General features: G+C 56.5%; 100 protein-coding genes and 2 CRISPR repeat arrays (2 of these 102 cut by a window edge). Of the genes, 60 read left to right on the top strand and 40 right to left on the bottom strand.

All coding sequences use genetic code 11. The features are described 5' to 3' along the window. The 4 genes in view from csy1 to cas6f are tightly spaced (at most 16 nt apart) and all read left to right on the top strand, a layout consistent with a single transcriptional unit that may run on beyond the window. Positions 1–686, top strand: partial view of a type I-F CRISPR-associated protein Csy1 gene (gene csy1 / locus FDP13_RS11850; RefSeq protein WP_143839526.1) — the 3' portion only. Its footprint begins 652 nt before the window's first position; the window shows 686 of its 1338 coding nt (coding positions 653–1338); its start codon lies off the left edge, out of view; the stop codon is at positions 684–686. Then, positions 683–1624, top strand: a complete 942-nt coding sequence (gene csy2 / locus FDP13_RS11845; RefSeq protein WP_143839510.1) for a type I-F CRISPR-associated protein Csy2 — start codon at positions 683–685, stop codon at positions 1622–1624. The genes csy1 and csy2 overlap by 4 nt, the downstream gene beginning before the upstream one ends. Positions 1625–1640: 16 nt before the next feature. Further along, positions 1641–2648 (top strand): type I-F CRISPR-associated protein Csy3, encoded by a 1008-nt coding sequence (csy3, locus tag FDP13_RS11840; RefSeq protein ID WP_143839509.1) that lies wholly within the window; start codon positions 1641–1643, stop codon positions 2646–2648. A gap of 4 nt (positions 2649–2652) precedes the next feature. Then, positions 2653–3207 (top strand): type I-F CRISPR-associated endoribonuclease Cas6/Csy4, encoded by a 555-nt coding sequence (gene cas6f, locus FDP13_RS11835; RefSeq protein ID WP_143839508.1) that lies wholly within the window; start codon positions 2653–2655, stop codon positions 3205–3207. 129 nt (positions 3208–3336) lie between these two features. Further along, positions 3337–4985: direct repeats of the CRISPR family, unit length 28 nt; unit sequence GTTCACTGCCGAGTAGGCAGCTTAGAAA. Between the two features lie 404 nt (positions 4986–5389). Here cas6f and FDP13_RS11825 read toward each other — a convergent pair. The 3 genes from FDP13_RS11825 to FDP13_RS11815 form a co-directional block, all read right to left on the bottom strand. Continuing rightward, positions 5390–6583, bottom strand: coding sequence for an amino acid aminotransferase (locus tag FDP13_RS11825; protein WP_143839507.1), 1194 nt, complete (start codon positions 6581–6583; stop codon positions 5390–5392). Between the two features lie 40 nt (positions 6584–6623). After that, positions 6624–7238 (bottom strand): YitT family protein, encoded by a 615-nt coding sequence (locus tag FDP13_RS11820; RefSeq protein WP_033577864.1) that lies wholly within the window; start codon positions 7236–7238, stop codon positions 6624–6626. A 250-nt stretch (positions 7239–7488) separates the two neighbouring features. After that, on the bottom strand, positions 7489–7965 hold the full coding sequence (locus FDP13_RS11815; protein WP_012768465.1) for an Lrp/AsnC family transcriptional regulator: 477 nt from the start codon (positions 7963–7965) through the stop codon (positions 7489–7491). A 373-nt stretch (positions 7966–8338) separates the two neighbouring features. On the opposite strand from FDP13_RS11815, the gene FDP13_RS11810 reads away from it, so the two are divergent. The 3 genes from FDP13_RS11810 (at position 8339) to FDP13_RS11795 (ending at position 13810) form a co-directional block, all read left to right on the top strand. Beyond that, the gene (locus FDP13_RS11810; protein ID WP_012768466.1) at positions 8339–9712 is read left to right on the top strand and encodes an amino acid permease; all 1374 of its coding nucleotides are present in this window, start codon (positions 8339–8341) and stop codon (positions 9710–9712) included. A 327-nt stretch (positions 9713–10039) separates the two neighbouring features. Beyond that, a CRISPR array of direct repeats spans positions 10040–12349; the repeat unit is 28 nt; unit sequence TTTCTAAGCTGCCTATACGGCAGTGCAC. A 201-nt stretch (positions 12350–12550) separates the two neighbouring features. Next, on the top strand, positions 12551–13318 hold the full coding sequence (locus tag FDP13_RS11800; RefSeq protein WP_143839506.1) for a transporter substrate-binding domain-containing protein: 768 nt from the start codon (positions 12551–12553) through the stop codon (positions 13316–13318). Between the two features lie 243 nt (positions 13319–13561). Next, the gene (locus FDP13_RS11795; RefSeq protein WP_143839505.1) at positions 13562–13810 is read left to right on the top strand and encodes a YdgH/BhsA/McbA-like domain containing protein; all 249 of its coding nucleotides are present in this window, start codon (positions 13562–13564) and stop codon (positions 13808–13810) included. Positions 13811–13956: 146 nt separating this feature from the next. On the opposite strand, the gene alr is transcribed toward FDP13_RS11795, so the two are convergent. After that, complete coding sequence (gene alr, locus FDP13_RS11790; RefSeq protein WP_143839504.1) at positions 13957–15033, bottom strand: alanine racemase; 1077 nt, start codon at positions 15031–15033, stop codon at positions 13957–13959. Between the two features lie 90 nt (positions 15034–15123). Beyond that, positions 15124–16527 (bottom strand): replicative DNA helicase, encoded by a 1404-nt coding sequence (gene dnaB, locus FDP13_RS11785; RefSeq protein WP_012768470.1) that lies wholly within the window; start codon positions 16525–16527, stop codon positions 15124–15126. 122 nt (positions 16528–16649) lie between these two features. Here dnaB and FDP13_RS11780 point away from each other — a divergent pair, with 122 nt between their 5' ends. Next, positions 16650–17645, top strand: coding sequence for a quinone oxidoreductase (locus FDP13_RS11780; protein ID WP_012768471.1), 996 nt, complete (start codon positions 16650–16652; stop codon positions 17643–17645). A gap of 357 nt (positions 17646–18002) precedes the next feature. Next, complete coding sequence (locus tag FDP13_RS11775) at positions 18003–19382, top strand: cytochrome P450 (RefSeq protein WP_143839503.1); 1380 nt, start codon at positions 18003–18005, stop codon at positions 19380–19382. A 776-nt stretch (positions 19383–20158) separates the two neighbouring features. On the opposite strand, the gene pspG is transcribed toward FDP13_RS11775, so the two are convergent. The 3 genes from pspG to FDP13_RS11755 form a co-directional block, all read right to left on the bottom strand. Beyond that, the gene (gene pspG / locus FDP13_RS11765) at positions 20159–20434 is read right to left on the bottom strand and encodes an envelope stress response protein PspG (RefSeq protein WP_012768473.1); all 276 of its coding nucleotides are present in this window, start codon (positions 20432–20434) and stop codon (positions 20159–20161) included. A gap of 190 nt (positions 20435–20624) precedes the next feature. Further along, complete coding sequence (gene dusA / locus FDP13_RS11760; RefSeq protein ID WP_143839502.1) at positions 20625–21659, bottom strand: tRNA dihydrouridine(20/20a) synthase DusA; 1035 nt, start codon at positions 21657–21659, stop codon at positions 20625–20627. Between the two features lie 262 nt (positions 21660–21921). After that, positions 21922–22806: a LysR family transcriptional regulator gene (locus FDP13_RS11755; protein WP_033576462.1), complete on the bottom strand. Its 885-nt coding sequence runs from the start codon at positions 22804–22806 to the stop codon at positions 21922–21924. Between the two features lie 211 nt (positions 22807–23017). On the opposite strand from FDP13_RS11755, the gene FDP13_RS11750 reads away from it, so the two are divergent. From FDP13_RS11750 to FDP13_RS11740, 3 genes are all read left to right on the top strand, one after another. Beyond that, a complete protein-coding gene (locus tag FDP13_RS11750; RefSeq protein ID WP_143839501.1) occupies positions 23018–24154 on the top strand; it encodes an alpha/beta hydrolase in 1137 nt (378 codons plus the stop codon). 113 nt (positions 24155–24267) lie between these two features. Next, positions 24268–24777, top strand: a complete 510-nt coding sequence (locus tag FDP13_RS11745; RefSeq protein WP_199886325.1) for a cyclophilin-like fold protein — start codon at positions 24268–24270, stop codon at positions 24775–24777. Positions 24778–24813: 36 nt separating this feature from the next. After that, the gene (locus FDP13_RS11740; RefSeq protein WP_143839500.1) at positions 24814–26016 is read left to right on the top strand and encodes an MFS transporter; all 1203 of its coding nucleotides are present in this window, start codon (positions 24814–24816) and stop codon (positions 26014–26016) included. A gap of 53 nt (positions 26017–26069) precedes the next feature. Here the strand turns inward: FDP13_RS11740 and FDP13_RS11735 are convergent, their stop codons facing one another. Beyond that, entirely contained in the window at positions 26070–27029 is a 960-nt protein-coding gene (locus tag FDP13_RS11735; protein ID WP_143839499.1) for a LysR family transcriptional regulator, read from the bottom strand. 237 nt (positions 27030–27266) lie between these two features. Between FDP13_RS11735 and FDP13_RS11730 the strand changes: the two genes are divergently transcribed. Beyond that, positions 27267–27575, top strand: coding sequence for a DUF1330 domain-containing protein (locus FDP13_RS11730; RefSeq protein ID WP_033576458.1), 309 nt, complete (start codon positions 27267–27269; stop codon positions 27573–27575). Positions 27576–27618: 43 nt separating this feature from the next. Next, positions 27619–28155 carry an NAD(P)H-dependent oxidoreductase gene (locus FDP13_RS11725; protein WP_143839498.1) on the top strand — a complete coding sequence of 179 codons (537 nt, stop codon included), beginning with the start codon at positions 27619–27621 and terminating at the stop codon, positions 28153–28155. Between the two features lie 113 nt (positions 28156–28268). Here FDP13_RS11725 and FDP13_RS11720 read toward each other — a convergent pair whose 3' ends face one another. Then, positions 28269–28976, bottom strand: coding sequence for a UTRA domain-containing protein (locus FDP13_RS11720; RefSeq protein ID WP_012768484.1), 708 nt, complete (start codon positions 28974–28976; stop codon positions 28269–28271). Positions 28977–29181: 205 nt separating this feature from the next. Here FDP13_RS11720 and FDP13_RS11715 point away from each other — a divergent pair, with 205 nt between their 5' ends. The 6 genes from FDP13_RS11715 to FDP13_RS11690 all read left to right on the top strand — a co-directional run bounded on the left by FDP13_RS11715 (position 29182) and on the right by FDP13_RS11690 (position 34551). Continuing rightward, positions 29182–30234 (top strand): ABC transporter substrate-binding protein, encoded by a 1053-nt coding sequence (locus FDP13_RS11715; protein ID WP_012768485.1) that lies wholly within the window; start codon positions 29182–29184, stop codon positions 30232–30234. 19 nt (positions 30235–30253) lie between these two features. Next, positions 30254–31078: an alkaline phosphatase family protein gene (locus FDP13_RS11710; protein ID WP_143839497.1), complete on the top strand. Its 825-nt coding sequence runs from the start codon at positions 30254–30256 to the stop codon at positions 31076–31078. Continuing rightward, complete coding sequence (locus tag FDP13_RS11705; protein ID WP_143839496.1) at positions 31075–31917, top strand: ABC transporter permease subunit; 843 nt, start codon at positions 31075–31077, stop codon at positions 31915–31917. Before FDP13_RS11710 ends, FDP13_RS11705 begins: the two co-directional genes overlap by 4 nt. 50 nt (positions 31918–31967) lie before the next feature. Next, on the top strand, positions 31968–32753 hold the full coding sequence (locus tag FDP13_RS11700) for an ABC transporter permease (protein WP_012768489.1): 786 nt from the start codon (positions 31968–31970) through the stop codon (positions 32751–32753). Between the two features lies 1 nt (position 32754). Continuing rightward, a complete protein-coding gene (locus tag FDP13_RS11695; RefSeq protein ID WP_143839495.1) occupies positions 32755–33747 on the top strand; it encodes an ABC transporter ATP-binding protein in 993 nt (330 codons plus the stop codon). Positions 33748–34167: 420 nt separating this feature from the next. Next, positions 34168–34551 (top strand): hypothetical protein, encoded by a 384-nt coding sequence (locus FDP13_RS11690; protein WP_143839494.1) that lies wholly within the window; start codon positions 34168–34170, stop codon positions 34549–34551. A 642-nt stretch (positions 34552–35193) separates the two neighbouring features. Here FDP13_RS11690 and FDP13_RS11685 read toward each other — a convergent pair. The 3 genes from FDP13_RS11685 to FDP13_RS11675 form a co-directional block, all read right to left on the bottom strand. Beyond that, the gene (locus FDP13_RS11685; RefSeq protein WP_143839493.1) at positions 35194–36027 is read right to left on the bottom strand and encodes a DUF4225 domain-containing protein; all 834 of its coding nucleotides are present in this window, start codon (positions 36025–36027) and stop codon (positions 35194–35196) included. Between the two features lies 1 nt (position 36028). Then, positions 36029–36508 (bottom strand): Hcp family type VI secretion system effector, encoded by a 480-nt coding sequence (locus tag FDP13_RS11680; protein WP_143839492.1) that lies wholly within the window; start codon positions 36506–36508, stop codon positions 36029–36031. Between the two features lie 163 nt (positions 36509–36671). Beyond that, complete coding sequence (locus FDP13_RS11675; protein ID WP_012768492.1) at positions 36672–37601, bottom strand: LysR family transcriptional regulator; 930 nt, start codon at positions 37599–37601, stop codon at positions 36672–36674. Positions 37602–37713: 112 nt separating this feature from the next. Here FDP13_RS11675 and lysA point away from each other — a divergent pair, with 112 nt between their 5' ends. Continuing rightward, the gene (lysA, locus tag FDP13_RS11670; protein ID WP_143839491.1) at positions 37714–38976 is read left to right on the top strand and encodes a diaminopimelate decarboxylase; all 1263 of its coding nucleotides are present in this window, start codon (positions 37714–37716) and stop codon (positions 38974–38976) included. Positions 38977–38991: 15 nt separating this feature from the next. Here lysA and FDP13_RS11665 read toward each other — a convergent pair whose 3' ends face one another. Beyond that, positions 38992–40002 (bottom strand): LacI family DNA-binding transcriptional regulator, encoded by a 1011-nt coding sequence (locus tag FDP13_RS11665; RefSeq protein WP_143839490.1) that lies wholly within the window; start codon positions 40000–40002, stop codon positions 38992–38994. A 126-nt stretch (positions 40003–40128) separates the two neighbouring features. Then, the gene (locus FDP13_RS11660) at positions 40129–40455 is read right to left on the bottom strand and encodes a PTS lactose/cellobiose transporter subunit IIA (protein WP_012768495.1); all 327 of its coding nucleotides are present in this window, start codon (positions 40453–40455) and stop codon (positions 40129–40131) included. 233 nt (positions 40456–40688) lie between these two features. Here FDP13_RS11660 and FDP13_RS11655 point away from each other — a divergent pair, with 233 nt between their 5' ends. From FDP13_RS11655 to FDP13_RS11625, 7 genes are all read left to right on the top strand, one after another. Then, positions 40689–42035 (top strand): PTS sugar transporter subunit IIC, encoded by a 1347-nt coding sequence (locus FDP13_RS11655; protein ID WP_143839489.1) that lies wholly within the window; start codon positions 40689–40691, stop codon positions 42033–42035. 38 nt (positions 42036–42073) lie between these two features. Beyond that, positions 42074–43510, top strand: a complete 1437-nt coding sequence (locus tag FDP13_RS11650; protein WP_027710991.1) for a glycoside hydrolase family 1 protein — start codon at positions 42074–42076, stop codon at positions 43508–43510. An 8-nt stretch (positions 43511–43518) separates the two neighbouring features. After that, positions 43519–43836, top strand: coding sequence for a PTS sugar transporter subunit IIB (locus FDP13_RS11645; protein WP_012768498.1), 318 nt, complete (start codon positions 43519–43521; stop codon positions 43834–43836). Between the two features lie 170 nt (positions 43837–44006). After that, positions 44007–44774 (top strand): FCD domain-containing protein, encoded by a 768-nt coding sequence (locus FDP13_RS11640; RefSeq protein ID WP_012768499.1) that lies wholly within the window; start codon positions 44007–44009, stop codon positions 44772–44774. A gap of 2 nt (positions 44775–44776) precedes the next feature. Then, positions 44777–45280, top strand: coding sequence for a GNAT family N-acetyltransferase (locus FDP13_RS11635; RefSeq protein WP_143839488.1), 504 nt, complete (start codon positions 44777–44779; stop codon positions 45278–45280). Positions 45281–45615: 335 nt separating this feature from the next. Then, positions 45616–46284 (top strand): hypothetical protein, encoded by a 669-nt coding sequence (locus tag FDP13_RS11630; RefSeq protein ID WP_012768503.1) that lies wholly within the window; start codon positions 45616–45618, stop codon positions 46282–46284. After that, entirely contained in the window at positions 46277–46993 is a 717-nt protein-coding gene (locus FDP13_RS11625) for a Fic family protein (RefSeq protein ID WP_143839487.1), read from the top strand. Before FDP13_RS11630 ends, FDP13_RS11625 begins: the two co-directional genes overlap by 8 nt. A gap of 254 nt (positions 46994–47247) precedes the next feature. On the opposite strand, the gene galR is transcribed toward FDP13_RS11625, so the two are convergent. After that, on the bottom strand, positions 47248–48258 hold the full coding sequence (gene galR / locus FDP13_RS11620) for an HTH-type transcriptional regulator GalR (RefSeq protein WP_033576443.1): 1011 nt from the start codon (positions 48256–48258) through the stop codon (positions 47248–47250). 815 nt (positions 48259–49073) lie between these two features. Between galR and licT the strand changes: the two genes are divergently transcribed. The 7 genes from licT to FDP13_RS11585 all read left to right on the top strand — a co-directional run bounded on the left by licT (position 49074) and on the right by FDP13_RS11585 (position 59221). After that, positions 49074–49943 (top strand): BglG family transcription antiterminator LicT, encoded by an 870-nt coding sequence (gene licT / locus FDP13_RS11615; RefSeq protein ID WP_012768506.1) that lies wholly within the window; start codon positions 49074–49076, stop codon positions 49941–49943. Between the two features lie 174 nt (positions 49944–50117). After that, a complete protein-coding gene (locus FDP13_RS11610) occupies positions 50118–52052 on the top strand; it encodes a beta-glucoside-specific PTS transporter subunit IIABC (protein WP_143839486.1) in 1935 nt (644 codons plus the stop codon). Between the two features lie 16 nt (positions 52053–52068). Then, positions 52069–53559, top strand: a complete 1491-nt coding sequence (locus FDP13_RS11605) for a glycoside hydrolase family 1 protein (RefSeq protein WP_143839485.1) — start codon at positions 52069–52071, stop codon at positions 53557–53559. Positions 53560–53614: 55 nt separating this feature from the next. Next, positions 53615–55012 carry a glycoside hydrolase family 1 protein gene (locus tag FDP13_RS11600; RefSeq protein ID WP_033576440.1) on the top strand — a complete coding sequence of 466 codons (1398 nt, stop codon included), beginning with the start codon at positions 53615–53617 and terminating at the stop codon, positions 55010–55012. 299 nt (positions 55013–55311) lie between these two features. Continuing rightward, positions 55312–57510 carry a bifunctional acyl-ACP--phospholipid O-acyltransferase/long-chain-fatty-acid--ACP ligase gene (aas, locus tag FDP13_RS11595; protein ID WP_143839484.1) on the top strand — a complete coding sequence of 733 codons (2199 nt, stop codon included), beginning with the start codon at positions 55312–55314 and terminating at the stop codon, positions 57508–57510. Next, complete coding sequence (gene lplT, locus FDP13_RS11590; RefSeq protein ID WP_027710998.1) at positions 57507–58754, top strand: lysophospholipid transporter LplT; 1248 nt, start codon at positions 57507–57509, stop codon at positions 58752–58754. Before aas ends, lplT begins: the two co-directional genes overlap by 4 nt. An 11-nt stretch (positions 58755–58765) precedes the next feature. Further along, a complete protein-coding gene (locus FDP13_RS11585) occupies positions 58766–59221 on the top strand; it encodes a GNAT family N-acetyltransferase (protein WP_027710999.1) in 456 nt (151 codons plus the stop codon). Positions 59222–59306: 85 nt separating this feature from the next. Here FDP13_RS11585 and FDP13_RS11580 read toward each other — a convergent pair whose 3' ends face one another. Next, complete coding sequence (locus FDP13_RS11580) at positions 59307–59435, bottom strand: entericidin A/B family lipoprotein (protein ID WP_027711000.1); 129 nt, start codon at positions 59433–59435, stop codon at positions 59307–59309. 202 nt (positions 59436–59637) lie between these two features. Between FDP13_RS11580 and FDP13_RS11575 the strand changes: the two genes are divergently transcribed. After that, a complete protein-coding gene (locus FDP13_RS11575; RefSeq protein WP_033576437.1) occupies positions 59638–61029 on the top strand; it encodes a sensor domain-containing diguanylate cyclase in 1392 nt (463 codons plus the stop codon). A gap of 28 nt (positions 61030–61057) precedes the next feature. Here the strand turns inward: FDP13_RS11575 and hemW are convergent, their stop codons facing one another. The 6 genes from hemW to FDP13_RS11545 form a co-directional block, all read right to left on the bottom strand. Next, on the bottom strand, positions 61058–62197 hold the full coding sequence (hemW, locus tag FDP13_RS11570) for a radical SAM family heme chaperone HemW (RefSeq protein ID WP_033576436.1): 1140 nt from the start codon (positions 62195–62197) through the stop codon (positions 61058–61060). Further along, a complete protein-coding gene (locus tag FDP13_RS11565) occupies positions 62190–62783 on the bottom strand; it encodes an XTP/dITP diphosphatase (protein WP_012768515.1) in 594 nt (197 codons plus the stop codon). Before FDP13_RS11565 ends, hemW begins: the two co-directional genes overlap by 8 nt. A gap of 46 nt (positions 62784–62829) precedes the next feature. Further along, complete coding sequence (gene yggU, locus FDP13_RS11560; protein WP_012768516.1) at positions 62830–63132, bottom strand: DUF167 family protein YggU; 303 nt, start codon at positions 63130–63132, stop codon at positions 62830–62832. After that, complete coding sequence (locus FDP13_RS11555; protein WP_033576435.1) at positions 63117–63671, bottom strand: YggT family protein; 555 nt, start codon at positions 63669–63671, stop codon at positions 63117–63119. Before FDP13_RS11555 ends, yggU begins: the two co-directional genes overlap by 16 nt. A gap of 65 nt (positions 63672–63736) precedes the next feature. Beyond that, positions 63737–64558 (bottom strand): pyrroline-5-carboxylate reductase, encoded by an 822-nt coding sequence (proC, locus tag FDP13_RS11550; RefSeq protein ID WP_033576434.1) that lies wholly within the window; start codon positions 64556–64558, stop codon positions 63737–63739. A 33-nt stretch (positions 64559–64591) separates the two neighbouring features. Continuing rightward, a complete protein-coding gene (locus FDP13_RS11545) occupies positions 64592–65317 on the bottom strand; it encodes a YggS family pyridoxal phosphate-dependent enzyme (RefSeq protein WP_033576433.1) in 726 nt (241 codons plus the stop codon). A gap of 21 nt (positions 65318–65338) precedes the next feature. Here FDP13_RS11545 and FDP13_RS11540 point away from each other — a divergent pair, with 21 nt between their 5' ends. Further along, positions 65339–66361, top strand: coding sequence for a type IV pilus twitching motility protein PilT (locus FDP13_RS11540; protein WP_033576432.1), 1023 nt, complete (start codon positions 65339–65341; stop codon positions 66359–66361). Positions 66362–66383: 22 nt separating this feature from the next. Here the strand turns inward: FDP13_RS11540 and FDP13_RS11535 are convergent, their stop codons facing one another. The 4 genes from FDP13_RS11535 to FDP13_RS11520 form a co-directional block, all read right to left on the bottom strand. Next, the gene (locus tag FDP13_RS11535; protein ID WP_231578097.1) at positions 66384–68456 is read right to left on the bottom strand and encodes a bifunctional diguanylate cyclase/phosphodiesterase; all 2073 of its coding nucleotides are present in this window, start codon (positions 68454–68456) and stop codon (positions 66384–66386) included. A gap of 398 nt (positions 68457–68854) precedes the next feature. Next, positions 68855–70108 carry a cytosine deaminase gene (codA, locus tag FDP13_RS11530; RefSeq protein WP_033576430.1) on the bottom strand — a complete coding sequence of 418 codons (1254 nt, stop codon included), beginning with the start codon at positions 70106–70108 and terminating at the stop codon, positions 68855–68857. 13 nt (positions 70109–70121) lie between these two features. Continuing rightward, positions 70122–71057, bottom strand: coding sequence for a CdaR family transcriptional regulator (locus FDP13_RS11525; protein ID WP_143839483.1), 936 nt, complete (start codon positions 71055–71057; stop codon positions 70122–70124). A gap of 301 nt (positions 71058–71358) precedes the next feature. After that, positions 71359–72945: a methyl-accepting chemotaxis protein gene (locus FDP13_RS11520; RefSeq protein WP_012768524.1), complete on the bottom strand. Its 1587-nt coding sequence runs from the start codon at positions 72943–72945 to the stop codon at positions 71359–71361. 348 nt (positions 72946–73293) lie between these two features. Here FDP13_RS11520 and nsrR point away from each other — a divergent pair, with 348 nt between their 5' ends. The 3 genes from nsrR (at position 73294) to rlmB (ending at position 77051) form a co-directional block, all read left to right on the top strand. Continuing rightward, on the top strand, positions 73294–73719 hold the full coding sequence (nsrR, locus tag FDP13_RS11515; RefSeq protein WP_012768525.1) for a nitric oxide-sensing transcriptional repressor NsrR: 426 nt from the start codon (positions 73294–73296) through the stop codon (positions 73717–73719). 40 nt (positions 73720–73759) lie between these two features. Further along, positions 73760–76228, top strand: a complete 2469-nt coding sequence (gene rnr, locus FDP13_RS11510) for a ribonuclease R (protein WP_027711013.1) — start codon at positions 73760–73762, stop codon at positions 76226–76228. Between the two features lie 88 nt (positions 76229–76316). Continuing rightward, positions 76317–77051 carry a 23S rRNA (guanosine(2251)-2'-O)-methyltransferase RlmB gene (gene rlmB, locus FDP13_RS11505; RefSeq protein WP_033576429.1) on the top strand — a complete coding sequence of 245 codons (735 nt, stop codon included), beginning with the start codon at positions 76317–76319 and terminating at the stop codon, positions 77049–77051. Between the two features lie 49 nt (positions 77052–77100). Here rlmB and FDP13_RS11500 read toward each other — a convergent pair whose 3' ends face one another. From FDP13_RS11500 to FDP13_RS11480, 4 genes are all read right to left on the bottom strand, one after another. Further along, entirely contained in the window at positions 77101–78618 is a 1518-nt protein-coding gene (locus tag FDP13_RS11500; RefSeq protein WP_050516116.1) for a methyl-accepting chemotaxis protein, read from the bottom strand. A 679-nt stretch (positions 78619–79297) separates the two neighbouring features. Continuing rightward, positions 79298–79573, bottom strand: coding sequence for a hypothetical protein (locus FDP13_RS11490; protein ID WP_033575537.1), 276 nt, complete (start codon positions 79571–79573; stop codon positions 79298–79300). Between the two features lie 51 nt (positions 79574–79624). Further along, on the bottom strand, positions 79625–79993 hold the full coding sequence (gene bsmA / locus FDP13_RS11485; protein WP_143839481.1) for a biofilm peroxide resistance protein BsmA: 369 nt from the start codon (positions 79991–79993) through the stop codon (positions 79625–79627). Between the two features lie 166 nt (positions 79994–80159). After that, positions 80160–82100 carry a methyl-accepting chemotaxis protein gene (locus FDP13_RS11480; RefSeq protein ID WP_143839480.1) on the bottom strand — a complete coding sequence of 647 codons (1941 nt, stop codon included), beginning with the start codon at positions 82098–82100 and terminating at the stop codon, positions 80160–80162. A gap of 225 nt (positions 82101–82325) precedes the next feature. Here FDP13_RS11480 and yjfP point away from each other — a divergent pair, with 225 nt between their 5' ends. From yjfP to FDP13_RS11450, 6 genes are all read left to right on the top strand, one after another. After that, positions 82326–83075 carry an esterase gene (gene yjfP, locus FDP13_RS11475; RefSeq protein WP_033575535.1) on the top strand — a complete coding sequence of 250 codons (750 nt, stop codon included), beginning with the start codon at positions 82326–82328 and terminating at the stop codon, positions 83073–83075. A gap of 209 nt (positions 83076–83284) precedes the next feature. Next, a complete protein-coding gene (rpsF, locus tag FDP13_RS11470; RefSeq protein ID WP_012768533.1) occupies positions 83285–83677 on the top strand; it encodes a 30S ribosomal protein S6 in 393 nt (130 codons plus the stop codon). A gap of 5 nt (positions 83678–83682) precedes the next feature. Beyond that, positions 83683–84003, top strand: coding sequence for a primosomal replication protein N (gene priB, locus FDP13_RS11465; RefSeq protein WP_012768534.1), 321 nt, complete (start codon positions 83683–83685; stop codon positions 84001–84003). Between the two features lie 4 nt (positions 84004–84007). Next, on the top strand, positions 84008–84235 hold the full coding sequence (gene rpsR, locus FDP13_RS11460) for a 30S ribosomal protein S18 (protein WP_000135199.1): 228 nt from the start codon (positions 84008–84010) through the stop codon (positions 84233–84235). A 41-nt stretch (positions 84236–84276) separates the two neighbouring features. Further along, positions 84277–84726 carry a 50S ribosomal protein L9 gene (gene rplI / locus FDP13_RS11455; protein ID WP_027711018.1) on the top strand — a complete coding sequence of 150 codons (450 nt, stop codon included), beginning with the start codon at positions 84277–84279 and terminating at the stop codon, positions 84724–84726. Positions 84727–84843: 117 nt separating this feature from the next. Next, on the top strand, positions 84844–85218 hold the full coding sequence (locus tag FDP13_RS11450) for a DUF488 domain-containing protein (protein WP_033575533.1): 375 nt from the start codon (positions 84844–84846) through the stop codon (positions 85216–85218). Here FDP13_RS11450 and FDP13_RS11445 read toward each other — a convergent pair. Next, entirely contained in the window at positions 85202–85906 is a 705-nt protein-coding gene (locus tag FDP13_RS11445) for a LysM-like peptidoglycan-binding domain-containing protein (protein ID WP_012768537.1), read from the bottom strand. The two genes, FDP13_RS11450 and FDP13_RS11445, sit on opposite strands and share 17 nt — an antisense overlap. A gap of 225 nt (positions 85907–86131) precedes the next feature. Here FDP13_RS11445 and fklB point away from each other — a divergent pair, with 225 nt between their 5' ends. Then, the gene (gene fklB, locus FDP13_RS11440) at positions 86132–86752 is read left to right on the top strand and encodes an FKBP-type peptidyl-prolyl cis-trans isomerase (protein WP_012768538.1); all 621 of its coding nucleotides are present in this window, start codon (positions 86132–86134) and stop codon (positions 86750–86752) included. Between the two features lie 312 nt (positions 86753–87064). Continuing rightward, complete coding sequence (locus FDP13_RS11435; RefSeq protein ID WP_143839479.1) at positions 87065–87430, top strand: DUF2502 domain-containing protein; 366 nt, start codon at positions 87065–87067, stop codon at positions 87428–87430. 96 nt (positions 87431–87526) lie between these two features. Here FDP13_RS11435 and ytfE read toward each other — a convergent pair whose 3' ends face one another. Further along, entirely contained in the window at positions 87527–88192 is a 666-nt protein-coding gene (ytfE, locus tag FDP13_RS11430) for an iron-sulfur cluster repair protein YtfE (protein ID WP_012768540.1), read from the bottom strand. Between the two features lie 132 nt (positions 88193–88324). Further along, entirely contained in the window at positions 88325–90271 is a 1947-nt protein-coding gene (locus FDP13_RS11425; RefSeq protein WP_143839478.1) for a bifunctional 2',3'-cyclic-nucleotide 2'-phosphodiesterase/3'-nucleotidase, read from the bottom strand. A 232-nt stretch (positions 90272–90503) separates the two neighbouring features. On the opposite strand from FDP13_RS11425, the gene cysQ reads away from it, so the two are divergent. Further along, a complete protein-coding gene (gene cysQ, locus FDP13_RS11420; protein ID WP_143839477.1) occupies positions 90504–91244 on the top strand; it encodes a 3'(2'),5'-bisphosphate nucleotidase CysQ in 741 nt (246 codons plus the stop codon). 441 nt (positions 91245–91685) lie between these two features. Next, a complete protein-coding gene (locus tag FDP13_RS11415; RefSeq protein ID WP_012768543.1) occupies positions 91686–91892 on the top strand; it encodes a DUF1107 domain-containing protein in 207 nt (68 codons plus the stop codon). Positions 91893–91986: 94 nt separating this feature from the next. On the opposite strand, the gene FDP13_RS11410 is transcribed toward FDP13_RS11415, so the two are convergent. Continuing rightward, a complete protein-coding gene (locus FDP13_RS11410; protein WP_012768544.1) occupies positions 91987–93303 on the bottom strand; it encodes a hemolysin family protein in 1317 nt (438 codons plus the stop codon). A gap of 138 nt (positions 93304–93441) precedes the next feature. Beyond that, positions 93442–94080, bottom strand: a complete 639-nt coding sequence (gene msrA, locus FDP13_RS11405; RefSeq protein ID WP_199886327.1) for a peptide-methionine (S)-S-oxide reductase MsrA — start codon at positions 94078–94080, stop codon at positions 93442–93444. A 337-nt stretch (positions 94081–94417) separates the two neighbouring features. Between msrA and FDP13_RS11400 the strand changes: the two genes are divergently transcribed. From FDP13_RS11400 to FDP13_RS11390, 3 genes are read left to right on the top strand one after another with little or no spacing between them, the layout of a single operon-like run. Further along, positions 94418–96202, top strand: coding sequence for an autotransporter assembly complex family protein (locus FDP13_RS11400; RefSeq protein WP_143839475.1), 1785 nt, complete (start codon positions 94418–94420; stop codon positions 96200–96202). Next, positions 96199–99954, top strand: a complete 3756-nt coding sequence (locus FDP13_RS11395; protein ID WP_143839474.1) for a translocation/assembly module TamB domain-containing protein — start codon at positions 96199–96201, stop codon at positions 99952–99954. Before FDP13_RS11400 ends, FDP13_RS11395 begins: the two co-directional genes overlap by 4 nt. Positions 99955–99956: 2 nt before the next feature. Then, positions 99957–100319, top strand: coding sequence for a gamma-glutamylcyclotransferase (locus tag FDP13_RS11390; RefSeq protein WP_012768548.1), 363 nt, complete (start codon positions 99957–99959; stop codon positions 100317–100319). A gap of 132 nt (positions 100320–100451) precedes the next feature. Here the strand turns inward: FDP13_RS11390 and ppa are convergent, their stop codons facing one another. Then, positions 100452–100982, bottom strand: coding sequence for an inorganic diphosphatase (gene ppa, locus FDP13_RS11385; protein WP_012768549.1), 531 nt, complete (start codon positions 100980–100982; stop codon positions 100452–100454). Positions 100983–101287: 305 nt separating this feature from the next. On the opposite strand from ppa, the gene FDP13_RS11380 reads away from it, so the two are divergent. Continuing rightward, the gene (locus FDP13_RS11380) at positions 101288–102916 is read left to right on the top strand and encodes a methyl-accepting chemotaxis protein (protein ID WP_143839473.1); all 1629 of its coding nucleotides are present in this window, start codon (positions 101288–101290) and stop codon (positions 102914–102916) included. A gap of 53 nt (positions 102917–102969) precedes the next feature. On the opposite strand, the gene plsY is transcribed toward FDP13_RS11380, so the two are convergent. Then, positions 102970–103611 (bottom strand): glycerol-3-phosphate 1-O-acyltransferase PlsY, encoded by a 642-nt coding sequence (gene plsY, locus FDP13_RS11375; protein WP_033576233.1) that lies wholly within the window; start codon positions 103609–103611, stop codon positions 102970–102972. A 107-nt stretch (positions 103612–103718) separates the two neighbouring features. Between plsY and folB the strand changes: the two genes are divergently transcribed. Both folB and bacA read left to right on the top strand, forming a co-directional pair. Next, complete coding sequence (gene folB / locus FDP13_RS11370; protein WP_012768552.1) at positions 103719–104081, top strand: bifunctional dihydroneopterin aldolase/7,8-dihydroneopterin epimerase; 363 nt, start codon at positions 103719–103721, stop codon at positions 104079–104081. 172 nt (positions 104082–104253) lie between these two features. Beyond that, on the top strand, positions 104254–105075 hold the full coding sequence (gene bacA / locus FDP13_RS11365) for an undecaprenyl-diphosphate phosphatase (RefSeq protein WP_033576231.1): 822 nt from the start codon (positions 104254–104256) through the stop codon (positions 105073–105075). Positions 105076–105135: 60 nt separating this feature from the next. On the opposite strand, the gene FDP13_RS11360 is transcribed toward bacA, so the two are convergent. Both FDP13_RS11360 and FDP13_RS11355 read right to left on the bottom strand, forming a co-directional pair. Further along, entirely contained in the window at positions 105136–106383 is a 1248-nt protein-coding gene (locus tag FDP13_RS11360; RefSeq protein WP_143839472.1) for a multifunctional CCA addition/repair protein, read from the bottom strand. 217 nt (positions 106384–106600) lie between these two features. Next, a complete protein-coding gene (locus FDP13_RS11355; RefSeq protein ID WP_143839524.1) occupies positions 106601–107221 on the bottom strand; it encodes a TIGR04211 family SH3 domain-containing protein in 621 nt (206 codons plus the stop codon). Between the two features lie 291 nt (positions 107222–107512). On the opposite strand from FDP13_RS11355, the gene FDP13_RS11350 reads away from it, so the two are divergent. The 4 genes from FDP13_RS11350 to ligA form a co-directional block, all read left to right on the top strand. Further along, a complete protein-coding gene (locus tag FDP13_RS11350) occupies positions 107513–108844 on the top strand; it encodes an inorganic triphosphatase (protein ID WP_143839471.1) in 1332 nt (443 codons plus the stop codon). 100 nt (positions 108845–108944) lie between these two features. Further along, positions 108945–111779 (top strand): bifunctional [glutamate--ammonia ligase]-adenylyl-L-tyrosine phosphorylase/[glutamate--ammonia-ligase] adenylyltransferase, encoded by a 2835-nt coding sequence (gene glnE, locus FDP13_RS11345; protein WP_143839470.1) that lies wholly within the window; start codon positions 108945–108947, stop codon positions 111777–111779. Positions 111780–111911: 132 nt separating this feature from the next. Then, positions 111912–113339, top strand: a complete 1428-nt coding sequence (hldE, locus tag FDP13_RS11340; protein WP_012768558.1) for a bifunctional D-glycero-beta-D-manno-heptose-7-phosphate kinase/D-glycero-beta-D-manno-heptose 1-phosphate adenylyltransferase HldE — start codon at positions 111912–111914, stop codon at positions 113337–113339. Between the two features lie 11 nt (positions 113340–113350). Further along, positions 113351–115343: the 5' portion of an NAD-dependent DNA ligase LigA gene (gene ligA / locus FDP13_RS11335; protein ID WP_143839469.1), read on the top strand. The gene runs 59 nt beyond the window's last position; 1993 of the gene's 2052 nt are visible here — the first part of the coding sequence; it begins with the start codon at positions 113351–113353; its stop codon lies off the right edge, out of view.

Here is a 115343-nt window from a genome sequence, read left to right as displayed (position 1 = left end):
TGCGCTTCGGCGAGCAGGCCAAAGCCATCCGCGAGGCCCGGCAGCAGAAGCGCTGGCACGATGAGATTTATGTCAGCTACCCCGGTATTGCAGTGCAGAATATGGGCGGCACCAAGCCGCAAAATATTTCCGCGCTTAATTCTGCCCGCAGTGGTCGCTCCTATCTGCTCAGCAGCGCGCCGTCACAGTGGCTCAGCCAAATCAAACTGCCGCTGGAGCATGACACCATCTTCCGTGAACGGGGTGAGGTGGATGCACTGACCTACACTGCGCGCCGGGAGCTGCAGCAATTCCTGCTCAGCGTCAAAGAGGTGGAAAACAACCGTGAGATTCGCAACCAGCGCAGGCGTTACCTCGACCGGTTGATCAACGCCCTATTTGACTATGTCGCCACGGTACAAAACCTGGGCAAGGCGGGCTGGAGCAAGGATTCCCGCCTGAATGTTCCCCTGCAATTGTGGCTTGACCCAAGGCGCTGTCGGCATGATGACGCTTTTCGCTATGCACGCGACGGCGGGGACTGGAAGGAACAGGTCGCCCATGAATTTGGCCAATGGCTGAATGCGCGATTGCGCCACGATAAACTGATTTTCGGCGAGGTGGAGCGCCGAGAGTGGTCAACCGCCGCGCTGTTTAAGCAGCGGTTGCGGGAAACCGAACGCGCGCTGAAGGAGGAGCTGGCATGAGCAGCCTGATGATTTTGCGGCGTATTCAGGTGGAAAACGCCAACGCCATTGCCGGGCACACCTACGGTTTTCCCGCCATCAGCCATTTTCTCGGCTTTACCCATGCGTTGTCGCGCCAGTTGCAGGCATCCCACGGTTTGCGGCTGGAAGGCTGCGGTGTGGTGTGCCATCAGCATCAGGTTCATGCTTACGGCAACGGCTGGAACCGCAGCTTTGCGCTGACGCGTAACCCGCTGACCAAAGAGGAAAAAACAGCCGCTTTTAACGAAGAGGGGCGAATGCACCTCACCGTGTCGCTGCTTATCGAATGCCACGGCATGTTGCCCGGTGAAGACGGGCGTGAGGCGCTTCGCCAGCAAGTGCAGCAACAGGTACAACAGCAGCGACTGGCGGGTGGGCTGATTGTGGATATCGAACAGGTGAGCTTCCACGACATCCCCGCCAATGGCGCAGACACCCGCAGCCTGATGCGCCGTTTACTGCCGGGCTTTGTGCTGCTGGACTGCACCTCGCTGTTGCCGTCGCATCTTGAAACCCTGCAACAGACCAACCCGCAGGCCGACATGCTGGACGCCTGGCTCGATTTCGCCGCCCTGAAATATCAGGCGGTGCGATCTTCTGATGATGCGGTGAGCTGGCAACCGCTGCCCAAGCCTGACAGAGGTTATCTGGTGCCGCTGATGACCGGCTACCGCGCCATTTCGCCGTTGTACAACCCCGGCGAGGTGGAGAAAACCCGCGACCCGTCCACCCCGTTCTGTTTTGCCGAAGCCATTTACGGCGTTGGCGAGTGGCGTGGCGCACACCGCATTGACGACATCAACCACATCTTTTGGCGTTATCACTATCAACACGGCACTTACCGCTGCCTGCAAACCGTCAACGACGCAGGCAGCGCAGCAGATGATGATTACCCAGAACTTGAATTCAACTACTGAGACAAGGATTGAAACCATGGCAAAAGCAGCAACCACGTTGAAAACCGCATCGGTACTGGCGTTTGAGCGCAAACTGGCGAATTCCGATGCGCTGATGCTGGCGGGCAACTGGCAGCAGGATAACTGGCAGCCGGTGGTGATTCAGGAAAAATCGATACGCGGCACCATCTCCAACCGGTTAAAAAACGCCATCAGCAGTGACCCGGCTAAACTGGATGCCGAAATTCAAAAACCCAACCTGCAAACGGTGGATGTAGCGGCGCTGCCGTTTGATGCCGACACGCTGAAAGTGGCCTTCACCCTGCGGGTGCTGGGTAATCTGGCGCTGCCGTCGGTCTGTAACGATCAGGATTACCAACAGGCGTTGACGGAACTGATTAACGGTTACGCCCGCGAGCAGGGCTTTGGCGTGCTGGCCGCGCGTTACGCCGAGAATATCGCCAGTGGTCGCTTTTTGTGGCGCAACCGTATCGGCGCAGAAGCGGTGCAGGTGGTAGTGAGGCACGACGATAAGCGCTGGGAATTTAACGGCGAAGACTACTCGCTGCGCCAGTTTAGCCAACCTTCAGACGCACTGGCCGAACTGGCCCACGCCATTGAACAGGCGCTGGCGGGCAGTGATTCGGCGTTTTTCCGCGTGGAAGCGCAGGTGAAACTGGGCAATGGGCAGGAGGTGTTCCCGTCGCAGGAACTGGTGCTGGATGAGCGTGCTCGCAACGGCAAGAGCAAAATTCTGTATCAGGTTAACGGTGTGGCGGCGATGCACTCGCAGAAAATCGGCAATGCGTTGCGCACGGTGGATGACTGGCACCCGGAAGCGGCGGAAACCGGGCCGATTGCGGTTGAACCCTATGGCTCCGTCACCAGCCGTGGCCGTGCGTATCGCCAGCCGAAAGACAAGATGGATTTTTACACCCTGCTGGATAACTGGGTGATCAAGGGCAACGTGCCGGAGGTGGCGCAGCAGCACTACGTGATCGCCACACTGATTCGCGGCGGGGTGTTTGGCGAGAAAGGCGAGTAACCCTATGGACCACTATATCGAGATTCGGGTGTTGCCTGACCTGGAGTTCAGCGCGGTGCAGTTGCTGAGCGCGCTGTTCGCCAAGCTGCACCGGGCGTTGGGGCAGCGTGCGACCGGCGATATTGGCGTGAGCTTTCCGGATGTGGGCAAAACGCTGGGGGAGCGGCTGCGGTTGCACGGCAGCGTGCAGGCGCTGGCGGCGCTGGAACAAACCGGCTGGCGCACAGGGCTGCGCGACTATAGCACCATCACCGATGCACTGCCGGTGCCAGCGGGTGCGCAGTACCGCACCGTGCGCCGGGTGCAGGTAAAAAGCAGCGCCGAGCGCCTGCGCCGCCGGGCGGTGAGTAAAGGCCGAATGACTGAGGATGAAGCCGATGCCCGCATTCCCTATGCGGTGGAAAAACGCACCTCGCTGCCATATCTGCCGCTGCGCAGCCTTTCCAGCGGACAACCGTTTTTACTGTTTGTCGAACACGGCCCGCTGCAGGACAAACCGGTCGCCGGTACATTCTCCAGCTACGGCTTAAGCGCCATCGCCACCATCCCGTGGTTTTGACCCTTTTTTTGCGGCCAGCGTTAACGTATTGATTTTTAATACCGCAATCTGGCCGCCAGAAAAAAGGGTTTTTCCGGGAAAACGGCGATTTATCTTTAACAATCAGGTAATAAGAGATTATTCGCTACAGTTCACTGCCGAGTAGGCAGCTTAGAAAAAGAACATGCCGCTGAGTGAGTTCGCGCCATTGTTCACTGCCGAGTAGGCAGCTTAGAAATCAATAGTTAAACTCAAGTTCTTCACCTGAATGTTCACTGCCGAGTAGGCAGCTTAGAAAATCGCCGGACGCGGCAAACGGCACCCGGAGAAGTTCACTGCCGAGTAGGCAGCTTAGAAAAGATGGCGCAACCGTAGCGATAGACACGCACAGTTCACTGCCGAGTAGGCAGCTTAGAAAACTGTTAACGGCGGTTTCAAACGACGTTAGCGGTTCACTGCCGAGTAGGCAGCTTAGAAATCCGCGTGTTTGTAATCGATGAAATCCATATGGTTCACTGCCGAGTAGGCAGCTTAGAAAAAGTACCCGGCCAAAGCCAAAGAAGTCCGCACGTTCACTGCCGAGTAGGCAGCTTAGAAAAGAACGTGGCTGTAACCCGCCGCGCAGCTCTCGTTCACTGCCGAGTAGGCAGCTTAGAAAATGCAAATTGCGGCGTCAGGTCATAATAATTTGTTCACTGCCGAGTAGGCAGCTTAGAAAAATCGATAGACGACGCAATGACGTTATAGACCGTTCACTGCCGAGTAGGCAGCTTAGAAACTGCTGACGCAGTGCGGCGTCCCCTCGCAGGCGTTCACTGCCGAGTAGGCAGCTTAGAAATGGATGCTCGCGGACCGTGGAAAACGGGGATAAGTTCACTGCCGAGTAGGCAGCTTAGAAATCCTGCTTCTGCTTGAGCTGCTGATACTCGCAGTTCACTGCCGAGTAGGCAGCTTAGAAATTATGCCGGGCAAGTCCTGGAGCGATCCCCAGGTTCACTGCCGAGTAGGCAGCTTAGAAAAGAGTTGGTGAGCCTACCCACGTGCCGGTCTTGTTCACTGCCGAGTAGGCAGCTTAGAAAGAGGGAAAGCCTTAATTTCAGAATACAAATTCGTTCACTGCCGAGTAGGCAGCTTAGAAAGCGACGCGGGAACGTTAAACCCTAAATCCAAAGTTCACTGCCGAGTAGGCAGCTTAGAAAGATTGAACGTCTGTCATTGCTATCTTCAGTATGTTCACTGCCGAGTAGGCAGCTTAGAAATCTAGGGAAAATACAGTGCGTAAGCATTCCATGTTCACTGCCGAGTAGGCAGCTTAGAAACAGGTGCTGTTTAACCGTTTGCAGATACGCATGTTCACTGCCGAGTAGGCAGCTTAGAAACGGCTCACTGGCTGGGTCTCGTGTGGATATGTGTTCACTGCCGAGTAGGCAGCTTAGAAAGGTTAGCGGAGTGAGGCTCGACGACTGCCCGAGTTCACTGCCGAGTAGGCAGCTTAGAAAACAGAACATACCGAAATGCCGGTCAAAATGTGGTTCACTGCCGAGTAGGCAGCTTAGAAAAGGGTAAATGCTGGTCTAACTCAAACGGAAGCGTTCACTGCCGAGTAGGCAGCTTAGAAATGGCCGGAAGGGCTAAATGAAGCCGTCACGGCGTTCACTGCCGAGTAGGCAGCTTAGAAAATTGTTTGTGGGTGTTCGTGGCCGGTATCCGCGTTCACTGCCGGATAGGCAGCTTAGAAAACCATCGCAATCTTCTGCCAGTCGGACGGCGTGTTCACTGCCGTACAGGCAGCGGTTGGCGGGTTTACTGGCGTTAAAACTACGCTGAGGTGGGCGACTTCGCCGGATGAGCGGCATGGATGCCGCGAAAGCCTGTGCCGTGCATGGAGCACGTCACAGGCGGTCCGAACAGCGAAGGCGAACGCCGAAGGCACCGCGTCAGCGGCGTAGTTTAGCCACCCAGCCAGTGGTCAAGGAGAGGTGGCGCTTGCACCTCTCCTTGTCGTGCGTGCGATGAAATAGTAGAGAGGCGCGATTGTCTATCCCGCACGAAACCACCCACCGCCCCAGCATAAATCAGGCCGCAATCCCCCGGCTGTTACCAGCCCCCATCCCCGGCGGGCATGGCCGTTTCCTGCAAGGAAAAAAATCCCCCGGCCGTTGCTGGCTGGGGGTAAGGGCGTAAAAAAAGTGAAAGGAATAACTTACTGTACGGCGGCGAAAGCGGCGGCGACGCGCTGTACGTTGTGGTGGTTTAACCCGGCGATGCAGACACGGCCGCTGGCGATAAGATACACGCCGAACTCTTCCCGCAGGCGGTCTACCTGCGCGGCGCTAAAACCGGTGTAGCTGAACATGCCGCGTTGGGTCAGCAGGTAGTCGAAGTTGCGGCCCGGCAAGGCTTTTTTCAGCTCGTCCACCAGCGTCTGGCGCATTTCATGAATACGCAGGCGCATCGCTTCCACTTCTGCGTGCCAGTTGGCGTTGAGCGTGCCGTCGTTCAGCACGCGTGAGACCACCTGCGCGCCGAAGTTCGGCGGGCTGGAGTAGTTGCGGCGTACGGTGGCTTTCAACTGGCCGAGCACCCGGTTGGCGGCATCCTGATCTTCACACACGACGGACAACCCGCCGACGCGCTCGCCATACAGCGAGAAAATTTTGGAAAACGAGTTGCTGACCAGTGCAGGCAGGCCGGCACCGGCGATGGCGCGAATGGCGTAGGCATCGTCATCCATGCCGCCGCCAAAGCCCTGATAGGCGATATCCAGGAACGGCACCAGCTCGCCTTTGATCAGCACTTCGATAACCCTGTCCCACTCGGCGTGAGTCAGGTCTGAGCCGGTCGGGTTGTGGCAGCACGGGTGCAGCAGCACGATGCTGCGCGGCGGCAGCTGTTTCAGCGCGCTTATCATCGCGTCCACGTTCACGCCCAGCGTGTCGGCGTCAAAATAGGGGTAGGTATGCACCTGAAAACCGGCGCCGGAGAAAATGGCGATGTGGTTTTCCCAGGTCGGGTCGCTGACCCAGACTTCGGAATCCGGAAAATAGCGTTTGAGGAAATCCGCACCCACTTTCAGCGCACCGGAACCGCCCAGCGTCTGGATGGTGGCGACGCGTTGTGCGGTAAGCGCCGGGTGGTGCTCGCCGAACAGCAGCGTCTGCACCGCGCTGCGGTAAGGCGCCAGACCTTCCATCGGCAGGTAGACCGAGGCGTGTTGCGGCTCGGCCTGCAACTGGGTTTCTGCGGCACTGACCGCCTGCAACTGAGGAATGACGCCCTGCCCGTCGTAATACAACCCGATGCTGAGGTTCACTTTATCAGTACGCGGGTCCTGCTTGAATTTCTCCATCAGGGACAGGATAGGGTCGCCAGCATAGGCGTCGACATTCTGGAACACGTTGGTCACTCTCCTCAGGTATAAAAAGTCAGGCTGTTCGCTAGGCGGTATAACGGCCAGGGCGATGATTCATAGCGATAATCAGATTCAGCGCCGCCGCACCCAGTACCGAGGCGATCAGCATCGGTATGCTTACCACGAACAGGGAAGTCAGCACAATGCTCACGTCTACCGCCATCTGGAATTTTCCGGCGCGGATTCCACTTTTGTCTTGTAAATAGAGCGCCAGAATGTTCACTCCGCCCAGGCTGGCGCGGTGGCGGAACAGTACGATGAACCCCAGCCCCATGACAAGGTTGCCGAACAGCGTGGCGTAAATCGGTTGCAGGTGATCAAAGTGGATAAAAAGCGGGTGCAGGTCGGAAAACAGCGAAACCAGCGCCACCGCGCAGAACGTTTTGAGGGTGAACTGCCAGCCCATACGCCGAATGGCGAGGTAATAAAACGGCAGGTTCAGCAGAAAGAACGCGGTGCCGAATGAGAGGCGGGTCGCGTAGTGCAGCAGGAAAGCCATCCCGGCGGTGCCGCCGGTCAGCGCGCCGGCCTGACGCAGCAGAATAACCCCAAACGACACCATCAGGGTGCCGATAAGCAGCGCCAGAACGTCTTCCAGCAGTGTGTGTGAAACGGGTGGTGGTGTAATGACGTTATCCATGGAAACGTGCCTGATAAAAGAAGGAAACCCTGTCTTTTCAAGCAAAAAGCACACCAGTTGCCGAACCCGGTCGGGCGTGCCGTTGTTTTTTTAGGCGAAAAAAGCCTTAACGTATTGAAAGCGCTGAATGAAATTTATTGCACGCATTGTGCGTGTTATGTGTGGTTTTCGTAATTGTCGTGCGTGATTTTAGTTATTCATGCAGGAATTGTGTTTTCCTGCACCGAAATGAAGCAATGTATGCACCGAGTTAGAGCGGAGAGACGGGCGGCGCCATTAATCCGTTCTCTTTCAGCCGGTTGAGCACTACCGACGTTTTCAGATGCGCCACGCTTTTGTTACGTGCCAGAATCTCGCTGATCAGCGCGCTCAGGCCGGGCAGGTCCGCCACTGCGACCTTGAGCATGTAATCCGCGTCGCCGGTGGTTTTGTAGGCATCGATAATCGCGTCGACTTCGCCCAGCATTTGGTGAAAGCTGTCTACGCATTCCTGGGTGTGATTGATCAGCCGTACTTCAATCAACCCCATCAACTCCAGCCCCACCGCATCCGGCGCCAGCCGGGCGTGATACCCGAGGATCAGTTGCGCCTGCTCAAGGGCAATGCGACGACGAGAGCACTGAGAGGCAGACAACCCAACCAGATCGCTGAGTTCCTGATTGGTCAGGCGTCCGTTTGCCTGCAGCAGTGTGAGGATCTTCAAATCAAAATCATCAATGTTGTACATAACCCTGCCTTGCCAGAAGTACCAAACCTACAGACTAGCAGCTTTTTTCACTGCCGGAAGTTAGTTGTTTGGCATCGTGGTGCCGCCAGTCTGTTTTCCCGTCGGCGGCGTTGCACCGCCTTGGTTCATTATTGTGTATCTCCGGCTGATTTTTTGTGGATTACATGCAGGTTTTTAATATTTATTGCGCTGGATGAATGCCACAGTCTGTTTGCTGCAAGAAATGTGAATTTAATGTTTTTTCCAAACCGATTCAGTTTGTTAAGTATTGTAAACAGACAAGACCGGCAGCGGTGGCGCTAGTTGGCCTGATAATTGCTCGGAATGTGGCGACATAACATATATTCACCCACTTTCTGGGGAGACAGGGCAAATGGGCACACAACAACACAGCCAGCTCAAACGCGGGCTGAAAAATCGCCATATCCAACTGATTGCGCTGGGCGGAGCGGTAGGGACCGGGTTGTTTCTTGGTATTGCACAGACGATTCGCATGGCGGGGCCGTCGGTGCTGTTGGGGTACGCCATCGCCGGCGTGATTGCGTTTTTTATTATGCGCCAACTGGGCGAAATGGTGGTGGAGGAGCCGGTGGCCGGTTCATTCAGCCATTTCGCCAATGAATACTGGGGCAATTTCGCCGGGTTTATGTCCGGCTGGAATTACTGGGTGCTGTATGTGCTGGTGAGCATGGCGGAACTGAGCGCGGTGGGCATCTACATTCAGTATTGGTGGCCGGAAGTGCCGGCCTGGGTCTCGGCGGCGGTGTTTTTTGTCGCCATTAATGCCATCAACCTGACTAATGTGAAGGTCTACGGCGAGCTGGAATTCTGGTTTTCCATCATCAAGGTGGCGGCGATTATCGGTATGATCGCGTTCGGCGGCTACCTGCTGCTGAGCGGCAACGGCGGGCCGGACGCCAACGTCGCCAACCTGTGGCAGCACGGCGGTTTCTTCCCGAACGGCGTCAGCGGCATGGTGATGGCGATGGCGGTGATCATGTTCTCCTTCGGCGGGCTGGAACTGGTGGGGATCACCGCGGCCGAGGCGGACGACCCGCACAGGAGCATTCCTCGCGCCACTAATCAGGTGATTTATCGCATCCTGCTGTTTTATGTCGGTGCGCTGGCGGTGCTGCTGTCGCTGTATCCGTGGCAGAAAGTGGTGGAGGGCGGCAGCCCGTTTGTGCTGATTTTCCACGCACTGGATAGCAATCTGGTGGCGAACGTGCTGAATCTGGTGGTGCTCTCCGCTGCGTTGTCGGTCTATAACAGTTGTGTGTATTGCAACAGCCGGATGCTGTTCGGGCTGGCGCGGCAGGGCAATGCGCCGCGCGCGCTGCTCATGGTCAACCGCCGCGGCATTCCGCTGGTGTCGCTCGGCGTTTCTGCGCTGGCGACGGCGCTGTGCGTGCTGCTCAACTACCTGATGCCGGGCAAAGCGTTTGAACTGTTGATGGCGTTGGTGGTGTCTGCACTGGTGATCAACTGGGCGATGATCAGCATTACGCATTTGAAATTCCGCCAGGCTAAACAGCGGGCACATCAGGAAACCCGTTTTAAAAGCCTGGGTTACCCGTTCACCAACATCCTGTGCCTGCTGTTTCTGGCCGGGATTCTGGTGATCATGGCGATGACGCCGGGCATTCAGATCTCCGTGTGGCTGATTCCGTTCTGGCTGCTGGCGTTGGGTGCGGGTTATGCCATCAAAAAGCGCAAAGGGGCGCAGTCGGTACTGGCGGCGGAATAGCGTTTTTGGGCTGTTGGTAAACAGCCGGGGTGCCTCGTTATTGGCTAGCGAATGTATGCGGGGGCGGTGGTTCATTTCGTGCGGGATAAACGGTGTTGCTTCTTTGCTACATCATCGCACGCACGACAAGGAGAGGTGCAAACGCCACCTCTCCTTGACCACTGGCTTGATGGCTAAACTACGCCGCTGACGCGGTGCCTTCGGCGTTCGCCTTCGCTGTTCGGACCGCCTGTGACGTGCTCCATGCACGGCACAGGCTTTCGCGGCGTCCTGCCGCTCATCCGGCGAAGTCGCCCACCTCAGCGTAGTTTTAACGCCAGTAACCCCGTCAACCGCTGCCTGTGCGGCAGTGCACACACCGTTTAGCAATCTGTCCATCTACTACCATTTCTAAGCTGCCTATACGGCAGTGCACTGGTTGACAGTGAAGCCACCCAGCCATACGCCGTTTCTAAGCTGCCTATACGGCAGTGCACTGGTTGTGTGAGTGCTACCCATTCGGGCGTGATTTCTAAGCTGCCTATACGGCAGTGCACAAACCCGAGAGCCTTTTACCGTAGCGTCGCTATTTCTAAGCTGCCTATACGGCAGTGCACCGTGAAAAAGTCGTCCACAAATTCCCCGAGCTTTTCTAAGCTGCCTATACGGCAGTGCACCCGACGTTAAACGTTGAATCAGATGCATTGACTTTCTAAGCTGCCTATACGGCAGTGCACATTAAGGCTTTCCCTCGGAATACTCCGGCTCATTTCTAAGCTGCCTATACGGCAGTGCACTTCCCGGTGCGTTTATCCAGCAGTTGAGTAATTTTCTAAGCTGCCTATACGGCAGTGCACGTGAAACGTTCGAACGCCAACGCCTCACCTTTTTTCTAAGCTGCCTATACGGCAGTGCACACGTGGAGCTAACAAGAAAGGGTTACCTTGTTTTTCTAAGCTGCCTATACGGCAGTGCACATTTGCAGACCCGGTTGTCACCAGTGACGTCATTTCTAAGCTGCCTATACGGCAGTGCACTCGTGCTCGGGTTTCATTGTCGCAACCTCAACTTTCTAAGCTGCCTATACGGCAGTGCACAGAGTGCGCTGTGGTGTGAAAAAGGGCGGATATTTCTAAGCTGCCTATACGGCAGTGCACATGTCACAGCAGCGCCTAGCTGATGCTGTGAATTTCTAAGCTGCCTATACGGCAGTGCACATTACGCTCGCTACTTCTTCAAACAGCGTACTTTTCTAAGCTGCCTATACGGCAGTGCACCATGGTCAATCGGGATTGTGTGGGTGTTTTCCTTTCTAAGCTGCCTATACGGCAGTGCACTGCCATTTTAAATTGCGTCAAAATTTGGTTGTGTTTCTAAGCTGCCTATACGGCAGTGCACAACGCGGTCCAGCGTCTGCTGAATCACTTTATTTTCTAAGCTGCCTATACGGCAGTGCACAAGGATTGCCAGAAATATACAAGGCCAGTGACTTTCTAAGCTGCCTATACGGCAGTGCACCGGTATCACCGGGCTGCGGGGTTTGCGATTCATTTCTAAGCTGCCTATACGGCAGTGCACACCAGGTAGCGTATGCTGGGTTGATCTTCTCCTTTCTAAGCTGCCTATACGGCAGTGCACTTTTATCGTTGAGACGTCCCTTTTCGTCAACTTTTCTAAGCTGCCTATACGGCAGTGCACCGGCATTTCAGGCTGGATCGATACGCATTTTTTTTCTAAGCTGCCTATACGGCAGTGCACTCATACATGGATGCAGAAAAAGCCGTGCTGGATTTCTAAGCTGCCTATACGGCAGTGCACATGGTGTTTGATGGGCTTCAGCCCGGTGAAGATTTCTAAGCTGCCTATACGGCAGTGCACTGCGCTATATTCACCTCTCCGATAGTTACGCTTTTCTAAGCTGCCTATACGGCAGTGCACACAGAGACGCTGGCGCATGGGAACGTGAGCACTTTCTAAGCTGCCTATACGGCAGTGCACGTCCGAATCCGTTAACAGGCCGCTCAGCCTCATTTCTAAGCTGCCTATACGGCAGTGCACGCTCTACGTCGAACGCTATTCCCGCGCCGCACTTTCTAAGCTGCCTATACGGCAGTGCACTATTTTACACAATCACATAGCACCGACCGATATTTCTAAGCTGCCTATACGGCAGTGCACTGTGGAGCCATAGACGAAAGCGCGCGCCGCCATTTCTAAGCTGCCTATACGGCAGTGCACTATTTCATTTGAAATTATTTCACGCGGGAGGGTTTCTAAGCTGCCTATACGGCAGTGCACAGTAACTGTATATGCCAGTAATCCCATCTTCCTTTCTAAGCTGCCTATACGGCAGTGCACTCCTGAAAACATCGATTCTGCCCCGTATTGATTTTCTAAGCTGCCTATACGGCAGTGCACCACGATTACGGTGTGGGCCTGGATGCCCTACATTTCTAAGCTGCCTATACGGCAGTGCACATTCGCCGCTCCTGTTTTAAAAAGCCATTTCATTTCTAAGCTGCCTATACGGCAGTGCACAACTGACCGCCGCTCGTATCGCTGCTGCGCTTTTTCTAAGCTGCCTATACGGCAGTGCACGTGCAATACTATCATCTGTAACTCTTCTGGGCTTTCTAAGCTGCCTATACGGCAGTGCACCGTAGCAATTTATCGCTTATGGCTTGATGTGAAAAGGAAAAATAGCGTTTTTCCCTGCGAAACCCTTTTGTTAAACCGTTCTTTATCGTCATTAAAAATCAATGAGTTATAACGGAGTGAAAAAAAAGGGTCAAAACCGGCATCGGCGGAAACAGCGTGCTACAGTGGCGCTTTTGCCAGACAGGCGTGCAAGGAACGTGTATGAAAAAACGATTTTCACTGATGTTGTTATTGGGGCTGGCCGGCAGTGCCGGCGCGGCGTCTCATCTTGACCAGGTGCAGGAACGTGGGGTGCTGAAGGTCTGTACCACCGGCGATTACAAGCCGTATACCTCGCTGCGTGCGGATGGCGATTACGAAGGGATCGACATCGCGATGGCCCGCTCGCTGGCGAAAAGCCTGGGCGTGAAGGTGGAGTGGGTGAAAACCAGTTGGAAAACCCTGATGCCGGATTTCCAGTCCGGTCAGTGCGATATCGCCATGGGCGGGATTTCCGTCACGCTGGAACGCCAGAAAAAAGCGGTTTTCTCCAACACGCTGGATGTTGACGGCAAGATCCCGTTGGTGCGTTGCGACGACAAAGATAAATACCAGACTGTCGAGCAGATTAACCAGCCGTCGGTGCGGGTAATTGAGCCTGCCGGCGGCACCAACGAAGCCTTTGTTCACGCTTATTTGCCGAAGGCCAGCCTGGCATTGCATGACAATGTGACCATCTTCCAGCAACTGGTGGACAAGCAGGCGGACGTGATGATTACCGATGCATCGGAAGCGTTGTACCAGCAGAAACGTTATCCGCAATTGTGTGCGGTGAACCCCGCCTCGCCGATGCAATATGGTGAGAAAGCCTACATGCTGCCGCGTGACGACATGAGCTGGAAGTTATATGTGGATCAATGGCTGCATTTGTCCAAATCGACCGGAGAGTATCGGAATATAATTTCTGAATGGTTGGGTAAGTCAGAATAAACGTTTGCCATTGTTGTGTAAGGCAACGTAAATAAATATAGTTAACGGTATATTTTGGTGCAATGAACCGTTATTGCGCACCATGAGATGTTTTTTACTTATCTTTTGGTGCTTTTTTTGTTCAGTTTTTTTGAGCGCCGTCGGCAAATTAACTCGATTTTAACAGCCTCATAACGGCGCTATTCTGCTTCACATCGAAGGCAAGCACGCCTTCCCAACCCGAATAATGTGAAGAGGCTTACCATGAAATCAATCAAAACCGTTGTTGCCGCTATTGCTCTGGCTACCGTTTCTTTCGGCGCGTTGGCCGCTACCGAAGTGCAATCCGCACAGAACCGTGGTCTGGGAACCGTATCCGTAACCGGCCATAGCCTGGACGATTTGCAACATCAGTTGGCTGCCAAAGCCGATGCCGCCGGCGCGAAATCTTTCCGTATCATCTCCGCCACCGGCGACGACCAGATGCGTGCTGTTGCCGCGCTGTATAACTAATCATTGAGCGCTCAGTGATGGGGTGTTGAGTCACTGATTGTTTAACCGCTGCGCCGAGCGCTTCAGCGGTGATGGAGAAAGCCCGAGCCCCGGATTATCCGGGGCTCGGGCTTTTTACGTCGCGGCAATAACCGATAACGCCGGGGTTAGCCGATGTACTCCAGTTGAGTACGGGCTGTCAGGCGGGTAATCAATTCATAGGCGCTGATGCCGTTGTGGGCGGCGATTTTCTCCACCGGCAGCGGCCCGCCCCACAAGATGACTTCATCGCCAACCTTGTCCTGGGCGTCCGGCCCCAGATCGACGGTGATCATGTCCATCGATACCCGTCCGGACAGCGGAACCTCGCGACCGTTGATCCACACCGGAGTGCCGCTTTTGGCATCGCGCGGGTAGCCGTCGCCGTAGCCGATGGCGATCACACCGAGGCGGGTGTCGCGCGGGCTGCTCCAGAGACTGCCGTACCCTACCGGCTCGCCGGCAGGGTGCTCGCGGACAGCGATCAGACGTGAGGTTAACGTCATCGCCGGTTTAAGCTGCCATTGGCTGGCGTCGCCCTCGGCCAGCGGCGAGACGCCGTACTGGATAATGCCGGGACGAATCTGATCACGGTGGGCTTGCGGCCACAGCAGAATCCCGCCGGAGGCGGCGATAGACTGGCGGCCCGGCTTGCCCTGTGCAAAGGCGTCGAAACAGTCGAGCTGGCGTTGGGTGGTGTCTGTTTGTGGTTCATCCGCACGGCAAAAGTGGCTCATGATATTCACCGGCTGCACCACGTTGGAGCAGTGGCTGAGCCGGGCATAAAACGCCTCGGCCTGTTGCGGCAGCACGCCGAGACGGTGCATACCGGTATCGAGCTTCATCCACACCGTCAGCGGATGCGGCAGGTGCGCCTGTTCCAGCGCGGCGAGCTGTTCTTCACAGTGTACGGCGGTTTCCAACTGATGTTCGGCCAGCAACGGCAACTCATCGGCTGCGAAGAAGCCTTCCAGCAGCAGGATCGGTTTGGTGATGCCGGCGGCGCGCAGCGCCAGCGCTTCGCTGAGGCGGGAGACGCCATAACCGTCGGCATCGGAAAAAGCGCGGGCGGCTTCTACCGCGCCGTGCCCGTAAGCGTTGGCTTTGACGATGGCGATCAGCCGGCTTTGCGGCGCCATCTGCCGGATACGTTGCAGATTATGGCGTAAAGCCTGACGATCAATGACGGCGGTTGCCGTTTTCATTCTGAGTCCTTAGTGCGTGTATTTATCATCGGCGGTGATGGATTTATCCGCGTGGTTTATGCATTAGCGTAGTTTATTCATCATCGTGGTTTATTCATCATCGTATTGTGGCCCGGCGTAATTGTCGAAACGCGACCACTGCCCGTTAAAGGTCAGGCGAACGGTGCCGATCGGCCCGTTACGCTGCTTCCCTAGAATGATTTCCGCGATGCCTTTCAGATCGCTGTTTTCGTGATAGACCTCATCACGGTAGATAAACATGATCAGGTCGGCGTCCTGCTCGATGGAGCCGGATTCACGCAGGTCCGAGTTGACCGGCCGTTTATCCGCGCGCTGTTCCAGGCTGCGGTTAAGCTGCGACAGCGCGATGACCGGTACTTGCAATTCTTTTGCCAACGCTTTGAGCGAGCGGGAAATTTCGGCGATTTCCAGCGTTCGGTTATCCGACAACGACGGCACCCGCATCAACTGTAGGTAGTCGATCATGATCAGGCTCAGGCCGTCGTGCTCGCGGAACACCCGGCGCGCACGCGAGCGCACTTCGGTCGGCGTCAGGCCGGATGAATCGTCGATGTACATGTTGCGTTTTTCCAGCAGCAATCCCATGGTGCTGGAGATCCGCGCCCAATCCTCGTCGTCGAGCTGGCCGGTACGAATGCGGGTCTGGTCCACGCGCGATAGCGACGCCAGCATACGCATCATGATCTGTTCGCCGGGCATCTCCAGACTGAAGATCAGCACCGGTTTTTCCTGCGTCATGGCGGCGTTTTCGCACAGGTTCATGGCGAAGGTGGTTTTCCCCATGGAAGGACGCGCCGCCACGATAATCAGGTCGGATTTCTGCAAGCCGGCGGTTTTCTTGTCCAGATCCTGATAACCGCTGGACACGCCGGTCACGCCGTCGTGCGGGCGCTGATAAAGCTGCTCGATGCGTGAAACGGTGTCTTCCAGAATGCGGTCGATGCTTTTGGGGCCTTCATCTTTGCTGGCGCGGTTTTCCGCTATCTGAAACACGCGCGATTCGGCCAGGTCCAGCAGCTCTTCGCTGCTGCGGCCCTGCGGGTCGTAGCCGGCGTCGGCGATTTCGTTGGCGACGGCGATCATTTCACGCACCACCGCACGTTCACGCACGATGTCGGCATAAGCGCCGATATTGGCGGCGCTGGGGGTGTTTTTGGCTAATTCCGCCAGATAGGCGAACCCCCCGGCGGATTCCAGCTCGCCTTTTTGCTCCAGCGACTCCGACAGGGTGATCAGGTCGATGGGTTTGCTCATTTCCAGCAAACGCTGCATCTCGTTAAAGATCATCCGGTGGGCGCGATTGAAAAAGTCATTGGCACTGACGCGCTCGGCAACGTTGTCCCAGCGCTCGTTGTCGAGCATCAATCCCCCTAGCACCGACTGCTCCGCTTCGATGGAATGGGGCGGGAGTTTGAGCCCTTCTACCTGACGGTCGCGGGATTCTGCTGGTTTGGTTGGTTTTTTTTCTGCCATGAAACGCGTTCTTTACCGGTTGATTTACCTTAAGGGGTGGGAGCATTGTATATCCTAAATACAGGAATGACATATCGTCCGATAACATCACCGGGCAGACAAAATAGAGCGAGGAGAGAATCATGGCTAAACGTATTCAGTTCAGCGACCACGGCGGTCCTGGTGTGCTGGAGTATGTGGATTATACGCCGCGCGAGCCGGGCCTTAACGACGTGCAGGTAGAAAACCGCGCCATCGGCATCAATTTCATCGATACCTATTTTCGTTCCGGGTTGTACTCGCCGCCATCGCTGCCTTCCGGCCTGGGCACCGAAGCGGCCGGGGTGGTGATAAAAGTCGGGGCGAGCGTCAAACACCTGAAGGTGGGCGATCGCGTCGTGTATGCCCAGTCGGCGTTGGGGGCGTACAGCGAGCGGCATAATGTGCCGGCGGACAAAGCGGTGCTGTTGCCGGATAACATCAGTTTTGAGCAGGCGGCCGCGTCGTTCCTGAAAGGGCTGACGGTGTATTACCTGCTGCGCCAGACCTATGAAGTCAAGCCGGGCGAAATGTTTTTATTTCATGCGGCGGCCGGCGGCGTCGGGCTTATCGCCTGCCAATGGGCGAAGGCGTTGGGAGCGAAACTGATAGGCACAGTCGGTTCCGACCAGAAAGCCGAGCTGGCGAAACAGGCGGGGGCCTGGGCTACCATTAACTACCGCAAGGAAGATATCGCCCTGCGGGTGATGGAATTGACGCGTGAAGAGAAAGTCTCGGTGGTGTATGACTCGGTGGGCAAGGATACCTGGGAAGCTTCGCTGAACTGCCTGAAGCGGCGCGGGTTAATGGTCAGCTTCGGCAATGCGTCCGGCCCGGTAACCGGGGTGAATCTCGGCATCCTCAACCAGAAAGGATCGCTGTACGTAACCCGGCCGTCGCTGTTCGGCTACATTACCAACCATGAGGAACTGGAACAAGCCAGCCGCGAGCTGTTCGGGCTGATTGCCGACGGCGCTATCAACGTGGATGTGCCGGAGAGCCAGAAATTTGCGCTGGAAGATGCGCAGTCTGCCCATCGGGCGTTGGAAAGCCGCAGTACGCAAGGGTCATGCCTACTGATTCCCGGCTCCGCTTTATGATGCAATAAGCGTTAAAACATCGGAACATGCGCCTTCCCCGGCATGACCAGGCTGGGAAAGGCGCCCCCGCTTAACCTCCCGGTTTCCCCGGCGGTGTCTCACTTGTTAACAAAAAAGCCGTAGCGGACTGTTTGTTTTTTTCACCTTCCATCGTTACCATCTGGCCGAGATTCAGGCTTTTCCTGCTGTTCTTGTCGATAACATCCAACATCATGCCCACATAAACCGGGCACCGGTTTTGCCGCCGTGTACTGCGGCGTCGTTATGTCGTTCCTTGTTGTTTTCTTTATCTCTGCGGGTCCCGATAGCGGCTTTTTCACTGGTTATGTATCACCTGAACAAGGAAGGATATCGCGTATGAAATCGATCAAACGACTGCCGACGCCCCCAACCAGGGGCCTCCTCGGGCATGTTGAGTATTTAAAGCGGCATGACGTCCACTTACAGTTGTTGCGATGGAAAGAACGTTATGGCCCTTTTTACCGTTTGAGGCTGGGGTGGAAACCAGCGATGGTGATCGCCGACGCGGAGTGGATTCGTACTATCATGAAGGCCCGCCCCGATGAATTTCGACGCAGAAGCAGTATTGAATCGGTGTTTCAGGAAGCCGGGTTGAACGGCGTCTTTTCTTCCGAGGGCGCCCGATGGGAGCACCAGCGAAAACTGACGGAGCCGATGTTCCAGCCGGCGCATCTGAAATATTTTTACCCGAGTCTCAGGACGATCACCGCGCGCTTATCCGAACGTTTCGCCAGGCTGGCGCAAACCGGGGAGGTGTTTTCGCTGGTGGATGAGTTTAAGCGCTATACGGTGGATGTAACGTCGTTGCTGGCCTTCGGCGAGGACATCAACATTCTCGAGCAGGGAGAAAACCCGCTGTCGCAAAGTTTACGCCGCATGTTTCCCGTCATTAATCAGCGCTGTGGTTCTCCCATTCCGCTCTGGCGCTATATCAGGAGAGAGCGGGACAAGCAGTTTGATGCCAGCCTGAGTCTGATTCGTGAACGCCTTTACGCTTTTATTGATCACCAGCGTGAACGCCTTGAGCGAAACCCGCAGCTTATCGATGCCCCTGAAAATATGCTGCAAATTATGATTAACGAGCAGAAAAAAGACGGGGCGCTGACGGATGAAGACATTCTGGCGAATGCGTTCACGTTGCTGCTGGCAGGGGAAGACACGACGGCGAATACGCTGGCCTGGATGAGTTTTCTGCTTTGCACTTCTCCTGCAGTGGAAGAACAGGTTGTCAGGGAGTGCCGTCAGGCGACGGAGGATGCGGAGGATATTTTACCGTGGCCGTTACCCCGTATGCCGGTGATCACCGCCGTGATGTATGAAGCCATGCGGCTTAAACCGGTGGCGCCGCTGCTTTATCTGGAGCCGGTTAAGGATACGGTGGTGGCTGATTTTCATATCCGCAAAGGCACCCCTCTGTTGCTGATGTTACATGCGAGCGGGTTTGAAGAGGCATTATTTCAGCAACCTCGCGATTTTATGCCTGAACGCTGGCTTGAGCGCGGGCAGGCGTCGTTTTCCGACCTTCAGCCGTTTGGCGGCGGCCCACGCATGTGCCCAGGGCGGTCGCTGGCGTTAATGGAAATCAAGCTGGGGTTTCATGCGCTATGCAGCCGGTTTCGCGTTGAGGCGCAACAGCCGGCGTCGGAGGTTATCGAGAGTTTTGCCTTCACCATGACCCCGGCCGGTTTTCGCGTCAGGCTGCATAAACGCCCGTAGACGGCGACGGGGGCGTTAACGGCAGAATAAGAAAGCCTGGCGTTACCGGGGAGGTGTTGTGGTAAACCAAGTTGAAATAATACCGAGGCTGTTGACAAACAGCCGGGTTGTCTTGTGAACGGTGAAGTCTGCCTATTCAGTGAATGGTTTCGTGCGGGATAAACGGTGTGGTTCCTCTGCTATTTCATCGCACGCACGACAAGGAGAGGTGCAAGCGCCACCTCTCCTTGACCACTGGCTGGGTGGCTAAACTGCGGCGCTACGCGCTACCTTCGGCGTTCGACTTCGCGGTTCGGGCCGCCCGTGACGTGATTACTCGCCCCATCCCTGGGGCTCGCCCTACGGGCCAGCGTAAGCGCTGTTCAAAAACGCTCCCGGCGTTTTTGTCCAACACGGCACGGGCTTTCGCGACGTCCTGTCGCTCACCCGGCGAAGTCGCTCACCTCAGCGCAGTTTTTGACGCCGGAAAGATGCTTCATCCTGTACTTAATGCGTTTGTCAGCAGTCTGAATAATACCGGCTCGTTAAGAGCCGGTATTATTCCGCCGGCGGTTTTGCCATCGGCCTGATTTCATCAACTGTATGTAGGGTACAGTGGGGAGTCGCCAGAAGCGTGCCGCTGGGCGGCTATTGTTTTCCTGACGATGATGAAAGGGGGTGTCCGGCTGCCTGAAACACAGCGAACCGGACGATGGGCGGCATGTTAGCAGTCTCAGTAAAGAAAAAATATTTACTGGCGCACAGTTTGGTGTTTAGAGCCTGTCCGCCGGTCGCCATCAGCGGCCGTTGCCTCTGCGATGACGCCAGTCGTATTTGGCGCGATACCGATAGTAACCGACGGTGCGGCTCGGCTGTCCCTGATATCGCCGCCACAACCACACCACCACGATGGCCAGCAACAGCCACGGCAGTACTTTTATCATCAGCGTAAACAGCCCCGCCACCAGCATAACGATGGCGGCGACAACCAGCGCGGCCATCACGCCTAACAACGACACGCCGGTGACCAGTAACATGATAAAAAAACCAATAACGAAGAAAATTTCCAACATGGTGTGCTCCTTAGCCGTTAAACCCCGCCGTGTGCCGAACATTCATCGTTTGACGTGCGACAAGGCGAGTGCAGGCAGAGTATTACAAGAAACATGCCAGAATCTGTCGCTGATAACGCATTGATTTATCAGCGACTATTTGAAAGGCTACTCGATGATGTTAGTCAAAAAGACCAATGGTTGGCTTTTTTTAGGCTACATGAACCTGCGCCAATGCGCGTTCCACCACCGCGGCATCGGCACCGGGTTTGTGGGCATTTTCACTCAGATAACGCCGCCACTGACGTGCGCCGGGTATGCCCTGAAACAGACCGAGCATATGACGCGTGATGTGGCCTAACGACGCGCCGCCGGAGAGTTCGCGTTCGATATACGGGTACATCGCCTGCACTACCGCTACCTGATCCGGCACCGCACGGTCGACGCCAAACAGTTCGCTGTCGACTTGCGCCAGCATACCGGGATTTTGGTAGGCTTCGCGGCCCACCATCACGCCATCCACGTGTTGCAGATGCTGCTGCGCGTCGGCCAACGTTTTGATGCCGCCGTTAATCGCCACCGTCAGCGACGGAAAATCGCGTTTAAGCTGGTAGACACGCGGATAATCCAGCGGCGGGATCTCGCGGTTTTCCTTTGGGCTCAGGCCGGAAAGCCAGGCTTTGCGGGCATGGACGATAAAGGTGTCGCAGCCACCCTGTTCGGAAACGGTGCGGATGAAATCGCACAAAAATTCGTAGCTGTCCTGATCGTCGATGCCGATACGGGTTTTCACCGTCACCGGAATGCCGACACGTTGGCGCATGGCGGCGACGCAGTCGGCCACCAGTTGCGCTTCCGCCATCAGGCAGGCACCGAAACGGCCGTTTTGCACCCGGTCTGACGGGCAACCGACGTTGAGGTTGATTTCGTCATAGCCGCGTTGTTCCGCCAGTAGCGCGCACTGCGCCAGTGCTGCCGGGTCGCTGCCGCCGAGTTGCAACGCCAGCGGATGCTCTTCGTCGCTGTAGGCCAGATAATCGCCCTTGCCGTGCAAAATCGCGCCGGTGGTCACCATCTCGGTGTACAACAACGCGTGTTGACTCAGCAACCGGTGAAAGTAGCGGCAGTGGCGGTCGGTCCAATCCAACATCGGGGCGATGGAGAATCTCTGACGGTGGGCAGGCTTGCCGGATACGGTCTCAGCGCCTGATTTCACGGGGTTTTCACTGATGGGTTTTTGAGTCATTTACGGGTGTTTCCAGACAGGTGTTGATTAAATCGTCCCCCTCGCTGCTCCGGGCGGCGGCACGCCTCTCGGTCGTTATGGCGGGTGACTGGATAAAAACGTCACGTCGGCAAAGGCGCAAAACGCTATGGCCGTACCGTCAGGGAATATACAGGCGAAGCGGTAGTATAGCGGGAATCCCATTTCTTTGGCAGACCGCGTGGTAACCGGAGAACATGCTCCGTGCCATCGCATCCTCTTACCAATGGGATGCGAGGCAGGCTCAGAGTTTCAACGCATCGATGACCATTCTCAGCGCCGGCGACACATTACGGTGGGGATAGTAGAGGTGTAATCCCGCCAGACGGTGACTGTAACGCTGTAGCACCCGGATGAGTGTCCCTTGCGCCAGATCATCGGCCACCAGTTCCTCGGGGACATACGCCAGCCCCAATCCCAACCGGGCGGCGGCGACTTCCATATAGCTGTCGGAGAGGACCCATTGCCCTTGCGGCTTGTGCTTCAACGGTTTTCCATCCTGCCAGAGTTCCCAGTGGTAAAGGCTGCCGTCGGCAAACTGATACGCAATGCAGGGGTGCACCACCAAATCCGCCGGTGTTTGCGGGAAGCCGTAATGGCGAAAGTGATCCGGCGTCGCTACCACGACCATCTCCATATCCGGTGCTATTCGCACCGCAATCATGCCTTCATCGACCTCGGCGCCTAAGCGGATCCCCGCGTCAAACCGTTCGTCAATGATGTTCACAAAACGGCTCTCGCTGATGAGCTCCAACTGAATATCCGGATAGCGCAACCTGAATGCCGCCAGTTTCGGCAGCAGTACCTTGTCGATGGCATGTTGGCTGGCATTAATGCGCACCGTGCCGGACGGGGTGTCGCGGAAATGGGCGAGGGTAGCCAGGCCCAGATCAAGCGAATCAAAGCCCGCCAGCGCGGTGCGATACAGCTGTTCTCCCGCCTGTGTTAGCGACAGTTTGCGGGTGGTACGGCTTAACAACTGCACGCCCAGACGCGCTTCCAGTTCACGTATGGCGCGGCTGACTCCCGATTGCGCCAGCCCAAGCCGGGTGGCGGCTCGGGTGAAACTGCCTTCTCGCGCCACCAGCATGAACAGGTAGAGATCGTTGTAGTTTTCTCGGTTCGCCATGGCAGTGCGCCTTTCTCTGGTGGGGGAACACGGGGCTCGCTTTCACCCCGTCGCGTGTCGAAATTCATAACATAAACGCATTAATGTTATCAAATTAACCCCTCTAATCATCACTGTATGTGCTAACTACAATGTTGCTCGTAGGCTAGAAAATCGCCAGACCACCCACCCAGACCACGAACCCATGATGTGTTTTTAAAGGAGTTTTTCCATGAATGTCCTCCCAAAGAAACTGACGGCTATCGCCTCAGCCTTGTTGTTGGGCGCGGTATTGACCGGCGCTTCTTCTATGAGCTATGCAGACAGCAGCAACCCTAACGAACCTGTTTCTATGGTGACGCAGTGGGATAAAACCTTTGCGCAAAGCAGCAAGGTTGATCACCGCAAGGTCACGTTTCAAAACCGATACGGCATTACGCTGGTCGGCGATCTCTATCTCCCGAAAGACAGAGGCGACCGCAAACTGGCGGCTATCGCCCTGAGCGGGCCGTTCGGCGCCGTGAAGGAACAGTCGAGCGGCTTGTACGCGCAAACCCTCGCCGAGCGCGGTTTTGTCACGCTGGCGTTTGACCCGTCCTACACCGGGGAAAGCGGCGGTAGCCCGCGTAATGTCGCCTCTCCCGACATCAACACCGAAGACTTCAGCGCCGCGGTCGATTTTCTCGGCCTGCAAAAAGAAGTCGACCGTAACCGTATCGGTTTGCTCGGTATCTGCGGTTGGGGGGGAATGGCGCTGAATGCGGCCGCTGCCGATACACGCGTGAAAGCAGTCGCTACCAGCGTGATGTACGACATGAGCCGTGCGATGGGCCACGGTGTTGGCGATGGCAAGGATCGCTATACCACCGCTGACCGCCGCGCCGTGTTGCAATACCTCAATGAGCAGCGCTGGAAAGATGCGGAAAGCGGCACCGTTGCTCATGCTTCTCACGATATCTATGTCGATAAAAACGGAAAAGTCACCGCTGGTGAGCGCATCTTGCCGGAAACATTACCCGCGAACCCACATCCGGTGCTCAAAGAGTTTTTCGATTACTACCGCGTGCCTCGTGGCTTCCATGAGCGCTCCGTGAACTCAACCGGTGCCTGGACAGCGACGACGCCAATCTCGTTTATGAATATGCCGTTGCTGAGCTATGCCGGCGAAATCACCATTCCGACCTTGATAGTCACCGGTGAAAACGCCCACTCGCGTTATTTTGCCGAGGGGGCTTTCAAGGCCGTTGGCAGCAAGCAGAAGGAGTTTGTGGTGGTGCCCGGCGCCAATCATGTGGACTTGTACGACAATCAGGCCGGCAAGATCCCGTTCGCCAGGTTCGAGCAGTTCTTTAAAAGCAATCTGAAGTAAGGCCGGCTCGGGGCGGCGGGGGAATTCCCGCCGCTTGGTTATCGCGTCCACCCGGTTTTGTCTGCCGTGGTGGATTCCCTTGCAGGAGTGATTCCCTTGCAGGAGTAAAAGTGATGGTTTTCTCTGCACGCAACACGATGGCGGTGTTCCTGTTGGCCATTGTCGCGCTGATTACCGTGGCGGGCGTGTTTATCCGCTCGTCTGAAGCAAGCTCCGGCGCTTTAGCCGCTGACGTGCGCTACCGTATCGATAACCCGACGGTGAAAGACACCATGAAAATCAAGATGACCCTGGCCGACCAGACGCTTATCGCCACGCTGGAAGAGAGCCCGAGTGCCAGAGATTTTTTCTCCATGCTGCCGCTGACGCTGAAGCTGGAGGACTATGCCGGCACCGAGAAGATCGCCTATCTGCCGCGAAAATTAACCACGCAAGGGGCACCCAAAGGCATCGACCCCGACGTCGGCTATCTGACGTATTACGCGCCATGGGGAAACCTGGCCATTTTCTATCGAGATTTCGGCTATTCAACCGGGCTGATCAAATTAGGGCGAATCGAGTCGGGCATGGCGCACCTGACCGCTCACCCTTCCGCAACCGTCACCGTTGAAGCCGTCAAGTGACGCCACATCCAGGGTTTTTTAGTTTCAGGTAATGTTATGACTCCTTCTCGTTTATCGCCGGATTCCTCCGGCGCTGTTGCGGCGGGCACCGGGCGGTGGTCCGCCGTTGGCGCTATGTCGCTGTGCGTGGCGTTGCTGATCGCCGCCGAGTTTATGCCTGTCAGCCTGCTGACGCCGATCGCCGACGATCTGGGCGCCAGCGACGGCATGGCGGGCCTCGCTATCTCGATTTCGGGCCTGTTTGCCGTGCCGACGAGCCTGATGATTGCCTCGCTTTGCCGCACACTGGACAGACGCCACGTGCTGATGGGGTTGGCGACGTTGATGTTGATGTCGCTGGTGGTGATTGCGCTGAGCCCCAATTTTGCGGTGCTGATGGTGGCGCGGGCATTGCTCGGCATTGTCATCGGCGGGTTTTGGGCGCTGGCCGCCGCCACGATTATGCGTCTGGTTCCGGCTGAAGCCGTCCCGAAGGCGCTGGGTATTATGTATACCGGGAACGCGGTGGCGACGGCGTTTGCTGCGCCTATCGGCAGCTATCTGGGCGGCATCATCGGCTGGCGCGGGGTATTCTGGCTGTTGGTGCCGCTGGTGGCCGCCAACCTGTTGTGGATGGCCGGCAGCGTGCCGTCTATGCGTTCGACGTCACGGCCGGAGAATCCTTTCCGGTTGATGCGGCGGCCTCATGTGCTCTTCGCCATGATGGGCGTGATGCTGACCTTCGCCGGCGCTTTTAGCGCCTTTACCTATTTTCGGCCTTTTTTGGAAACCTACACCCACGTGAGCCTGCCGCAGTTATCCTCGCTGCTGCTCGCACTGGGCCTGGCCGGTTTTGTCGGCACCACGGCAGTCAGCCTGATGTTGCGCCGGCATCTCTATCGGATGTTGCGCTGGCTGCCGCTGGTGCTGGCGGTGATGACGCTCGGTCTGCTGGCCGTCGGGCACCTTTTCTGGAGCGTGGCGCTGGTACTGGTGCTCTGGGGGACGCTGAATTCGGCGATCCCGGTCGCCTGGTCGGCCTGGATCACCCAGGGTATTGAGGATTCCCCCGACAGCGGCGGCGGATTAATTATCGCCGCGATTCAACTGGCGATTACGCTGGGTGCGGCGCTGGGCGGCTGGCTGCTGGATTCGCTCTCTATCAGCGCGACGTTTATGGGCAGCGCTCTGCTGCTGGTCGCGGCGTCGTTGGTGGTCGGAAACGGCGGGCGGCTCAAGCCCGCCTTGGTGAGCCGTTGACTGGCGCAGTATTTTCCACGATGGCGTTGCCGTCAGGTCTGAATACCGCCGGGTTAGGCGGTGTAGACATAATCATTCAGCGTGTGCAGCGGCACATGGAGCGCGTGATCGCCGGCGAATGCCGCCAGCAGATAGTCGAGTGTGGCGCGCACCCGCGGTGCCATCAACGCGCGGTGGGGGTATTGCAGCACCATTTCGTAGTTGCCCGGATCGTGCAGGTCCGGCAGCACGACCTTAAGCCGGCCTTCACGCAGCGCAGGCCAGGCGGTATGTACCCCAACCTGAGCGATCCCCAGCCCCAGACTGGCCGCCTGCACCAGCGCTTCGGGAGCGGAGAGCGTTATCGCGGCGCTATCGAGATTGAGCGACGTCTGGTTGCCTTCCCCATCGCGGAAAATCCAGGGGGAGACTTTCCCGCCCAGAAAGCGGCGCACGATAAGACGGTGCGACGGCAGATCTTGCGGGGTGGCCGGCACGCCGGCCCGTGCCAGATAGTCGGGGGAGGCGACCAGCGCCATGTTAAGACGGCAAATCGGGCGGGAGACCAGCGCCGAGTCAACGATCTGCCCGCCGCGGATCGCCAAATCGTAGCCGTCTCTGACCAGGTCAACCACCCGATCGTCGAAGTCCGCTTCGATCGTCAGGGAAGGATAGCGCACCTGTAACCCCGGCAGCACCGGCATCAGATGGTCGTGCCCGAACCCGACGCTACAGGAGAGGCGGACATGGCCGCCAATCTCGGCGCGTTGTTCCGCCAGCACATCCACTGCGGCATCCAGCGCTTCCAGCGCAATCCGAGCCTGACGCAAAAAGGCCGCACCCTCGTCGGTGAGGTTGAGCGTTCGGGTGGTTCGGTTCATCAGGCGTACCCCCAATGTCTGCTCAAGGCCGGCTACGTTCTTGCTGACGGCGGCCGAGCTGATCCCCAGCGTGCGGCCGGCGGCGGCAAAGCTGCCGGTATCCACCGCCTGTACGAAAGACACAATGGCGCGAACCCGTTGTGATATCTCCATGTCCTTTCCTTTGTGTGGTATTCACAACTCTAAGTTACCAATCAATCAACAAAAAGGCATCTTATGGTTATCAATGTTGAGCGCCATAATGTGTGCGCTGTCTCACCCGCGCCGGGTAAGCATCAGGATGTCTCGCTGAGCCTGAGCCGTCGGGTTTTTGAAGCCAGTGTTTGAACTTTTCCACAGACCTGGGCACCCCAACATGCCGGGTCGCTGACACCGACAGGAGCCGTCATCATGGCTAACGCCTATTTCATTATCAATGTCGTGATTCACCACCCGGAGGGGATGAAACCCTATCAGGAGAAAGTGGCGGAAACCTATCCCCTTTACGGCGGCAAGCTGCTGGTGTTGGGGGGAAAGCGCGACGTGCTGGAAGGCACCGGCCCGCGTGGGCTGACCGTCATTCTGGAGTTTCCCAGCATGGAAAAAGCCCACGCCTGGCATGAGTCACCGGAATATCAGGCCATTATCGGCTACCGGCTGGCCGCCGCAGAAAGCCATGCCTATCTGGTCGAAGGGCTGCCGTTGCCTGCCGACGCCTAAGAACCCAAACCGTTTCCCTCTCATTTATTTTTAAGGAATCAGCATGAAAACGCTGGTGATTGTCTCCCACCCGTACCCTGAACAGTCCACCGCCATCATGGCGTTACAGCAGGCCGCCGAACAGCAGAAAGATGTGGTGGTGCGTAATCTGGAAAGTCTTTATGGCAGCGACATCAGTCGCTTTGATGTGGCTGCCGAGCAGCAGGCCGCCGAGCAGGCCGACCGTATCGTCTTCCTGTTCCCTATTCACTGGTTCAACCTGACCCCGATGCTCAAAGCCTACCTCAACCAGGTATGGAGTTACGGCTGGGCGTTTGGCTCCGGTTGGAAACTCAAGGGAAAGGAGATGCAGGTGGTGGTGACCGCCGGCGCAACGGCATTCACCTATTCGGCTGACGGCATTATCAAAAGCACTATGGACGAGGTATTAACGCCGATGAAAGCCAGCGCTTATTACATCGGCATGAGCTACAACCCGCCGCTGGCGTTCTTTGAGGCGATGGGGAAAAACCAGAACGAGCTTGGCGAATTCCAGCGCGCCTTTATCGATTGTCTCCATTCGCCGTTGACCTCGCACTAAGCGATTCAACATCTCTATTTATGGTTTTTCATGCTATTTACGGTTTTTCATGCTATCGGACGGGCGCGCTTGCGCCTGTCTGCTCTTTCCAGCCGCCTGGCGGCCGTTACGGTTTACGCCTCTACGTCGATATACAGCGCATCGTAACGCCAGTATTCGTAGTCGCAGTCGATGATGCGGTCGTGCTGGTCGCGGTTAATGCGGGTGATAAACAGCGCCGGGCTGCCGGGCGCCAGCTTTAGCACCGGCGCGGCGACGCTCGGCAGCGGGGTAGGCAGCATGGTGAAACGCACCCGACCGTAGCGAATACCGTATTGCGACAGATAGTAGTTGGTGAGTGACTGAGTGAGGTCGCCGCTCAGCAGGTCCGGAAAATAGGCCGGATTGAGGTAGTGTTCCACATACAGTACTGCGCGCCCGTCGAGGCGGCGTAAACGGCGAATACAATAGATTTCCGTCCCTTCCGCCACCTCCAGATGCCGGGCGACGGCGGCGACGGCGGGTATCACGCCGGCGTCCAGCACATCGGTTTGCGCCCGGCGACCCTGCTTTTCCGCCATTTCATGAAAGTGACTTCTGTGCAGCGGATTATAGCTAAGCCGCGGCGGCGAGATGAACCAGCCGCGCCGCAACTCGCGGTAGATGATGCCCTGGGATTCCATCAACGTCAGCGCTTCGCGTAGGGTAATGCGCGTGGTGGAAAACTGCTCGCTCAGCGTCCGCTCGGACGGCAGGCGCCCGCCGGCGAACTCGCCCTGACGAATCCGCGCCGTTAATGCATCGCCAATCTGGGTGACGGCGGTGGTGGGGTGTTTTGTCATCGCCTGAAAGCCTTAACCTAGTGCAGCCTGCACCATAGCAGGGATTGCTGGTCGGGAGAACCTGTTGTCCGCGTTGGGTGACATTCGGCTGCAACGCCGTTGTCATAATGACGACATAAAAACTTCATCGCCGTGTGATGAATTGGCTTGGTTATTGCTGGACTAGACCAGAATAGCGAACATTTTCTCAATCTGGAGCATGATGATGAAAAAATTGTTGTCTTCCGTATTAATCAGCAGCGCGCTGTTTTCCTCCGTGACCCCGGCGCAGGATCTGGCGGCGCTGGAGAAGGCGGCTCGCGCCGAGGGTGAAGTGAACAGCGTCGGGATGCCGGACAGCTGGGCCAACTGGAAAGACACCTGGAGCGATCTTGCCGCCAAATACGGCCTGAAGCACAGCGATACGGACATGTCTTCGGCACAGGAAATCGCCAAATTTGCCGCCGAGAAAGAGAACGCCAGCGCGGATATCGGCGATGTGGGGATCGCTTTCGGCCCGGTGGCGGTGCAGAAAGGCGTCACCCAGCCTTACAAGCCGACGACCTGGGATCAAGTGCCGGACTGGGCGAAGGACAAAGACGGTCATTGGGCGCTGGCTTATACCGGTTCCATCGCCTTTATCGTTGATAAACAGCAGGTGAAAGAGATTCCGCGCAGTTGGGCCGATCTGCTGAAAGGCAAGTATGTGGTTACCATCGGCGACGTCGGCGCGGCGTCTCAGGCTTCCACCGGCGTGCTGGCCGCCAACTACGCGCTGGGCGGCGATGAAAAGAACCTGAAACCGGCGCTGGCGTTTTTCAGCCAGTTGGCGAAGGAAGGGCGTTTGGGGTTGACCAACCCGGCTATCGCCAATATCGAGAAAGGGGAAGTGCAGGTCGGCGTGGTATGGGACTTCAACGGCCTGAACTACCGCGACAAGATCAACAAGGATCGTTTCGACGTGCTGATCCCGTCCGATGGCTCGGTGATCTCCGGCTATACCACCATCATCAACAAATACGCCAGGCACCCGAACGCCGCTAAACTGGCGCGCGAATACATCTTCTCCGACGCCGGCCAGATCAATTTGGCACGCGGCTACGCCCGCCCGATCCGCGCTCAGTACATTACGCTGCCGGATGACGTAAAAGCCAAGCTGCTGCCGGAAGCTCAGTACCAGAGCGCCCGTCCGATCGCCGACGGCGAAGCCTGGGACAAGACCGTCAAGACGCTGCCGCGCCTGTGGCAGGAAAACGTCATTATCAATATGAAGCAGTAATTGCGGTCTGGAGTTCGGGATGAAAACGATTCTGGTCATACTGGACGGCCTCTCGTTTCAGGTGGGGCGCGAGGCGATGGGGTATCTGCAGGCGGAATGCGCCGCGGAACGCGGGCAGCTTTATCAACTGGAGTGCGAGTTGCCGTCGCTGTCGCGCCCATTGTACGAATGCATTCTCACCGGCGTCGCGCCGGTGCAAAGCGGCATCGTCCATAACGGCGTGTCCCGGCTGAGCCGCGAGCGCAGTATTTTCCACTATGCCCGCGACGCCGGGTTGACCACCGCGGCGGCGGCTTATCACTGGGTCAGCGAGTTGTATAACCGCACGCCGTTTGACGCCGCGCGGGATCGCCACACCGCCGAGCCGGCGCTGCCCATCCAGTACGGCCACTTTTACCATGACGACAGCTATCCCGACTCCCATCTGTTCGAAGACGCGGAAAGCTTGCGGCTGCGCCATCAGCCGGACTTTCTGCTGATTCACCCGATGAATATCGACGATGCCGGCCACCGCCACGGCCTGTCCACGCCGCAATACCGCAACCGGGCGCGCATGGCGGACGGTTATCTCTCCCACTGGATGCCGCGCTGGCTGGAAGAGGGCTACCAGGTGCTGGTGACGTCCGATCACGGCATGAACGATGACCGTACCCACGGCGGCATTCTGCCGGAGGAACGGCAGGTGCCGTTGTATGTGTTCGGGCGTGGCTTTTCACTGCAACCGGACGCCAACCCGCAACAGACCGAACTGTGCGGCACGGTGTGCCGACTGCTGGGGGTGAAACACGATAAACCCTGGTGCCGGGCGTTGCTCGCCGACGCCGGGATGGAGGCCGACGCGTGAGAAAAAGCTGGCTGGCGGCGCTGATTCTGCTGCCATTCTTTGTGGTGTTTTTCGCGTTCCAGATAGCGCCGCTGATCTGGATTGCGGTCAACAGTTTTTACAGCGAAACCGAGAGCGCCTGGGGGCTGGCGAACTACGTCGATATCCTGACGTCGCCGTTTTACCAGCAGGCGATCCGTTTCTCGCTGGATATTGCTTTCTGGTCCAGCCTGTACGGCCTGGTCATCGCGCTCATCGGCGGTTATTCGCTGCGCCAATTGGGCGAGGGCGGCTTGCAGCGCTTCGTGATGGCGTTTTCCAACATGACCAGCAATTTCGCCGGGGTGCCGCTGGCGTTCGCCTTTGTGATCATGCTGGGGCTGAACGGTTTTCTTACTCTGCTGCTGAAGCAGTACGGGTTGATTGACGGTTTCAACCTCTATTCGCGGGACGGCCTGATTCTGATTTACACCTATTTTCAGATCCCGCTGGGCATCCTGTTGCTCTATCCGGCTTTCGACGGCCTGCGCGACGAGTGGCAGGAGTCGGCGGCGTTGCTGGGCGCCAGCCGCTGGCGCTATTGGCGGCACATCGGCATTCCGGTGCTGACGCCGGCGCTGTTGGGCACCTTCGTGATTTTGCTGGCCAACGCGCTGGGGGCGTACGCCACGCTCTATGCGCTCACCACCGGCAACTTCAACGTGGTGCCGATTCGCATTGCGTCGCTGGTTTCCGGCGACATCACGCTCGACCCCAACCTGGGCAGCGCGCTCTCTATGCTGCTGGTACTGCTGATGGCGCTGATCACTCTGGCGCACCAGTGGTTGCTGCGCCGGAGTTATACCTATGTCTCACGATAATCAGCCTCACGATAACCTGCCGTCCGCTAACCGCCTGACCGGAGGACGTCATGTCCCGTTTTGAACAACGCTACCACCAGATGGTGGTCTGGCTGGTGCTGCTGATCCTGATGTTGCCGCTGCTGGCTACGCTGGGCTACGCGCTGGCCACCGAGTGGGGGGCGACCATTCTGCCGCGCGGCCTGACGCTGCGGTGGTTTGTGGAATTGTGGAGCGATGCACGCTTTCTGGCGTCACTCGGCCACTCGATGTTGATCTGCTTTGGCGCGTTGCTGTTTTCGCTGCTGTTGGTGTTGCCCGCCATGTTCGTGATCGCCTGGGCGTTCCCGCGGCTGGACGCGCTGATGAACGTGCTGATCCTGCTGCCGTTTTCCGTGCCGCCGGTGGTCTCTTCCGTCGGGCTGTTGCAGATGTATTCGTCCGGGCCGCTGGCGATCACCGGAACGCCGTGGATCTTGATCGGCTGCTATTTCACCATCGCGCTGCCGTTTATTTACCGCGCCATCGCCAACAACATGCAGGCGATTAATTTGCAGGAACTGCTGGATGCCGCTCACCTGCTGGGGGCCAGCACCTGGCAGGCCGCGCTGTGGGTGGTGCTGCCCAACCTGCGCAAGGGCGTGATGATCGCCGTGTTGTTGTCGTTCTCGTTTCTGATCGGCGAATTCGTGTTCGCCAATCTGCTGGCCGGCACCAACTATGAAACGTTGCAGGTCTATCTCTACAACAAACGCAACGACAGCGGGCACTTTACCAGCGCGCTGGTGATCTCCTATTTCCTGGTGGTGCTGCTGGTGACCTGGCTGTCTAACTACCTGAACCGAGGACAACGCTGATATGGCCTACCTTGACGTCAAAAATCTCAATAAACACTACGGGCCGACCCGGGTTTTTCACGATATCCATTTTTCGGCGGACGAAGGGGAATTCGTCACCCTGCTGGGGCCCAGCGGGTGCGGCAAGTCCACGCTGCTGCGCTGTCTGGCGGGGCTGACCCCGGTGGACAGCGGGCAAATCCTGCTACAGGGCACCGACATCGTGCCGTTGTCGCCGCAGAAGCGCGATATCGGCATGGTGTTCCAGAACTATGCGTTGTTTCCCAATATGACGGTGGAAGGCAACGTGGCATTCGGCCTGAAGATGCAAAAGCTGGGGGCGGAGGCGGTTCGTCAGCGTGTCGCCGACGCACTGGCGCTGGTGGAGCTGGGGGATTACGCCCGTCGTTACCCGCACCAGTTGTCCGGCGGGCAGTGTCAACGCGTGGCGCTGGCGCGCTCGCTGGTAACCCGACCTCGCTTGCTGCTGCTCGATGAACCGTTGTCGGCGTTGGATGCCCGCATCCGTCGGCATCTGCGCGAGCAAATTCGCCGCATTCAGCAGGAACTGAATCTGACGGCGATCTTCGTCACCCACGATCAGGAAGAAGCGCTGACCATGTCGGACCGTATCGTCCTGATGAACAAAGGCGAAATCGTCCAGAACGGCGATGCCGAGGCGCTGTATACCCAGCCTGCCAGCCTGTTCGCGGCCAGCTTCATCGGCAGTTACAACCTGTTGAGCCCGGAGGCGGCGATGCAACTGACCGGCGAGCGCTATGGCGGGCAGGTGGCGTTGCGGCCGGAGTCGATTTTGCTGTGCACACCGGCGCAGGGGATGCCGGGAGAAGTGCTCGGCCATAGCCTGCTGGGCAACGTAGTGCGTTACCGGGTGCGGGTGAAAGCGATCGAGCTATCGGTGGATGAACTGAACCGCTCGGTGGCGGATTTGCGCCCGGACGGCAGCCGGGTCGGGGTGCAGATTGACCTGGGCGCGCTGCGTGAGGTGGCGTAACGGGGGATTTTCTTGCCGTTTTTCTGTCACTCGAACGATATAGGGTGTGAAGATCAACTGAATGAGACGCTGGGCAGTACGTTGCCCTTCTTAAGCGTTAGTCCTTATAACGTTGTGGTTAGCCCCGGTCTGGTACTGCAATACTTTTTGGGATGGACGCGATTTTCAGGTGCTCTTGGCGGAATGTCTGATCTGTTTGCACAATTTAATCTCAGGACTGAGGTATGTTCATTGCTAACCATGACCAGGGAAATCTAGTAAATTCTCGACGTTTCAGATTGGTTATAGCCCCATCGCTGTGCAAATTGTTGGAGGAAACGGTGGCGAATACAGGGATGAGTCTGGGGAGTCTGGCTTCTATTATTAGAAAGTGCTATAAATATAGCTTATTATTTATCATCCTTAAATCATGGAATAGATATGGATAAGCGTAAGTTAATATTAAAGTCAGGGCTTTCTTTGAGAGAGATTATTTCTTTAAGAAAAAAATACCTGGAGTTTAAAAATAAAGTTTACAGAAAAGAAGAAAAAATAAAAGATATTGAATCTTTTCCGGATTATATCGCATTTGTTTCTCAGCTATGTTGGAAAGGAATGTATATGATAATTTTCTTCAGTCTTTCTTTCGCGATCTATGATTATTATATTTATGAAGAGATTGCTAGTGCAATGCAAGTCTTTTTTTTACTTTATGCAATCATGTTATTATGTGTTTTGAAAAACAATGGTGATTACTTTCATATCAAGATAGGTACAACATTCAAACTAGTAATACTCAGAGTTATATTAATATTCCATAAATAAAAAATCTTAAATATGTTGTTTTATTTTTTAGTAAATTCTCGACTTTTTAGATTGGTTTTAGCCCGTTGCTGTGCAAATTGTTGGAGGAAACGGTGGCGAATACAGGGATGAGTCTGGGATACTTGCTTTAAAATTGGTCCATCGGGAAGTTCAATGATCAGGATTGAGCTTAGATGTGATGGTAAGGGTTTAATGGAGAAAAAGGATAGTAATGACGAATAAGCGAAATTTGATCGCAAAAGCTGGACTCTCCAGGAGAGAGTTGCTTGTTCTCAAAAAAAATTATATGGCTACTAAAGAGAATCCTTACAGAAAAAATAGGAATGTAAAATCCGCAGAGTCATTGCAGGAGTATATTTTTTTAACAGCATATTCATGTTGGGACGGAATCGTGATTACCATTGCTTTATGTCTTTTTTTTGCAATAGGTGATTATCTAGAAGATCAATTTTTGATGAAAAGCTTAAAGGTTTTTTTCTTTCTTTTTATTGTAATGATGATTTTTTTTATTAAAAGTAAAAACGTATTTTTCAAGATTAGCATGAAAATGACTCTGAAATTGATGCTTCTCAGAGTCATGTTATTGTTTTATTCGATAGAATAATCCAGTGTTTGAAATATTTCATTTGTAGTAAATGAGTGCTAATTTTTACTATAGATGTAATTTCCGTCCTTGAATTCAGCGTAAACTTTTCTAGCCGAATTACCGACCATATATAGCTTCATTGCCCGGCTTGCAGCTAAGAACTTCGAGTTATAATCTTTGTTTAAAAAATAGAATAACCTATCTGTTCTGGCTTTATCAAAGCGTGTTCTGGAAACCAGACGATTAGGGTTTTCTATGAGTACGGGCATACGGAGTGATGCATATATTGTGAGCGAGATATCTCCCATACTATAAAAGAGATCTCCACGATCACTATCGTAACCAAGCGTAGATGATAGGTATCTATATATATTCCTTATTGGACCTGATAAGGACTGGTCATCGTGAATTAATGGTGATATAGCTTCGTATGTATTATTAATCCCATGTGCCATCAGCGTAACACCAAGTGATTTAAAATACTTAACATTTAGCCCATTTCCAAATTTTGTTAATTTATATCCGGAGAATGTCTGGAATCCGCCTGATACTACACCTGATGCAATTTTTGCATATTTTAGTACACCCTGATCTTCAAATATGTCGGTAACAATATATTTTATATAATCACCTGTTCTTAATCTCTGATACTCTTTTTCTGTGGATTCTCGTTCTTTTCTTATCTCTTCTAAAATAGCATTCTGATCGTTAAACTCTGATGTGGAAGAGGTGATTTTTACGCGGAGTGTATTAATGAAGTCATCTATTTCTTTAATATACTCCATACGAATGGTTTTATCTTCAATGAAAAAAGAAGATGCAAGAAGAGCGATCCTTCTCAGTCGCTCACTCTCATCATAAAATGCATATAGCAAGGCTGCTGCTGTCATATCAGTACTCTACATTATTCCATAATATATAAGAGCTGGTACGGGCAACAACGTGTTCCCATTCTATTGATGCAAATTTGAAAGAAACATTCTCTTGTGGTTGCATCTCATTATTCGTTAATGAATTGGGATAAAAAAAGCGAAGGTCCGTAATGACGGCATCACTCAGTTTAACTTTGAAATAAAGTTCATTACCACCAGATAGAGAAGTTCGGTAAAAAAGAAATTCACATTTCAGCTTTTCATTATCGTTCAATGCCTGAGCCAGAAGTGGTGTGGATTTATCTACAGGCTTCCTGATTTCTACAGGGTGTAAAGATACATTCTCTACTCTTGTTACCTGATTTATCAGTTCATAGACGAAGATTTCGTCTTCGTGTGCCGACTGGTATTTATTACCGATAGAATCTGCGGTCGAACATCCGGCAGATATAAGCCCCTGTTTCTCACCTATAAGCTTCAAATAAATAATATTTGCCATATCAATCCCTCGCTGTGTCCATGCGTTTTCACAAAATCCATCACCTTGTGAGGGTAAGATTTCTACATATTTTATCAGGGGGAATCAACAGTAAGCATTTCTTAGCCGATTAACTGGATTGAGGTTGCGAAAGCGCTTTCCTTCCGTCAAGTCTATTTTTGGGTCAGAGATTGTGCGCCAGCCAACGCTGTAACCGCGCGGGAAATTTTTCGGCGAAGGCGATTAACTGTTCGGTGAATTGCGCCGCCAAAGCCGAGGCTGGGCGGTGCAGCGGGCGGATCAGGCTGACGGTGAACGGAACGTCGAGGCTAAAACGCCGAACGACCACGCCGCTGTCGGCGTAATCCACCGCCGTCAACGGGTTAACGATGGAAACGCCGACGCCGGCGCGCACCATGGCGCATACGGAGGCGGCGCTGTGGGTTTCCACCACCATGCGTCGGGCAATGCGGCGTTCCTGAAACAGATGGTCCAGCAGTTGTCGGTAGCTGTCGGTGCTGGAGAGGCTGATAAACGGCTGGCCGCGAAAATCTTCCGGCGTCAACGTTGGTTTGCCCGCCAGCGGGTGTCCGGCCGGCAGCACGCACACTTCGTTGAGCTGCATCAGCGTTTGCCGTTCGGTGCCGGCCGGCGTGGTGGTGGTTTCGGTCAGCCCCAGATCGTGGCGCTGGGCCGACAGCCACTCCTCCAACAGCGGCGACTCCTGTGGAATGACGTGCAAATTGAGTTCGGGATAGCTTGCCAGCAGCGGCCGACAAACCGCAGGTAGCAGCGACTGCGAGAACACCGGCAGACAGGCGATGGAGAGCTGCGCCTGCCGATAGTGGCGGATATCCTCCGCCGCGCTGACGATGCGATCCAATCCGTAATAAGAGCGCTGTACTTCTTCAAACAGTTGCAGGCCCTGGGTGGTGGGATACAAACGCCCGCGCACGCGCTCGAACAGCGGCATCTGCACCAGATGTTCGAACCTTGCCAGTTCGCGGCTGACGGTGGGCTGCGAGGTGTTAAGCAGCGCCGCCGCTTCCGTCAGGTTGCCGGTGGTCATCACCGCGTGAAAAATCTCAATGTGGCGCAGGGAGACGGCGGTCATAGGCGGTTTATTCCATATCAAAAATGAATAGAGTCTGCGAAAAAAGATATTGGAATTATAGTCTGTGGGCCAGCACAATGCAGGCATCTGATAACGTCTCGGTAATATATCCATGCCACACGATCTGAATGACCTTTCTCATGCTCTGAACGCGCAAAGCCTGCGTGCGCTGCCGGAGCGCTTCGGCTGCCCGCTGTGGGCCTACGATGCCGACACCATCATTGAGCGTATCGGTCAACTGAGCCAGTTCGATACCATTCGTTTCGCGCAGAAAGCCTGTTCCAACCTGCATATTCTGGCGCTGATGCGTCAGCAGGGCGTGAAGGTGGATTCGGTGTCGCTTGGCGAAATCGAACGTGCGCTGGCGGCCGGGTTTGAGCCCGGCACCGACGCGCACGAGATTGTGTTTACCGCCGATGTGCTGGACGACGCCACGCTGCAACGGGTGCATGAGCTGAATATTCCGGTGAACGCCGGCTCCATCGACATGCTGCATCAACTGGGCGAGCGCTCGCCGGGTCACCCGGTGTGGCTGCGCATTAATCCGGGGTTTGGTCACGGCCACAGCCAGAAGACCAACACCGGCGGCGAAAACAGTAAACACGGTATCTGGTATGCCGATTTACCGCAGGCGCTGGAGGCGTTGAGCCGTTACCGCCTGAAATTGATCGGCATCCATATGCATATCGGTTCCGGTGTGGATTACCGGCATCTGGAGCAGGTATGCGATGCGATGGTGCAGCAGGTGCTGGCGGTGGGACAGGATCTGGAGGCGATCTCCGCCGGCGGCGGGTTGTCGATTCCGTACCGCCACGGTGGCGAACGTATCGATACCCAGCATTATTATGGATTGTGGAACCGGGCGCGGGAGCAAATTGCCGGGCACTTGGGGCACCCGGTGACGCTGGAAATCGAGCCAGGACGTTTTCTGGTGGCGGAATCCGGCGTGCTGGTGGCGCAGGTGCGCGTGGTGAAAGACATGGGCAGCCGCCATTTTGTGTTGGTGGACGCGGGTTTCAACGACCTGATGCGCCCGGCGATGTACGGCAGCTATCACCACATTACGCTGCTGCCGGGCGACGGGCGTGACCTGAGCCAGTCCGCGTTGCACGATACGGTGGTGGCGGGGCCGCTGTGTGAATCCGGCGATGTGTTTACCCAGCAGGCGGGGGGCGGAGTGGAAACGCTGGCGTTGCCGGCGGCGCAAGTGGGCGATTATCTGGTGTTCCATGATACCGGTGCCTACGGTGCGTCGATGTCGTCCAACTACAACAGCCGCCCGCTGATCGCCGAAGTGCTGTTTGAACAAGGTCAGCCGCGCTTGATCCGCCGTCGTCAGACGCTGGACGAACTGCTGGCGCTGGAGCGGGTGTAACCGCCCCGTGCGGATTCAGTGCGCGTAAGGCCCTTTCACCACCGATGCGCGCAGTTTCAGTTCGCCGGTAAACGGGGCGATAGGGGTGACGGGGTCGCCCTCGCACAATTTCAGCGCCTGCGAGATAGCGGCGCTGATCATCTCTTCGATCGGTAAATAGACGGTGGACAGCGCCGGGCTCAGATAAGGAGCGCTGGGGATGTCGTCAAAACCGAACAGCGATACCTCTTGCGGCAGCCGTTTGCCGGCTTCAAGCAGCGCTTTCATGGCGCCGATGCACATATCGTCGTTGCTGACGAAGAGGGCGCTGAAGCCGACGTCATGCGCCAGCAGCTCACGCACTGCCTGATAACCGCCAGGCACCAGATTGTCGCCGTTCACCACCCGCAACGGATCATAGGGTATCTGATGGTGTTCCAGCGCCTGCCGGTAACCCGCCAGACGCACGCGGGCGGTCGGCGTGTTGATGGGGCCGGTAATACAGGCGATTTCGCGGTGACCTTGCCGTACCAGATGATCGACCAACTGAAACACCGCCTGCTGTTGTTCAAACCAGACGCAGCGGTCAGGCGCCATCGGCAGATGGCGGTTAATCACCACGATCGGTACTGTGGACTGTTCCAGCAACCCCATCAACGCCGCATCGGACATATGGCGGGTATACAGCACAATGGCATCGCAACGGCGATCGGCCAGTAGCTGTACCGCCTGCTGTTCGTCTTCCGGGGTATCGTGGCCGTCGGTGACGATCAGGTGCTTGCCGCTGATTTCGGTGCGTTCCGCCGCCCGGCGCAGCAAGCGGCCAAAATAGGGACCGTCGAAATTGGACACCACCAGCCCGAGGCTGTTTGAGCTACGCTGCGCCAGCGAGCGCGCCAGAAAGTTGGGGCGATAGCCCAGCTCTTCCATCGCTTTGAACACGGCATCACGCGTACTTTGCTTCACCTGACCTGTGCCGTTCAGCACCCGTGATACCGTGGCTTTGGATACGCCGGCGTGCCTTGCCACATCAAGCATGGTCATCATCGTTAGTACCTTCCCTGTTTTCCCGAGGTCTGTCACAGCGTTGTGGTTAGTCTTGGTCACATACTAGCACACTGGAACGGTATCAGCGGGGGCCGTACGGAATATCCTCACCTTTTGCGAAGATAATCAGGCCGATGAGCGGCCGAACAGCTCCTTGCGCAGCAATACCATCTCTTGCGCCAGATCCCGACATAGCATGGCGGTCATCAGATGATCCTGCGCGTGTACCATGATCAGATTGACCGGGACTTTGCCTTCGCCTTCATCCAGCCCGATCAGCCGAGTCTGGATCAGGTGGGCCGCTTTCGCCGCCTCCTGCGAGGCCAGCAGTTGTGCGTCGGCCTGCGCCCAGTCCTGCGCTCGGGCGGCCTGAATCGCCATCATGGCGCTGGAACGGGCTTCGCCGGCGTTGATCAGCAGTTCCATCACGGTCTGTTCCATATCCAATTCCATCTCAGTGTCCTCTTGGTATGCCAAAATTGGTGTTTTTTATATTATTGGAATTCCAATATTGGCTTGTGAGAACAATGTCACAGAAAAATTATTCGTTTGTTTTATTTTTTGGTATGCCAAACGCGAGAGCGCTGAACCTGCCGTCCATCTTCCGCGCGTAACGGCCACTACAGGAGCAGTAGTTCCTGATAACAACAACCCCTGAAATGCAGGTAAATCAAAGAGGTGGAGTTATGTCATTCAAGGATCAGGCCATCGATTCACTCGGATCGTTCGCCAACCAGTTCAACAGCCTGAGATACATCATGGCGATCAAAGCCTCGTTCATCACGCTGATGCCGGTGATCATCGTGGGCGCGTTCTCTGTGTTGATCTCCAACATGGTGTTGGACCCGAAGAACGGGCTGGCGAGTTTCGCTCTGTTTTCATTTCTGGCGCCGCTCAAACCCATCATGAGCGGTATTAACTACGCCACGCTGAACTTTCTCACTATCGGCGCGGTGTTCCTGATAGGCATCGAGCTTGGGAAAATCAATGGGTCCCGTAGCCTGTTTCCCGGCTTGTTGGCGGTGATCTGTTTTATTTCCATCACGCCGACCACCATCGATATGGTGATCAACGGCCAGACGCTGCCGGTGAAAGACGTGCTGGCGCGCCAGTTCTCCGACACCAAGAGCCTGTTCCTCGGCATGTTTATCGCTATTGCGTCGGTGGAAATCTACTCGAAGCTGGAATCGGTAGACCGGTTGCGCATCAAGATGCCGGACAGCGTGCCGCCGAATGTGTCCGCGTCGTTTTCGGCGTTGATCCCGGCGATCATCACCGTGACGCTGGTGGCGACCTTCGGCTTTACCTTCCAGAAAGTGACCGGCATGTCCCTGTACGATGCCATCTACAAAGTGGTGCAGCAGCCGCTGGAATCGGTGGTGCAGAGCCTGCCGGGGTTACTGATCCTGATGTTCGTGGCGCAGCTGTTTTGGGTGATCGGCATCCACGGCAACCAGATGATCAAACCGATCCGCGAGCCGCTGCTGTTGGGGGCGATCGCGGTGAACATGACCGCGTTCGAGCAAGGGCATGAGGTGCCGAACATCATCACCATGCCGTTCTGGGATGTGTACATGAGCATCGGCGGGTCCGGGTTGACCATCGGCCTGCTGCTGGCGGTGATGATCGCCTCCAAACGCCGCGAGATGAAAGAGATCGCCAAGATCTCCTTCGGCCCCGGCGTGTTCAACATCAATGAGCCGGTGATTTTCGGGATGCCCATCATGCTCAACCCGATTCTGGCTATTCCGTTCATCATCACGCCGCTGGTGACCGGCACCATCGGTTACTTCGCCACCAGCATGGGCTTTGCCGGTAAAGCGGTGGTGATGGTGCCCTGGACTACGCCGCCGTTGATTAACGCCTGGTTGTCCACCGCCGGTTCGATGGGAGCGGTAGCGACGCAGTTGGTGTGTATCGTCGTCGCCACCCTGATTTATCTGCCGTTCGTCAAAGTGGCGTCTCGCCGTGCCGAACAGGCGCAGCGTGAAGCGGAGTCCGATGCAGCCGCACAAGCCAATGCATTGAAATAATGAATGCATTGAAATAATGGATGTAAGGGAGACTGGTAATGAGCAAGGTATCAATGACCCTTCCTGAGGGATTTATTCTGGGGGCGGCATCATCCGCCTGGCAGACCGAGGGGTGGTCGGGCAAGAAAAGCGGGCAGGATTCCTATCTGGACCTGTGGTACAAACGCGATCGTCAGGTGTGGCACAACGGCTACGGCCCGGCGGTCGCCACCGATTTCTACAACCGCTACCGCGAAGACGTGGCGTTGATGAAGCAGACCGGGCTGACGCACTTTCGTACTTCCATCAACTGGTCGCGCTTCATGCTGGACTATGAAAACGGCGTGGTGGATGAAGAGTACGCCGCTTACATCGACAATCTGATCGACGAACTGCACCGGCAAGGCATCGAACCGATGCTGTGCCTGGAACACTATGAATTGCCGGCGGTGCTGTTCGAGAAGTATCAGGGTTGGTCGTCGAAGCAGGTGGTGGAGTGGTTCGTGCAGTATGCCGACGCGGTGTTCGCCCGCTATGCCGGCAAAGTCAAACGCTGGTTCACCTTTAACGAGCCGATTGTGGTGCAGACCCGCGTCTATCTGGACGCGGTGCGCTACCCTTACCAGCAGGACAGCGGCGTCTGGATGCAGTGGAACCACCACAAGAATCTGGCGACCGCCAAAGTGGTGCAACTGTTCCGCGATAAAGGTTACCACCGCGACGGCGGCAGCATCGGGGTGATCCTCAACCCGGAAGTCACCTATCCGCGTTCCAGCGCGGCACACGATGTGGAGGCGGCGCGCCTGTATGACCTGTTCTACAACCGGGTCTTTCTCGACCCGGCGCTGAAAGGCGAGTACCCGGCGGAGCTGCTGGCGCTGCTGGAAAAGCACCAGGTGCATTGGGATTACACCGAGGAGGAACTGGCGATTATCCGCGCCAATACCGTGGACGAGGTGGGGATCAATCTCTATTACCCGCACCGGGTCAAAGCGCCCAGCCGGGCGTGGAACAGCAATACGCCGTTCCACCCGGCTTACTATTATGAGCATTTCGAGCTGCCAGGCCGCCGGATGAACAAGTCGCGCGGTTGGGAAATCAACCCCCGCATTATTTACGACATGGCGATGCGCCTGAAGGATGAGTACGGCAACGTGCCTTGGTTCGTTTCGGAAAACGGCATGGGGATTGAAAACGAAGGCCAGTTCAAAGACAGCCGCGGCGTGATACAGGATGACTACCGCATCGCGTTTATCGCCGAGCACCTTTACTGGACGCTGAAGGCGCGTGAAGACGGGGCCAACTGTCTGGGTTACATGCTGTGGGCGTTTACCGACAACGTCTCGCCGATGAACGCGTTCAAAAACCGTTACGGCCTGATTGAAATCGATCTGGAACACGACCGGCAGCGTAGAGCGAAGAAATCAGCCGGCTGGTTCCGTCAGGTACGGGACGGCGGCGTGCTGGCGTTCGAACTGGACGATGAAGATAAATAGGGGGAAAGATGAAACGGATCGTACTGGCCTGCTCGGCAGGCATGTCTACCTCGCTGGTGGTCACTAAAATGGAAAAGGAAGCGGCTGCGCGCGGTATGGAATACCAGATTTACGCCATTCCTGAACAAAACCTGCGGGATGAATTACAGACTTACGGCAATGACATCATCGCGGTGCTGCTGGGGCCGCAGGTGCGGTTCAAGCTGGCGGAAAACAAAAAGCTGACCGACGAGTATCATATTCCTATCGCCGTTATCGACCCGGTGGCTTACGGCACCCTGAACGGCGCAAAGGTACTCGATCAGGCGTTGAGTTTGGTAAACTGAGCCCTGATTGCTGTAAAACGCGGGCCGGTGAGGGAGCCAAATCCGGTTCGCGTTTAGGCTGTGGACCCTGACGAACGCCGGCATGGCGATGACGCAGGGGCCGCCGCCTGGTTCCGACCTCGCGTCGGGGCGGCAGCAGTGTTCAATTCTCGGCCGTTCAGGGTGGCATTGTGGCGAAGGTTGTGGTTCTACAAGACAGAAAGCAATACCAGGAAATAGGGTGTGACCTGCGGGAGAAAATCCAGCAGGGGGAGTACCCGGTCGGGGCGCGTCTTCCGCCGGAGCGGAATATTGCGGAAACCTACGGCGTGAGTCGCACCATCGTACGTGAAGCGCTGCTGATGCTGGAGCTGGAAGGCACGGTGGATATCCGCCAGGGGTCTGGCGTCTATGTGCTGCGCGTGCCGTCGGCGGAAGAGCCGTCCCCGAATGCGCAAAACCGCATCGGCGCGTTTGAAATGTTGCAGGCGCGTCAGTTGCTGGAAAGCAATATCGCGGCGTTTGCCGCCCGCATGGCGACCCGCAATGACATTGATATTTTGCGGCGCACGCTGGAGCAAGAGCAGGCGGCCATCGCCGCCAATGATTACCGCAGCGATTTCGATAAAATCTTTCATTTGCAGGTGGCGGGCGCCACCCAAAACCAGATGCTGCTGGAAACCGTCAGCAATATCTGGTCCTGCCGGGACGAAAGCCCTATCTGGCAGCAGCTTTACAGCCATGTCGGCAACCACGGTTATCGGCTGAAATGGCTGGCGGACCACCAGACGATACTGGCGGCACTGCGTCGTCGCGACGTCAGCGGCTCTTATCAAGCGATGTGGCAGCATCTGGAAAACGTCAAAACCACGCTGATGGAAATTTCCGACGCACAAGCGCCGGAGTTTGACGGCTACTTGTTCGATTCGGTGCCGATCTTTCAGGGAAAACTGGTCTGAGTATGGCGACGATGGAATCTAAAGCAACGATAGGATCTCCTGTCTCGATAGGTTATCTGGCGGATTACCCACATTTCGAGACGCAGGTCGTCGACTGGCTGTGGCAGGCATTTGGCGACGGGCTGAGCCGGGATTTTTTTGCCACGCTGGTGCATCACAGCATGGACAAGAACGCATTGCCGCTGACGTTCGTGGCACTGGCCGACGATCAACTGGTGGGTACGGTCGGGCTGTGGCGCTGCGATCTGATAAGCCGGCAAGATTTGACCCCCTGGCTGGCGGCGCTGTATGTGGACGAACGCTACCGCGATCGCGGTCTGGGGGCGGATCTCCAGCGTTTTGTCATCGAGTTCAGCCGCGAACGCGGTTTTGACTCTCTCTATCTCTACGCCGGTTTCAGCGGTTACTACGAACGCCACGGCTGGCGTTACATCGGCGACGCGCCCGAGTACCCCGATAAACAGGTCCGGCTGTACCACCGCGCGTTAAGGTTAATCACACCGTAAAGCCATCACCTTTAGTTAATGGGGCTCACTAATACCTGCTGCGTCTTTTTAGATAGGGCCTCTGAATTTTACGATATCTTGCTTAATTGAATCTTACTCATTCGGTCGAAGCACAAAAACAAGTCGCTATGGTGTTTGGCTTTGGAAGCAATATTCTATCCAGGATAACAACCAAAACAGCCACTTATATAGGGTCGATGATTGCAATGATATTTAACAATAGATGTCGGTTAGTAAGTGCTTGAATGCAATCTAATTGCTTGTAAATAAATGAGAAAATTGAAAAAAATAGATTTTCTTGTTAGGATGGTAAGGGGTTTTGTTGGGGGGCTTTTATGAAACTCGAAACGCGTATACGCCAGTCGATTCAACATCGTCGTGGAGTTGTGTTATCTCGTTCTGATCTCGCTCAATTGGGAAGCAAGACCCAAGTTACACATGTATTGAATGTGTTAGTGGAGAATGGTGTACTTCTTCGCCTTTCTCCAGGGATTTACGCTAAAGCCAAAAAGGAGGGGAATGATGTAAAAGCACAGGGTAGTCTCGATGTTATCATTCGTGAAGTAGCCGACAAGTTAGGCTTCCCGCTTCACCGAAAAGACTTATCCTTTGCTAAGGAAAATCCCTCTCAAGGTGAGATCATTGTTGAAGTTGATGCGCCAAGAGTTAAGCGCAAGCTTGTCATCAATGGTAATACTATTTGTTTTCGTAGTTATAGCCGTAGGTCTTGTATTAAAAATACAGCATTCAAATTGGCGAAAACACCTCCGACTAAAGGTGTTGCTCGTTACGTATCAGAGCTTGCTCGTTATTACAATGTGTCTTATTGCTACAATGCGATGGATCAATGGGCTGATGCTGTGACTCGTTTAGCTGGTGATGAAGTGGTACATGATGCCGTTGAAGATCTACTTATCGCCTTAAAACGTGCGGGAAAAATCACTAAGCAAGAAGTCGCGATATTGTCAGTTAATTACTTACGAGAACAAAAACAACGTGTTTGATCCGTTTAACGATTTTGAGCAAGCCGGTTATTTACGTAACCATTATGGTGAAAAAGACCCGGCAATTGTTCGTCAACTTGAACACACAATGTTTCGTGCTGGTTTAGATGACGCTTTAGCTTACTTAGCGGGAAGAGATGTCCTCTGTTATGAAGATTTCCTGGAGGTTCATCGGATATTATTCGAAGCATTCTATCCGTGGGCTGGTCAAGACCGTGCAATGACGGCTCCTAATTGTGCGGTATCTAAAGCCGATACGATGTTCTGCCATCCTCATGATGCGCGCTTAGCTATTGAGCAGGGCTTGCGTCTTGGACGGAATGCAGAATCGATGCGTCAGCGTCCCGGTGAAGTTATGGGTTTTTTTGCTTATGGGCATCCATTTCTTGATGGGAATGGACGTACTATGTTGATTATTCACAATGAGCTTTGTCATCGAGCAGGCTTCTCGATTGATTGGTCTAGAACCAATAAAGTGGATTATTTAACAGCCTTAAGCGCTGAAATTGAATCCCCATCAAAAGGGCTTTTGGATAACTACTTATGTCAGTTTATAGATGGCATTCGGGATAGAAAACGTTGGGGTGAATCTATAAATGGTATTCGAGGTTTAGATGGTCAGAGTATAGAAAACTGCGTTGATGGTGAATACACAGATATAGCCGTCGCTCAAAAGTATCAATCATTTAAAATGAATAGAGAACTGTGACGAAAATTTAGGTCTCATACATTAAAACCATATTCATCATAAACCTTGGGCTGGTTCTGTTTGTACAATTTGAACTTCTGTTTGTTGATCTATTTCCTTTATTCAGTTCCGGCGTAAAGTAGCGTTTCCGACCTTCGGTAATCGTCAGTATAGTAGTCACGCTCATCGAAACAGCGAATAACAGGATGGATCGTTGTCAGCAGCATCCCCCTGCAAGATAACACCGCTGTTTGTTAACCGCTCTTGATGCATCACTAACGCCCATTATTCAAACTGGCGACCGAATGCCGGCGGATTAGCGTTGGGTGGAACAGGTTGATGGCGTTGGGCAGCGGCGTGTCGTTGGCCAACGCCAGCGCGATTTGCGCCGCTTGCGTCGCCATGGCGGTAATCGGGTAGCGGATGGTGGTCAGGCGTGGGCGCAGGTAACGCGACAGCAATACATCATCGAATCCGATCAGCGACATATCCCGCGGCACCTCGATGCCGTTATCGCTCAGCACCGCCAGCGCGCCGGCCGCCATCGGGTCGTTGTAGCAGGTCAACGCAGTCACCGGGCGGCCGCGCTCCAGTAGCGTGGTCATCGCTTCCTCGCCGCCGCTTTCATCCGGCTCACCGTAGGCGATTAACTGTTCATCCAGTGCAATGTTGTGTTCGGCCAGCGCGTTCCGGTAGCCTGCCAGACGGTCATCGGCGTCGGAAATAGCGTGGTTGGAGCACAAAATGCCGATTTGGCGATGCCCCTGCAGGATCAGATGACGGGTCGCCAGCCAGGCGCCGTAGTGGTTATCCAGCGCTACGCAACGTGCTTCATACCCCGGCAGAATACGGTTAATCAGCACCATGCCCGGAATCTGTTCCATCAGTTGCGCCAGCTCTTCATCCGGCAGCATCTTGGCGTGCACCACCAACGCCGCGCAGCGATGGCGAATCAATTGTTCGATGGCCTGACGCTCTTTGTGCGCCACATGATACCCATTGCCAATCAATAGAAAGTTACCGGTACGGTAGGCTTCCTGCTCCACGGCTTTGACCATGGTGCCGAAAAACGGGTCTGACACGTCGGACACCACCAGCCCCAGTGTTTCGGTAGACTGCTGGGCCAGTGCGCGGGCGTTGGCGTTCGGATGGTATTGCAACTGCTGCATGGCCTGCAGTACGGCGCTGCGCGCTTGCTCACTGGCTTTGGGCGAATCGTTGATGACGCGTGATACGGTTGCGACCGACACGCCCGCCAGCCTGGCGACGTCCTTAATGGTGGCCATGGGGTTTCCTGTTGTTCTTAGAGCCTATCCCATTAGGGCTATTTCACTGGCCATTTTGGCCCTGGGCAGTGCTCGAAATCCTCACGTACTCTGTGTACGCTCCGGTCTCTCCGCGCTGTCCGAGTCCAAACTGGCTGCGCCAATAACGCCTACTGGGATAGGCTCTTAATGTAAAAATGGTGCGCGCAATCAAATGACTGCCTGAGTGTCACGGAATTAGGCCGTGGCCGCAAGAGGCGGGGATCGCAACTTTTACCGTCGGCGCGCCGTCATTGCTCGTCAGGCGGCAAGAGTGGCAAATGTAGCGATGTTTTTTTCTTCAACTGCACATGATGTTGGGGGCGGGGCGACGGTATTCCGGCCAGGCAATCATTGTTTTTCACGGCTTTATTACAGCCAACCCGAGAATTTTACAGTTGGTTGCACTTCGAACGTTTATCTTTCGATTCTGCGCTAGTGATTCCGGGTGACTCTCTTTAGAGTAACAAGTCCCAGAGGTATTGATGGGTGACAATCGATGTGTTCTTCACATTGAACCATTCAAATTTCACCAACCTACGCGGATGCGTAGGTTTTTTTTTGCCTGCGTTCCGGCAGGCCGGAAAATAATACGCGGGTCACAAATAAAAAAGAAACCCCGCCGCCTGTCGGTAGGCTGATTGACGCTGAATATAGCGAGTGATAATTTTTAACCATTGCATAAGGCTTGTTACCGTTCGGCGGGCAAAACATAAGTGCAGCGACAGTATGAAGTCAATCGACTTTATCGTTTGCTGTATTTAGGTTTTGCCCGTTTCTGTTTTCAGGAGAATGCGATGAAGATAACTCAGGTCCTGAATAATAATGTGGTCAGCGTGATCGATAATCAGGGGCAGGAGCTTATCTTGACCGGCTGTGGGCTTGGGTTTCATTCCCGAAATGGCCAGGATGTGGAAATAACGCGAGTAGAGAAAATATTTCGCTTGCAGGATGATGCGATTTCCACGCGCTTTAAACATTTGGCGCAGGAAGTCCCGCTGGAAATATTGCAACTGACCGCCGATATTGTGGAGATGGTAAAAACACAGTTGCCGCAAAAATTGAGTGAAGGGATTTACGTCACGCTGGCTGACCATCTCGCTTTTGCCTTGCAGTGTCAGCGCAACGGCACCGTGATCCAGAACCCGTTGCAGTGGGAAGTCCGTCACTTCTATAAGCAGGAGTTTGCCGTAGCGGAGCAGGCGCTGGCGCTGATTCGCGAGGCGTTGGGCGTCGCCCTGCCCAACGATGAAGCATGTAGTATCGCGTTGCATATCGTGAATGCCGAGCTTGGCGATAATATCGGCAATATGAAACAGATTACGCAACTGATTTATCAGGTGCAGAATATCGTCAAATATTATTTTCAGGTGTCGCTGGATGAAAACAGCGGTAATTATCATCGCTTTATTACCCACCTGAAATTCTTTTCTCAGCGCGTGATGGAAGGCACCACGCTGGATAATGACGACGGCGAGTTATTTACCATGGTGCAGCAACGCTATCAAAAAACGCTGGGCTGTGTCGAAGCCATCAATACCTTTATCAAAAAGAATTACCAACACACTATGACCAATTCGGAGAAACTGTATCTGACCATTCATATCGATAATATGATTCATCGTCTTACCCAACATCATTCGAGTCGCCGCCTTCCTGCAACTTGAAGTATTAAGGGTAATCAATCATTCCGAATAGGCTTGTTACTGGCAGCGGCGATTCGTCGGAAACGATGTGATATCCGCTGACGCAGGCAAACCCCAGAGGAACAAGGCGCCACGGTAAATACCGGGCGGTTGTTGCGGAAATCGTAAGATTTCTTTCTGGAAAGAGGAATTGCTATGTCAGTTAATTATCAGGAGATTGCCAGGAATATTGTGGCGCTTGTCGGAGGCGAGAGTAATATCCGACAGGTTTTTCATTGTATTACCCGCCTGCGTTTTTATTTGCACGAAGCGCAGCGTATCGAACGTGCTCAACTGGAAGTATTAGAGGGGGTAATCGGTATTAATGTGGCCGGCGAGCAGTTTCAGGTGATCATCGGCAATGACGTAGCGGATGTCTATCGGGCGCTGATACGACAGTATCCGCAGTTGGCGAGCCAGCCGACCGATGCCCCAGAGGCCGGGCGGCCGCGACATCCGGTCTCGGCGCTGTTGGAAGCCTTTTCCAGCATCTTCTCGCCGGTGATCCCGGCCATTGCCGGCGCCGGTATCCTCAAAGGGATCCTGTCGTTGCTGGTGGCGCTGCACTGGGTATCCAATACCCATCAAACCTACCTGATTCTCTCCGCCATTAGCGACGGTATCTTCTATTTTATGCCGCTGGTGCTGGCGTTTAGCGCGGCCCACAAGTTTGGTTGTAACCCCTACGTGGCGGTGGCGCTGGCGGCTACATTGTTACACCCCACGTTGATGAAGCTGTTTGCGGGCGGCGGCGAAATTGCCTTTCTCGGGCTGCCGGTGTCGCCGGTGTCCTACGCGTCGTCGGTGATCCCGATTTTGCTGGCGGTGTGGCTGATGTCTTGGGTGGAGCGCCGTATCGACCGCATTATGCCCGGCGCGCTGAAAACCATGTTCGTGCCGCTGCTGACGCTGCTGATCGTCGCGCCGATCATGCTGATCGCCATCGGGCCGCTCGGTATTCTCATCGGCAACCACCTCTCCACCGGTATCGTCTGGCTGGTGGATAACATGGGGATTCTGGCCGGGCTGATTCTCGGCGGTACGTTGTCGATGATCATCATCACCGGTATGCACTATGTGCTGATTCCGATCATGATCAACAACATCAGTAAGATGGGGTTCGATCCGTTCAAGATAATCTTTTATATCGCCAACATGGGGCAGGCGGGAGCGGCGTTCGGCGTGTTCCTGCGCGCCCGCGACAAGAAAACCAAATCGCTGGCGCTTTCCACCAGTATCACCGCCACCATGGGCATTACCGAACCGGCGATGTACGGCATCAATATCCGTTTCAAACGCCCGTTCGCCGCCGCGTTGATCGGCGGTGCCTGCGGCGGCGCGTTCGCCATGTTCTTCGGCGTAAAAACCTATGCCTTTGCCCTGAGCGGGCTGCCGGGGCTGCCTGCACTGGTGGGGCCGACCTTCCTGTACGCGCTGGCCAGTATGGCGATTTCTTTCACCACCGCAACGGTGATGACCTGCGTACTGGGGTTTGAAGAGAGCCTGGAAAAAACCGCGCTACCGAAAGAAGGGCAAATGGTGCTGCCGGCCGCGCCGGTGGCGCTGAGCGGGCATAACGAAAAACGGGTCCATAACGAAAAACTGTTTCATAACGAAAAGCTATTCCATAACGAAAAACTGTTCGCGCCGGTAGCCGGGCGAGTGATGGCGCTTGAAAGCTTAAGCGACCCGGTGTTTGCCGGAGAAGTGTTCGGCAAGGGCATCGCCATCTACCCGGAAAACGGCGAACTGTTATCGCCGGTTAACGGGCGTATCGAATCGATTTTCGACACTCACCACGCGCTGACGCTGAAAAGCGACACCGGCGCCGAGGTGCTGATCCACATCGGCATTGATACCGTCAAACTCGGTGGCCGCCACTTTATCCGTCATGCCCAGCCGGGGCAGATGGTGGAAGTCGGCGAACCGCTGGTGAGTTTCGACCTGCCGGCGCTGCTGGCGGAAGGCATCGACCCCAGCGTTATCGTGATTGTCACCAATACCGAGTGCTATGGCGAGGTGAGTCCGCTGCTGAACGGCGATGTCCACTCGCGTGATGCATTGATGAAACTGACCGCTGCGGCGGCCTGAGGGAGGGGAAGAAAACATGAGCGTATCAAAAACGTGTCCACCGGATGTCAACGCGTTTCCGCCGGATTTTCTGTGGGGCGGCGCCACCGCCGCCAACCAACTGGAGGGCGCCTGGAACGTGGGCGGCAAAGGGCTGTCGGTGTCGGATGTGTATACCTTTGACAGCCGCACGCCCAAAGAACGCTGGTTGGATCAGTGGTTGTTTATGACGCATCAGCAGGTGGCGGAAGCACAAGACCCGCACAGTCAAAAGTACTATCCGAAGCGCAAGGGCAACGGCTTTTATTACCATTACAAGGAGGATATCGCGCTGTTCGCCGAGATGGGGTTCAAATGCTTTCGCATGTCGATCGCCTGGACGCGTATTTTCCCGCGCGGCGACGAAACGGAACCAAACGAAGCCGGGCTGGCGTTTTATGACCGGGTGTTGGATGCGCTGCTGGCACATCATATTCAGCCGATCGTGTCGTTGTCTCACTACGAGATGCCGCTGTGTCTGGTCACCGAATACGGCGGCTGGCCCAACCGCAAACTGGTCGATTTTTACGTGCGTTTCGCCACTACGGTGTTCGAGCGCTATCGGCACAAGGTCAAATATTGGATGACCTTTAACGAGATCAACTGCGTCAAGCATCACCCCTACGTCAGCGTCGGGGTGATCGAGGAAGGCAACCCGCATCTGGAGCAAGACAAGTATCAGGGCGTGCACCACCAGTTCATCGCCAGCGCGCTGGCGACCAAGGCTTGTCACCAGATCATTCCCGGCTCGCAGGTCGGTTGCATGATCAGCTACCAGATCCTTTATCCCCACACCTGCCACCCGGACGATCTGCAAGCCTGCGAGGAGGCGCAGCGGGTGTCGCTGTTCTTCAGCGATGTGCAGGCACGCGGTTACTATCCGGCCTATACCGACCGTATGCTGGCGGAAAAAGGCGTGGTGCTGCAAAAAGAGCAGGGGGACGACGAGATCCTGCGCCAGTATCCGGTGGACTACGTGTCGTTCAGCTATTACATGTCCAGTACCGTCAGCGCGCATCCGGAACAACTGGAGGGCGCAACCGGTAATCTGATCACCGGCGGCATTCGCAACCCTTATCTGCCGACCAGCGAATGGGGCTGGCAAATCGACCCGAAAGGGCTGCGGCTGGCGCTCAACCAACTGTATGACCGTTATCAGAAACCGCTGTTCATTGCCGAGAACGGGCTGGGCGCGGTGGATAGCGTCAATCCGGATGGTTCAGTCGACGACGATTACCGTATCGACTACCTGCGTCAGCATGTGCAGCAAATGAAGGAAGCGCTGGCGGACGGGGTAAAACTGTTCGGCTACACCTGGTGGGGGCCTATCGACGTGGTGAGCGCCGGCACCTCGCAAATCTCCAAGCGCTACGGCTTTATTTACGTCGATCAGGACGACGACGGCCACGGCACCCAGCAGCGATCGCGTAAAAAGAGCTTCTACTGGTATCGCAAGCTGATCGCCTCCAACGGCGCCGATCTCGATTGAATCTGATGCCGGCGGCGCAGGCCGTCGGCGTTAACCGGATAAGCAAGGAGTGAGCATGGCTCGTTTCCCACACGGGTTTTTATGGGGCGGCGCGATTGCCGCCAATCAGGCGGAAGGCGCCTGGAATGAAGGCGGCAAAGGGCCGTCGATTGCCGATGTGGTGCGCGGCGGCATCGTGGCGGGCAAGCCGGATGCGGCCGTTGACCCCACGCAGTATTACCCCAGCCATGAGGCGATCGATTTTTATCATCGTTATCAGGAGGATATCGCCCTGTTCGCCGAAATGGGGTTCAAGTGCTTTCGCACCTCGATCGCCTGGTCGCGCATTTTTCCGCAAGGGGATGAGGCGCAGCCTAATGAGGCGGGGCTGCGTTTTTACGAGCAACTGTTTGATGAGTTGCTGAAGTACGGCATCCAGCCGGTGGTGACGCTGTCGCACTATGAAACGCCGCTGGCGTTGTATCAGCGCTACGGCGGCTGGCAGGATCGTCGGCTGGTGGATTTTTTCATCCGTTATTGCGACACGGTATTCCATCGTTACCGGCATAAGGTGAAATACTGGATGACATTCAACGAACTGAACAATATGAATCGTATCCCGTTCGCCACCGGTGCAATACAGCCGGCAGCGGAAGATCGGTTGCAGGCGATTTATCAGGCCAGCCACCATATGTTCGTCGCCAACGCGCGGGCAAACCGGCTCTGCCACCAGATTATCCCGGAGGCCCGCATCGGCTGCATGTTGTCGCTCAGCACCGTTTACCCGCACAGTTGCCGCCCGGAAGACGTGTTCGAAACCATGCAGATGCGGCGTCGTTCGCTGTTTTATGCCGACGTCATGATGCGCGGGCACTACCCGGCTTACAGTCAGCGCATGTGGCGCGAACACGGCATTCAACTGACGATGGAAGCAGACGATCTAACGCTGCTGGCGGCGCATCCGTCCGACTATCTTGGTTTCAGCTACTACCGTAGCGCCACGTATCAGGCCGGGATGCCGGTACTGGCGGATACCGGCGGGGTGATCGGCAAGGAAAATCCCTATCTGCAAAGCACCGACTGGGGCTGGCCGATTGACGCTAAAGGGTTGCGGCTGGTGTGTAACGAACTGGCGGATCGCTATGAAAAGCCGCTGTTTATTGTTGAAAACGGTTTCGGCGGCGTGGATACGCCGGATGCGGACGGCGCCATCAACGATGATGACCGTATCCGTTACGGGCAACAGCATCTGCACGAAGTGGCGGAGGCGCTGGCTGATGGCTGCGACATCATGGGGTATACCTGGTGGGGGCCGATTGATATCGTCAGCGCCGGCACCGGCGAGATGAAAAAACGCTACGGTTTTATCTACGTGGATAAAGACAATGACGGCCACGGCACGCTGGCGCGCCGCAGGAAAAAGAGCTTTGACTGGTACAGGCAGGTGATCGCCGGTAACGGCGAACAACTGTAATCTCCTCCCGGGGCGGGACCGTTGCCCGCCCGATCTTGCTGCATCACAGCCCCATGATTCCCGATGTTTTTTCCCCCTCCTCGGCACGTGTTCCGGCGGTGTTTTCAGCGCTAATATTGGTGCGGTTTATGGTATGGTGAACCCTTTGGCGGGACGTGGCACCTCGGTGCGCGTCATCCCGACGTCGCGGTTATGTCGGTGGTGAAAGTGAACGATCAAGGGGAACGCGCGATCATGAACAATCAGCGGCGTGTGGGTCCAAACCGGACAGAGTTACTGTTTACACATAGGGAGGTGGGATGATTTATACCTTTTTACGCTGGGTACTGAAGCAGGTATATCGCATTCAGATTACGGGTGATGAAAGCAGTTTCCGGCAATCGAAGATAGTGATTACCCCAAACCACGTTTCATTCCTTGATGGCGTGCTGATGGCGCTGTTTCTGCCGCTGCAAAGCAAGCCGGTATTCGCCGTCTATTCCAACATCGCCGACCGTTGGTTCATGCGCTGGCTGAAACCCTACATCGATTTTTTGCCGCTGGACCCGACCAAACCGTTGGCGCTCAAGCAGTTGATCCGGCTGGTGGAGCAGGGGCGACCGGTGGTGGTGTTCCCGGAAGGGCGTATCACCGTGACCGGCTCGCTGATGAAAATCTACAGCGGTGCGGCGTTCGTGGCGGCGCGTTCAGGGGCCGCCGTGATACCGGTGCGCATCGAAGGGCCGGAGTTCACCCACTTCGGCCGTCTGGGCGGGGTGTTACGCCGTCGCCTGTTTCCAGTGGTTTCTCTGCATTTTTTACCGCCGACGACGTTACCCATGCCGGTCGCGCCGTCGGCGCGTGAGCGCCGTGCCCTGGCGGGTGAGGCGCTGCACCGCATCATGATGGATGCACGCATGGCGGTGCGACCGCACCACACCTTGTATCAGGCGTTTCTGGCCGCCTGCGATCGCTACGGCTACCACTCGCCCTGTATTGAAGACATCAACCTCAAGGAAGAGAGTTATCACGGCTTGCTGAAGAAATCGCTCGGGGTAGCGCGCATTCTGCAACGTTTTACCGGCGAGCGTGAGCATGTCGGGTTGCTGTTGCCCAATGCGACCGTCACCGCCGCCGCGATTCTCGGTTCTTCGCTCGGCAGCCGGGTGCCGGCGATGCTGAACTACACCGCCGGGGTGAAAGGCATTCAGAATGCGATGACCGCGGCGCGGATCAAAACTATCGTGACGTCGCGGCAGTTTCTGGAGAAGGGCAAGCTGACCCACCTGCCGCAACAGGTGAAAGAGGCCAATTGGGTCTACCTGGAAGACCTGAAGGACACGGTTACGCTGCCGGACAAACTGTGGATTCTATTCCACCTGTTGTTCCCGACGCGCGCCATGCGCCCGCAACAGCCGGATGATGCGGCGGTGATCCTGTTCACTTCCGGCTCGGAAGGCAACCCGAAAGGGGTGGTGCATTCCCACAATAGTCTGATGGCCAACGTCGAGCAGATCCGCACCGTGGCCGATTTCACGCCGCGCGATCGTTTCATGTCGGCGTTGCCGCTGTTCCACGCCTTCGGGCTGACGGTCGGGCTGCTGACGCCGCTGATGACCGGAGCCCGCGTATTCCTCTACCCGAGCCCGCTGCATTACCGCATCGTGCCGGAGCTGGTGTATGACCGCAACTGCACGGTGCTGTTCGGCACGTCCACCTTTCTCGGGCATTATGCGCGCTTCGCTCACCCGTACGATTTCGCTCGCCTGCGCTACGTCGTGGCCGGGGCGGAAAAGCTCTCTGAACAGGTGCGGGCGGTATGGCAGGACAAATTCGGCCTTCGTATTCTGGAAGGCTACGGCGTGACCGAGTGTGCGCCGGTGGTGGCGATCAACGTCCCGATGGCCTGCAAACTGCATTCCGTCGGCCGCTTGTTGCCGGGCATTGCGTCACGGCTGATTCCGGTGCCGGGCATCCATCATGGCGGCCGTCTGCAACTGCGCGGGCCGAACGTGATGAAGGGCTACCTGCGGGTGGAAAACCCCGGCGAGCTGGAGCCACCCGCAGCGGAAAACGAGCACGGGCAGCGTGAGGCGAATTGGTACGACACCGGCGATATCGTCTTTCTTGATGAGCAGGGCTTCTGTACCATTGTCGGCCGCGTTAAACGCTTCGCCAAGCTGGCCGGGGAAATGGTGTCGCTGGAGAGCGTGGAGCAACTGGCGAACCAGGTATCGCCGCAGGCGCAACACGCCGCCAGCGCCCGCAGCGACAGCAGCAAGGGAGAGGCGCTGGTGCTGTTTACCACCGACGCGACGCTGACCCGCGACAGCCTGTTGACGCAGGCACGAGCGAGTGGCCTGCCGGAACTGGCGGTGCCGCGCGATATTCGTTACCTGAAAGAGCTGCCGTTATTGGGCAGCGGCAAACCGGACTTCGTCACGCTGCGCCAACGGGCGGAACAGCCCGCCGATGCGGCGCAAGACGCTCCGGATGCACAACCGGAGCATGATGCATGAGTCACACGACTTCTCCCTCGTCGTCACTGTTTTCCCGCGGTATGAATGCGGTGATGGTGGCGCAGTTTTTCTCCGCCTTCGGCGATAACGCGCTGCTGTTCGCCACGCTGGCGCTGGTGAAATCGCTGGCGTATCCGGACTGGAGCCAGCCTTTCCTACAGATGGGATTCGTCGCCGCCTATATCGTGCTGGCGCCGTTTGTCGGCCAGTTCGCCGACAGTTTCGCCAAAGGGCGGGTGATGATGTTTGCCAACGCCCTGAAGCTGGCCGGTGCGTTGCTGATCTGTCTGGGCGGCAACCCGTTTCTGGGTTACACGCTGGTGGGGCTGGGCGCGGCGGCCTATTCCCCGGCCAAGTACGGCATTCTGGGGGAGATCACCCGCGGCGATCAGTTGGTGAAAGCCAACGGTCTGATGGAAGCCTCCACCATCGCGGCTATTCTTATCGGGTCGGTGGTGGGCGGCGTACTGGCCGACTGGCATATCTACGGTGCGCTGGCGGTATGTGCGCTGGCTTACGGCATTGCGCTGGCGGCCAACCTGCTGATTCCGAAACTGGCGGCCGCGCGCCCCGGCGCATCCTGGCGTCCGGCGCGCATGACCCGTTCATTCTTTGACGCCTGCCGCGTACTGTGGCGCAACGGCGAAACCCGTTTCTCGCTGGTCGGTACCAGCATGTTCTGGGGCGCGGGCGTGACGCTGCGTTTCTTGCTGGTGCTGTGGGTGCCGCTGGCGCTGGGCATCAACGACAATTCGACGCCGACGCTGCTCAACGCCATGGTGGCGGTGGGGATTGTGGTCGGCGCGGCGGCGGCCGGTAAGCTGGTGACGCTGAAAACCGTGCGACGCTGCCTGCCCGCCGGGGTGCTGATCGGCGTGATGGTGGTGGTGTTCACCCTGCAACATAGCCTGATCAGCGCGTACGCCTGCCTGTTGGTGTTGGGCGCGCTGGGCGGCTTTTTTATCGTGCCGCTCAATGCGCTGTTGCAGGAGCGCGGCCGGGAAAGTGTGGGCGCCGGCAACGCCATCGCGGTGCAGAACTTAGGTGAAAACGGCGCCATGCTGTTGATGCTGGCGCTCTACTCGCTGGCTGTGAAGGTCGGCGTGCCGGTATTGGCGATTGGCGTCGGTTTCGGCGTGTTGTTTGCGCTGGCGATTGCCGGGCTGTGGGTTTGGGTGCAGGTGACTCAGTGGCGTCGTCGGCCGGAACCTACGGTCATGAATACCTCCGATAAGAGTGAATAACGGGAGAGGTGATGAGTCTGATTTGGCATGACTGGGGGGTAAAAGACCTGAACCCGTATGCGCTGTATGACATTCTGCGCCTGCGCAACCAGGTCTTTGTGGTGGAACAGCGGTGTGCTTATCAGGATTTGGACGGGCTGGATCTGGTCGATGGCAACCGCCATGTGACGGCCTGGCAAAACGGCAGGTTGATCGCCTGCGCGCGCTTGCTGGCGCCTCATGATCGGCAGGACGTGGTGACCATCGGCCGGGTAGTGGTGGCTCCCGAGGCACGAGGCCAGCGGCTCGGGCATCAGTTACTGATGCATGGGCAGGCCGCCTGTGTGCGCCATTGGCCGGGACGGGCGCAATACCTGTCTGCACAGGCGCATTTACAGCATTTCTACCAGCAATTCGGTTTTGTGGTGTGTGGCGATGGCTACGACGAGGACGGCATTCCCCACGTGCCGATGCGAACGGCGGGATAACCAGTCGCTGCCGTGGTATGCCGTCTTCCATGACGGACGGCAACCCCGCTGCCGGGCAGACGGGGTGCCGGCGTTGTCTCGTCGGTTAACTGGCGGAATGGGAAATGGTGCTGCCGAGCTTCTGAACGTCCTGACCAAATCCGCGAGCGGTGTTGCAGCCGCTCAATGCCGTCGTCATCAACAGCGTGGCAACCAGCAGGGTGATAGTTTTCATGAAGGTTTACCTTTACGTCGGGGCAAATTCCGCTCCCACTTTGTCATACTATCACCTAAGGATTCAACGTGTTGTCAGCCGGTTAACCGGGATTTTGTGCAGCGCCGCCTGCAGTGGCCCGTAGGGCGAGGACCATTAATGGGCCGGGTAAGAAAGCCAACGCACTTGCGGCTCGAAGTATGACGAGTATATAAGGTGGCTCATGCCTGATCTGTACCACTGGTTTAAAGCGCTCTGGTCAACCGTGTGTCGAAGAAAAACGGCGGCTGCCGCGAGAGATGCGCAAATTGTGTCGGCCTGTAGTTCATTATTGATGAACGCATCGACACAGGCGGCGATGATCTCCACGGATCAGGACAATAAGATCACGCTGTTCAATTCGGGCGCGGAGCGGCTATTTGGGTTTAGCGCTCAGGAGGTCATCGGTCTTGATGCCGGCACGGTGCTGCTGCGTCAGGGCGATGTCGGGCAGTTGTCGCCACAGGAACTGTTATGCTGCAACCAGACTTTTTCTGCATGGTGCTACCGAAAGAAAGAGGGCGGCATTTTCTGGGGCGAACTCAGTTTTCATGAGATTCGCCTGCCCAATGGGCATCTACTTGGTTATCTCAGCATTATTACTGATATTACCGAACGAGAGCGGTTGCAGGAGCAGCTACAACAACAGCAAAAAATGATGGATTTGCTGTTGCAGCGTGCGCCGTCGGTACTCTATACATTTCAGGTTCGCGGCGAGGACAGGCGGTTTGTTTACTGTAGCCCGGTATCGACCCGGTTATTGGGCCTGACGCCGCAGATGATGACCGCCGTGCCGTTCGGCCCCGGTCACCCGTTGCGGGAGATAATCTTGCCGGAGGATCTTGAACGCATCGTACAGCATTACAACAGCGGCAATTTTCATCGCCATAGCTGGCGCAGCGATTTTCGCATCTGCGCCGAAAACGGCGATGTCCGCTGGATCCACGCAGAAGCCAGCGCTTCCCATCCGGGTGACGGCAGCATCGTGTTTTATGGGTCGATGCTCGACATTACCGAGCTCAAACAGTCAGAGACGTTGTTGCAGGTATTAGCGCAGACGGATTCGCTGACCGGCATCGCTAATCGCCGCCATTTCGATGAGCGCTATCAGCACTTGTGGCGGCAGCATGAATCCATGCAGAGGCCGTTATCGTTGCTGATGATCGATATCGACCGCTTTAAACGCTTCAATGACAGCTATGGGCACAGTAAAGGCGACGCCTGTATCAAGTCGGTTGTGGAAACGCTGGCGGCGCAGTTACCGTCGTCAGAATGTCTGTTGGGGCGGTACGGTGGCGAAGAGTTCATCATGGTGTTGCCGGAAACGGACCACCGGCAGGCTTTGATACTGGCGGAACGCTGTCGTCAGGCGGTGGAGTCGATGGAAATCCCGCATACCAAGTCGCCGCAAGGCGTGGTAACCGTGAGTATCGGCGTCGCCGTCGCAAGGCCGGGGGAAACCGGCAGCAGCATGACGCAACTGAGTAATGACGCCGATCAGGCGCTTTATCGCGCTAAACATCAGGGGCGCAACCGGGTAGAGGCAAGCCTGTCGGCGCACTCGCCGCCGCCCTGACGGCGGCGGTCAGTGTATCCGGCACCTGTTACGCCTCCGGCAGGAATAGCTCCAGCAGCGAGTTAAGAAACAGTTTGCCGTGCTCGGTCACTTGCCAGTGTTGAGCGGTTTCCGTCAGGTAGCCTTGCGCCAGCGCCGCGTCTATCTGCGCTCTAACGGCACTTTCCGGCAGACCGGTGTAGGCGGTGAAATCAGCACGCGGTGCGGGTTCCAGTAACCGAAAACGATTCATGAAGAACTCGAACGGCCGCTCGGCTTTCTCCACTTCGCTGCGTTGTTGCAGGTAGTTGCCTTGCATATAACCGCGTGGGTGGCGGGTTTTTACCGTGCGCACGATATTGCCGTCGGCGAAGGTGAGTTTGCCGTGCGCGCCGCAGCCGATGCCCAGATAGTCGCCGAAGCGCCAGTAGTTAAGATTGTGCCGGCACTGGTAACCCGGTTTGGCATAGGCCGAGGTTTCATACTGCTGATAGCCGGCGTCGCTCAGCAACCGGTGGCCTTGTTCGAAAATATCCCACAGCGCGTCATCGTCCGGCAGCACCGGCGGCCGCGAGCCAAACAGCGTATTCGGCTCAATGGTCAACTGATACCAGGACAGGTGCGGCGGGTTGAGCGCGATCGCCTGGCGCAGGTCGTCCAGCGCCTCGTCCAGCGATTGCTCCGGCAGCCCGTGCATCAGGTCTAAATTGAAGCTGCGCAGCCCCAGAGCGGCAGCCAGAGCGGCGGCGCGTTTGGCTTCTTCCGGGCCGTGGATGCGGCCTAATCGCGTCAGCTTATCCGGGCTGAAGCTCTGCACGCCGATGGAAATCCGGTTAACCCCCGCCTGTTGGTAGCCGCTAAACCGGTCGGCCTCTACTGTACCGGGGTTGGCCTCCATGGTGATTTCCGCCTCCGGCGCCAGCGGCAATCGCGCCCGCACGCCGTCCAGCAACTGTTGCATCGCCTCGGCGCTAAGCAGGCTCGGCGTGCCGCCGCCGATAAAAATGCTGTGCAGCGGGCGGCCGCTCGCCAGCGGCAGGTCGGCGTCCAGATCCGCCAGCAGGTGCGCCACGTAGTCGTCGTGCGGCACCTCGCCTTTCAGCGCGTGGGAGTTGAAGTCGCAATAAGGGCACTTCTGCACGCACCAGGGAATATGGATGTACAGGCTGAGCGGCGGCAGATTAAGCATGTCGCAGCGCATCCAGCAACTGGCGCAGCGCCTGACCGCGGTGGGAGAGGGCATTTTTCTCTTCGCGGCTCAGTTCGGCGGCGGTTTTGCCGATCGACGGCACAAAAAACACCGGGTCGTAGCCGAAGCCGCCTTCACCGGCAGGCGTGCGGGCGATGACGCCCTGCCAACTGCCGTGGCATACCAGCGGCGTCGGGTCCTCGGCGTGGCGCAGATACACCAGCACGCAGTGGAAGCTGGCCTGACGCTGTTCGTCCGGCACGTTGTCCAGCGCCGCCAGCAGCTTGTCCAGATTCTGCTGGTCGCCGGCGTTTTCACCGGCATAGCGGGCGGAGTAAATGCCCGGCGCGCCGCCCAATGCGTCCACCGCCAGGCCTGAATCATCGGCGATGGCGGGCAGGCCGGTTTCGCGTGCGGCGTGACGTGCTTTCAGAATAGCGTTTTCGATAAAGGTCAAACCGGTTTCTTCGGCGGAGTCGACGCCGAGCGTGGTTTGCGCCACCACGTCGAGACCAAAATCCGCCAGCAGACCGGCGAGTTCACGCACTTTACCGGCGTTGCCGGTGGCTAAAACCACGTTTTGCATCTGTTGTTCCTGCAATCTGTTCAGGGTATGTATTCAGGGAATAAACTCAGGGGATGAGGCCCGCGACATCAGCCGGAATGACTTGCGGGTTGACGATTCTAATCTGTTTGTGACGCCCAAGCTCCCCTTTTTCGATGGTCACCATGCCCTTGGCGACGCGGAATTGCTTGGCAAGAAACTTGATCAGGTGGGCGTTGGCCTGGCCATCCACCGGCGGTGCGGTGATGGCGACTTTAAGCTCGTCGCCATGCAACCCGACAATCTGGTCCCGGCTGGCTTTCGGCTGAATATACAGCCGAATCACCAGCCCGTCTTCGCAGCGACTGACGGCACTCACAGCAGGAACCATAACCCCGGGAAGAAATCCATGCCGAGGTAGTTCAGCAGGTACAGCACCAGAATCACCACCATCGGTGCGAAATCCAGCCCGCCGGTCGACGGCAGAATGCGGCGCACCGGCCCCATCAGCGGCTCGGTCAACTGATGCAGCATGTAGTCCACCGGGCTGCGGCCCTGGCTGACCCAGCTCATCAGCGAGCGAATGATCACTATCCAGAACACCAGATAGCCGGCGGATTTGATCAGCGCCAGCAGCCCGACCAGCAGGTTGATGGGGCTGAGCGACAGCGAACCGACCTGGATCAGCAGCAGTAACGGGTATTTCAGCGTGGTGAGCAGAAACGCCAACAGCAGCGACGCGCTGTCGATAGGCCCCAGCGACGGAATAATACGGCGCAACGGGCCGATGATCGGCTGGGTGAGTTTCACCACGAACTGCGCCAGCGGGTTATAAAAGTCGCTGCGCGCCCACTGCATCCAGATACGCAGCAGTAACACCATCACGTACAGGTCAACCAGGGTCTTGACCAGAAAAGTCAGGGTAAGCATGAGACGGTCATTCCTTCATTGAAAGTCATTTTTCAGGCAAACAAAGTCATTTTTTCAGGCGGTCATCAGAACAGCGATTCCATTTCCTTTGCCCGGTGTACGGCGGCCTGCATAGCGTCAGCGACAGTCTGGCCCAACTGACGCTCATTGAATACGCGTAACGCTTCGGCGGTGGTGCCGCCTTTCGAGGTGACGTTCTCCCGCAAGGTGGCCAACGGGGTATCCGGGCTGGCTTCCACCAGCGCCGCTGCGCCGCTGGCGGCTTGCTGAACCAGCAACCGGGCGGTATCGGCGTCGAACCCCTGACGGATAGCTTCCTGTTGCATCGCTTCCATAAACAGGAAGAAATAGGCCGGTGCGCTGCCGGCGGCGGCAATCACGCCGTTAATGTGCGACTCCTCGGACACCCAGCACAGCTTGCCGACGCTCTGCATCAGGCCGGCGGCGAAGGCGCGATCGGTGTCGTTAACCTCGGCCGGCGCGTACAACCCGCTCATGCCGCGACCCACCAGCGACGGCGTATTCGGCATGATGCGTACGATATTGAGCGAGGCGCCCAGTAGCTGACGAAAGCGGGCGACGTTGACGCCGGCGGCGATTGATAACACCAGCTTGTTGCTGAAATCCACCTGTTGCGCCAGTCCATCACAGACCTCCGCCATCAACTGGGGTTTGACCGCCAACACCACGACGTCGGCGTCGCGGGCACAGGCGGCATTATCGCTCAGGCTGGTAATGCCATAGCGGGCGGCAAGTTGCTCCCGGTGGGTGGCGGACGGCGCGCTGACGCTGACCCGGTCGGCCGGATAACCGCCCGCCATCAAACCGGCGATGATCGCCTGCGCCATATTGCCCGCGCCGATAAAGGCTATTTTACGGTGTTCCATCAAGTTCTCGCTGTTTTCGTCAGCCCGTTAAGCTTAACGGGGGTAGTCACGTGCGCCAAAAATGGCGGTGCCGATGCGCACCATCGTGCTGCCGGCCTCAATAGCGGCCGCCATATCGTCGGTCATCCCCATCGACAGGGTATCCAAGGTGCCATAATCCGCTTTGAGTTGCAGAAAAAGTTCGGTCATTTGGCGAAATATCGCCAATTGTCGGGCGTGCTCCGTTTCCGGCGCGGGGATCGCCATCAGGCCGCGCAGCCGCAGATTCGGCAACTGAGCCACGCCGGCGGCCAGCTCCGCCAGTTCATCGGCCAAAATGCCGGATTTACTCGCTTCCCGGCTGATATTGACCTGTAGCAGCACGTTGAGCGGCGGCAGATGCGGCGGGCGCTGCTCGCTCAGGCGCTGGGCGATGCGCAACCGGTCGATGGTGTGGCACCAGTCGAAATGCTCGGCCACCAGGCGGCTCTTGTTCGACTGCAACGGCCCGATAAAGTGCCATTCCAGCGCCGTATCCGGCTGATGCGTCTGAAAATAACGCACCTTATCCACCCCTTCCTGTACATAGTTTTCGCCAAACGCCTGCTGACCGGCGGCAATCGCTTCTTCGATAGCGCTCACAGGTTTGGTTTTGCTGACTGCAAGCAGCGTAATTTCTTCCGGCGCCCGCCCGCAATACTGCGCCGCTGCTGAGATTTTCTGCCGGACGTCCTGTAAGTTTTGCCGGACTGTCGGTGTCGTGACTGTCGATATCGTCATAGTGATTCAGGAGGCCAATCAATGGATGTGAGTGAATGGGTGAACGCTAGTGTAAAACAGAACGTATCCGATCTGCACCTGTGCAGCGGTCATCCGCCGGTGTGGCGTATCGACGGGCAATTGGTGACGGATGTTACCCGGCCGCCGTTGCAGCACGCCGAGCTGGAACAGTGGTGTCAGCATTGGCTGGAGTCGGCCTGCGAACAACAGTTGCAGCAATACGGACAAACCGATTGTGCGTTAACCCTGCCGGGAGGACAACGGTTACGCGCCAATCTGTTTATGCAGCGTCACGGCTTGTCGGCCGCGCTGCGCTTGATTCCATCGCAGCAGCCTGACTTGCCGGCGCTGGGCGCGCCGCCGGTGGTAGCGGAGTTGGTCGATCGCGATGATGGCCTGATTCTGGTGACGGGGGCGACCGGCAGCGGTAAATCCACCACGCTGGCGGCGATGATCGCCGCGCTGAATCAGCGCCGGGCGCGACACATTATTACGCTGGAAGACCCGATAGAGTTTCTGCATACCAGCCGGTGTTGTCTGATCCAGCAGCGCGAAATCGGCCGTCATAGCGAGGGGTTCGCCGGCGCGTTGCGGGCCGCGTTACGTGAAGACCCGGATGTCCTGCTGCTGGGCGAGTTGCGCGACGGCGAAACCATTCGGCTGGCGCTGACGGCGGCGGAAACCGGCCATCTGGTGTTGGCGACGCTGCATACCCGGCGGGCCGTTCAAGCGGTAGACCGGCTGGTGGATGTGTTCCCCGCCGAGGAGAAAGCCTTTGTGCGGGCGCAACTGGCCGCAAGTTTGCAGGCGGTGGTGGCGCAGAAATTACTGCCGGGCGCTCAGCGCGGACGCGTGGCGTTGTTCGAGATACTGCTTGCTACGCCGGCGGTCAGCAACCTGATCCGCGAAGGCAAAACCCACCAGTTGCCCAGCCTGTTGCAAACCGGCAGCCAGGTGGGGATGCAAACCTTTGAGCAGAGTTATCGGCAGCGCTGCCGTGAAGGGGCGCTGCCGGATGATGGCGCTGACGACGCCGCATCATAACGATATTCCCTATCCCCGGCTTTTACTCTGATTTCACCACGGAGGGGTCGGTCGCGGCGAGCAGGAGTATCGTCAACTCCGGGGCAGGAACGGGGCGTGAAAACAGGAAGCCTTGCGCATAGTCGCACCCGATACGGGCGAGGGTGTCACACTGCTGTTGGGTTTCGACCCCTTCGGCTACCACCTTGAGGCCAAGGCTGTGCGCCATTGCGATAATCGCCACGCACAACTCAAACCCGACGCCATCCAGATCTTCGACGAAGGAGCGGTCTATTTTCAGGCAATCAATGTCGAATTTCCTCAGGTAGGCGAGTGATGAATAGCCGGTGCCGAAATCATCAATGGCGATTTGTATCCCGGTATCACGGAACAGGTGCAGGTTGTCGTTCACCCGCGATTCCGCATTCAGCAGCAGCCCTTCGGTGATTTCGATGATCACGGCGTTGCCCTCTAATCCGTGTTGGGCCAGCTCCTGTACCCAGGTCATTTCCGTAAAGTCTTTGCTGCGCAGTTGTACCGGCGACTGGTTGATGGCGATCTGAAAATGGGGATCGAAGATTTTGCGCCACTGCGCCAGTTGGGTAATGGCCTGCCGCGCGACCCAGTCGCCGAGCGGAACGATGAGCCCGGTATCCTCGGCAAGAGGGATAAACTCCGCCGGGCTTATCATGCCGCGGATGGGATGACGCCAGCGCACCAGCGCTTCGGCCTTGACCACTTTATTGGTGCTCAGCTCGATGATGGGTTGGTAGTAGACCTCGAACTGACCGCACTGGATTGCGGTGCGCAGGTCGTTGGTCAGGCGTAAACGGGCGCGCGCAGCCTGATGCAGGGCCGGCGTATAGTAGTTGAAGCAGTTACGCCCGGCGCTCTTGGCGGCATACATCGCCTGATCGGCATTTTTGAACAGCTCTTCCAACGTATCGCTATCGTTGGGGAAGAGGGCAATACCGATGCTGGCTGAAACCAGCATACTTTCTCCGTCGATATTGAACGGTTGCGCCAACTGTGCGAGCAGTGTTCTGGCCAGGCATCCACTATCGCCGTTTTGGTGCAGGTCGGTCAGGATAATGGCGAATTCGTCTCCCCCCAGACGGGCGATGGTATCGGCTCCTTGCACACAGTCGGTAAGGCGGTTCGACACCGCAAGCAACAGCGCATCGCCGGCACGATGTCCCAGGCTGTCGTTGACCGATTTGAAATGGTCGAGGTCTATCAACATCAGCGCCATTGGGCGGCCGCTCTGTTTGGCGTGCTCAACCGCCCGCTCAAGCTTATCCTGAAAGTGATGCCGGTTCGGCAAGGTGGTAACCGCGTCATAGTTGGCTTGCCGCCAAATCAGCGCCTCCTGCTTTTTGCGCTGGGTGATATCGGAAAATACGCCGACATAATTTATGGGGGTGCCTGCCGAGTCTTTGATCACATTGATCGTCATTTCCTTGAGGTAGTCGCTGCCGTCTTTTTTGCGATCCCACATTTCACCTACCCACACTCCGTCTTCATTTACCGTACGCCACATGGCGGTATAGAAATCGGCGTCGTGTCGGTCGGACTTGAACATGTAAGAAGGCTGCCCGACGACATCGGCCGCGCTATATCCGGTCAGGCGGGTAAAAGCCGGGTTGATGGAAATAATTTTACGGCTGGTATTGATGACGATGATGGCTTCCTGCGTGCTCTCATAGACGGCGGCGGCAATCTTCATCTGTTCGCGTGCTTTCTGGCGCTCGGTAATATCAAGGACATACACCAGTCGGTCGGCTCTGTGCCCATGCTGCGCGAAGGGGACGGATTCCGACCAAATGGTCAGGATGACGCCATCACGACGCATCACGGTCCATTCTCCGCCCAGCTTACCGCCTTCATCCAGAAACTGCCGATGGCGAGCGAGTACGGAATCACGGGCGGACTCAGGAAAAACCATGGTAAAAGAACGGCCTGCCATTTCCTCCTGGGTATAACCATAGATGGCGCCATACGCCGGATTGACGGTGACATAGTGTCCGTCGTAATTGATAACGGCGATGCCCACTGGGCAGCGGTCAAGGATGGCCTGAAACAGACTTTCTGAATTCCATGCAGAACCTGTCATCATTCACCTCATATTGATGCTGTTTTTCTGACAAGCCGAGTCTGGGCAAGCGGTTAAGGTCGCTGTTGTGCTGCCGGCCGATGAATGGCGCGCAGATTCGGGTTGTACGGTGCGTCTTGTTTTTAATTTATTATTTTTAAAGTGAATGTTGCTGTATGCATCTGAGCGGTCGGCATTATGGCGGCCGAACCGCTCGATGCGACGTTCGTTCGATTAATTTTCTTTTAGCTTAGTTTGGAGAAAGTGTCCTGACAGAGAAATTATCGACCACAGGCGACAACTTCTGAGATATCAGCGGCGAATTTGGTGAAAAAGGGTGACGGAGTTATCACCCTGATGGAGTTATCACCCTGACGCAGTTATCACCCTGACGGAGTTATCACCCTGATGAGTAGCGGACGTTACGGTTGAGCGTCGGGATAATGTACGCATTCGGGGTCGCGTTGCATGATGATGCGGCCATGGCGAATCGACAACCGGGCTTTGGCCTGACGTTGCACGGCGTCGTAGTCGTTTTCCGCTTCCAGAATCAACAGGTTAGCCGGGCGGCCGACCGCGATGCCGTAACGATCACCCAGATGCAGTGCTGTGGCGCTATTGTCGGTCACAAAATCGAGGCAACGTTGCAGATCCTGATACCCCATCATGTGGCAAATATGCAGCCCGGCGTCAAGAATGCGCAGGATGTTGCCGTTGCCGAGCGGATACCAGGGGTCCTGGATGGAGTCCTGCCCGAAACAAACGTTCATACCGGCACGGTCCAGTTCAGCGACCCGGGTAACGCCGCGGCGTTTGGGGAAGGTATCGAAGCGCCCTTGCAGATGGATGCTTTCGGTCGGGCACGACACGAAACTGATGCCGGAGCGCCGCAGCAAACGGAACAGTTTCGAGCAGTAAGCGTTGTCATACGAGCCCATCGCGACGGTATGGCTGGCGGTGACGCGCGCGCCCATTTCTCTCACCCGCGCCTCTTCCGCCAGGACTTCCAGAAAACGCGAGTTGGGGTCGTCGGTTTCGTCGCAGTGTACGTCAACCAGACAACCGGTTCGCTCTGCCAAATCCATCAGGAATTTTATCGAGCTGACGCCTTGCTCGCGGGTGTTTTCGAAATGAGGAATGCCGCCGACCACATCGGCACCGAGTGCGACGGCGCGCTCCATCAAGCGGCGGCCTTCGGGATAAGATTCGATACCTTCCTGCGGGAAGGCGACGATTTGCAGGTCGATCAGCGCCTTCGCTTCGTTTTTGACTTCCAGCATCGCTTCCAGCGCCGCCAGCGACGGATCGGTGACATCAACGTGGGTGCGAACATGCTGGATGCCGTGGTCGCGCAGCATACCGATCGCCGTCTGTGCCCGACGACGGGTATCTTCATGTGTGATGGTCGCCTTGCGCTGGCTCCAGCGCTCGATGCCTTCAAACAGCGTGCCGCTCATGTTCCATGCCGGCTCGCCTGCGGTCAGGACCGCATCCAGATGAATATGCGGCTCGACCAGCGGTGGGATAACCAGCCGCCCGGCGGCGTCGATCACGTCCGGCGTCGTCGGTGTCGGCAACATGCCGTGCTGGGCATCTATCGCCGCAATCAGGCCGTCGTGAAGTCGTAGCGTGTAGCGCCCGGGCTGACGACGTAATGCGGCGTTGATAATCTTCATCATCACTCCTGTATCACTCCTGTGAGGTCGTATTGCACCGCAACATCGCGGTTTCCTGTGTCGGTAAACCCGACTGACGCCAGAGCAGGAGCGCGACGGCGGCGCTGAGACGAAACAGCGGGTCGCCGAGGCTGCCGCCTGATAACTGTTCGATGCGTTGCAGGCGCTGATGCAAGGTATTGCGGTGGATAGCCAGCCGCTCTGCCGCTTTAATCACATTATTGTTTTCCTGTAGTACCGCATCCAGCGTTTCAATCAGCAAATAAGGCGACTTGCGGTTATTTTCCATCAGATTGCCCAGCACATTGTGCATAAAACGCGTGAGCAACGCCGGGTCGTCGACGGCGCCCAGCAATTGCAGAATACCCAATTCAGTGTAGTCGCACAGGCCTTTTTCCGGGCGCATCGTTGCGACGGCGTTCAGCGCTTGTCTGGCTTCGCTCAGCGCCTGCCGATAGTGAGCAGCCGCGCTGACCGTGCTGGACAAGCCGCCGGACAGCGTCAGCGGGGCGATATCGGCATTGACGGACTGGCGCAAGGCGGCCAGCGCCTGATGCCCTTGCCGTAACAGCGGGCTGTCTGTCGGCAGCACCATCAGCAACAGGTCGCCCAGCGTCACCAACGGCAGCGAATTAGGCTGCGCCGACAGGTACTCCTGTAACCGTTGTTGCAGGTAGCGGCGCGACCGTTGCAGGTGCGCCTCCGGGTTATCGATATGCGCCGCGGAAAACAGCGTGTCCATGCCGCACATACGCCAGGCGATCAGCCGATGCGGCTGTTCCAGCGGCCATTGCAGCCAGGTGGCGCGCTGATGAATGAGCGGCAGCTCCGACGGGTCGCCGGTCAGCAACTGGAGCAGAAAGTCGCCGCGCCAGTTATCCCGCTCGTGTTCGGTATGACCATGCCAGGTATGAAAATAAGATACGTTCCTGTAATGCGATGCCGACATGATGATCCCTCTGGTTTCGTCCCGTTAGGGGGAACGGCAATGTCTGGGAGATTCAGCAAATAGCGTGCCGGTTTTACGGTCGGTAACGCCTGAACGGGTCGTCAGAGAGGGTCGTTGGGGAATGAAGAACGTGGTTTCTGTGCAGGTTGCATCGTCCGGCATGAAAATATGGCATACCATGCCCGTTTGCTGTGCATGGTGCTGTGTGATGCACTGAAAGTGTGAACCCGCAGGAGGGGACATCAGCTGAGGGGAAAACGGCAGTGACCGGCACCGGCCACTGCCAACGCAATCGCGGTGATCAGCGTGTGTGCAGCAGCGGCGTATGATCTTCGATACGGAACATGGCCATTGCCTGCACCAACTGGCGAGATTGCTCTTCCAGCGTTTGGGTCGTATCGGTAGACGCTTTGACCAGCGAAGCATTTTGCTGCGCGACTTTGTCAATCTGGGTGAACGCGATGTTCACTTGCTCGATGCCGCGATGCTGTTCCTGAGACGCGTAAGAAATCTCTTTCATCAGGCTGGTGATGCGGTTGATCTCTTCCGCTACCTCATCCATGGTTTCACCGGCTTTGCCCGCCAGATCCAACCCTTCCGATACCCGTGACTGAGAATCCAGAATCAGGCCGCGGATCTCTTTGGCGGCCTGCGCGCTGTGCTGCGCCAGATTGCGTACTTCGCCGGCGACCACGGCGAACCCTTTACCCTGTTCGCCCGCGCGGGCGGCTTCCACCGCCGCGTTCAGCGCCAGAATGTTGGTCTGGAAGGCGATGCCGTCGATCACGCCGAGAATATCGCTGATGCGTTTGGCGCTGGCGGCAATTTCACGCATCTTTTCCACCACGTAATTGACGGATTCATTGCCGCGATCGGTGGTATCGGAAACTTGATTGGTCAACTGATGAGCCAGTTCAGCGTTGTCGGCGTTGCGCTTGACGGTTGCGCTCAGCTCTTCCAGGCTGGCGGCGGTTTGCTCCAGCGCGGCGACGGACTCTTCGGTGCGCTCCGCCAGATGACGGTTGCCGCTAAACAGTTCACGGCTGCCCTGGTCGATCATGTGGCCGGCGTCTCGTACCTGGCTGACCGAATCCAGCAATGCCGATTGCATACGTGCGATGGCATCGCTTAGCCGTCCCAGTTCATTGTCGCCCCCTTCCGTAATGCGGCGGGTCAAATCACCGGAAGCGACGTGCTCCAACTGTTCAATGGCGTGATCCAGCGGTTTGAGCAGCATGTGGCGTAATGCCAGCCAGCCCAACAGCACCAGCGACAAGGATAACAGGCAGGCAAAGCCTATCAGCATCAGCATCACTCGTTCATTGCTATTGGCCTGTTGGATATGTTGTGCGGAGAGTTGCTGGGAGTAGCTGCGGAAGTTCTGGATGGATTTATCAAATGCGTCGCTCAGTGGGGTCAGGTTGTTTTCCAGCAACGTGTAGTATTCGTCGGTGTACTGTTTTTTCAGGGAGTCCAGCATCGGTTTCAGCCCCTGATTCAGGTAGTCCTGATAACTTTTCAGCACCTGTTGCGCCAGTTTCTGCTCCTGTTCGCTGGTGGTTTCTACACTGCTGAACTGACGAATGTCCTTGTCGGATTGCTGTATATAGCTATCCAGCTTATCCGTTTCTTTTGCCCCCACGTCCAGCAACCCGATTTCTATTTTGCGTACCGCCAGCGTAGCGGAGGCTCTGGCCCGTAATGTCAGGTTATAACCGTTCATCAGCGCGCCCAGTTGATCCCCCTGAATCTGGTTGAGCGCGGTCAGGGATGCCCGGCTCTTGTTGATAGCCTGAATCCCCATGCCGCTGACCAGCAGTAATAGCAAGGTGATCACGGCCAGCAGGGTTAACAGGCCGGTACGGATGGAGAGATTTTTCAAACGCATGGTCCAATTCCTAGTCTGTGCAGAATAAAAAAATCACTGACAAAACCGATCGCCGGCTTGCCATACGCTAACATGCTTGCAAGGGTGCTTTTTCTTCAGAACATAACAGATGAAACAGCGTGTTAGGAAGCATGATTCTCTTATCTTTTGTTAACGGAAATGCATCGGCTCGGTGAATTTTCCTTTAAGAAAGATCAATGTGTACTAAATAAATTCGCCCGGCGGTAATCACTGGTTTATCATCTGCTGATAAAAAATGAACATCGTGGGCCTGGTTCTGGGCTAACGAGCGGCATTTCGGTTCCGGCCCGTGTTTTGGGGCTATCCGGCAACGTACCCGAGGTTTTTGTGCAGTTAACAAGTTTTACAGATTATGGTTTGCGAGCGCTGATTTACATGGCGTCATTGCCGGACGGCAAAATGACCAGCATCTCAGAAGTGACTGAAGTGTATGGTGTTTCACGTAACCATATGGTGAAGATCATCAATCAGCTGAGTCGTGCCGGGTTGGTGATGGCCGTGCGCGGCAAAAACGGCGGCATTCGTCTGGGGCGCGATCCGTCCACTATCCGCATTGGGGATGTGGTGCGGGAACTGGAGCCGCTCTCCCTGGTTAACTGCAGTAAGGAGTTTTGCCACATCACCCCAGCCTGTCGGCTCAAACAAGTGCTGCAGCAGGCGGTACAGAATTTCCTGACGGAACTGGATAATTATACGCTCGCCGATATGGTGGAAGAAAACCCGCCCCTCTATAAATTACTTCTGGTTGAATAAATCTGTTCAACCGCCTGCTGATGACAACGGAGGAACCGCAATGTCACAAGATCCGTTTCTGGAACGTGAAGCAGAAAAATACGAATTCCCCATTCCCAGCCGCGAATACATTCTGGAACACCTGGCAAAACGGGATACGCCCATCAGCCGTGAAGAGCTGGCGAGTGATCTGCAATTAACCAGCGATGAACAACTGGAAGGGCTGCGCCGTCGGTTGCGCGCCATGGAGCGTGACGGGCAACTGGTGTTTACCCGTCGTCAGTGCTACGCGTTGCCGGAAAAACTGGATTTATTGCGTGGTACGGTGATCGGCCATCGCGACGGCTACGGCTTTCTGCGAGTGGAAGGGCGTAAAGACGATCTTTATCTTTCCGCCGAGCAGATGAAAACGGTGATCCACGGCGATGTGGTGCTGGCCCAGCCGTTGGGTGAAGACCGCCGAGGACGTCGGGAAGGGCGCATCGTACGAGTGCTGGAACCGCGTACCAGCCAGATAGTCGGGCGTTATTTCACCGAGGCCGGGACCGGCTTCGTGGTGCCGGACGACAGCCGCCTGAGTTTTGACATTCTGATCCCGCCGGAATGTATCGCCGGTGCCCGTATGGGGTCGGTGGTGGTGGTGGAACTGACCCAGCGCGCCACCCGCCGAACCAAGGCTATCGGCAAGATCGTGGAGATCCTCGGCGACAACATGGGCACCGGGCTGGCGGTGGATATCGCGCTGCGCACCCATGAGATCCCGCATAGCTGGCCGCCCAAAGTGGAAGAGCAGGTGAGCGACCTGACCGACGAAGTGCCGGAAAACGCCAAGAAAGGCCGGGTTGACCTGCGCGCTCTGCCGCTGGTCACCATCGACGGCGAAGACGCGCGTGACTTCGACGATGCGGTGTACTGCGAGAAGAAACGCGGCGGCGGCTGGCGGCTGTGGGTGGCAATCGCCGACGTCAGCTACTACGTGCGCCCTGGCACGGCGCTGGACCACGAAGCCCGCGCGCGCGGCACCTCGGTTTACTTCCCGTCGCAGGTGGTGCCGATGCTGCCGGAAGTGTTGTCCAACGGCTTGTGCTCACTGAATCCGCAGGTGGATCGCCTGTGTATGGTGTGTGAGATGACGGTTTCCTCACAGGGGAAATTATCCGGCTACACATTCTACGAAGCGGTGATGAGTTCGCACGCTCGCCTCACCTACACCAAGGTGTGGAGCATTTTGCAAGGCGACGAGGCGCTGCGTGAGCAGTACCAGCCGCTGGTGGCGCCGCTGGAGGAACTGCACCGGATGTATAAGGTGCTGGAACATGCGCGTGAGGTGCGCGGCGGCATCGCGTTTGAAACCGAAGAAGCCAAATTTATCTTTAACGCCGAACGCCGCATCGAACGGGTGGAGGCGGTGGTGCGCAACGACGCGCACAAGTTGATCGAAGAGTGCATGATTCTGGCGAATATCTCGGCGGCGAAGTTTGTCGAGAAGAGCGAAGAGCCGGCGCTGTTCCGCGTGCATGACCAGCCCAGCGAAGACCATGTGCTGGCGCTGCGTAGCGTGCTGGGCGAGCTGGGGTTGACGCTGACAGGCGGCATGAAACCGCAGCCGAAAGATTACGCCGAACTGATGGACTCCATTGCCGACCGGCCGGATCACGAGATGCTGCAAACCATGCTGCTGCGCTCGATGAAACAGGCGGTGTATGACCCGGAAAATCGTGGTCACTTCGGCCTGGCGCTGACCTCGTACGCGCATTTCACCTCGCCTATCCGGCGTTATCCGGATTTGTCGCTGCACCGCGCCATCAAGTACTTGCTCAGCGACCGTAAAGCCCGCTGGACCCAGAGCGGCGGCTGGCACGCCGATTTCAACGAGATGCTGCAACTGGGCCAACACTGCTCGATGACTGAACGTCGTGCCGACGAAGCCACGCGTGACGTGGCCGACTGGCTGAAGTGCGACTTCATGCAGGATCACGTCGGCGAAACCTTCACCGGCATCATCTCCAGCGTCACCGGTTTTGGTTTCTTCGTACGTCTCAACGACCTGTTCATCGACGGTCTGGTGCACGTTTCTACCCTGGATAACGACTATTACCGTTACGATAATGTCGGCCAGCGCTTGATCGGTGAATCCCGCGGTCAGACCTACCGGTTGGGGGATGAAGTGGAAATTCGCGTGGAAGCGGTGCACATGGACGAACGCAAGATTGATTTTGCGCTGATCTCTTCCACCCGTAAGGTGCGTGGCGAAGGCAAGACTGCGCGCGACCGGGCGAAGAAAGGCAGCGATGCCGGCACGAAGCCGCCGCGTCGTCGCCGTACCGGGCAACGCGGCAACTTTGAGCCGGATAGCGCGTTCCGTTCCGAAGGCGGCAAGCGCCAGCCGGCCGGTAAGGATAAAGCCAAACCGAACGGCAGCGGCAAAAAGAAGGCGGCCAAATCGCAAAAGAACGCTGAAAAAACGCGTAAAATTGCAGCGGCCACCCGTGCCAAACGCGCCGACAAAAAGAAAAAGCCGACGGAGTGACGAAAATCGTCCGACCGTTGTATCTGCATCAGGGCTGCCGGAACGGCGGCCCTGTTAACCTTTTGAAGCGTATTGTTGAAGAGTATTAATGAGCGAAATTATTTACGGCATCCATGCGGTGAAAGCGCTGCTGGAACAAGACCCCCAGCGTTTTCTGGAAGTATTCATCCTGAAAGGGCGTGAAGATCGCCGCCTGCAACCGTTGATTGCCGAGCTGGAAGCCGGCGGCATCGCGGTGCAGGTCGCCAACCGCCAGTGGCTGGATGACAAGGTCGAAGGCGCGGTGCATCAGGGGATCGTCGCCCGGGTGAAAGAAGGACGGCAGTATCAGGAAAACGATCTGCCGGGGTTGCTGGCCGCGTTGGCTACCCCGTTCCTGCTGGTGCTGGATGGCGTGACCGACCCACACAATCTGGGCGCCTGCCTGCGCAGTGCCGATGCCGCCGGCGTTCATGCGGTGATCGTACCGCGCGACCGTTCCGCCCAGTTAAATGCGACCGCGAAGAAAGTCGCCTGCGGCGCGGCGGAAACCGTGCCGCTGATCCGCGTCACCAATCTGGCGCGCACCCTGCGCTTCCTACAGGAACAGAATATCTGGATCGTCGGTACGGCAGGCGAAGCGGATCACACCCTGCATCAAAGCAAGCTCACCGGCCCGCTGGCGCTGGTGATGGGCGCTGAGGGAGAAGGGATGCGTCGCCTGACCCGCGAACATTGCGATGAACTGATCAGCATTCCTATGGCGGGCAGCGTGTCGTCGTTGAACGTTTCCGTCGCTACCGGTATTTGCCTGTTCGAGGCGGTGCGTCAGCGCGCAGTGTGAAGAGGTTGCCTGAACCCATCGGGTTCAGGCAGAAAGGCCGTTGGGCGTGTTATGCCGACAACCGCGGCGTGAGCGTGTTGGAAAGTCGGAAGACGGATACTGCGTTGGAGAGCAGTTCAGCCTGCTGTTCCAGCGAGGTCGCCGCTGCGGATGACTGTTCAACCAGAACCGCGTTTTGTTGGGTGGTTTGATCCATTTCTACAATCGCATTACCTACCTGCGATATGCCGCGGTGTTGTTCATCAGACGCGACGGCGATGTCGCCCATGATGTCGTGAACCTGGGTGACCGCATGAACAATGTCTTCCATGGTTTTACCGGCATTTTCCACCAGCGACGCACCGTCATTAATTTGTGATACCGAGGTGGCGATCAGGTCCTCGATTTCATGGGCGGCTTGTGCGCTGCGCTGCGCCAGATTACGCACCTCGCCGGCCACCACGGCAAATCCGCGGCCTTGCTCCCCGGCTCGGGCAGCTTCTACTGCGGCGTTGAGCGCCAGAATATTGGTCTGAAACGCGATACTGTTGATGACGGACGTAATTTCGGCGATGCGGCGCGAGCCCTGGGCGATGTTCCCCATCGTTTGTACCGCGCTACTGACTTGTTCGCCTCCCTGACGCGCAGTCGACGAGGCATTCACGACCAGGGTATTGGCATGATGAGCATTGTCGGCATTCTGCTTCACGGTAGAGGTGAGCTGCTCCATGCTGGCCGCGGTTTGTTCTATGGCGGCGGCCTGCTGCTCGGTGCGGGAGGATAAATCGGTATTGCCCGCTACGATTTCGCCTGCCGCATGGGAAATCTGGTCGGCGCTGAGACGAATTTTATCGATCATACCGTGCAGGTTGTCGTTCATTTTTGCCATGGCGCAAATCAACTGCCCCAGTTCGTCGCGGCGTTCGCTACGTAGCCGTACCGTCAGGTCGCCTTCGGAAATGGCGCGTGTCGCCTGCAGCGCTTCGTGTAGCGGCCGGACTATCTGGCGTGAAATCACGATGGCGGCGGTCAGACCGAGTATCACGGCCACCAGCGTAATGATGGCCAGTTGGACGTCGCTGCTGGAGATATTCTGGGCGGCCCGCGTTTCTTCGGTGAAATAGAGTTGGTTGATGCTCTCCTGCAGCGTCGCCATTTGGGCATTAAGATCGCTCAGCACCTGCTGGCTGGCGTCGGGCTTCAGCACCTGCTTACGCTGGCTGGTGTAGGCTTCCAGCATGGTGCGGACTTGTCGAATACCGCTTTCGTCTTCCTCCGGCCAGGCATTGGCGCGGATTTCCTGCAGGAGAGCCGTCAACTCCTGGCTGATGGTGTTGATGGCGGTATCATGCTGTTCCAGATATTGCGCTTTACGTTCTAGCGCATAGCCAAAGTTGGCTTCTCGCGCGACGACGGTTTTGTCATACATTGAGCCCAGGCGGCTAATGCGTTTCAGGGATTGATCGCTGTTGTGTAAACCGGAAAAGCCGACTAATGACAAGGTAATACCGATTAGTAGCAATAACCCGAATCCCAGCAACAGCTTACGCGTGACTGGCAGGTTTTTTAATGACAGGTGATGTAGCATAAATCTACTTCCTTCCGTATTCGTTGTTGTCCTGAAGTGTTGTCTTCTTTAATTGACGGTCTGTCCGGCCTATACCCGTCATATTTTAAGTTACAGGCGCATTGGCGGCCCGGTCACGTACTGGAGTAAGCTTCCAGGGATTCGCTTTCCTGCAACTTGAATTACTTAGGATACAGATAAAACATGACCAAAACGTCGGGCCAGTGACGGCGCCGGATATCCCCTGGGTGAGGCGCCGTATGCTAACCAAACATCGGCATTTTATCGGCTTTGGCGGGGGAACGTTTATATCGGCGTTGGAAAAACAGGAAGTTTTATCCTGGTCGGATGTCGGGTACGTTATGTCGATCACGCTATAGGCCGACAACAGAGATAACCCCGCGGTCGGCATCTATACCCGTCATACTTCAAGTTGCAGGTGCGTTGGCTTTATTACTCGGCCCCTCCCTGGGCCTCGCCCTACGGGCCGCAGCAAGCTGCGTTCAAATCTGCTCCCGGCAGATTTGTCGCTCACCCCAGTCACTTACTTGAGTAAGCTCCTAGGGATGAAATGAGAGACATCCTGTCTCTCACCAGAGGCCAGCCGTTGGCTGGTCAAATTCGTTCCCGACGAATTTGTCACTCAGTTGCCGTCTTCCTGCAACTCGAATTATTTTGGGTATATATATTAAGGAAGGGGTTACTTTTTCAGGGCGGCGATTTTCTGCTCTACGGCAGCGCACCAGAGTACCGAATTGCGTGACGGCCAGGACGAGGCGGGCAATTGGCTTTCCACCGCCTGCTGCCAGACTGGTGAGCCTATGTCGACATTACCCAACTGCTCGCGCGTATTGACCAGCGATTCTATCCAGTTATTCCATTCCGGACTGCGGCACGGGTATTGCGAAGCCAGTAAGGCGCCGCTAAAGCTGCTTGTCAGCAGTAACAAGGCGATGGCGGCAATGTTTGTTTTCATCCTTCTTATCCTCTCACTCTTTCTTGGGGACGCTGATTTTGCTCAATCAGTTTATGGGTGGGGTGCGGCCGGTAACGGACGATAAAAGACGGCATAGCCGCGCCAGCTGTCCTGTCGCACATGTTCCTCTTCGTTCAGGCTGACTACACGGTAGTACGGCGCGCCCTGTGCATCAGCCTGACGTTGTATTTCCCGTACGGCATCATCCAGGCTGCCGCGGACATTGACCGAAACAGCCCCTGTTTTTTCCAGCAGATAGCTCTGTTCTCTGGAGACTTCAACGGATTGTTCAGCGGGCGGCGGCGGCTGCATCGGCTTGCCGGCCAGTAAGCGACAACCGGCGAGCGGCATTGACAGTACCGCGACTACGAATGCCCGGTGCAAAGGCATCAGGTTAAGTAGCCATGATGGGCGAGTCATAACGTGACGTTCCATTTAATCCGGTGCAACCCGAATGGGTGGTTAACGTGAATCAGGCGTAATGCTTTGATAGTGTAGCGCCTTGATGCAGACAGGGATACCACAGGCGTGTAAAGGAATACGTCTCGAAATGGCCTTCGCCGGAATAGCGAAGGCCGTGAAGGGATCAGTGCTGGATGCGGAACACGCTGACCACATCGCTCAGATGGTGGCCTTTTTCGCGTAATCCCTGCGCGGTGCTTTCCGAGTTTTGCACCAGCGAGGCATTTTGGTTGATGGCTTGCCCGATCTGGTTGATCGCCACATTCACCTGTTCGATTCCCAGAGCCTGCTCATGCGAAGCGATATCAATGTCATTGATAATGGTGCTGACCTGCTGGATACGTTGCAGCAAGTCATCCATCGCCGTGCGGGTTTTTTCCGAGAAATGGTAGCCGGTTTCGACCTGATGCAGCGATTCGGCGATCAGTTCTTCGATTTCTTTTACCGCAGAAGAACTGCGCTGAGCCAGCGAGCGGACTTCGGCGGCGACGACGGCAAAACCTTTGCCGTGTTCGCCCGCGCGCGAGGCTTCCACCGCCGCGTTGAGCGCCAGGATGTTGGTCTGAAAGGCGATCGACTGGATGGTGGTGGTGATGTCGGCGATTTTCTGCGACGAACGCTTAATTTCGCCCATAGTTTCCACTGAATCCGTCACCGTCTTGCTGCCGTTCTGCGCGGCGCTGGCGCTTTCTGCCGCCAGCCCTTTGGCGGTGGAAACATTGTCGGCATTCTGTTTTACCGTCGAGGCCAGTTGTTCCATGGTCGCAGACGTTTCTTCCACGCTGCTGGCCTGGCGGGAAATCTGCTCGCTGATGTTGCCGCTGTCTTCGGCCAGCGCATCAGTGCCGATGGCGATCTCCTCGGCGGCATCGCGTACCTGAGAGACTAATCGCGTCAGGCCGTGGCCCATACCGTTGATGGCATCAACCAGGCGGCCGACTTCATCCTGGCTCTCGGTGGTGAGGGTAGCTTGTAGGTTACCGGCGGCGAATTGTTCCGCCACTTTTACTACTTCATCCAGAGGGCGAGTCAGCCAGCGGCGGGTGAGATAGACGAAGAACGCGGCAAACAGCGCCACCAGTGCGATACCGCCGCCGAGGAACAGATTACGGATAGTGTTGATTTCCGCCAGCAAACTGGCCTTGCTGATGGTGCCGACCACCACCCACTTCCATTGCGGTACGCTGCGGTACACCATCACCTGCGTGCGGTCATCGCCGCTCAGACTGTTGTCGTCGTACTCCAACTGGCCGTTGTCGTTTTTCAGTACCTGTTGCAGTACATCGCCGGACCAGTCTGGCTTCTGCCCGGATAGTGTCGGATGAACCAGATAAGTGCCTGCCGTCGTACCGGCCTTACTGAGCGCAATAAAATGGCCGCCATCGCCGATGCGTTTGTCCAGAATGCGTTTTTGCATTTGGGCGAATTCTTTGCTGATATCAATGCCGACGAACAGAATGGCGATGACGTTGCCGCTGGCATCGGTAACCGGTTTGTACTGGGTGATATATTGTTTGCCGAACAGCACGGCCAGACCGCTAAACGATTTGTTGGCGGATACGGGAGCAAAGGCCGGGCTGGCGCGATCGAGTTTGGTGCCGATGGCGCGTGAACCGTCTTCTTTTTTTAGCGACGTGGTGATACGCACGAAATCGTCGCCGTCACGCACGAAAATGGTGGAAATGGCGCCGGTGCGGCTGAGAAAGTCGTCGGTAACGGCGGTGTTCATGTTAAGAACGGTATCGCCGGATTTGAGTGCCGGCGCGGTTGTGCCGCTGATAGGTAACCGTGCCTGATTATCCACGGTAAAACGAGAAGGAAGAAAGCTGGCAAACAGATTGGTATAGCTGTCGACGCTGGCCTGTAGGCTATCGTCGTACATGGCTATCATATCGGTAATACCTGTAACCTGACTTTCCATGTCATGCATTGTCAATGATTCCAGTTTCTCACCGGCCGAGCGTGTCAGACTGAGGCTGAATGTAATAAACAGCACAGCCACACTCAGGGAGGCAATGACTGAAAGTTTGACACCGAGGCTCCAGCGTCTAAAAGCAAGCTGCATGATAATTCTCTTTATTGTGGAACGTTGTTGGGAGTGACTACTGCCGTTAACGGCAAAAAAGTGCGAAATTTTACACTAATTGGTACTTTTGTAACTAATTTGATCAAGATCATTGCGATCTGTTTTTCTGTGTGCAGTCGTTGTTGCTGTTCAAATGTTATACGAAATAATTGTAGGTGTTTTTTACGGTTTTACCTGTCAATCAACAAAGAAAAGGAGGCGGGAATGATAGAGATGGGAAATGAGGATATAGCGGGAGTCGAGGTGTTACATGCCTTTCCTGCCGGCAGCGGAACACGACCCTTGCCCACCATTTTCTTCTTTCATGGCTACACCTCCTCCAAAGAGGTTTACTCGTATTTTGCGTATGCGCTGGCGAAGGCCGGTTTTCGGGTTATTGCACCGGATGCACTGATGCACGGCGCACGCTTTGACGGCGATGAGGCGCAGCGCTGGCGCGGCTTCTGGGACATTTTGCTTAATAATGTTCAGGAGCTGCCCGTCTATCTGGCATGGTGCCGTGAGCGGGGATTGATTGATGAAGACCGGGTCGGGATTTGCGGTGCATCGATGGGCGGTATGACGGCACTGGCGGCGATGACGCAATACCCCTGGCTGCGCTCGGTGGCTTGCTTTATGGGCGCCGGCTATTTCTCGTCGTTGTCGCAGACGCTGTTTCCACCGGTTACGCCGGATGAACCGGGGGCGCAGGCGCAGTTGCAGGCGTTGGCGGCACGCGTGGCGCCTTATGATGTGGGCCATCAGTTAGATAAGGTGTCTGACCGGCCGCTACTGCTCTGGCATGGCCTGGCTGATGAACTGGTCCCGGCATCGCAGAGCGAACGGTTGTACCGGGAACTGACGGCGCGTCAGCGCCATCAACACCTAACCTACCTGACCGAAGCCGGTATCGGCCACAAAATTACCCCGACCGCCCTGCAGGCCGGCGCGGATTTCTTCTTGCGCTCGCTCTGATTCTCCCGCATTCGGCCTGGCCTCAATCAGCCGTCATCTTGCCTGTTTCCGTTCCCCCGAACGGAAACAGCGATTTGGCTTGTTTTCCCATGAAGTGCTCATTATAATTACGCGTCATTTTTTTCAGCCGTACACACAACACGTTCCTTGCTTCCATGGGCCGCGGCTGACCCTGACAGGAGGCTGAATAATCCGTAAGGAGCAATTCGATGCGTCATTACGAAATCGTTTTTATGGTTCATCCTGACCAGAGCGAACAGGTTCCAGGTATGATCGAGCGTTACACCGGTGCTATCACAGCAGCGGAAGGCAAGATCCACCGTCTGGAAGACTGGGGCCGCCGTCAGCTGGCTTACCCGATCAACAAACTGCACAAAGCTCACTACGTTCTGCTGAACGTTGAAGCGCCGCAGGAAGTGATCGATGAGCTGGAAACTAACTTCCGCTTCAACGACGCCGTTATCCGCAGCATGGTTATGCGCGTTAAGCACGCGGTAACCGAAGCATCTCCGATGGTGAAAGCGAAAGACGAACGCCGTGAGCGTCGTGACGAATACGCTGAAGCTGATGATGATGCTGAAGTTGGGGATTCTGAAGAGTAATTGTTGTGGTGACGGTCAATCGGCTGGAGCTGTCTGGCACCGTGTGCAAGACGCCCATTCGAAAAGTCAGTCCGTCAGGTATTCCGCATTGTCAGTTTGTGCTTGAGCACCGCTCAATGCAGGAAGAAGCCGGACTCCGCCGACAAGCATGGTGCCGTATGCCCGTGATTGTTAGTGGACACCCGTCACAAGCATTTACCCACAGTATAACGGTCGGTATGCAACTCAGGGTTCAGGGGTTCATCAGTTGCCACCAAGGGCGCAATGGCCTCAGTAAGTTGGTGCTGCATGCCGAGCAGATTGAATTGATTGATTCTGGAGACTAGCCAAATGGCACGTTATTTCCGTCGTCGCAAGTTCTGCCGTTTCACCGCGGAAGGCGTTCAAGAGATTGACTATAAAGACATCGCAACGCTGAAAAACTACATCACCGAAAGTGGTAAAATTGTACCGAGCCGCATCACCGGCACCCGTGCAAAATACCAGCGTCAACTGGCCCGCGCTATCAAGCGTGCGCGCTACCTGTCTTTGTTGCCGTACACTGATCGTCATCAGTAATCGGCCACTGTCCATTAACGAGACTTTGAGAGGATAAGGTAATGCAAGTTATTCTGCTGGATAAAGTAGCAAACCTGGGCAGCCTGGGTGATCAGGTTAACGTTAAAGCGGGCTATGCTCGTAACTTCCTGGTTCCGCAGGGCAAAGCTGTGCCGGCAACCAAGAAAAACGTTGAGTTCTTCGAAGCCCGCCGCGCTGAACTGGAAGCCAAACTGGCTGACGTTCTGGCTGCTGCCGAAGCTCGCGCAGAGAAAGTTAACGCGCTGGCTTCCGTAACCATCGCTTCTAAAGCCGGTGACGAAGGTAAACTGTTCGGTTCTATCGGTACTCGCGACATCGCTGATGCGGTGACCGCTGCCGGTGTTGAAGTATCGAAAAGCGAAGTTCGTCTGCCGAACGGCGTTCTGCGCACGCTGGGCGAGCACGAAGTGAGCTTCCAGCTGCACAGCGACGTATTCGCTAAGCTGAACGTTGTTGTTGTAGCCGAGTAATTTTTTACTCCGCTGCATGATAACGCGTAAAACGCTGGCCTTGCGCCAGCGTTTTGCATTGGTAAGCCAGCCAAAGCGGCCTATCATCAACGTGTGTATCGCCAGGTAGCATACGAGATGAATGAGCTTGTCCAATTAATGCGTGTTTATGATGCGCAGCCCCCTTTTTCTTCCCCCACGTTTTTGGTCGACCGGCTATGGCCGCGCGGTATTGCCAAAAGCCGTCTGCCTGATGTCGTCTGGCTTAAAGAGGTTGCGCCAAGTCATGAACTGCGGCGCTGGTATCATGCCAACCCGATAGAATGGGAGACTTTCGCCGGGATGTACCGTGCTGAACTGAGTCGGCATGATGCGTGGCGGCCGCTGGCGGCGTTACTGCGCCGGAGCGAGCCGATAACCTTGCTGTACGGCAGTCGGGATAAAGAACGGAATCATGCGATAGTATTGCGTGATTTTCTGGCTGAACCATTGACGATCAGCGAACGCGGATAAAAGAACCGTCTTGTTGGCGGGCGAACTGCACTTGCTGACCATCCGGGGTGTCGATTTCAAGCTGGCTTACCATACCCTGCGTATTGAGCTGCAACCGAACGTTTTGCCCGGCGTGCAGATTGCTGAGCGGCTTGCTTTGCCCTTCCACCTGCGCCATGGCAAAAACATCGCTGACGGGAAGATTGTTGTCGCGAAAGAGTTGCGCCAGCGTCTGGCCGGATGCAATTTGATAGGATTGCCAGTTGGGGCCAGACGTCGCCGGGCGCGGCGTCTGGTTGGCGGTGGCCGTGGGGGCCACCAGTTGCGCTTGTATCGGTGCGGTTGAGCTAAGCGGCACCTCCACCTGACGGGAAGGCATGGGCGCCGGGGGCGACACCGGCCACAGCAGTACCAGCAACAACAAACACAGCAAGAGCAGAATACAACGACGGTGAAAATAGGGCAGCGGTTCCATCCAACTGAAATCATCCGGCAGATGCCAAAGCGTTCGCAGCCAGGATGGCTGTCTGCGAATACGATGGCGTGAGGCGGGGGGCGGAGAAACCGTTTCCGCCTCATCTGCGCTTTCTTCCGGTTCACCCGGGATCGCCTTACGTTGGCGCCACTGCGCCAGCCAGTTCCGGCATGACTGCCATAACGTCAGGTGATTCCAGGCGGATTGCTTTCTCCTGGGCGCGATTCTGCCCATGGTGACCTCTCTTAGAACCGTATAAAGATAAAAACAGCCTAATTATATCGGTAATTGCCGACAGATAACCAGTTAAGGCCACCTTCATTGGCAACCGGTGCCGCAAACATGAGCGGTCTGACGCAACGAGGGCTTCAACGCGGCTGGATCGTGACAGAACGTTTTACCCTCAATCGACTCGCTGCTATGCTGCGTTTTCGTATTTTTCATATTAAAGGAACATTCATGACAACGCCTTCTTATGACAGCGTCGAAGCACAGGCAAGCTACGGCATTGGCCTGCAGATTGGTCAACAATTGCAGGAATCCGGTCTGAAGGGATTGATTCCCGACGCGTTGCTGGCGGGGCTGTGCGATGCGCTGGAAGGAAAAGCGCCGGCGGTACCGGTTGATGTGGTGCATCGCGCGCTGCGCGAAGTTCATGAGCGGGCAGATGAGGTTCGTCGCGAACGTCAGCGTGAGCAGGCGGCGGAAGGTCAACGTTTCCTCGACGCCAATGCGGCCAAAGAAGGGGTAAACAGCACCGAGTCCGGCCTGCAGTTCCGTGTTTTAACCCAGGGTGACGGCGAGATCCCCGCACGGCAGGACCGTGTTCGGGTTCACTACACTGGTCGATTGATCGACGGTACGGTATTCGACAGCTCGGTGCAGCGCGGCCAGCCGGCTGAATTCCCGGTTAGCGGCGTGATCCCGGGCTGGATTGAAGCGCTGACGCTGATGCCGGTCGGTTCAAAGTGGGAACTCTATATTCCTCAGAATCTGGCGTATGGCGAGCGTGGCGCCGGTGCGTCTATCCCGCCGTTCAGCGCGCTGATTTTTGAAGTGGAACTGCTGGAAATTCTGTAAGTGTTTCCGCCGGGTCGTCATGACCCGGCCATCTTTGCTCTGATCGGCCAGGCGTGAACCACGCCAGCCTCATCCGTGTTTATCCGCTCATCATCCGTGCCGGTCTGCTGATTGCGTGTTGTGTAACCGCTTGATACGCCGTGTAAAGATGACCTGACGATGGCTCCGTGATGCTGATTTCAGCAAGCGACGCCGAGCCTGAATTGCTTTCCTGAAGTTATTAATATTTAGCCATTTTCCGATAGCGGTTAATCATTGCGCATCGTATAAGTGAGTCATCCGCCGCATCGCGGTGAATCAGAGGTTAATATTATGATTAAGCCACTTTTACTGGGTGCCATCATGATGGGGGTTCTGGCGTCGGCGATGCCTGCCGCACAGGCCGACAGTTTGAGTCTGGCACTGCCGGGTGTGTATCTTCACATCGGCGATCGTGACGAGCGTGGCTATTACTGGGACGGCAATTGGTGGTGCGATCCAGACAGCTGGTCTGCACGTCGCCATCATCATGCTCGCCAGGTTTATTACCAATATTATGACTATGCACCGCCTCCTCCGCCACGCCGTGTTGTGGTGGTAGAAGCTCCGCCTCCGGTTTACGTCGTTCCGGCCGGGCCTCGCGGACCTGGCCCAGGATGGGGTTGGGGGCCGCACCACGGCGGCGGTCCGCGCTGGTAGGCCTATCGCTGATAACGCTGAATAACAAAAAACCGTGCTTGAAAAGAGCACGGTTTTTTTACGTGATGATCACGGCTACATGGCGGAGGGCGTCGGTTATTCTCCCCGCAGCGCACGCGGAAACAGCTGGTTATTTTCCAGATGGATGTGCTCCATCAGGTCGTCGATAAATTCGTTGATGCCGGTGTAGAGCGCGCGCCAGGTGGTGCAGGCGTTGTCCGGCGGAGTTACGTCGTTGGTGAGGCTTTTGATCACGTCCAGTTGCTGACCGGCATCATCGTGCTCGTGTTCCATTACCGAAATCGGCCCACCCGCCTGGGTTCCCATACCGGACTGAATCATCGGGAACAGGATCCGCTCTTCTTTCATCATATGTTGCGTCAGGTCGTCATGGATCAGGGTCAGTTGATCCGTTAATCCAATCGGGCAGCCCGGTTTGTCGTGATGTACGCGTTCGACTTTTTCCGCCATGCGGATCAGTTCCGGCAACTGCGCACGGTGACGATCGTGGAAGCGGCTGATGATGTGCACAATCATCTCGCCGAGGGATGCCTGCTGCCAGTCTTTTTCCGTGGATGGCTGAGTTGACAGGTCGGCCAGACGCGATTCGAGCATATCGATATCCAGCGCCCGCTTGGTGGCTGCTCGCAGCAGTGTTTGTTTGCCGCCACAGCAAAAATCGAGGTTGAATTCACGAAACAACGCGGTAGCGCGAGGGATGGTGATGGCCAGCTCGCCTAATGATTGGTCGCGGTAGTGCATGGTGGTTACCCTCTGAACGGTGTAATTTATAAAATGTATTTTAAATGCATCTTTTAAAATTAGCTATCCCCAAAAAGGATTACCGGGAGAAAAATGAAAAAACCGCGCCGACGAGCGCGGTTTGACGGCAGGTTATTTTTGCAGATCCAGACGGTACACGGCGAAGCCTACCTCATCGTTACCCACCAGTGTCAGCGGGTACTGCGATTTTTCCTGAATAAACGCAGCGGCTTTCGGCGACGGCGAGGTTTCCACTCGGATATCCAACGGGGTATCACTGACAATTTTCGCCAGACGCCAGTTGTTATCCGCCGACGGTTTTACCTCGCCGGATTTTTTCGTTTCGGTACTGATGTAGGCGGCCAGTACCGCACGGTTTTCATCCGGCGAAGCGAACGCAACCTGTTTTTCACCGGTGCCGGCGAATTTCTCGCCGTAAGCGCGGTAGTTATTGGTGGCGATCAGGAATGTGGCTTGCGGATCGATAGGCTTGCCGTTAAACGTCAGATCGTTAATGCGATGTGCATGACTGTTGATCAACTGACATTCGCCATCGTAGCGGGCAGGCTGCGTCACATCGACCTGATAATTTACACCGTCGATAATGTCAAAGTTGTAGGTGCGAAAGCCATCCCAGTTGATAAGCGACTGCGGTTCGCGTTTGTGCACATCAATCTGGTTGAACTGACCGGCAGAGCATTCCAGCCATTCCCGCACCTGCTCGCCCTTCACCTTCACCACCACCAGCGTGTTAGGGTAGAGGTAAAGGTCGGCGGCGTTACGGAAGGTTAACCGGCCTTTTTCGACTTCCACATAGCTTGCCGGATCGTTCTTACGGCCACCCGCCTTGAACGGCGCTGCTGCGGAGAGTACAGGAAGTTCCGCCAGATCCGGATCGCCCTGAATAAAATGCTCGACGTAGGCTTTCTGCGCATTGTTGACGATCTGGACCGTCGGATCGTCCTGAATCAACGACAGGTAGCTGTACATGTTGTCAGAAGATTGACCGATAGGCTGGCCGACAAACTCGCGGGTTTTCTGATGCGCATCCGCCAGCACGGTGACTAATTGCGGGTCTTCCGCCGCCAGTGATTTCTTCTGCGCTTTGTCGAAAATGGGGCGGGCTTCCGCCTTGCCTTCGGTTACTTTCCACTGGCCGTTATCATTGTTCAAGACCAGATCGACCACGCCAAGATGGTCGCCCCACTGACCGGGCATTACGGCGGGAACGCCATTCAGCGTGCCTTTGGCGATGTCGGCGCCTTTGATGCCGGCGAAATCCTTGCTCGGGAACACGGCATGAGCGTGGCCGAACATAATGGCGTCGATACCGGGGATTTGGCTTAAGTAGTAGACCGAGTTTTCCGCCATCGCTTTGTACGGTTCGGCCGACAGGCCGGAATGCGGGATGGCAATCACCACGTCCGCCCCCTGTTTACGCAGTTCAGGCACCCATTTTTTGGCGGTTTCGGTGATATCCGCCACCGTGACTTTGCCGCTCAGGTTGGCTTTGTCCCACACCATGATTTGCGGCGGCACGAAGCCGATATAACCAATGCGCAGTTCGTGGGATTTGCCGTCACGATCTTTCACCGTTTTCTTTTCGATCAGGTAAGGTGTAAACAGCGGTTTGCCGGTTTTCGCGTCCAGCACGTTGGCGTTGATATACGGGAAGTGGGCGCCTGCCAGCGCCTTATGCAGGTAGTCCAGCCCATAGTTGAACTCATGGTTGCCGATATTGCCGACGGCGTAATCCAGTGTGTTCATCGCCAGATAGACCGGGTGTACATCGCCTTGTTGTAATCCTTTGGCGGCAACATAGTCTCCCAGCGGGCTGCCCTGAATAATGTCGCCGTTATCGACCAGCACGCTGTTGACGGCTTGCTGGCGAGCGGCCTGGATCAAGCTGGCGGTACGGACCAGTCCGAATTTATCCGTTGGACTGTCTTTGTAGTAGTCATAGTCCATCATATTGCTGTGAAGATCGGTGGTTTCCAGCACCCGTAAATCGACGGTGGCTGCCTGAGTCGCGGTAGCGATGGCTATCGCAAGCACGCTCATCACCAGCTTATGCTTCATAAAGGTTGCTCCTGTGAGAGGTATTGGCATGGCAACGCCTGCCGCTCGGGCGTTTGTCCGATTTACTGGCGGCGAAGCTTGAATGTATATCGCAGATTTTGATGAATATAGTGTTAAATATCAGTCTGAAGTGTGAAGCATGACATATACCCGCCTTCCTGCCACGCGAATTGTTTGGGATAGAATGCCGGGGACAAACATAAAAATGGCCTACATATCACGAGGTGAAACGATGTTAGAACAGATCTGCCAGTTGGCGCGTGAAGCGGGAGACGCCATCATGCAGGTATATAACGGCCAGCAACCGCTGAATGTGGCGCATAAAAAAGACGACTCACCGGTGACAGCGGCCGATTTGGCGGCACACCAGGTGATTTCGCGTGGGTTAGCTACGCTGTCCCCCGAGATTCCGATGCTGTCGGAAGAGGCTCCGCAGGCGTGGTCTGAACGTCGGCATTGGCAGCGTTACTGGCTGGTCGATCCGCTGGACGGCACGAAAGAGTTTCTTAACCGCAACGGCGAATTTACCGTCAATATCGCGTTGATTGATAACGGTCAGCCGGTATTAGGGGTGGTGTATGTGCCGGTGACCGGCGTGATGTACGCCGCGGCAGAGGGCAAAGCCTGGAAAGAAGAGAACGGCACACGGCGCGCGATTCGGGTGAAAGACGCCAGGCCGCCGCTGGTGGTAGTGAGCCGCTCCCATGCGGATGCCGAACTGGAAGACTATTTACGTCAGTTAGGCGAACACCAGACCGTGTCCATCGGTTCGTCGCTGAAGTTCTGTCTGGTGGCGGAAGGTAAGGCCCAGCTTTACCCGCGCTTCGGGCCGACGAACGTCTGGGATACCGCGGCTGGGCACGCCGTGGCGCTGGCTGCCGGTGCACAGGTGCATGACTGGCAAGGGCGTGCGCTGTCTTATACGCCGCGTGAATCCTTCCTGAATCCGGGGTTCCGGGTGTCGATCTTCTGATGCGCCTGCTTTGGCCGTAATATTCCGGCCTGACCTTTCCTGATCACATCAACGGCAGGCCAATGTGTCTGCCGTTGATGTGGCCTTCACCTTTCCACCTTTCTACCTTTTCCACCTTTCATGCTACTTACGGCGCATTGTCGTTTTTTGGTCATATTTTCACGGTAGATTGTCGGCCGTTAGTGGGGTTACCGTGGCATATACGCATTTACGGCATACTGCACACAGGGCAATAACTTGAATGTTTATACTGATTTAAAAATTATGGCATTAATCTATTCTGTAAAAATATGTAAGTGACGTCAAAAATTCTGTTATTGCGCGAACTAATCGTAGAATAAAGACACTAACCTGTTGTACATGATTGCCACGCTCGGCATCACCTGGCCTGGATGAGGGGCGGTGCGCGTGGTGGAGAAACAACGGGAGGAGAGGAAGACGATGAGGATCTTCGAGCGTTACAATCCCCTGAAGGTCGCCAAGTATGTGAAAATCCTGTTTCGTGGAAGGCTCTACATCAAAGGGATTGGCGCTTTTGAATTTGATCAGGGCCGCATTCTGTTGCCCAAAACGCAGGACAAACAGCATCTGGTGGTGATGTCTGAAGTGAACCGTCAGGTACTGAAGTTGCAGGCTGAATTGGGTTAATTCACCGATTCAGCGACAGGAAAACGGCCCGTTGACGGGCCGTTGTTATTTGTAGCGTCCAGACAGTAACGCCCAGACAAATGTGAACGCGGGTTTAAGCCGGAGGCGTTTCGGGGTTAACCGTCGTTCTTTCTTCCAGTCGGGTCACCAGCAACTGGTCTATCTTGTAGCTGTCGATATCCACCACTTCGAATTTATACCCGGCGTAGCGAACAAAATCGGTACGTTTGGGGATCTTGCGCAGCGTGTACATCATAAACCCGCCGATGGTTTCGTAGTTGTCGGAGTGGGGGAACTCGTCAATGCTCAGCGCGCGCATCACGTCTTCTATCGGCGTGCCGCCTTCGATAAGCCAGGAGTTCTCGTCGCGGGCGACAATCTGCTCTTCCAGCCCTTGCCCGACCAGGTCACCCATCAGCGTGGTCATCACGTCGTTGAGGGTAATAATCCCCACCACCAGCGCGTACTCGTTGAGGATAACGGCGAAGTCTTCGCCGGCGGTTTTGAAGCTTTCCAGCGCTTCTGACAGTGTCAGGGTGTCCGGCACGATCAGCGCAGGCCGAATCTGGACGCCGCTGGTTAATTCCAGGCTCTGATTGCCCAGCACCCGGTTGAGCAAATCTTTGGAATCCACATAACCGACAATCTGATCAATCGTGCCGTTACAGACCAGAAATTTGGAATGCGGCTGGTGGGCGATTTTCTCTTTGATCTGCGTTTCATCTTCGTGCAAATCGAAATAGACCACGCTTTCGCGCGAGGTCATTGAAGACGGCACGGTGCGCGATTCCAGTTCGAACACGTTTTCTATCAGCTCATGCTCCTGTTTACGCAGCACGCCGGCCAGGGCTCCGGCTTCCACTACCGCATAGATATCGTCAGGCGTGATGTCTTCTTTGCGTGCCATCGGCAGCTTGAATAACCGAAAAATCAGGTTCGCCAGACCGTTGAACAGCCATACCAACGGGCGGAATACCAGCAGACAGAAGCGCATGGGGTTGATGATCCGAATGGCAATCGCTTCCGGGGCGATCATACCAATGCGTTTCGGCGTCAGGTCGCCAAACAGGATGAACAGACTGGTAACCAGCACAAACGAACAGACAAAACTGGCGCGGGCGATCATGTCCTGCGGCAGAAAGCTGGCGAACAGCATTTCGAAATACGGGGAGAACGCGGCGTCGCCGATGATACCGGCCAGGATGGCGACGGCATTGAGGCCGATCTGAATCACCGTGAAGAAGATGCCCGGCGTTTCCTGAAATTTCAGCACCAGCGCGGCGTTCAGGTCGCCCTCGTCGGCCATCAGCTTCAGCTTGATTTTGCGCGAAGCGGCTAACGAAATTTCCGAAAGCGAGAAAAACGCACTAATAGCGATAAGACCTAAAATAATTAACAGACTGTTTAACATAGTTTTTTCGCACAGTCGTCGCGGACGGCGAACCTCTGAAAGGGAATGTCATTACGGGCGCGCTTGCGCCGCAAAAAGGACCGGAAACCGGCCCTGTGGGCGCACAGTATAGCAGGCGTGGTGAAATTGCCGCCAGCCTTAGCCCTGCGGCGGCAGGCAAACGCCTATACCGCCCAGCCCGCAATAACCGTGCGGGTTCTTGTGCAAGTACTGCTGGTGCTCGTCTTCAGCATAATAAAACGGCCCGGCAGGCCGGATCTCGGTGGTGATGTCGCGGTTGTCGCCTGCTTCGCGCATCGCCTGTTGAAAGCGCTGGTAACTGGCTTTTGCGGCGGTGTCTTGCTCCGGCGTTAGCGTATAGATCGCGGAACGGTATTGCGTACCGATATCGTTACCCTGCCGCATACCTTGCGCCGGGTTATGGTTCTCCCAGAACAACTGCAATAGCTGGTTATAACTCACTACCGACGGGTCAAACACCACCCGCACCGCTTCCGCATGGGCGGTTTTGCCGGTACAGACTTCCCGATACGTCGGGTTAGGGGTATAACCACCGCAATACCCCGACGCCGTGCTGTACACGCCGGGCTGTTGCCAGAACAACCGTTCTACTCCCCAGAAACAGCCCATAGCGAAGATAGCCTCCTCCATATGATCCGGTACGTGGGTCATGGAGTGCTGATTGACTGCGTGCAGGCGGGCGACCGGCATCGGCGTCGTACGGCCCGGCAGGGCATCCGATTTACCGATAAACTGTGTCTTGTCAACGTTCGTTATCACCTTTGACTCCTGATTATCACCCTGTGTTTCGTCATTTTCAGAGCATAACCGAGTTAATGCGCTCTGTCTTTATGGCGAAATAGCATAGCAATGTGACAAGGATGTGGACGGGGCACCTCGTCTGACGATCCGGCGGGTTCTATCCGTTTTCGTGGAATGCCGTTGTCGCGTGATGCCGTCGTCGGTGACGGCGGCCTTGGGGAGGTGTGGGCGTTGTCGGTATGGCGACGACTATCTATAGTTAACATTTATCATTAATCACATCGTTACAGGCATACTTGTCTGTGGTTTATCAGAAAAAACGTCGATTCTGCTGACACTGCCGGGAAGTTAAGTGACCATTTTTATCAGGACAAAAAATAGATTTTGCCGCCGTAGCGCCGTGCTCTGCCGGGTATTGGGCGTGTGCAGCCTGCTGTTGACGGCGACGCAGGCATGGGCCGCATCGAACGTACGTTTACAACTGACCGGGCTGGAAGGGGAGTTGCAGAAGAATGTCCGCGCGCGGCTGTCTACCATCGCTCCCGATGAAGTCAACGCCGATGGCCGTTTCCGCGCCCGGGTTGACGAAGCCATCCGCAAAGGGCTGCGTGCGTTGGGCTATTACGATCCGGATATCCGTTTTGAGTTTATTCCGGCGCAGGGGCGTGGCCGTCCGGTGCTGAAGGTGAGCGTCACGCCGGGAGAACCGGTGAAAATCGCCGGCTCCAGCATCGCCATTCGCGGTGAGGCGCAGCAAGACGATGACTACCAACAACTGGTGCGACAACGTCGGCCTGCGGCGGGTAGCCTGCTTAACCACGGCGCTTACGATGACTTTAAAAACGAGCTCGGCACGTTGTCGATGCGTAAAGGCTATTTCGACGGCCACTTTAACAACAACCAACTGGGCGTGATGCCTTCTACCCATCAAGCCTGGTGGAATATCGATTACGACAGCGGCCCGCGTTATCGCTTCGGCAAGGTCAACTTTCGCGGTTCGCAAATCCAGTCGGCGTATTTGCAGAATCTGGTGCCGTTCCGGGAGGGAGACGTTTACTCGGCGGAACAACTGGGGGAGTTTAACCGGCGTTTGTCCGCCACCGGTTGGTTCAACTCGGCGGTGGTATCGCCTGATTTCGACCAAGGCCGGCAGAGTAAAATCCTGCCGTTGGACGCCGTACTGACGCCGCGCACCCGCAACAGCGTGGAAACCGGGGGCGGCTACGCCACCGATGTCGGGCCGCGGTTGAAAACCACCTGGAATAAACCCTGGATCAATACGTATGGCCATAGTCTGGAAAGCAGTCTGAGCCTGTCTGCGCCGGAGCAGCAACTGGATTTCAGCTATAAGATGCCGCTGCTGAAAAACCCACTCGAGCAATACTATCTGTTACAGGGGGGCTTCAAACGGGAAGACCTCAATGATACCCAATCCGACTCGACGTCATTCAATCTGGCGCGTTACTGGGAATTGTCCAGCGGCTGGCAACGGGCCGTTAACCTGCGCTGGACGCTGGATCACTTTACCCAGGCCAATGTTACCAACACCACCATGCTGGTTTACCCCGGCGTCAGTTTCAACTGTACCCGACAACGCGGCGGGTTGATGCCCGACTGGGGGGATACCCAGCGTTATTCCGTGGATGTTTCCAATACCCTGTGGGGGTCGGATATCGATTTTGCAGTATTTCAGGCGCAAAACGTCTGGATCAGAACACTGGCGGAAAAACATCGCTTCGTGACGCGTGCCAATCTGGGCTGGATCGAAACCGGCAGCTTCTCTCGCGTTCCGCCGTCGCTGCGCTTCTTTGCCGGCGGCGATCGCAGTATTCGCGGCTATAAATACAAGTCCGTTTCCCCACGCGACAGTGACGGCAAACTCACCGGAGCCTCAAAGCTGGCGACCGGCTCGCTGGAATATCAATACAACCTCACCGGAAAGTGGTGGGGTGCGGTGTTTATCGACAGCGGCGAAGCCGTCAACGATCTGGTGCGTACTAATCTTAAGACCGGTGCCGGCGTCGGTGTGCGCTGGGCCTCGCCGGTAGGGCCGGTCAAGCTCGACATTGCCCGGCCGATTGGCGATGACGATAAACATGGATTGCAGTTTTATATCGGGCTGGGGCCGGAGTTATGAGCAGGATGAAAAAAGCCGGAATTGGCCTGATGGTCGCCATGTTGACGTTGTTGCTGGCGCTGGTGTTGCTGGTGAGTACGACTCCAGGGCTACATTTACTGCTCAGTGCCGCCGCACGCTGGGTTCCGGGGTTGGAAATAGGACGTGTTGACGGTGGCTGGCGGGATTTGACGCTGAACGCCATACGTTATCAGATGCCCGGCGTTACCGTGCAGGCGGACAGTCTGCATCTGGCGTTGTCGCCGACGTGCCTGTGGCGCAGCCAACTCTGCCTCGATGACCTGTCGTCGCAGGGGCTGACGGTCGCTATCAATACTCAGGCATTGCCACCGGCCGAACCCGAACCACCGATGAAAAGCGCACCGGTAACCGAAATTCTTGCACCGGTGGCGATGGCGCTGAATCACATCAGTCTGACCGATAGTCGCATTGTAATCGATGGCACCGATGTGTCGCTGAACTCGCTGCAAACTGCGCTGAACTGGCAGGGGCGTTCACTGACGTTGTTGCCGACACAGGTGTCAGGCCTCATTGTCTCGCTGCCTGCCACAGCGAAAGCGCCATCTGCACCGCCGGTGAGCGCGGTGAAGCCACCGACGCTGGGCGAAACACTACATGCGCTGTTTGCCGCACCGCTGTTGCCGGCGATGCCTGAGTTGACGTTACCGCTGGATCTCAACATCGCCGATCTGCGCGGTGAATCCTGGCTGATTCAGGGCGGGCAGCCGGTGACGATTTCCCGCTTTCAGTTGCAGGCTGCCACCCGGCAGCAAACGTTGACGCTGCAACAACTCACGGTACAGTCGCCGCAGGGCGCGTTGTATGCCCATGGCGATGCGACCTTGTCGGGCGACTGGCCGGTGACGCTGAATGTAAACGGCATGGCGAACAGCGAGCCGTTCAGGGGAGAGCGTATGCGGTTGACGGCCGAAGGCAGCCTGCGCCGGCAGTTGCGGCTGGCAATGAACCTGTCCGGCCCACAGCGGGCGCAGTTAGATATTCAGACCGCGCTGGCCGAGCCCGGCCTGCCGCTTAACATTAGCCTGCGCAGTCCGCAACTGCGTTGGCCGCTGACCGGCGACGTTCAATATCAATTCAACGACGTGCAACTGAATATCGGCGGCAAAGCCACCGATTACTCGCTGTCCTTGCGGGGCGATATTCGCGGTAGCGAGTTACCGCCCGGTACGCTGACGCTGGAAGGCAACGGCAGCGAGCAGCAATTCACGCTGGCGCGATTGCGGCTGGCCGCGTTACAAGGCATTGCGGACATTACCGGTCGGCTGGACTGGCGCGATGCGATCACCTGGAACAGCGATGTCATCCTCAAAGGCATCAATACCGCGCAGCAATGGCCACAGTGGCCGGTGCGGTTAGACGGGGGGATCACCATTAACGGCAGCCTGGCAGGCAAGGCGTGGCAACTGGCGGTGCCGCAACTGGCGCTGGACGGGCAGATACGGCAGAACAAGCTGACGGCTAAAGGCGCGTTCAGCGGTAACGCCGACGGCCAGTGGTCGATTCCCGGCATTACGCTGGCGTTGGGGCGTAACCAACTGGCGTTGAAGGGCGAATTGAAAGACCAATGGCTGCTGGACGGCGATATCAATGCGCCGGCGCTCACCGGTGTGTGGCCTGGGTTGGGCGGGCAGGTCAAAGGGAAACTGCGGCTGAGCGGCAAACGCGATGCGCCGCAGTTGCAGACGGACGTTATCGTTACCGCGCTGCGCTGGCAGGAACTGAGCCTGGGCAAACTGACACTCAATGGCGATGTGCAATCGAATCAACAGTTGCATGGCTCGCTGACCATGCAGGTGCAGCAACTAACGCAGGGTAATGTGCGGCTGGCATCCCTGAACGCGCGCGCAACCGGCGACGAAAATCAGCACCAGCTACGGGTGACGGTGAATGGCGAGCCGGCAGGCGGTCAACTGTTGTTGAGCGGTCATTTCGACCGGGGGCAACAACGCTGGCAAGGGGAACTGAGCGATACGCGGTTTGCAACCCCGGTCGGCGAATGGCGGCTGGCGCCAGCGATGTCGCTGGTTTATCAGGTCGCCGCGCAGAAGGTGACGATAGGTGCGCATTGCTGGCGTAACCCTGATGCCGAATTGTGCGTACCACTGCCGATCGAGGCGGGAACCAGCGGCAAGGCGAGCGTTAACCTGAACCGGCTCAATCTGGCGATGCTTAAGCCTTTTATCGGCCGGCAGACGGCGCTCAGCGGTTCGGTTACCGGCAATGCGCAGGTCAGCTGGCAGGCAAACGGCGGCCTGCCGGAGGCGCGCGTAACGCTGAGTGGTAATGGCGTAACCGTACGTCAGCAGATGCAGGGCGGCACGCTGCCGGTAGCGTTTGATACGCTGACGCTGGATGCCGGTTTACAGCATGGACAGGCGCAACTGGCATGGCTGATGGGAATTCAGGGCAATGGCCGTTTTCGCGGCGATGTACAGATTACCGATCCACAACGACGGCGTAACCTGAGCGGTACGGTGACGCTCAACGCTTTGTCGCTCGCCCTGCTGAAACCGATCCTGCGGCAGAATGAGAAGGCGGCCGGGGTCGCCAATGCCGATTTGCGGCTGGGGGGCGACTTGCAACGCCCGCAGGTGTTCGGTCAACTGACGTTGGATAATCTGGACGTAGACGGTAACTGGATGCCGGTAGACCTGACCAGCGGGCGGCTGGCGTTGTTGTTTAACGGCATGTCTTCTACGTTACAGGGCGTGTTCCGCACCACGCAGGGGCAGATCAACCTGGCGGGGAGCGCCGACTGGTCGGTGCCTGAAGCCTGGCGCGCGCGCATTGCCGTCAACGGCGACCGGATGCGAGTGACGGTGCCGCCGATGGCGCGGCTGGACGTATCGCCGGATATTGTGTTTGAAGCGACGCCGCAGTTACTGACGCTGAGCGGTACGGTAACCATCCCCTGGGCGCGGATCGTCGTGCATGAGATGCCGGCCAGTGCGGTGGATGTCGCTTCGGATGAAGTGATTCTGGATGAGCGGCGTCGGCCGGTATCGGCCGCTGCCGGCACGATTCCGATTGCCAGTAACCTGATAGTACGGGTCGGCGACGATGTCTGGCTTGATGCTTACGGTTTGCGTGCCCGACTGCGCGGTGATCTCAACGTCACGCAGGATACGCAGGGGCTGGGCCTGAATGGTCAGATTTCGATACCGGAAGGGCGCTTCAAGGCATATGGTCAGGATTTGCAAGTACGTAAAGGGCAACTGCTGTTTTCCGGCCCGCCGACGCTACCGGTACTCAACATCGAGGCGATCCGTAATCCGGACAATACCGCAGACGGCGTTATAGTTGGCGTGCGGGTCACCGGTACTGCGAAAATGCCTAAGCTTGAGATGTTCTCCGAACCGACATTATCTCAGGAGGACGCCTTGTCTTATCTGTTGCGCGGTCAGGGGCTGAACAATAGCGGTGCAGACAGTTCGATGATGACATCAGCCCTAATTGGTTTGGGGGTTGCACAAAGTGGTCAAATTGTGGGTAAAATCGGCGAGGCCTTTGGCGTAAGCAATTTAGCTCTGGATACACAGGGGGTTGGCGATAAATCACAGGTTGTCGTCAGCGGTTACGTCCTGCCCGGCCTACAGGTCAAATACGGGGTTGGCCTGTTTGATTCATTGGCAACGCTAACCTTACGTTACCGTTTAATGCCGAAACTATACCTGGAAGCGGTGTCTGGCGTTAGCCAGGCGCTCGATGTGCTCTATCAGTTTGAGTTTTAGCCATGCGAGTTATTGTCTACGGCAGTTTACGGCGCAAACAGGGAAACAGTCATTGGATGACCAATGCGCAGTGGTTAGGGGACCACCAGCTTGAAGGTTATGAGCTGTATGATTTGGGCCACTACCCTGCGGCAGTAGCAGGCGAAGGAGAGATTCACTGCGAGGTCTACCGTATCAGCTCATCGATTCTGGCGGAATTGGATGAACTAAAACGAGAAGGCAGCGTAGGGGCTTATAAGCGTGAGCTAATTGCAACACCTTATGGCAGTGCCTGGATTTACCTGTATCAACGCCCGGTCACCGGCCTGCGTCGCATTACCAGTGGAGACTGGTTAACGCGTCAAGATGGTCACGAGGAACAGTAATACAGTAAAAAAAACACCGCCGGCGGCGGTGTTTTGCTGTCTGTCACCGGTACACCCGCTCTCAGCGCGCGGGTGACGGTGGCCGTCTTGAGCCTGCCGATTCAACGTTAACGGCCATCGGCAGGGCGGCTTTTATTTATTTTTGGCGCGTTCGAAAGAAGACAGGATCTCGGCTTTCGCCGCAGCGGCATCAGCCCAGCCATCCACTTTGACCCACTTGCCTTTTTCCAGATCTTTGTAGTGCTCGAAGAAATGGCCGATCTGGGCGCGCAGCAGCTCCGGCAGGTCGTTCACGTCTTTAATGTTGTCGTACTCTTTGCTCAGCTTGGTGTGCGGCACCGCAACCACTTTGGCGTCTTCGCCGGATTCGTCGGTCATTTTCAGTACGCCAACCGGACGGCAGCGGATCACGGAGCCCGGCTGCAGCGGATACGGCGTCGGCACCAGCACGTCAACCGGGTCACCGTCCAGTGACAGTGTGTGGTTGATGTAGCCGTAGTTGCACGGATAGAACATAGCGGTAGACATGAAACGGTCTACGAACAGAGCGCCGGTTTCTTTGTCCACTTCGTACTTGATCGGATCAGCGTTGGCCGGGATTTCGATTACTACATAAATATCTTCCGGCAGGTCTTTACCCGCCGGTACGCTATTCAAACTCATGTCGGTTTCCTTCTTATTCAAACCAGAATGGAGTGGCGCTCATTATAGCCAACTGCTGACGAAAGTCGTGATTTTTTAGGCGTACCGTGGCCGCAGGCGACGGCAGATTCCCACACTCCTAATTAATGGAAATTAAATAATTAATCTAATTGAAGAACCATGCGCGGCATTCCGATAAGTGTCAGTTCTGCATCCTATTATCCGGCGCAGCCAGCGACGTATCGGCATGGTACGCCGTATCAGAGCAGCGCCGGCTTATTTATTGGTTGTTTTTTTATCATGTTGAATCACAAGGGAGAGTACGGATGCTAAAGAGCATTACGGTCAAGCATGGCCTGTTGGCATTGGTCGGTATCATGCTGGTGCTGTTGGCGGCGGTGGTTGGCATCGGCACCAGCGCAATCAGCCAGGGGAACCGTTCACTGTTATCGATAGACAAAATTCAGGGGAAGGAACTGAGCGCGTTGTCGTCGAGTTATACCGCTACGTTACGTGCCCGAACGGCGGCGGCGCAAGCCGTCAGATTGTATGAGATCGGCTTGATCGACAAAGCCAAGGAAACGGCCGGGCGCGTCGAGAATTATGCCGGCGTATCGCGCCGGGAGATGGCGCGCTTTTTGGCGTACGGCACCGTAACTCAACGCGGCGCTGAACTGGCCGAACATATCAAAGTCGCCTACGACGCCTATGACCGTCAGGGCATGACGCCGATGATTGCCGCGCTAAGACAAGACAATCTGGATGAATATTATTCCCTGATGCAGGATACCCTGCCCGCGCTGAGCATCAACATGGATGCGGCCATCGGCGATTTCCGCGATTTTGCGCTGGAAGTGGGAGAAACCCTGTTATCGCAGGCCGACGAGCTGGCTTATAGCCGACTGTGGGTAATGGGTATGGCGTTTGTTGTGGCGTTACTGCTGGCCGGGCTGGCGTGGTGGGGGATCCGACAGGTGATTCTGCGCCCGCTGGACGGCGCGGTACGGCAGCTCGAAGTGATTGCGCAAGGCGATCTGTCCTGCACAATCGAAGAAGGCGGCAATAATGAAATCGGCCGACTGATCCGGGCGATGAAGTCCATGCAACAATCCCTCGCCGTTGCGGTGGGACGAGTACGTGATGCCGGCGGCCAGATCGACGTCGGCACCCGTGAGCTGGCCTCCGGTAATAGCCATCTGGCAGAACGAACCGAAGAGTCGGCCGCCTCGCTGGAGCAGACCGCCGCCAGTATGGAGCAGTTGGCGTCTACCGTGAAGTTGAACGCCGACAGCGCCGATCAGGCGTATCTGCTGACACAGCAGGTGTCTGATATCGCAAGTAAAGGCAGCGACGCTGTCGAACAGATGTTGCGTAAAATGCAGATGATTTCCGCTACGGCGGCTCGGGTGGCGGATATTCTGGCAATGATCGACGGCATCGCTTTTCAGACCAATATTCTGGCGCTGAATGCGGCGGTAGAAGCCGCACGTGCCGGAGAGCAAGGACGCGGCTTTGCCGTCGTAGCCGGTGAGGTGCGTAATCTGGCGCAGCGTAGCGCCCAGTCGGCCAGGGAAATCAAGGTGCTGATGCAGGATTCGCAAACCCAGGTCAACGAAGGTACGGATATTGCGCGTATTGCCGGGGAAACCATGAGTGATGTGGCGTCGGCGGTATCACAGATGACGACGCTGATGCGTGAAATCTCGACCGCGACCCGTGAACAAAGCAACGGTATTGAACAGGTCAATCTGGCGGTCTCGCAGATGGATTCAGTGGCGCAACAAAACGCTTCTCTGGTGGAGGAGTCGGCGGCAGCCACCCGATCACTGGAAGAGCAAGCGCGCGAGCTGGCCGCCAGCATGGCGCAATTCCGGCTTGAGCAACAGGCGCAGGCAGCGTTGGGGCGCTACCCTGTCCGGCCTGTAAGCATCGGCTCTCAAGGCGCATATAGTTAAGTCGAAATCAGTGAAAAAAAAGAAGCGGCCATCAGGCCGCTTCTGTTACATCGTCAGGAGGCATCCTGCTTGTCCGGCGGGGTATCCGCCGAATGGCGCTTACGACGCAGCTTTTTCCAGATTTTGCCTTCCTGACCACGCCACAGACGCTGAATATTATCGTGATGACGCATCAGGATCAGGCACGAGAGCATCGCTACCGGAAAGGTGAATTGCGGTTTGAACCACCAGACGTAAAACGGCGCGATCAGCGCGCTGACAATCGCCCCCAGCGAGGAGTAGCCGCTCAGCAGCACGGTCAGCAGCCAGGTGCCGGTCATCAAGCCGGTCAGGTCCCAGCCGATGGGCGCGATAGCGCCAAATGCAGTTGCGACCCCTTTACCGCCGCGAAAATGAAAAAATATCGGGTAGATATGCCCGAGACAAGCGGCGATGGCCGTCAGGCCGAGATACAGCGGAGAACTGCCCAGCGCGTAAGCACCCCAGACCGGCAGCATTCCCTTGAGAATATCGAAAATCAAGACGCCGACGGCGGCTGTTTTACCGCCGATACGCAGCACGTTGGTGGCGCCGGGGTTGCCGGAGCCGTGTTCGCGCGGATCGGGCAAACCGGCGATACGGCAAATCAGGATCGCACTGGAGATCGAGCCACACAGATACGCGATGAGAATCATTCCGGGCGCGATAACACTCATAAACGGCTTCCGTTCAATAAAGGTCGTTTTAGGTTCAACATCTGTGGATAATACGCACTTTCGGCCGGAAGTGGTATCCGGCAGCGGCAAAAACAAGGGATGACGTGATGGACATCGTGTTTATTGAAGAGCTCAGTGTAATCACTACCATCGGTGTGTATGACTGGGAACAGACCATCCAGCAGAAATTGGTGTTCGATATCGAAATGGCTTGGGATAACCGCCCGGCGGCGGCCAGCGATGACGTAACGGATTGCCTGAGCTATGCCGATGTCAGCGACGCGGTGATTGAGCTGGTTGCCGGCGGCCGTTTTGCACTGGTTGAGCGGGTAGCGGAAGAGGTCGCCGCCAGGCTGATGCAACGCTTTAACATTCCCTGGCTGCGGCTGAAAGTCAGCAAACCCGGCGCGGTGGCGCAGGCGCGCAGCGTGGGCGTGATAATCGAGCGCGGCGCCCGCCCGTCGGTATGAGTGAGCAGCGGTTATTGCGGCATAAACACAGACCCTTCTTAAGGTAATAAAAAGATAATATCTCTATTTTAAGTTGTGCCTTTAACAGGGCATCATTCGATGTGCTTTATACGTTGCGGCTTGCGGGTAGCAAGGCCGCTTTTTTATGTGGCGGGTAGGGAGTTAACGGTCGATGGCGGATCTGCATTCGTTGCTGGTGGCGTTCATTCTTGGGGTGGTGGAAGGGCTCACCGAATTTCTACCGGTGTCGTCCACCGGACATATGATTATCGTCGGTCACTGGTTGGGGTTTGATGGCGATATCGCCAAGACTTTTGAGGTCATTATTCAGTTAGGGTCGATTCTGGCGGTGGTGGTGGTGTTCTGGCGGCGGATGTTCGGACTGATTGGCATCCATTTCGGTCAGCCGCCGCAGCATGAAGGGCGCGGTAAAGGCCACCTGACGTTGGCGCACATTATTCTGGCGATGATCCCTGCCGTCGTGCTGGGGTTGGTATTGCATGACGCCATTAAATCGCTGTTCAATCCGGTTACCGTCACGTACGCGCTGGTGGCCGGCGGCCTGTTGTTGTTGTTGGCGGAGTGGTGCAAGCCGAAAAAACCGAAAGCGGAAGGGCTGGATGACATCAGTTATCTGCAGGCGTTCCTGATTGGCTGTTTTCAATGTCTGGCGCTGTGGCCGGGGTTCTCACGTTCCGGCGCCACCATTTCCGGCGGGATGTTGGTCGGCGTTAACCGTTACGCCGCCTCCGAATTCTCCTTTATCCTGGCGGTGCCGATTATGCTGGGGGCGAGCGGGCTGGATTTGTATAAAAGCTGGCATTTCCTGTCGTTGTCTGATCTGCCGATGTTTGCCACCGGTTTTGTGACGGCGTTTGTCGTGGCGATGATTGCGATCAAAACCTTCCTGCACTTGATCAAGCGCGTTTCGTTCGTGCCCTTCGCTATTTACCGTTTTATCGTCGCCGCCATCGTGTGGCTGGTGCTGATGTAACATCGCCGGGATGCGTCGAACGACGTATCCCAACGATGACGCATCCCAACGATAATGACGTCATGAACATGGCCCGGCGGCTTCGGATCGCCGGGTTTTCCACTCGTCCAACGCGGCATGTCGGCGGCGATGCAACTCTTCCCTGATCGCGGCGTGCCGGAATCCGGCTGCCACTACGTCAGCGCTGGTTATCCGGCTGACGACGGCAAAGGCTTCGCGCAGATAGTCTCCTTGTGGATAGGGTTGTTGCTCCAGCCCGGCTCGTCCACGCGCATCGGCTTCGCCGGCAAGGATCAATTGCTCCAGCCGCTGGGGTTTGCGCCAGACGTCAATGGCATCAAACAGTTTAAGCAGGGTTTTCGCTTGCAGCATCTGCACGGTGTGGATCAGGTCATGGTATTCCGCTACCAGACAGGCCAGGTCGCGCAAGGCATTCGGTACGCGCAAGCGTTGGCATAGTGCTTCCACCAACGGCACGCCTGCGGCGCCGTGACCGTGATGACGCGGCCACAGTTCCGGTGGCGTCAACCCCTTACCGAGATCATGGCACAGCGTCGCGAAGCGGACGTCGAGCGCCGGGCTGAGGCGGGCGGCCATCGCCAGGCTCATCATGGTATGGATGCCGGTGTCGATTTCCGGGTGCCAGGTGGCGGGAGCCGGTACGCCGTAAAGCCGATCGACCTCGGGGAACAGTATCGCCAGCGCACCGCAATCACGCAGCACCTGAAAGTAGACCTGGGGATTTTGCGTGCCGAGGGCTTTTTCCGTCTCTTTCCAGACACGCTCCGGCGTCAGGAAATCCAGCTCACCGTCGCGGGCCATGGCTTGCATGAGATGCAATGTTTCTTCGGCAATCTGAAAACCAAGGTGGGCGTAGCGGGCGGCGAAACGCGCAACGCGCAGCACACGCAACGGGTCTTCGCTGAACGCTTCTGAGACATGACGCAGCAGGCGGTTTTGTAAATCGCGCCGACCGCCGTACGGGTCTATCAACTGCCCATCTTCATCCTGGGCGATGGCATTGATGGTCAGATCGCGTCGTTGTAGATCGTCTTCCAGTGTAATGTCCGGCGTGGCCTGGCAGGTAAATCCGGTGTAGCCGTTGCCGGACTTGCGTTCGGTACGCGCCAGCGCATATTCCTCTTTGGTCTGTGGATGCAGGAATACCGGGAAATCCCGCCCAACCTGCTGGTAACCTTGCTGCAACAGCATCTCCGGCGTGGCGCCGACCACCACCCAATCGCGTTCGGTAACCGGCCTGCCCAACAGACCATCACGCACTGCGCCCCCTACAAGGTAAATCTTCAAACCCGGCTCCCGATAGTAGACTGTGTTGATAACTGGAATGATAGCCAGCCATAACCGAAATTATAGCTAACAATAATTTCGGTTATTGTTGATTAACATCCTCTTGAACACAATCTCGAACGCTATCCCGAAAACTATCTTTGAAAACTACCTTTGAAAGCTATTTCCGAAAACAGCGGGGGGACATCCGGGTGGTCGGCGAGCCGGTGTTCAGGAATTACCCCATCCAGCGGTCGTTCTTTTTGCGTCGGGGCAGCAGGTGCGGCAGCAGCAATCCCAATACCAGACCGCCGCCCGCTACGCCGCCGCCGTACATGAACCACTGCATGATCAGCGCGCGCTGCTTGTCGTCCAGTTGCAGGTTAGCTACCTCCAGCTTTTTCTGTGCGACATCCAACTGGGTTTTCAGCGTTTGATTTTCTTTTTGTAACGCCGCGAGCGCACTGTCGTTGGCGGCAACTTTCTGGCGCAGATCGGTTGTGCGCTGATTCCATTCCTGATCAACGCCGTTGAGTTTATCGGTCAGGGTCTTTACCTGATTTTCCAGTTCCGGCACACGGGTTTTCAGGCTGGGCGTGGGGCTGAGTTGATCGAGCGGGATCCAACTGTTTCGGTCTTTGTCATCGCGAATTTGGGCATACCCGGCACTGTCGTTGACGCTGATGAGTGTGACGGCTTCACCGGCGTTCAGCGTGCCGATGATACGGTATTGATTGCCGGGCCCGCTGCGGGCGTAGGTGACAAGTTCATCGGAGATATAGCGTTTTTCTTCCGCATGTAGGCTCAGCGCAGCGGACAGGCCCAGTATAGTGACGAGGAAAAAAGATAATTTGTTCATCATATTCAATACATTAAGCTCGCAGAGGTTATGCAGTTAGCGGGCTCAGTCTGACGATGCCGTTGGCAAACCTGAATGGGAACAGTCTTACTCTTGATTGGCCTGCGTCCATGATGACGCCACGATCCGCAAGGAAACGTTCGAGGTGAACGTGCGGCTAAACAGTAACGGTGAGCCATGCTTTGCGAGCGCCTTCGCAGGGTGTGCGAGCGCTATGCCGCAAAAGTGGCAACCTGCGATAAAATGTTATTTACTGGCGACATTTCAGCAATATTCGGGTAGTGCAAGACTATGAGCGAAGAGATCGAATTAAAATTTATTATTCACCCTGATGCGACGGCCGCGCTCAGACAAGGGCTGAAAAACTGGCAGAGCGATGTGGGGCAGAGCAACCATCTGCACACCCGCCAACTGGTGAATAGTTATTACGAAACGGCGGATGGGTACTTGCGCGGGCATGGCATTGGGCTACGTATTCGGGGTGAAAACGGCCGCTATGAAATGACGGTGAAAACCGCCGGAAAAGTGGTGGGCGGGCTGCACCAGCACCCGGAATACAACGTGGATTTGCCGGGGCCGCAGTTGGATATTCGCCTGCTGCCGTCGGAAATTTGGCCGGAAGATTGTGATGTGGCGGCGTTGTCTCAGGCGCTGTCGCCGCTGTTCAGTACTGATTTTCAGCGTGAGTCCTGGGTTGTGTCTTACCATCAGAGCTTGATCGAGATAGCGGTGGATCAGGGTAAGATTCATGCCGACGCGCTTGTCGAGCCGCTGTGTGAGCTGGAGCTGGAACTGAAAAATGGCCGCACCGAGGATCTGCTGGCGTTCGCCAGCGAACTGGCCGACATCGGCGGCTTACGGCAAGGCAGCTTAAGTAAAGCCGCTCGCGGCTACCACCTGGCGAAAGGCAACCCGGAACGAGAATGTCGCGAGCTGGGTTTCCTGCCCGTACAGCCGAAAATGACCCTTGAGCAGGGTATTGCCGCCGGGCTGGAACATGCATTCAGCCATTGGCAATATCATGAAGAACTATGGGCTCGTGGCCATGCCGCCGCACGCCCGGCGTTGCTGGAGGCCGGCGCCATGATGCGGGAACTGCTGGTGCTGGCAGGCGGCGTGTTGCCCCGTAAAGTGACCTCGGAGTTTCGTGCGGCGCTGACCCACCTTGAAGAAGCGATAGAGCGTACGGAAACGGCGGATACGCTCTGCTATAGCGTCGATTACCTGAAAGGGAAACTGATTCTGACCTCGTGGTTGGTCAAACGAGGCTGGCGCGGCTATATGGACAACCGTGAGCTGATGCGGTTGCAAAGCTCCTGGAAACGCTTTGCCGACATCATGATGAGCCGAGGTTTGGCTGAACTCAAAGCGGTATTCAGCCATGCGTTGGATGCGCTGCATTACACCCAGCAATTACCGCGTTTGCAGCGAGGCGTGTATACCTTTTTGCTGCTGGGGGGAAGCTATCCGCAAGAGGAGACCGCGCGTTATCTGCAACAGTGGCGAGAACTGATGCAATTGATTGAGGCGCTGTCCATCGGCCAGGTAGTGCCTAATGCGCTGGAGACATGCCGCAAGCAGGCGCTTGCCCAGTCGCCGTTCTGGCTGCACAGCGGCCAGTAAGCCCGGAGCATCGCTCGTCGGGGACTGGCCGTCGATGGCGCCGCTCCCCGGTTCAACCCCATTGAAGCTGCCTGACAGGCAGCTGTGCAAGGATATCGCCATGACCTGTCATTCCGCATCGTTATTTCCGCTTTCTGAACCCCTTGCCGAGCAGGCGCGCTTATTGAGTGCCGACTCAACGCCGACGGCCGATGACGCCGCCGCGGTACTGGCCTGCAGCGAATTTGTCAGCGAGTCGCTGACGCGTTACCCGGACTGGCGACAGGAGATAGCCCGGCAGCCGCCTTTGCCGCAAGAGTGGCGGCACTATGCGGATTGGTTATCGCAAGCGTTAAGCGGCGTCAGCGATGAAGCGGGGTTAATGAAAGCGCTGCGCCTGTTCCGACGCCGTATTCTGACACGTATTGCCTGGGGGCAATGGTTACAGCGCAGTACCACTGACGAAACCTTGCAACAGTTGAGCGTATTGGCAGAGGCGCTGATCGTCGCCGCTCGCCAGTGGCTGTATGACGCTTGCTGCCGCGAATGGGGCACGCCGTGCAATGCCGCGGGCGAACCACAGCCGTTGCTGATTTTAGGAATGGGCAAACTGGGCGGCGGCGAACTCAACTTTTCCTCGGATATCGACCTGATTTTCGCCTATCCGGAAAATGGCCAGACTCGCGGCGGCCGTCGTGAACTGGATAACGCCCAGTTTTTCACCCGTCTCGGCCAGCGGCTGATCAAAGCATTGGATCAACCGACGGTCGATGGTTTTGTGTATCGGGTTGATATGCGGCTGCGGCCGTTTGGCGATAGCGGCCCGCTGGTAATGAGTTTCGCCGCGCTGGAAGATTACTATCAGGAACAGGGGCGCGACTGGGAACGTTATGCGATGGTGAAAGCCAGGCTGATGGGCGGAGATGACGATCATTACAGCCAGGAACTGATCCGTATGCTGCGGCCGTTCGTGTTTCGTCGCTATATCGACTTTAGTGTGATCCAATCGCTGCGCAACATGAAGAGCATGATTGCCCGTGAAGTACGACGACGCGACCTGCGCAACAACATTAAGTTGGGGGCGGGCGGCATCCGTGAAGTGGAATTTATTACCCAGGTATTCCAACTGATTCGCGGTGGCCGGGAGCCGACGTTACAGGGGCGTTCTCTGTTGCCGACGCTGGAGCAGGTGGGCGAATTAGGGCTATTAACCCCGGTGCAAGCCACTCAGTTACGCGAGGCTTATCTGTTTTTGCGTCGTCTGGAGAACCTGCTGCAGTCGATTGCCGACGAGCAAACGCAAACCCTGCCGGAAGATTCGCTTAATCAGGCGCGATTGGCGTGGGGGATGCGTTGTAACGACTGGCTGCAACTGAGTGAACGCTTACATCAGCAGATGCAGGCGGTTCGCGCGGTATTTCATGAATTGATTGGTGATGACGCGCCGGACGGCAGTGAAACGCCGGAACACAGCCATTACAGCAGCCTGTGGCAGGATGGACTTGAAAGCGCGGATTTGTTGGCGTTATCGCCGCAACTGACCACTGATATCGGTGAGCGCTTACTCACTCGGGTGGCCGACTTTCGTGCTGATTTGTCCCGTCGCACCATCGGGCCTCGCGGGCGTGACGTGCTCGATCAGTTAATGCCGACTTTGCTGGCGCAAGCCTGCGGTTATGCCAATGCCGATGTTATCGTGGCGCGTTTGACGCCGCTGTTGCTGGGCATCGTGACCCGTACCACCTATCTGGAGTTGTTACTGGAGTCGCGCGCGGCGTTGACGCAGTTGATCCGACTGTGCGCCGTATCGCCGATGATTGCCAGCCAGTTGGCGCGCTATCCGCTGCTGCTGGATGAGCTGCTGGACCCCGCCAGTCTGTACCAACCCATCGCGCTGGAGGCTTACGCCGATGAACTGCGTCAATACCTGATGCGGGTGCCGACGGACGATGAAGAGCAGCAACTGGAAGCATTGCGTCAGTTTAAACAGGCGCAGCATCTGCGTATTGCCGCCGCAGATATCGTCGGCGCGCTGCCGGTGATGAAAGTGAGTGATCACTTAACCTATCTGGCGGAGGCCATTATCGCCGCGGTGGTGCAGCAGGCGTGGAACCAGATGGTAGTGCGTTACGGCCAGCCTGCTCATCTACATGCCCAGTCCGGACGGGGATTCGCGGTTGTGGGATACGGCAAACTGGGCGGCTGGGAGCTGGGTTACAGCTCTGACCTTGATCTGGTGTTTCTGATTGATTGCCCGGATAACGTGATGACCGATGGCGAGCGGAGTATTGATGGCCGCCAGTTTTATTTGCGGCTGGCTCAACGGGTGATGCACCTGTTCAGTACCCGTACTTCGTCCGGCATTTTGTACGAGGTCGATGCCCGTTTAAGGCCATCGGGTGCGGCGGGGATGCTGGTAAGCACCGTGGCGGCGTTTGAGGATTATCAGTGTAATGAAGCCTGGACCTGGGAGCATCAGGCACTGGTTCGTGCCCGGATTGTGTATGGCGAGCCCGCTATACAGCAGCAGTTCGAGCAGATCCGCCAGCGAATTTTATGCCGTGAGCGCGACGGCGACGCATTGCGCACTGAAGTGCGGGAAATGCGGGAAAAGATGCGTCGGCATCACGCCGGCAAGGACGAAGGGTTTGATATTAAAGCGGATGCCGGCGGTATCACCGATATCGAATTCATCACGCAATATCTGGTGCTGCGTTATTCCGCACAGGAGCCGCGATTAACGCGTTGGTCCGATAACGTGCGTATTCTGGAACTGCTGGCTCGTCACGGCGTGATGGACGAAGCCGAAGCCGATGCGTTGCGACTGGCCTACATCACCCTGCGCGATGAAATTCACCATCTGGCGTTGCAGGAACTGCCCGGCCGAGTCGGACAGGATAGTTTCACCGCCGAGCGCCGGCAGGTGCTACAGAGCTGGAAAACGTGGCTGGAATGAAGCGAACGGCGTCAAACGGCGTTGTGGCGCGCGAGGCTACCCGGTGAGTGTGGTCGTTGAATGTGATGGTGTGGTAGTTGAATGTGATAGTATAGCGCGCGTTAAAAATGAACCTGTTTTTGGAGCCAGGGAATGAAAGTAACGCTACCTGATTTTCGCCACGCCGGTGTTCTGGTTGTGGGTGACGTAATGCTGGACCGCTACTGGTACGGCCCGACCAGCCGTATTTCGCCGGAAGCGCCAGTGCCGGTGGTTAAAGTGGATACCATCGAAGAACGTCCCGGCGGCGCGGCCAACGTGGCGATGAACATTGCCGCGCTGGGCGCGGGGTCGCGTTTGGTGGGGTTGACCGGTATCGATGATGCCGCCCGCGCCCTGAGCGCCAAATTGAACGAAGTGAACGTTAAATGCGACTTCGTGTCCGTGCCGACCCATCCGACGATTACCAAACTGCGCGTGTTGTCGCGTAATCAGCAATTGATCCGCCTCGACTTTGAGGAAGGGTTCGATAACGTGGATCCGCAGCCGATGATCGAACGCATCCAACAGGCATTGCCGAACATCGGCGCGCTGGTGCTGTCCGACTATGCCAAAGGGGCGCTGGTGCACGTACAGAGCATGATCCAGACCGCCAGAGCCGCCGGCGTACCGGTGTTGATCGACCCGAAAGGCACTGATTTCAACCGTTATCGCGGCGCGACGCTGCTGACGCCGAATCTGTCTGAATTCGAAGCGGTGACCGGGCGCTGTAAAGACGAAAACGATCTGGTGGAACGCGGTGCGAAGCTGCTGGCGGATCTGGAACTGTCTGCGTTGCTGGTGACCCGCTCTGAACAGGGGATGACATTACTGCAACCGGGTAAAGCGCCGTTACATCTGCCGACGCAGGCGCAAGAAGTGTATGACGTGACCGGTGCGGGCGATACCGTGATTGGCGTACTGGCGGCGGCGCTGGCGGCGGGCAAACCGCTCGAAGAAGCCTGCTTCCTGGCTAACGCGGCGGCTGGCGTGGTGGTCGGCAAGTTGGGGACTTCTACCGTCACGCCGATCGAACTGGAAAATGCCATTCGTGGCCGTGCCGATACCGGTTTTGGCGTGATGACCGAAGCGCAGTTGAAAGACGCGGTAGCGCTGGCGCGCCAGCGTGGCGAAACGGTGGTGATGACCAACGGGTGCTTTGATATTTTGCACGCCGGGCACGTTTCCTATCTGGCGAATGCGCGCCGCCTCGGCGATCGCCTGATCGTGGCGGTGAACAGTGATGACTCCACTAAACGTCTGAAAGGGCCGAGCCGCCCGGTTAACCCGCTGATGCAGCGGATGATCGTACTGGGGGCGCTGGAGGCGGTGGATTGGGTGGTCGCGTTTGAGGAAGATACGCCGCAGCGCCTGATCAGTGAGATTCTGCCGGATATTCTGGTGAAAGGCGGCGATTACAAGCCGGAAGATATCGCCGGCAGCAAAGAAGTCTGGGCCAATGGCGGTGACGTGCGGGTGCTAAACTTTGAGGACGGTTGCTCGACTACCAATATCATCAACACTATCAAAGCCAGAGACTGACGGGCGCGCCTATGCTGGAAAAAGAGTCGAAGCCTGCTAACGATATCTCTACTGTATCGGTGCAGATTGAAGCGCTGCGCGCTCAATTGCGCTATCACGAGTACAAATATCACGTCGAAGATGCGCCGGAAATTCCTGACGCAGAATATGACAAGCTGATGAATGCGCTGAAAGTGCTGGAACAGGCGCATCCTGAACGGGTGACGCCGGATTCGCCGACGCAACGGGTCGGCGCCGCGCCGCTGGATGCGTTTGATACGGTCGCACATGAAGTGCCGATGCTGTCGTTGGATAACGTCTTTGACGAAACCAGTTTTCTGGCGTTCAGCAAGCGCATCAATGACCGGTTGAAACACGATGGCGAGCTGACGTTTTGCTGCGAGTTGAAGCTTGATGGATTGGCGGTCAGCCTGCTGTATGAGAACGGTGTGCTGGTACGCGCCGCGACCCGCGGCGATGGGTCGACGGGAGAAAATATCACCGCCAACATTCGCACCATCGGCGCGATTCCGTTGCGTTTACACGGCGATACTATCCCGCAGCGGCTGGAAGTACGCGGCGAAGTATTCATGAAGCACAAGGGTTTTGAGGCCCTGAATGAGGAAGCGCGCCGCACCGGCGGTAAAGTGTTCGCCAATCCACGCAATGCGGCGGCGGGTTCATTGCGCCAGTTGGATCCGCGCGTTACCGCCACTCGCCCGTTGACCTTCCTGTGTTACGGCGTTGGGTTGGTGGAAGGCGGAGCCCTGCCGGATACCCACTGGCAGCGTTTAATGCAATTCCGCGATTGGGGGCTGCCGGTCAGCGATCGCATTCGTTTGTGTACCGGCAGTGACGCGGTGTTGGATTTCTATCGTCAGGTCGAGCAGGAACGCGGGGCGCTGGGGTTCGACATCGATGGCGTGGTGATCAAGGTCAACGAACTGACGTTACAGGAACGGCTGGGCTTTGTGGCGCGTGCGCCGCGTTGGGCGGTGGCATTCAAGTTTCCGGCACAGGAGCAACTGACCTGGCTGCGAGACGTTGAGTTTCAGGTCGGCCGTACCGGTGCGATTACGCCGGTGGCGCGACTGGAGCCGGTAGCCGTCGCCGGGGTGGTGGTCAGCAATGCCACGCTACACAATGCTGATGAAATCGAACGTCTGGGGGTGCAGATCGGCGACCGGGTCGCGGTACGTCGTGCGGGTGACGTCATCCCGCAGATCGTGAGTGTGGTGCTGTCTGAACGTCCGGCGGATGCCCGACCAGTAGTATTTCCTACTCATTGCCCGGTGTGTGGCTCTGATGTGGAGCGTGTGGAAGGCGAAGCGGTCGCCCGCTGTACCGGTGGCCTGTTCTGCGCCGCACAACGTAAAGAAGCGCTGAAGCACTTTGTTTCACGCCGCGCGTTGGATGTGGAAGGCATGGGCGATAAAATTATCGACCAGTTGGTAGACAAAGAGTACGTCAAGACGCCGGCGGATCTGCTTCGTCTGGATATCGGCATTCTTACCCGGTTGGATCGCATGGGGCCGAAGTCGGCACAGAACCTGGTCAATGCGCTGAACAAAGCCAAATCCACCACGTTTGCCCGTTTCCTGTACGCGTTAGGTATTCGTGACGTGGGAGAGGCGACGGCAGCAAATCTGGCGGCACATTTCGGTACGCTGGAAGCGTTGCAGGCGGCCGATCTGGACGCTTTGCAGCAGGTGCAGGATGTCGGCATCGTGGTAGCGACGCATGTGCGCAATTTTCTTGATGAGGCGCACAATCAGCAGGTGATTCAGGAATTGATCGGCGATGATGTCGGTCTTCACTGGCCGGATCCGGTGGTGGTGGATGTTGAAGCGTCAACGAGCCCGTTTGCCGGCAAAACCGTGGTATTGACTGGCTCGCTGAGTCTGTTGTCCCGTGATGAAGCCAAAGATCGTCTTACCGCGCTGGGAGCGAAGGTCAGCGGCAGCGTGTCGAAGAAAACCGATCTGGTCATCGCCGGCGAAGCTGCCGGTTCCAAGCTGACCAAAG

Source organism: Dickeya sp. ws52 (assembly GCF_007210685.1).
Taxonomy (GTDB): Bacteria; Pseudomonadota; Gammaproteobacteria; order Enterobacterales; family Enterobacteriaceae; genus Dickeya; species Dickeya chrysanthemi.
The sequence above is the reverse complement of the archived record's forward strand: the minus strand, read 5'-3'. Positions and strand labels throughout refer to the sequence as shown.

Bases quoted from the DNA above. Each gene is read 5' to 3' on its own strand.
- ppa (WP_012768549.1), bottom strand. From the start codon at position 100,982: ATGAGTTTGAATAGCGTACCGGCGGGTAAAGACCTGCCGGAAGATATT.
- galR (WP_033576443.1), bottom strand. From the start codon at position 48,258: ATGGCCACCATTAAGGACGTCGCCAGGCTGGCGGGCGTGTCGGTCGCA.
- ytfE (WP_012768540.1), bottom strand. From the start codon at position 88,192: ATGCACTACCGCGACCAATCATTAGGCGAGCTGGCCATCACCATCCCT.
- FDP13_RS11435 (WP_143839479.1), top strand. From the start codon at position 87,065: ATGATTAAGCCACTTTTACTGGGTGCCATCATGATGGGGGTTCTGGCG.
- FDP13_RS11545 (WP_033576433.1), bottom strand. From the start codon at position 65,317: ATGACGATATCGACAGTCACGACACCGACAGTCCGGCAAAACTTACAG.
- FDP13_RS11565 (WP_012768515.1), bottom strand. From the start codon at position 62,783: ATGCAAAACGTGGTTTTAGCCACCGGCAACGCCGGTAAAGTGCGTGAA.
- glnE (WP_143839470.1), top strand. From the start codon at position 108,945: ATGACCTGTCATTCCGCATCGTTATTTCCGCTTTCTGAACCCCTTGCC.
- plsY (WP_033576233.1), bottom strand. From the start codon at position 103,611: ATGAGTGTTATCGCGCCCGGAATGATTCTCATCGCGTATCTGTGTGGC.
- FDP13_RS11815 (WP_012768465.1), bottom strand. From the start codon at position 7,965: ATGTACAACATTGATGATTTTGATTTGAAGATCCTCACACTGCTGCAG.
- FDP13_RS11480 (WP_143839480.1), bottom strand. From the start codon at position 82,100: ATGCAGCTTGCTTTTAGACGCTGGAGCCTCGGTGTCAAACTTTCAGTC.
- FDP13_RS11685 (WP_143839493.1), bottom strand. From the start codon at position 36,027: ATGACAGCAGCAGCCTTGCTATATGCATTTTATGATGAGAGTGAGCGA.
- FDP13_RS11390 (WP_012768548.1), top strand. From the start codon at position 99,957: ATGCGAGTTATTGTCTACGGCAGTTTACGGCGCAAACAGGGAAACAGT.
- FDP13_RS11575 (WP_033576437.1), top strand. From the start codon at position 59,638: ATGCCTGATCTGTACCACTGGTTTAAAGCGCTCTGGTCAACCGTGTGT.
- FDP13_RS11725 (WP_143839498.1), top strand. From the start codon at position 27,619: ATGAAAACGCTGGTGATTGTCTCCCACCCGTACCCTGAACAGTCCACC.
- csy3 (WP_143839509.1), top strand. From the start codon at position 1,641: ATGGCAAAAGCAGCAACCACGTTGAAAACCGCATCGGTACTGGCGTTT.
- FDP13_RS11800 (WP_143839506.1), top strand. From the start codon at position 12,551: ATGAAAAAACGATTTTCACTGATGTTGTTATTGGGGCTGGCCGGCAGT.
- lplT (WP_027710998.1), top strand. From the start codon at position 57,507: ATGAGTCACACGACTTCTCCCTCGTCGTCACTGTTTTCCCGCGGTATG.
- FDP13_RS11580 (WP_027711000.1), bottom strand. From the start codon at position 59,435: ATGAAAACTATCACCCTGCTGGTTGCCACGCTGTTGATGACGACGGCA.
- FDP13_RS11740 (WP_143839500.1), top strand. From the start codon at position 24,814: ATGACTCCTTCTCGTTTATCGCCGGATTCCTCCGGCGCTGTTGCGGCG.
- FDP13_RS11690 (WP_143839494.1), top strand. From the start codon at position 34,168: ATGGATAAGCGTAAGTTAATATTAAAGTCAGGGCTTTCTTTGAGAGAG.
- licT (WP_012768506.1), top strand. From the start codon at position 49,074: ATGAAGATAACTCAGGTCCTGAATAATAATGTGGTCAGCGTGATCGAT.
- FDP13_RS11635 (WP_143839488.1), top strand. From the start codon at position 44,777: ATGGCGACGATGGAATCTAAAGCAACGATAGGATCTCCTGTCTCGATA.
- FDP13_RS11535 (WP_231578097.1), bottom strand. From the start codon at position 68,456: ATGATGACAGGTTCTGCATGGAATTCAGAAAGTCTGTTTCAGGCCATC.
- FDP13_RS11730 (WP_033576458.1), top strand. From the start codon at position 27,267: ATGGCTAACGCCTATTTCATTATCAATGTCGTGATTCACCACCCGGAG.
- FDP13_RS11700 (WP_012768489.1), top strand. From the start codon at position 31,968: ATGTCCCGTTTTGAACAACGCTACCACCAGATGGTGGTCTGGCTGGTG.
- rlmB (WP_033576429.1), top strand. From the start codon at position 76,317: ATGAGCGAAATTATTTACGGCATCCATGCGGTGAAAGCGCTGCTGGAA.
- FDP13_RS11395 (WP_143839474.1), top strand. From the start codon at position 96,199: ATGAGCAGGATGAAAAAAGCCGGAATTGGCCTGATGGTCGCCATGTTG.
- hldE (WP_012768558.1), top strand. From the start codon at position 111,912: ATGAAAGTAACGCTACCTGATTTTCGCCACGCCGGTGTTCTGGTTGTG.
- proC (WP_033576434.1), bottom strand. From the start codon at position 64,558: ATGGAACACCGTAAAATAGCCTTTATCGGCGCGGGCAATATGGCGCAG.
- dusA (WP_143839502.1), bottom strand. From the start codon at position 21,659: ATGACTCAAAAACCCATCAGTGAAAACCCCGTGAAATCAGGCGCTGAG.
- FDP13_RS11750 (WP_143839501.1), top strand. From the start codon at position 23,018: ATGAATGTCCTCCCAAAGAAACTGACGGCTATCGCCTCAGCCTTGTTG.
- FDP13_RS11665 (WP_143839490.1), bottom strand. From the start codon at position 40,002: ATGATGACCATGCTTGATGTGGCAAGGCACGCCGGCGTATCCAAAGCC.
- yggU (WP_012768516.1), bottom strand. From the start codon at position 63,132: ATGGTTCCTGCTGTGAGTGCCGTCAGTCGCTGCGAAGACGGGCTGGTG.
- FDP13_RS11775 (WP_143839503.1), top strand. From the start codon at position 18,003: ATGAAATCGATCAAACGACTGCCGACGCCCCCAACCAGGGGCCTCCTC.
- FDP13_RS11735 (WP_143839499.1), bottom strand. From the start codon at position 27,029: ATGGAGATATCACAACGGGTTCGCGCCATTGTGTCTTTCGTACAGGCG.
- FDP13_RS11445 (WP_012768537.1), bottom strand. From the start codon at position 85,906: ATGGGCAGAATCGCGCCCAGGAGAAAGCAATCCGCCTGGAATCACCTG.
- FDP13_RS11380 (WP_143839473.1), top strand. From the start codon at position 101,288: ATGCTAAAGAGCATTACGGTCAAGCATGGCCTGTTGGCATTGGTCGGT.
- FDP13_RS11630 (WP_012768503.1), top strand. From the start codon at position 45,616: ATGAAACTCGAAACGCGTATACGCCAGTCGATTCAACATCGTCGTGGA.
- yjfP (WP_033575535.1), top strand. From the start codon at position 82,326: ATGATAGAGATGGGAAATGAGGATATAGCGGGAGTCGAGGTGTTACAT.
- hemW (WP_033576436.1), bottom strand. From the start codon at position 62,197: ATGCTTAATCTGCCGCCGCTCAGCCTGTACATCCATATTCCCTGGTGC.
- FDP13_RS11710 (WP_143839497.1), top strand. From the start codon at position 30,254: ATGAAAACGATTCTGGTCATACTGGACGGCCTCTCGTTTCAGGTGGGG.
- FDP13_RS11820 (WP_033577864.1), bottom strand. From the start codon at position 7,238: ATGGATAACGTCATTACACCACCACCCGTTTCACACACACTGCTGGAA.
- FDP13_RS11600 (WP_033576440.1), top strand. From the start codon at position 53,615: ATGGCTCGTTTCCCACACGGGTTTTTATGGGGCGGCGCGATTGCCGCC.
- folB (WP_012768552.1), top strand. From the start codon at position 103,719: ATGGACATCGTGTTTATTGAAGAGCTCAGTGTAATCACTACCATCGGT.
- FDP13_RS11745 (WP_199886325.1), top strand. From the start codon at position 24,268: ATGGTTTTCTCTGCACGCAACACGATGGCGGTGTTCCTGTTGGCCATT.
- rpsF (WP_012768533.1), top strand. From the start codon at position 83,285: ATGCGTCATTACGAAATCGTTTTTATGGTTCATCCTGACCAGAGCGAA.
- FDP13_RS11525 (WP_143839483.1), bottom strand. From the start codon at position 71,057: ATGTCGGCATCGCATTACAGGAACGTATCTTATTTTCATACCTGGCAT.
- FDP13_RS11415 (WP_012768543.1), top strand. From the start codon at position 91,686: ATGAGGATCTTCGAGCGTTACAATCCCCTGAAGGTCGCCAAGTATGTG.
- FDP13_RS11500 (WP_050516116.1), bottom strand. From the start codon at position 78,618: ATGCTACATCACCTGTCATTAAAAAACCTGCCAGTCACGCGTAAGCTG.
- FDP13_RS11350 (WP_143839471.1), top strand. From the start codon at position 107,513: ATGAGCGAAGAGATCGAATTAAAATTTATTATTCACCCTGATGCGACG.
- FDP13_RS11585 (WP_027710999.1), top strand. From the start codon at position 58,766: ATGAGTCTGATTTGGCATGACTGGGGGGTAAAAGACCTGAACCCGTAT.
- rnr (WP_027711013.1), top strand. From the start codon at position 73,760: ATGTCACAAGATCCGTTTCTGGAACGTGAAGCAGAAAAATACGAATTC.
- FDP13_RS11450 (WP_033575533.1), top strand. From the start codon at position 84,844: ATGAATGAGCTTGTCCAATTAATGCGTGTTTATGATGCGCAGCCCCCT.
- FDP13_RS11680 (WP_143839492.1), bottom strand. From the start codon at position 36,508: ATGGCAAATATTATTTATTTGAAGCTTATAGGTGAGAAACAGGGGCTT.
- lysA (WP_143839491.1), top strand. From the start codon at position 37,714: ATGCCACACGATCTGAATGACCTTTCTCATGCTCTGAACGCGCAAAGC.
- alr (WP_143839504.1), bottom strand. From the start codon at position 15,033: ATGAAAACGGCAACCGCCGTCATTGATCGTCAGGCTTTACGCCATAAT.
- FDP13_RS11720 (WP_012768484.1), bottom strand. From the start codon at position 28,976: ATGACAAAACACCCCACCACCGCCGTCACCCAGATTGGCGATGCATTA.
- FDP13_RS11355 (WP_143839524.1), bottom strand. From the start codon at position 107,221: ATGAACAAATTATCTTTTTTCCTCGTCACTATACTGGGCCTGTCCGCT.
- FDP13_RS11645 (WP_012768498.1), top strand. From the start codon at position 43,519: ATGAAACGGATCGTACTGGCCTGCTCGGCAGGCATGTCTACCTCGCTG.
- FDP13_RS11780 (WP_012768471.1), top strand. From the start codon at position 16,650: ATGGCTAAACGTATTCAGTTCAGCGACCACGGCGGTCCTGGTGTGCTG.
- dnaB (WP_012768470.1), bottom strand. From the start codon at position 16,527: ATGGCAGAAAAAAAACCAACCAAACCAGCAGAATCCCGCGACCGTCAG.
- FDP13_RS11755 (WP_033576462.1), bottom strand. From the start codon at position 22,806: ATGGCGAACCGAGAAAACTACAACGATCTCTACCTGTTCATGCTGGTG.
- FDP13_RS11605 (WP_143839485.1), top strand. From the start codon at position 52,069: ATGAGCGTATCAAAAACGTGTCCACCGGATGTCAACGCGTTTCCGCCG.
- FDP13_RS11490 (WP_033575537.1), bottom strand. From the start codon at position 79,573: ATGAAAACAAACATTGCCGCCATCGCCTTGTTACTGCTGACAAGCAGC.
- fklB (WP_012768538.1), top strand. From the start codon at position 86,132: ATGACAACGCCTTCTTATGACAGCGTCGAAGCACAGGCAAGCTACGGC.
- codA (WP_033576430.1), bottom strand. From the start codon at position 70,108: ATGAAGATTATCAACGCCGCATTACGTCGTCAGCCCGGGCGCTACACG.
- FDP13_RS11520 (WP_012768524.1), bottom strand. From the start codon at position 72,945: ATGCGTTTGAAAAATCTCTCCATCCGTACCGGCCTGTTAACCCTGCTG.
- FDP13_RS11410 (WP_012768544.1), bottom strand. From the start codon at position 93,303: ATGTTAAACAGTCTGTTAATTATTTTAGGTCTTATCGCTATTAGTGCG.
- FDP13_RS11655 (WP_143839489.1), top strand. From the start codon at position 40,689: ATGTCATTCAAGGATCAGGCCATCGATTCACTCGGATCGTTCGCCAAC.
- FDP13_RS11810 (WP_012768466.1), top strand. From the start codon at position 8,339: ATGGGCACACAACAACACAGCCAGCTCAAACGCGGGCTGAAAAATCGC.
- csy2 (WP_143839510.1), top strand. From the start codon at position 683: ATGAGCAGCCTGATGATTTTGCGGCGTATTCAGGTGGAAAACGCCAAC.
- FDP13_RS11795 (WP_143839505.1), top strand. From the start codon at position 13,562: ATGAAATCAATCAAAACCGTTGTTGCCGCTATTGCTCTGGCTACCGTT.
- FDP13_RS11695 (WP_143839495.1), top strand. From the start codon at position 32,755: ATGGCCTACCTTGACGTCAAAAATCTCAATAAACACTACGGGCCGACC.
- pspG (WP_012768473.1), bottom strand. From the start codon at position 20,434: ATGTTGGAAATTTTCTTCGTTATTGGTTTTTTTATCATGTTACTGGTC.
- FDP13_RS11660 (WP_012768495.1), bottom strand. From the start codon at position 40,455: ATGGAATTGGATATGGAACAGACCGTGATGGAACTGCTGATCAACGCC.
- FDP13_RS11540 (WP_033576432.1), top strand. From the start codon at position 65,339: ATGGATGTGAGTGAATGGGTGAACGCTAGTGTAAAACAGAACGTATCC.
- FDP13_RS11555 (WP_033576435.1), bottom strand. From the start codon at position 63,671: ATGCTTACCCTGACTTTTCTGGTCAAGACCCTGGTTGACCTGTACGTG.
- cas6f (WP_143839508.1), top strand. From the start codon at position 2,653: ATGGACCACTATATCGAGATTCGGGTGTTGCCTGACCTGGAGTTCAGC.
- FDP13_RS11425 (WP_143839478.1), bottom strand. From the start codon at position 90,271: ATGAAGCATAAGCTGGTGATGAGCGTGCTTGCGATAGCCATCGCTACC.
- cysQ (WP_143839477.1), top strand. From the start codon at position 90,504: ATGTTAGAACAGATCTGCCAGTTGGCGCGTGAAGCGGGAGACGCCATC.
- rpsR (WP_000135199.1), top strand. From the start codon at position 84,008: ATGGCACGTTATTTCCGTCGTCGCAAGTTCTGCCGTTTCACCGCGGAA.
- bsmA (WP_143839481.1), bottom strand. From the start codon at position 79,993: ATGACTCGCCCATCATGGCTACTTAACCTGATGCCTTTGCACCGGGCA.
- FDP13_RS11610 (WP_143839486.1), top strand. From the start codon at position 50,118: ATGTCAGTTAATTATCAGGAGATTGCCAGGAATATTGTGGCGCTTGTC.
- bacA (WP_033576231.1), top strand. From the start codon at position 104,254: ATGGCGGATCTGCATTCGTTGCTGGTGGCGTTCATTCTTGGGGTGGTG.
- aas (WP_143839484.1), top strand. From the start codon at position 55,312: ATGATTTATACCTTTTTACGCTGGGTACTGAAGCAGGTATATCGCATT.
- FDP13_RS11675 (WP_012768492.1), bottom strand. From the start codon at position 37,601: ATGACCGCCGTCTCCCTGCGCCACATTGAGATTTTTCACGCGGTGATG.
- FDP13_RS11715 (WP_012768485.1), top strand. From the start codon at position 29,182: ATGAAAAAATTGTTGTCTTCCGTATTAATCAGCAGCGCGCTGTTTTCC.
- rplI (WP_027711018.1), top strand. From the start codon at position 84,277: ATGCAAGTTATTCTGCTGGATAAAGTAGCAAACCTGGGCAGCCTGGGT.
- FDP13_RS11650 (WP_027710991.1), top strand. From the start codon at position 42,074: ATGAGCAAGGTATCAATGACCCTTCCTGAGGGATTTATTCTGGGGGCG.